Source organism: Micromonospora sp. NPDC005299 (genome assembly GCF_042872345.1).
Taxonomy (GTDB): domain Bacteria; phylum Actinomycetota; class Actinomycetes; order Mycobacteriales; family Micromonosporaceae; genus Micromonospora.
In genome coordinates, this window is sequence record NZ_JBIAKG010000003.1 from 435,948 (window position 1) to 547,962 (window position 112,015).

The following is a 112,015-nucleotide window of genomic DNA, read 5'->3' on the forward strand; positions in this document are numbered from 1 at the left end:
CCTCGCTCTGCCGCCGCCCCGCGCTGCGGCCCTGCGGGGCCCCCCCCCCCGGCGCCGGCCCTTCGGGCCGGTCGTGGGACCAGGGACCCCACCCGGGGGGGGGGGGGGGGGGCGGGGCCCCCCCGCCCCCCGCCACTTCGCCTGTCTGGGGCTGTTCGGTCAGGGCTGGTCGAACCGGCCGGGCGGCGTGGTCGGGAACGGGAAGCCACCCCCGGTGCCGGGGGAGCTCGGCGTCGTGCTCGGCGTCGGGGTGCCCGGGCTGGCGCTGTCGGTCGGCTCCGGCGCGACGATGTCGACGTAGATCGTCACCCGCTCGCCGCGAGCCAGGTTGGAGTTGCCCCTGGGACTCTGCCGGCTGACCTTGCCGGCCTTGTCCGGCGTGACCTCCTCGCCATCCAGCGTCCGCACCTCGTAACCGGAGTTCTTCAGCAGCCTCTCCGCGTCGTCCTCGGAGAGGCCGACGACGTCCGGCACCTTGGTGACGTTGCCACGGGAGACCTCCAGCGTCACCCGGCTGCCCTCGGCCACCGAGCTGCCCTCGTCGGGAGTCACCTTGACGACCTGACCCTCCGGAGCCCCGTTGCTGACATCCTTGCGCACGACCTCCAGCTTCAGGTCGTCGAGGCGGGCCTTGGCGCTGGTGTAGGTGCTGCCCTCGATGCCAGGTGGGATGGTGACGACCGGCTTGCCGCCGCAGATCTGGATCGTCACCTGGCTGTTCTTGGCCACCGCCGCGCCGGACTGCGGGTTCTGGGCGGCCACCGTGTTCTTCGTGCAGTCGCTGCTGAGCACCGGCGCGCCGAGCGTCACGCGCAACCCCGCCCGCTGGAGATCGGCCGTCGCCACCGCCTGGCTCTTGCCCTGCAGTGCCGGCACGTTCACCTTCTCGGCGCCGGTCTGGTTGAGCCAGAGCGCGGTGGCCAGCGCGATCACCGCGAGCACACCCAGCGCGGCGAAGGTGGCGATCACCCAGGCCGAGCTCTTCCGCTTGCGCGCGTCGCCGACCCGGGCCGGCTGCTGCTGGCGGGTCTGCGGGCCCATCACCTGGGTCTGCTGGTAGCCGCCGCCGGCCGCGTGCGGCGCCATCGGCATGGTCTCCTCGGCCGGCATGACCGGGGTGGCCAGCACCGGCCGGCCGGCGGCGGCGCGGAGCAGATCCGCCCGCATCTCGCCGGCGCTCTGGTAGCGGTTCAGCGGGTTCTTCGACAGCGCCTTGAGGACGATGGCGTCCACGGCGGGGTTGACGTCCGGGTTGATGGTGCTCGGCGTGGGCGGCGTCTCCCGCACGTGCTGGTACGCGACGCTGACCGGGCTGTCCCCGACGAACGGCGGGTGCCCACAGAGCAGCTCGAACAGCACGCATCCGGCCGCGTAGACGTCGGAGCGGGCGTCGACCGCCTCGCCGCGCGCCTGCTCCGGGGAGAGGTATTGCGCCGTGCCGATGACCGCGCTGGTCTGCGTCATCGTGGTGGCGCCGCTGGCCAGCGCCCGGGCGATGCCGAAGTCCATCACCTTGACCTGGCCGGTCTGGGTGAGCATCACGTTGCCGGGCTTGATGTCCCGGTGGATGATCCCGTGCCGGTGGCTGAACTCCAGGGCCGCGCACATGTCGGCGCAGATCTCCAGCGCCCGGCGCGGCTGGAGCCGGCCCTCGGCGCCGAGCACCTCCTTGAGGGTCCGCCCGTTGACGAACTCCATGACGATGAACGGCAGCGTCTCGCCGGTCGGGGCGGTCTCCTCGCCGGTGTCGTACACGGCGACGATGGCCGGGTGGTTCAGCGAGGCGGCGTTCTGCGCCTCCCGGCGGAACCGCATCTGGAAGGTCGCGTCCCGCGCCAGGTCGGCCCGGAGCATCTTGATCGCGACGTCCCGACCGAGCCGGAGATCGCGACCGCGGTGCACCTCCGCCATGCCGCCGTAGCCGAGCAGCTCGCCGACCTGGTACCTGCCACCGAGCAGGCGGGCCTGCGCTGTCATCGCGTCTCTCGTCCTTCGCTCGTCGTCGTCTCGCCGCCAGCCGGCTGGAGCCGTACCTCACGACGGTACGACGTGGAAACCGGATAGTCGCCCCCGTGGGTCCGCACCGCGCCGGAGGTCACGCTCACCGGAACAAGCGCGCCGGGGTCACCGGCCGCTGCGTTGTTCCGGATTCTGTACGAAATCACCCCGGAGCAGACAAGGACCAGCACGGCCAGCACGATGGCCAGCAGCCACCGCCCGGCGTGGGACCGGCGCGGGGCGGGCGCGACCGGCGGGCGGGCGTACCCGAGGGGGTTGTGCTGCCGGGGCGGCGGGACGGCCGCCGCGCCGCGCGGCGCGACCGGCGGGCGCGGCTGCGGGGCGGGCGGCGCCACGACGGTCGGGCGTGGCGCCACCGGCGTGCGGGCGGCCACCGCGGGCGGGCGGGGCTGCGGGCGCGTCGCCGTCGGGACCTGCGCCCGGGCGGCCGGCGCGGCCGGGGAGGCGGGTACGCCGGAGATCGGGTGGCCGCCCCGCGCCTGCTGCGACAGGGCGAGCTTGGCCTGCCGGGCGACGCCGGCCAGGGCGGCGGCGCTGGGCCAGCGGGCCGCCGGGTCCTTCGCCAGGGCACGCTCGACGATGACCCGGACCTGCGGCGGAATGTCGCCGGGGAGCTGCCGGGGCGTCTCGCGCACGTGCTTCATGGCGATCTCGAGCGGGTTGTCCCCCTCGAAGGGCCGCCGTCCGGCCAGGCACTGGTACGCGACCACGCCGAGCGCGTACACGTCGGACGCGGGGGTGGCGACGGCGCCGGTGGCCTGCTCGGGCGAGATGTAGGAAGCGGTGCCGAGCACCGAGCCGGCGGCGGTGAGCTGGCCGACCAGGTCGGAGCGGGCGATGCCGAAGTCGGTGAGCACCAGCGTGCCGTTGGGACGGACCAGCAGGTTGCCGGGCTTCACGTCGCGGTGCACGATGCCCTTCTCGTGGGCGGCGTGCAGCGCGTCGGCGGCCTGGGCGAGCAGGGCCATGGTCCGGGCCGGGGTGAGCCGACCGACGCGGCTGAGTGTCGAGGAGAGCGCGTCGCCCTCCACGTATTCCATGACCAGGAACGCGATCTGCTGGTCGCTGCCGAAGTCGTAGACGTCGACCACGCCCGGGTGGTTGATGGTGGCCATGGTGCGCGCCTCGCCGCGGAACCGTTCGGCGAAGCCCGGCTCGTCGAGCAGGGCGGGGAGCAGGCTCTTGACCGCGACGGTGCGGCCCAGCACCTGGTCGGTGCCGCGCCAGACGTCACCCATGCCACCGCTGGCGATCCGCTCGTCGAGACGGTAGCGGTTGCCGAGCTGCACACCCGGGCTGAGCATGTCAGCGGCCTTCCGCGATGGCCGCCGCCATGATCCGGCCGCCGATCCGGGCCGCCTCTGCGCTGCCGCCGCTGCCCGCCTGCTCCAGCTCCACACACACGGCCGAGACCGGGGTGCCGTTCTTGTCCAGCGCGAAGCCGATGAACCAGCCGTGGTCGGGGGTGTTCGGGCCGGACTGGGCGGTGCCGGTCTTGCCGCCGACGGTGTAACCCTCGATGGCGGCCTTCCGGCCGGTGCCCTCCTTCACCACGTTGAGCATCATGGACCGCAGGTCGCCGGCGACCGGGCCGCTGATGGGCCGGCGCAGCTCGCGCGGCTTGGCGGCGTCGTAGACGGTGGTGCGGTCCGGCCCGAGCAGCTGCTTGACCAGGTAGGGCCGCATCTGGCTGCCGTCGTTCGCGACCGTGGCGGCGATCAGGGCGCCCTGCACGGGGGTCATCCGCACGTCACGCTGGCCGATGGAGGACTGGGCCAGCGCGGCCGGGTCGGTGCCGCCACCGGGCGCGGTCATCTCACCGGTGCGGCTGGACGCCACGGGCAGGCCGCCCTTCTCGCCGGCTTCGCCGACGGTGAGGTCGTCCTCCTCGAAGCCGAACTGGCGGGCCTTCTCCTTGATCTTGTCCGCGCCGAGCCGGACGCCGAGCTTGGCGAAGCCGGTGTTGCAGGACTCGGTCACCGCTTCGCGGAGGGTGACCTGGGCCTCGGGGCAGATCGACGGGGCGGCGTTGCGGATCGGCTGGCCCGAGGTGGGCGGCGTGTAGCTCGACCCGGCCGGGATCTGGGTCTGCTGGGTGACGCCGTTCTCCAGCGCCGCCGCGGCCACCACGATCTTGAAGGTGGAGCCGGGCGGCAGCGTCTCGGACACCGCACGGTTCGCCAGCGGGCGGTCCTTGTCCTTGTCGAGCTTGTTGTATTCCGCCGCGGCCTCGTTGGTGTCGTGGCTGGCCAGCGGGTTCGGGTCGAAGCTCGGCATGGAGACCAGGGCCTGGACCGCCCCGGTCCGCGGGTCGATCGCGATGGCCGCGCCCCGCTTCGCCCCGACCTGGTTGTCGTTGAGCTGCTTGTACGCCGTCTCCTGGGCCCGCTTGGAGAGGGTCAGCAGCACGTTGCCGCCACCGGTCTGGTCGCCGGTGAACATGTCCTTGATCCGGTTGGCGATGAGCTGGTCGCTCGTGCCGGCGAGGAAGTCGTTCTCCAGCCGCTCGATACCGGTGTCGCCCAGGTTGACCGGCTTGTAGCCGAGCGCGTGCGCGTACATCGCGCCACCGGGATAGCTGCGCTGGAACTTCAGCTTGCCGTCGGTCTCCTTGCTGAGCGCGACCGCGGTGCCACCGACCTCGATGTTGCCGCGCTTACGGTCGTACTCGGCGACCTGAACCCGACCGTTGTAGTCGCTGTTGCGGTATTCGTCGGCCTTGTAGGCCTGGATCCAGTTCAGGTTGGCGAAGAGCAGCCCGAACAGGATCATGACGACCACGCCGACGCGGCGCAGGGGTGCGTTCACGGCCGGATCACCTCCGTGGGGGCACCGTGCAGCTGCTCCGGCGGGCCGCCCGCGGGCCGGGCCGCCGGGCCGCCGCCTCCGGTCACCGGCCGGCGGGCGCCGTCGGAGACCCGGAGCAGCACCGCGATCAGCAGCCAGTTCGCCATCAGCGACGAGCCACCGGCGGAGAGGAACGGCGTGGTCTGGCCGGTCAACGGGATGAGCTTGCTGATCCCGCCGACGATGACGAAGACCTGCAGGCCCAGGGTGAAGGCCAGACCGCCGGCGAGCAGCTTGCCGAACGAGTCCCGGACCGCCAGCGCGGCGCGCAGCCCCCGCTCGACGATCAGCAGGTAGACCACGAGCAGCGCGGAGAGGCCGAACAGGCCGATCTCCTCACCGATGCCGGCGAAGATGAAGTCGGTCTGCACCTCGGGCAGCAGCGTGGGCTGGCCGCCACCCGGGCCGGCCCCGAACAGGCCGCCGGTGCCGAGCGTGAGCAGGCCCTGGACCAACTGGTAGCCCCGGTCGTACGGCTCGGCGAACGGATCCAGCCAGATCTGGGCCCGGTCGTAGAAGTTGGCGAACGGGCCGCCCACCGTGCTGCCCAGCACGTACGCCAGGTAGGCGCCGCCGAAGAACAGGATCAGGCCGATGAGCAGCCAGCTCACCCGTTCGGTGGCGATGTAGAGCGTCACCACGAACATGCCGAAGTAGAGCAGCGACGTGCCCAGGTCCTTCTCGAAGACCAGCACCAGGAGGCTGATCAACCAGACCACGAGGACGGGTCCGAGGTCCCGGCCGCGCGGGAAGTCGACGCCGAGCACCCGGCGGCTGGCCAGCGAGAGCACCTCGCGCTTGCGGACCAGGTAGTAGGCGAAGAAGGCGAGCAGGGCCAGCTTGGCGAACTCACCCGGCTGGATCTGCCCCAGCCCGGGCACGATGATCCAGAGCTTCGCCCCGTTGATCTCGGAGAACCGCGCCGGCAGCACCGCCGGGATCATCACCAGCACGATGCCGGCCAACCCCAGGGTGTACGCGTACCGCGACAGCGAGCGGTGGTCGCGCATGATCGCCAGCAGCCCGGCGGCGAGCACCACCGCGCCGAGCGTCCAGGCGAGCTGTTGCCCGCCGGTGCCGGCGAAGATGGCCAGGGTCTCCCGCTGGGCGGGAGGGGACTCGGCCAGGTCGTAGCGACGCAGGAAACCCACGCCGATGCCGTTGAGCAGGGCGACCGCCGGCAGCAGCGCCGGGTCGGCGAACGGCGCCAGCCACCGGATAACCAGGTGCAGACCCAGGAAGACCAGCCCCAGCGCGGCGGCCGGGATCCAGAAGTCCGGGGTGACCGTGTCCAGCACGTTCGCCTCGACCGTCGCCGCGTACGCCGCCACCAGGACCATGGCGAGCAGGAGCAGGGACAGCTCGGCGTTGCGCCGGGACCGGGCCAGGCGCACGCCGGGCTGCTCGCCCGTCGAGGCGGGCGAGGCGGCCGGTGCGGCGGCTGCGGTCACGGATGCGTCCTCGGGATCGAGCCGGCGCTCACTCGGGCGACCGGCAGCCGGCCGGGTCGACCGGCGGAACCGTGTCCGAGGGGACGGCGTCGGGCGTGGTGGTCGGCGTCGGCGTCGGCGTCGGTCCCGCGGCGGCCGTGGCCGTGGCGGTGACCGGCGGGACGGCGCTGCCGCTCACCGCCGGGGCCAGCGAGCCGCCGGTCGCGGACGGGGTCGGGCTGGCCGGACCGGCTGTCGGGCTGAGCGGGCAGAGCGGCTTCAGGTTCGGGTTGGCCGGGTCGTCGTTGGTCAGCTCGGCCAGCCGACGCTCGGCGTCCGGCTCGTTCCTCGCCTGGATGCCCTGCTTGACCTGCTCCTGGGCGGCCAGGGTCAGGTCGTCGAGCTTGGCGTCGCTGGTGGCGTGCACGTTCGACAGGTCGAGCCCGGCGACCTGGCCGGGGACCCCGCGGAACACGGCGAGCTGCCCGTTGTCGGTGGCGCCGACGTAGTACTGGCGCTGGGTGTAGCTCCACCCGCCGAAGACGCCGCCGCCGACGATGACCAGCAGCGCCAGCAGCATCGCCGTGGTGCGCAGCGGGTGCCGGCGACGCCGCTCGGGCTCGTCGTCGCGGTTGTCCGCCGGTTCCTCGGGCGCGGGCGCACGGGGAGCCGACAACGCCGAGGCGCGAGCCGCCGGGGTGGAGACGTCGGCCGAGGTGGCCATGCCGCGATCCCGGGCGGCGGCGCCGCCGACGATCGGGGACGCCTCGACGATGTCCTGGTCGGTGGCGTCCGCGATGATCACCGTGATGTTGTCCGGGCCGCCGCCGCGCAGGGCGAGCTGCACCAGGCGCTCCACGCACTGCTGCGGGTCGGTGTATTCGCGCATGGTGTCGCCGATGGTGTCCGCGCTGACCACGCCGGAGAGACCGTCCGAGCAGATCAGGTAGCGGTCACCGGGAAGCACCTGCCGGACGCTGTATTCCGGGTCGATGTCCCGGCCGTCCAGCGCTCGGGTGAGCAGCGAGCGCTGGGGGTGGCTGCTCGCCTCCTCCGCGCTGATCCGGCCCTCGTCGACGAGCATCTGGACGTAGGTGTCGTCCTTGGTGATCTGCGCGAACTCACCGTTGCGCAGGAGGTAGGCCCGCGAGTCACCGATGTGGACCATGCCGAGCTTGCTGCCGGAGAAGAGGGTCGCGGTGAGCGTGGTGCCCATCCCCTCCAGCTGCGGGTTGGCGTCCACGGTGTCGCGGAGTTGTTGGTTGGCGGTGCCGACGGCGGAACGCAGCGCGTCGACGAGGGCGTCCCCGGGGACGTCCTCGTCCAGGGGCGCCATGGCACCGATGACGATGTTGCTGGCGACGTCACCGGCGGCCATACCGCCCATGCCGTCGGCAACGGCGAGTAGCCGCGGCCCGGCGTAGACGGAATCCTGATTACCGTCTCGGATCAGACCGCGGTCACTGTGGGCCGCATAGCGCAGGGTCAGAGTCATGGCCGTAATTCGAGGGAAGTGCGGCCGATCCGGATCGGCACGCCGAGGGGGACGGGGGTTGGTCCGGTGACCTTAGCGCGATCCAGGTAGGTGCCGTTAGTGGATCCGAGGTCCTCGACGAACCACTGCCCGTCGCGCGGCACGAGCCGGGCGTGCCGCGCGGAGGCGTAGTCGTCGGTGATCACCAGGGTCGAGTCCTCGGCCCGACCGATGGTGATCTGGGCCTCGCCCAGGGTGATCCGGGTGCCGGCCAGTTGGCCGGCGGTGACCACCAGCTGGTGCGCGGCCCTGCCCCGCTTCACCTTCGCCGGCTTCGCCGCCTGCCCGGTCGACGCCCCGACCGCGCGTGGCGCGGCCACCAGGCGACCCGACCGGGCCCCCGCGAAGAGGTCCCGGCGGATCACCCCGACCACCGTGAACACGAAGATCCACAGCAGGATGAGGAACCCGAACCGGGCGACGGTGATGACGAGTTCCGGCAACGCGGGTCAGCCGTCCACGCGGAAGGTCAGGGTGGTCGTGCCGAGCTGGATCATGTCGCCCGGGTTGAGGGCGACCGCGGAGACGCGCTGGCCGTTGACCATCGTGCCGTTGGTGGAGCCGAGGTCGGTCAGCACGACCTGGCCGCCGTCGAAGTCCAGCCGGGCGTGGCGCCGGGAGATGCCGACGTCGGGCAGGCGCAGGTTGGCCTGGTCGCCGCGGCCGATCACGGTCGAGCCCATCTGGAGCGGGTAGGTGCGGCCGTCGCCGGAGACCAGGCGGACGTTGCGCCCACCGGCCTGCCCCGGCGGCGGGCCGTAGCCGCCACCCTGGTCGTAGGCGGGGTAGGCCGGGCCGGCGTCGTAGCCACCGGGCGCGGAGACCGGGGCGACGTCGCCACCGGTGTAGACCTCCGCGGTGACCCGGAACATGCCGGTGTCCAGCCCCTCACCACGCTCGACCTCGACGATCACGTCGCCGTAGACCGTCCACGCCTGCTCGCCGATGAACTCCGCCTGCGACTGGGCCAGTTCCTGGGCCAGCGCGGCGGCGTACGGCGCCAGCCGACTGTGGTCGTACGGCGAGAGATCGATCACGTAGCGGTTGGGCACCAACGTGCGCCCACCGGCCAGGATCGCCTTGTGCGCCTCGGCCTCCCGCTGCATGGCGTTGAGGATCTCCACGGGGTGGACCACCCCTTTGAAGACCTTGGCGAAGGCCCCCTCGACCAGGCCTTCCAGACGCTTCTCGAAGCGTTGCAGCACGCTCACCGGCTCCTCCTCGGGTCCCGAGGCAATGATGGTATCTGGACACCGCCTCCGCAGCTCACACGCCGCTCGGCCGGCTGCCGGCGGCCCGTTCGTGACCAGCCCCGCGATCGTGCTAAAGTTTCGTCCGCCACGAACGGTGATCGCTCGTGGCGACGACCGGGAACAGCGTAATATGTCCGGGCACCCGCCGCAGAAGGTGGGAGCGGGATGAGATACGGTGTTGCAGGTCAGCCACGGGGAAGTGGCGGAATGGCAGACGCGCACGGTTCAGGTCCGTGTGCCCGAAAGGGCGTGGGGGTTCAACTCCCCCCTTCCCCACCATCACGAGGGCTCCGCAATCAGCGGGGCCCTCGCGTCATATCGGGGCGTGCCGGACATCACGCTATGCTCCGATGGTTTCCCTGCCCCCGATGGACCAGGAGTGGCGTGTGAGTGTCGCGTTGGTGACCGGTTCGGGCGGTCTGATCGGCTCCGAGGCGGCCCGGCACTTCGCCGGCCTCGGCCTCGACGTGGTCGGCATCGACAACGACATGCGGCGATACTTCTTCGGCGAGGACGGCTCGACCGCCTGGAGCCTCGACCGCCTCGCCGCCGAGCTGGGCCGGGCCTACACCCACCACGCCGTGGACATCCGGGACCGGGACGGCCTGGAGCAGGTCTTCAAGAAGTACGGCTCGGACATCGCCGTGGTGATCCACAGCGCCGCCCAGCCGAGCCACGACTGGGCCGCCAAGGAGCCGTACACCGACTTCGACGTCAACGCCGGCGGCACCCTCAACGTGCTGGAGAACACCCGGCGGCACGCCGTCGACGCGCCGTTCATCCACTGCTCGACCAACAAGGTCTACGGCGACCGCCCGAACACCCTGCCGCTGATCGAGCTGGAGACGCGCTACGAGCTGCCCGAGGACCACCACTGGTACGACGGCATCACCGAGGACATGTCGATCGACGAGTCGCTGCACTCGATCTTCGGCGCCTCCAAGGTCGCCGCCGACGTGATGGTGCAGGAGTACGGCCGGTACTTCGACATGAAGACCGCCTGCTTCCGGGGCGGCACGCTGACCGGCCCGGCGCACTCCGCGGCCGAGCTGCACGGCTTCCTGGCCTACCTGATGCGCTGCGTGATGGAGGGTCGGACGTACAACCTCTTCGGCTACAAGGGGAAGATGGTCCGGGACGCGATCCACTCGCGGGACGTGCTCAGCGCGTTCGAGGCGTTCTTCCGCGAGCCGCGCTCGGCGCAGGTCTACAACCTGGGCGGGGGCCGGCACTCGAACACCTCGCACATCGAGGCGTTCCGGATCGCCGAGGAGATCACCGGCCGGGTGGCGAAGATCAACTACGTCGAGCAGGCCCGCACCGGCGACCACCAGTGGTACGTCAGCAGCATGGCCCGGTTCGAGAACCACTACCCGAACTGGAAGATCACCTACGACGTGCCGATGATCCTCCGCGAGATCTACGAGGCGAACGTCGACAAGTGGGTGCCGAAGGCATGACCACCGGCACCAAGCGGAACGTGCTCGGCGTACTCGTCGACGCGACCGACTACGCCCGGGCGACCGAGGCCGTGGTGGCGGCGGCGCACGACCGCCGTCCGCTGGCCCTCACCGCGCTGGCCGTGCACGGCGTGATGACCGGGGTGCTCGACCGGGCGCACAACGCCCGGCTCAACTCCTTCGACGTGGTCACCCCCGACGGGCAGCCGGTGCGCTGGGCGCTCAACCTGCTGCACGGCGCCGGCCTCACCGACCGGGTCTACGGGCCGGAGCTCACCCTCCGAGTGCTCGCCCGCTTTGCCGCCGAGGGGCTGCCGGTCTACCTCTACGGCTCCACCGAGGAGACCCTGTCCCGCCTGGTCCCGGCCCTGGAGCGGAAGTTCCCGGCGCTGAAGATCGCCGGCATCGAGCCGTCCAAGTTCCGGTCGCTCCAGCCGGGCGAGGACGCCGAGATCGCCGACCGGATCAAGGCCAGCGGCGCACGGCTGGTCCTGGTCGGGCTGGGCTGTCCCCGGCAGGAGGTCTTCGCGTACGCCATGCGACCGCTGCTGGACATGCCGCTGATGGCCGTCGGCGCGGCGTTCGACTACCACGCGGGGCTGCTGCGCAACCCGCCGCCGTGGATGCAGCGCGCCGGGCTGGAGTGGTTCTGGCGGCTCGGCCTGGAGCCGAAGCGGCTCTGGCGTCGCTACGTCATCCTCAACCCGGCCTACCTGGCCCGGCTGGCCGCGCAGAAGACCGGCGTGTGGAGGGCCACCCCGCCGCCGCCGGCCACGGAACGCCCCGCCACCTTCGACGTCTGAGCCCGCAACGACGCCCGGCGGCCACCCCGAGGGGGACCGCCGGACGCCGGTGGGAGAGGTTGGCTCAGGAGACGTTCACCGCCGTGTCGTCGATGACGAACGAGGTCTGCAGCGAGGAGTCCTCGGTGCCGGTGAACTTCAGGGTGACGGTCTGGCCGGCGTACGGGGCCAGGGAGAAGGACTTCTGGCTGTAGCCGGTGGCCTTGTTCAGGTTCGAGTAGGTGGCCAGGGTCGCCAGCACACTGCCGGACGAGTTGAGCACCTGCACGGTCAGCTTGTCGTACTGGACGCTGCTGGTGGTCTCGGCCGAGTCGATGTGCAGCCAGAAGGTGACGTTGTACGAGGTGCAGCCGCTGGGCAGGCTCACCGACTGGGCCAGGGTGTCGGTGTGGGTGCTGCCGTAGCCGTCGAGCCAGGCGTTCCAGGTGCCGGTCCGCGGCGGCTGGCCGCTGGAGCCGTACTGGCCGATGACGCCCGAGGTGGACGACCAGACCGTGTTGCCGGACTCGAAGCCGGCGTTGCCGAGCTTCTGCCCGGCACCCGTGCAGCCACCGGCACCGGTGACGGTGAGCGAGTACGTCGCCGTCTTCGTGCCGGACGCCGCAGTGCCGGTGATCGTCACCGCGTAGGTGCCGGCCGGCGTGCTCGCCGAGGTGGCGATGGTGAGGGTGGACGAGCCGCCCGAGGTCACCGTGGCCGGGTTGAACGACGCGGTGGCGCCGCTCGGCAGGCCGCTCGCGGAGAGGCTGACGGACTGGGCGGAACCGTTGGTGGTGGCGGTGGCGACCGTGGCGGTCACCGAGCCGCCCGGCGCGGTCGAGCCGGCGGTGGGCGAGACCGAGACGGAGAAGTCGTTGGTCGGCGGCGGGGTGCTGCCGTTCACCACGTAGAGCAGCCGGTTCGGCGTGCCCGTGCCCACGTTGGTCACCACGTTCGGGGTGGCGTTGTTGACCAGGCTGTCCCGCACCTGCTGCGGGGTCCACGACGGATTCGCCGAGAGCACCAGCGCCGCCGCGCCGGCCACGTGCGGCGACGCCATCGAGGTGCCGCTGATCGTGTTGGTCGCGGTGGTGCCGGTGTACCAGGCTGAGGTGATGTTGACGCCCGGCGCCAGGATGTCGACGCAGGTGCCGTAGTTGGAGAAACTCGCGGCGGCGTCGTTGTTCTGCGTCGCCCCGACGGTGATCGCCGACGCGACCCGGGCCGGGGAGTAGTTGCAGGCGTTCTGCCGGTTGCCCAGGATGTCGCCGTTGCCGGCCGCCACGGCGTACGTGATGCCGGAGTTGATGGAGTTGGTCACCGCGGTGTCGATGGAGCTGTTGGCGGAGCCGCCGAGGCTCATGTTCGCCACCGCCGGCTTCACCGCGTTCGCGGTGACCCAGTCGATGCCGGACACCACCTGCGCGTTGGTGCCGCTGCCCTGGCAGTTGAGCACCCGGACGCCGACGATCTGGACGCCCTTCGCCACCCCGTACGAGGAACCGCCCACCGTGCCCGAGACGTGCGTGCCGTGGCCGTTGCAGTCGTCGGCCGAGCCGCCGTCCACCGCGTCGAAGCCGGACACGGCCCGGCCGCCGAAGTCGTTGTGCCCGAACAGCACGCCGGTGTCGATGATGTACGCGTGCACGTTGCTGGCGGTGTTCGGGTAGGTGTAGGAGCTGTTCAGCGGCAGGTTCCGCTGGTCGATCCGGTCCAGGCCCCAGGACGGCGGGTTCGTCTGGGTGCCGGCGATGGAGACCGTGTGGTTCTGTTCCACGTACGCGACGGCGGGGTCGGCCGCGATCCGCGCGGCGGCCGTCGCGCCGACGCTGAGCTCGAAGCCGCGCAGCGCGGCGCGCCACGTGCGGGCGACCGTGCCGCCGTGCCGGGCGGTCAGCCGGTGCGCGGTCTCGGTGACCCGGCTGGGGGCGACGGCGCTGTCCTTCAGCACGACGAGGTAGCTGTCGGCCACCGCGGTGGGACCACCGGCGGCGCGGATGGCGCCGGTGGGTTCGGCGGCCGAGGCGGGTGACGCGGCCGCGAGCATGGTCAGGGCGGCCGCTCCGACGAGTACGGACCTGTGTGGGAGACCCATCTCCCTACCTCCCTCCGACCGGCACAGGACCGTCCGCCCGGTGAGGCACAGGCGAATCGACGCTGACCGATCGTTAAGAGACTAGGTCAGCGGTGGAAACGCTGTGAAGATGCCGGATCCGCCATAACACCGAGGGGATGACCCCTACGGGAGGGCGTACGGGAGGAACCGGGGTGCCGCCCCGGATTCGGTGGACGTCGATCCGGGCCAGGCTGGCACCATGGACGAGCCTCTCACCGTGCTGCTCCCCGTCGCCGCCGTCTGGCTGGCCGCCGGCGTGGTGGCGGACGGGCTGCCCCGACTGGACCGCGCCCGCGCGCTGCGGCGGCGTACCGGATGGTTGTCCGTCCTGGTCCTCACCGGCCTGGCGCTGACCGCGGCCGTCCTGGCGGCGGGCCTGCAGAGCGCCGGAACGACGGCGCTCGACCGGGCCGCCGCCGGGCTCACCCTGGCGGCCGCCCCGGCGCTGGTCGTCGCGGTCTGCACGGTACGCCGGGTCCGGTGGCTGCGGGCCGGCGCGGGCGCGTTCGCCGCCGCGCCGGACACCCCGGCGCCGCACGGCCTGCGGGCCGCCGCGGCGCACCCGCTCATCGCGCTGCCGCTCCAGGTGACCGCGCTGGCGGCGCTCGGCGCGGCGCTGCCGGCCGCGGGTGTCGACCCGTTCGCGAGGCCGGCCGTCACCGGGCCCGCGATCACCGTCGCGGTGCTCGGTGTGATCGCGATCGGGGTACGCCACGCCCTGCGGCACAACCGCCTCGCCGAGCGGGCCCTGCCGCCGGCGACCGCGGTGTCAGCGCGGGCGGGCCGTCCCCTGCACGTATAGCAGCTCCAGGATCGCCCGGGTCGCTTCGAACCAGCGGTCCAGCCAGCCCGGCGGGGGCACGCTGCCCTTCGGCGGCAACTCCATCAGCAACCCGCGCAGCAGCGGATGGTCCACCAGGGACTCCTGCTGCTCCATCGGCCAGCCGGTCGGCGGGAAGGACGGCTCGGTGAGCGGGTTCGGGTCGAGCGACGGCAGCGTGAGCGGCGGGCCGGGCTGTTCCGGTGCGCTGGTGTCCCGGCCGATTTCGGCGTCGCCGGAGCCCACCTCGGTGAGGACGCTGTCCCGGCGCGCCCCGCGGTATTTGCCACCGAACCGCTCGGGCTTGCCCGGGCCGTTGGTCAGATTCTCTGAACCGATCGTCGTCATCCGTCTCGCCTGCCTCGCTCGGTTGCCGATCTGTGCGGTTCAACGAGGCGGAACGGAACTGGCGACGGGTGCCCGCAACCGGCCGGGGCGCAGACGAAATGGTCCCGCCCGGCGACGCTGCCGGGCGGGACCACGCTCTGGGGGACGGGCCGCCGGATCAGTTCCCGGCGAACGCACCGCCCCTGGCGCCGGCGACGAAGGCGTGCCAGTCACCCGGGGCGAAGACCAGGGCCGGGCCCGTCCTGTCCTTCGAGTCCCGGACGCCGACCGCCCCGGTCACGTACGCGACCTCCACGCAGTTGTCACAGTTCGGCCCGCTCTTCGAGCTCTTGAACCACGTCGCCTGCGTCAGGTCCACGGGGAACTCCTTGGTCGCCATTTCCACAACGGCTCCTCTGCCAGTTTTGCGATGTGTGCGATGGATTCCTCCGGGCGAATGGCCGCTGCTCGAATGTGATCGAAGATGAAGCTGTACTTCTGTAGCTCGTCGCTCTTCTCGAGGAAGAGCCCACCCGTGGCGTTCTCCGCGTACACGACATCGGGATCACTCGGTTCGGGGAAGCTGAGGATCGTGAAGGTCCCGTCCATGCCGGCGTGCGCGCCCACCTCGAAGGGCAGGACCTGCAACGTCACGTTCGGCAGTTCGGCCACCTCCACCAGCCGTTTGAGCTGGCCACGCATCACCGCGTCGCCGCCAACCGGCCGGCTCAGCACCGCCTCATCGAGCACCACCCACAGATCGACCGGATCGTCCTGGGTCAACAACGACTGACGGCCCAGTCGGACACGCACCCGCTGTTCGACCTGTTCGGCGGTGAAGTCCGGCCGAGCGGCCCGGATCATCGCCCCCGCGTACTCCTCGGTCTCCAACAGGCCCGGCACGACCTGTTGTTCGTACGCCCGGATCGAGCTGGCCGCCGCCTCCAGTCCCACGTACGCCCCGACCAGCACCGTGCTGTACGGATGCCACCAGCCCTTCTGCCGGGCCTCGCGGGCGATCTGCACCAGCTCGTCGCTCTCGGCGCCGACCACCCCGTAGATGCGGAGCATGTCCCGCACGTCCCGGGGCGTCGCCGTGGTGTGACCGGTCTCGATACGGGAGATCTTGGAGGCCGAGCACTCCAACTGCTCGGCGACCGTCTCGATGGTGATGCCGGCGGCTTCCCGCTGCCGGCGAAGTTCCGCCCCCAGGCGTCGACGCCGGATGGTCGGGCTGCGCCGCTCGCTCACGACATCACCCCACGGGTCGATGGACGGGGATTCCCACTCCTCGCGCGCACCCGGCTACCTCCGGTCGGCCGCGCCTCGGCTTCACACCCGCCGAGGGCGCGACCGGCGTACGGCGGGCGAGCGTTCGCGGCAGGGGTGGTGCCGGTCGTCGACCGGCCGCGACGGGCGAAACCGGCGTCCAGTGTGCCGCCCCGGGACCTGAGGCTTCAAGCGTCCCGTTCACGTGTCCTGCTCGCGTATCGGCAAAAGTCGACGTGCAACTTGCATGAAGCACGTCGCTGATGCACTCTGTCGGTATGGCACGGGTTACTCACCGTCTTCGCATGATCTCCGGGCGTGGTCGCACCACGGGCCGCGGGACGGCGGGAGGGGAGCCGTCCCGCGCCCTGCGACCTGCCCCGGGGTGAAGACCCCGCCGCTGCACGCCAGTTTGGCTGTGGCGACGGGAGCGGTAGCCGGGAGCAGCCGGGTGATGGTCGGGTGGCGGTCCGCCACCGCGGGTACGGCCCGACCAGCACCGACCCACTGATCAGCCGGTCCACGAGGTAGATCCCCCGTCACCGGACCGACCCGTCCCCCCGATCGACCTCGCCGGCCCGCCCGCCGGCCGATCCTTCCCAGGAGCCCATGTGCTTCCCCGCTCCGGTGACGTACTGCACGTGACTCGCGCGGCGAGTGTCCAGTTCCTCCGACCGATCATGTTCCGGGTGATCCGGGTGCTCGACTGGCCGACCTACGACGGTTGGCTCTGGCTCGACGGCTACGAGTTGAACGCGGCGGGGGACGCGGTCAACCGGCGGTCGATCTTCGTTCAGCAGGAGGGGCTGCGGCATCTCCAGGCCGCGCCGGCCCCGCGTCCGCACACCGTCCGGACGGCCCGCCGTCCGGTGGCCCGGACCCCGGTCCGGGTCGGCTGACCTCACGAATCCCGGTCGGGGGGCGTGCCGCCGCCATAGAATCGGTACGCCCACCCCGGCAAACGCTCCACCCCGCGCGCTCCAGACCCTGAACCTGGGATGGTCATGGTCAATCTGCCCGCCGCGCGGCGGCACCACCGGTCCCGTATCCGCTACGCCCTCGGGCTCCTCGCGTTCCTCGGCGCCGCGACCGCACTCGCGCTCGTGGTCCGCCACCCCGCCTTCTCCGCGACCCAGGAGTTGACGGAGCCGGTCCCGGCTCCGGAGATCACCGTGGCCGGGGAGGGCAACCGGCCGGCCACCGACCGGGAGGAGTACGAGCCCGCCTGGGTCGACCCACCGGTGGCCGGCGCGCGGGGCGGGGACCTCGACGACCCGCCGACCCCCGACCATGCCGGGGGCGGTGCCGGGGCCGGGGAGGCTGCACTCGCCGAGAGCCCGTCCACCGCCACCGAGCTCAGCCGGTCGCTGTTCTACTCCGGCCTGCTCGGCCTCGCCATCTCGCTGGCCGGGCTGGGCCTGGTCGGCACCCGGCGCCGCCAGTGGTGAACGCTCAGGGCGTGCCGGTGGCCGTCGGCGGGGGTGTCGTGGTGGGCGCGTCCGTCGTCGGGTCCGCGGCCTTGGCCACCACGATGGTGACCCGGTCCCCCTCGGCGACCGGCTCGCCGGCCCCCGGGCTGGTGTCGATCACCGTCCCGGCCGGTCGGTCCGACGTCCGGTACCGCACCCGGTAGTCCACGCCCAGCCGGTCGAGGGCCGCCCTGGCGGCGGACTCCGGCAGCCCCACCAGCGGCGGCATCGGCACCTCGGCGGCCGCCGTGGTGGTCGGTGGGCTGCTCGGCGGCGAACTGCTCGGCGCTGCGGTGCTCGGCGTCGCGCTGGTCCGTGGGGCGGTGGTCGGCACGGCCGAGGGCGACAGGCCCGGCACGGCGTCGCGGTCCGCCGCGCGGAGAGCCAGCCAGACACCCAGGCCGATCAACGCGATCAGCAGCAGCGCCAGGATGCCCAGCAGGATCGGCATCCACCAGCGACGACTCGCCTGCTCCTCGGTGTACCACTCGCTGCCGGGCTCCGGGTACCCGGCCGGCCGCGGTGGCGGCACTCCGGCGCGCCCGGACCAGGCGGGGCTGACCGGCTCCGAGCGGGTGGTGGCGTCGATGGGCCGGCGCGCTCCGGCACCGCCGTCCCCGCGGGGCATCGGCCGGGTCGCGTCGACATCCTCGCCGCCGGCCGGATTCCGTGGCATCGCGCGGGTCGCCTCCGCGTCGCCGCCCCCGGCCGGTTCACGCGGCATCGCGCGGGTCGCGTCGGCATCCCCGCCGCCGGCCGGGTCTCGGGGCATCGCGCGAGTGGCGTCGGCGTCCTGGGGCGTGGCGCGGGTGGCGTCCGGGGCGGCGCCGCTCCGGTCGGGAGGCAGCGCCCTGGTCGCGTCCGGGTCCTCGGCGGGCGGCTCCTGGCGGTCGTCGCTCATCGCACGTCCTTTCCCCACCGGGACCGGGCGGCCTGGCCCTCGATCGTCCACGGTAGCGGTCCGCCCCACCATCGGCAGGCATCAGCGCGCCGGGCCGCCCCTCACGGCGCGGGCGGCGGACTGGCGGTCGGCGTGGCGGAGGGCTTGTCGCCGCAGGTGAGGGCCACCGCGTCGTTCCATCGGGCCGTGCTTCCGGGGACCGGGTCCTGCGCGGTGACCGGACCCTGGCGCCCGGTGCGGTAGCGGGGGTAGAGGCCCGCGGCCACCAGGTCGTCCGCCGCGTCGGCACAGCCGTGGGCGAGCAGGTCGGGGACGGCGACGGCCGGCGCCGGGCCGGCGACCCAGAGGGTGACGGTGACGCCGCGCTTCACCGGCGTACCGGGGGCGGGCGAGGTGCGCTCGACGGTACGGCCGGAGCCGCTGCCGAACACCAGCCGCCAGCCGAGCCTGCGGTCCCGCAGCTCCCGTCGGGCCTGCTCGAAGTCGGTGCCCACCAGCTGCGGCACGGTCAGGCCGGCGGGGGTGGTGGTGCGCGTACCGGTCGGCCGGTCGTCGGCGGTGCTCGCCGGCGCGGCGTCCGGCGTGGTGGCATCGACGGCGGGTGTGGTGGGGCCGGCGGCGGGCGGTGCGGTCGGCCCGTCCGGCTCCCCGGCCAGGACCCAGCCGCCGCTCGCCCCGATCACCGCCAGCAGGACCAGCGCCAGGCCGCCACCGAGGAGCAAGCGGGCCCGGTCGCGCCCCGGTTCGGCGCGTACCCCGGGCTGCCGGTCCGGGTACCCCTCGTGCGTCATCGCGTCCCCCGTGTCAGTCACCGGCGACCGTATCCGGCGCCACCAAGCCCCTCGCGGCCGATCCGGCCTCCGCCACCACTCGCCGCGCCGACCTTGGGACGCTACGCTCCCCGGCATGGCCAGACGGGGCTGGGGAGGATCGACCGCCGCCGCGCTCGGCGTCGCCGCCGGTACGGGCGCCGCGCAGCTCGGCTTCGGCTACGGGCTCGGCATCATCAACTGGGCGCCGGACGGCGCCGCCCGCGTCGAGGCGGCCTGGGTGGCCAGCCTGGCCTGGGCCACCTGGATCTCCGCGACCTCCGTGATCGCCGGCGCGGTCTGCGCCCAGCGGCTGCGCGGCGCGGACGACGACGAACCGGCGGGCACCCTGCCGCGGCTCGGCCTGGCGCTCGCCGCCGGGGTGGGCGCGGTGATCACCCTGCTGCTGGTGGCCGTGCCGGCCCGAGCCGCCCGGGTGCCGGACACGTCCTCGCCACAGGCCGTGGCCGCCGGATACGCGGCCGCCGGGCTGGTGCTCGGGGTACTGCTCGCGACGTGGGCGCTGCACACCCGGGCCGCCGCCACCAACCTCATCGCCACCACCGGCTGGCTCTGGCTGCTCGCCGTGGTGTCGGTGGTCGACGGGGTGCTCTCCGGCCGTGGCCTGACCACCGCCCAGCTCGGCATCTGGCAGATCAGCGCGGACAGCGGCCGGTTCTGGATCCGCGACTACTTCTACTGGCCGGGAGCGCTGCTCTCGCTCGGTTCCGCCCTGGTGATCGGGGTGCTGGCCGCCCGGCGGGCGGTCCGCGCACCGGAGCGACGGATCGGGGCGGCGGCCTCCGGGGCCGCCGGTCCGCTGCTGGTCGCGCTGGCCTACCTGCTCGCCGTGCCGAGGCTCGCCGGGATCGCCGCCGAGCAGGTGTCGGCCCACCTGATCGCCCCGTACGCGGTGATCGCCGGGATCGGCGGCTCGGTGCTGGTGGCCGCGCTGGCCCAGCGGGCCGGCCGCCGCGCCGCCGAGCGGCCCGGCGTGAGCCTGCCCCGCCAGCGAACCGGGGAGCCGGACGAGCTGACGGCCCCCGACGAGCACCCGCCGATGGGCGGATCCGCCGGGGACGAGCCCGCGGAGGACAGGCCGGCACGCCGGTTCTTCGGGCGCCGCCCCGCCGGTACCGGGCCGGCCGCGCCGGATGCCGAACGCACGGCCGGCGGGGGCGGGTCGGCACCGGCCCGGTCGACGGACACGCTCAGCGAGCCGGTCGCGCCGGTCACCTCCGCAGGCGACCTCGGTGCGGTCACGTCCTCGGGCAGGGTCGGGGAGCCGGTCACGTCTCCGCGTACCGTCGGCGAGGCGACCACGGTGGGGCAGCGGGATGCGACGGCACCCGCCGGTGCAGCCGACCCCGCGCGGGGACCGGCGGGTGGCCGGCGCGGCCGGGCCGTGCCGCCCCAGCGGCGACCGGAGTCCAGCTCGGAGGTCCGCACCGAGCCGGCCCGGACCAGCGACGATCCCGTGGCAGGGGACCCGGCGACGGTGGAGACGCCGGGCGGGGGCGAGCCGGCCGCCGCATCGGAAAGCGCCGCGAGCGCGCCGACCACCGGACCGAAGGCCCGCCGCCGCACCCGCTGAAGCCGACCCGCCGACCAGCGGGGCGGCAGGCCGTTGGGCGCGGCCGTCAGTCGACCGGCCAGGTGTGCACGGGTTCGTTGCCGCGTTGCAGTTCGGCGTAGCGCTGGACCATGTGGTGCAAGGCGGCTTTCCGGTCCATGCCGCGGTGCCGCTCGGCCGCCCACACCGCCTCGGTCTGCCATACCGCGCCGTTGCGGCCGGTGCGACAGCGCTCCTCGATCACCCCGAGGAGGCGGTCGCGCTCGGCCGGGACGACGCCGAACCGGTCCAGCCCCTCCGCAGCGGTGGGCAGCAGCGTGTCGAGGACAAGCGTGGTGACCGGCACGTCGCCGAGCCGGGGCCAGTGCAGCACGGCGTTGATGCCGCGCCGAGCGGCGGCGTGGAAGTTCTCCTCCGCCGAGCTGAAGGTGAGCTGACTCCAGATGGGCCGGTCCGCCTCGGCGAGGCCGCGGGCGAGGCCGAAGTAGAAGGCCGCGTTGGCGAGCATGTCCACCACCGTCGGCCCGGCCGGCAGCACCCGGTTCTCCACGCGCAGGTGCGGGCGGCCGTCCATGATGTCGTAGACCGGGCGGTTCCAGCGGTAGACGGTGCCGTTGTGCAGACGCAACTCGCCGAGCTGGGGCACCCCGCCGGCGTGCAGCACCTCGACCGGGTCCTCGTCCTCGCAGATGGGCAGCAGGGGCGGGAAGTAGCGGACGTTCTCCTCGAACAGGTCGAAGATCGAGGTGATCCAGCGCTCGCCGAACCACACCCGGGGGCGTACGCCCTGGGCCTTCAGCTCGTCCGGGCGGGTGTCGGTGGCCTGCTCGAACAGGGCGATCCGGGTCTCCGCCCAGAGCTGCCGGCCGTAGAGGAACGGCGAGTTGGCGCCGATCGCCACCTGCACGCCGGCGATGGCCTGGGAGGCGTTCCAGTAGTCGGCGAAGCTGTCCGGCGCGACCTGGAGGTGGAACTGGAGGCTGGTGCAGGCGGCCTCGGGCGCGATCGAGTCGGTGTGCGTACGCAGCCGCTCGACGCCGCGGATGTCCAGCTCGATGTCCTCGCCCCGGGCCCCGACGATCTGGTCGTTGAGCACCCGGTAGCGCTCGTTGGTGGAGAGGTTGTCGGCGACCAGGTGCCGCTCGGTGAGGGTGGGCAGGATGCCGACCATCACGATCTTCGCGTCGGACTTGGCGGCCCGCTCGTCGGCGCGGCTCAGGCTGCTGCGCAGGTCGTGCGCGTAGTCGGCGAAGCCGGTCCCCTCGATGAGCCGGGGCGAGGCGTTCAGCTCCAGGTTGAACTGCCCCAGCTCGGTCTGGAAGAGCGGGTCGGCGATGTCGGCCAGGATCTGGTCGTTGCGCATGGCCGGCTCGGCGGCGGCGTCGACCAGGTTGAGTTCGATCTCCAGCCCGGTCATCGGCCGGTCGGCGTCGAAGCCGAAGTCGTCCAGCATCAGCGCGAAGACGTCCAGGCACCGCCGGACCTTCTGCCGGTAGCGGACCCGGTCCTCGCGGGAGAAGGCGCCCTGCTCGACGTCTCTGCCCATCTGTCCTCCCGGCGCCGGCGCCACGGAACCGTACGGTTCCGCAACGCATTGTGAACCATTCACGTTGAGTGCGTAAGTGCGCCCGGGCCGCCGGATCGGGGCTGGGCGCAGGTCTGCACTCCTACCCAGCCGCCGGCCGCCGCACCGCGGTCAACCTGCGAACAACACGTGACAATTCGCACCGCAGGCGTACGACGAACAGGCCCGCGCCGTCGGGTGACGGCGCGGGCCCGTGGGGTCGTACGCGGGGATCAGGCCTGGCGAACGGCCTCGCCCTCGATCTCGATCTTGATCTTCTTGCCCACCAGGACGCCGCCGGTCTCCAGGGCGACGTTCCAGGTCAGGCCGAAGTCCTCCCGGTCGATCTCGGTGGACGCGGAGAAGCCGAAGATGTCCTGGCCGAAGGGGCTGCGGCCGACGCCCTCGAACTCGACATCCAGGTCGACCGGACGGGTCACGCCCTTGATGGTCAGCTCACCGGAGAGGACGAACTCGTTGCCGTCGCGGGACTTCACACCGGTGCTGCGGAACTCCAGGGTGGGGAACTGCTCGGCGTCGAGGAACTCCGGGCTGCGCAGGTGCGCGTCGCGGTCGTCCTGGGCGGTGTTGATGCTGGCCGCCTGGATGGTGGCGGTCACCGCCGACTGCGTGGGGTCCTCGGCCACGGTGATCGTGGCGGTAGCCTCGGCGAACTCACCGCGTACCTTGCTGACCATCATGTGCCGGGCGACGAACCCGACGCGCTTGTGAGCCGCGTCCAGCAGGTAGGTGCCGGCGGTCGGGATGGTGAGACCCTCCCAGTCGCGGGTAACCGCTTCGATGCTGCTGGTCATGCTGGTGTCCTCCAGGAGAGATTGTTTAGTAGCCCAACGACTGACTGAGCAACTATAGGCACAGCAATATTCCCTGTGTCAAGGACTGCTAGGATGGCAGCGTGGACCAGAACGTGTTCGACGATCCCCGGATCACCGCCATCGGCCTCCTCTTCGAGGCCAGCGCCGGGCTGTCGGCCCGGTTCGCCGCCCAGTTCGAGGAGCACGGCCTCTCCGCGGTCGAGTTCGAGGTGCTGATGCGGCTCACCCGGTCGCCGGGTCACCAGCTGCGGATGACCGACCTCGCGGCGCAGACCTCCCTGTCCACCAGCGGGGTCACCCGCGTGGTCGACCGGATGGAGCGCGACGGCCTCCTCCGCCGCCGCGCCTGCCCGTCCGACCGGCGCAGCTCGTACGCGGTGGTCACCGCCGCCGGCCTGAGCCGGCTGGACGACACCCTGCCCGGGCACCTGCGGATCATCGAGGAGTGGTTCACCGGTCAGCTCGCCCCGGCCCAGCTGGAGGGCCTCCTGGACGGCCTGCGCCGGGTCCGCGACGCGGTGCACCCGGGCGCGACCGCCGGCAGCACCGAGCCGGTGCCCGCCGGGCAGCCCGCCGACTGCTGATCCCCGGACGGCTCGGGCGTACCGGCGAGTCACCGGCAGAAAGACCGGCAGAACCGAGGGAACACGGGGTCATACCCCCGCGATGACGGCTAAATCACCCGCGCCGGCTGGATAGTCTTCCCGGCAGCGGGGGGGGCACCGGGGGGTGCCGGCGCGAGCGATGAGCGAGGGGCAGCACCAGGGGGCTTTTTCGCTCGCGCCACCCCCGCGCCTTCTTCTCCCGTCGGGTTTCAGTCGCCTCGTCCGGCGCGTTCCCGGCGGGCCACCAGCGCGTAGAGCAGGGACTCCTCCCGGGGCAGCAGCCTGATCCCGGTGGCCCGGCAGGCCCGGTCCAGCCGGTCCAGCACCGTCACCTCGGCGGTGCTCGCGGCCAGCCCCACCAGCGCCTCGACCAGGTCGCGCCGCTCTCCGCCGCCGGCCGCGGACTCGGCCGCCGCGGTGAACCATTCCGCGGCCAGCTCCCGGTCCCCCCGGTTCAGCGCCAGATGGCCCTCGATCAACGCGCAGACCACCTCCTCCGGCGGCACGTCCCGGCGCTCACCGGCCGGGTCGAGGGTCTCCACACCCGGCGGCCGGCGCTGCCCCGGCACCGGGTGCGCCGGCCGCAGCTCGGCCACCACCTCCAGCGCCTCCGCCGCCCGTCCCTGGAGGGCGAGCGCGAGCCCGACCGTGCCGACCACCCGCCGCCACCGCCCCGGTTCGCCCAGCTCGACGAGCGCGCCCGCCACCCGCCACCCCTGCTCCACCGCGTCGACGTACCGGCCCTCCAGCCGGGCCACCTCGGCCAGGTCGGCCCGGGCCAGCAGGCGGAGCCGCTGCTCCCCGCACTGGGTGGCCAGCCGGTCGACCGTGGCCAGCCGGCGCCGCGCGCCGGCCAGGTCCGCCACCCGCACGTCGTGCCAGGTGAGGTGCTGATGGGCGACGGCCATCTCCCGCACCCGGCCGTGCCGGGTGGCCAACTCCAGCGCCGCCTCGGCCTGCTCCCGGGCCTCCCCCCGGGCACCGGCGGCGCTCAGCAGCGCGCAGAGCACCGACCGGGACGACAGCTCCCCGGTCACGTCCCCGGCCGCCCGGAAGATCGCCAGCGCGTCCCGGGCCGCCGGCAGCTCCACTCCGCCGGCGCCGTGCTCGGCGGCGAGCCGGGCCGTCCCGAGCAGCGCCCAGGCCCGCAGCACCGGCGGCGCGTCGGCGGTACGCGGGTCCGCCAGCAGCCGGCGCAGCCAGCGGCGCCCGGAGACGTCCCGCCCGCGCAGCCGCCACCAGCGGGGCAGTGCCGCCGCCAGGAGCAGGGCGGTCGCCGGATCGTCCTCGGCGGCGTGCGCCAGGGCGGCCGTGATGTCGCTGGTCGCCTCGTCGAGCAGGTGCACGGCGGCGGGCAGGTCCGCGCCGACCAGGTTCGGGGCGGTACGGCGTACCAGCCCGGCGACGACCGCCGCGTGCCGGCGCCGGATCGCGGTCAGCTCCCCTTCGACGGCGGCCTGCTCGGCGGCGAAGTCGCGGACCGCGTCGAGCAGGCGGAACCGGAACGGGCCGGTGCCCCGGACGCTGAGCAGCCCGAGTTCCCGCAGCCGGTCCAGCAGGGGAACCGCGTCCCGCCGCTCCTCGCCGTCGGCGAGCAGGTCCTCGGCCAGCTCCACCGACCAGCGGTTGCCGAAGGCGGAGAGCCGGCGCAGCGCCGCCCGTTCGGCGGGTGCGAGCAGGTGGTAGCTGGCCGCCACCGCCTCCCGCAGGGTCACCGTGCCGGCGGCGAGGTCGGCGGCCTCCCAGCCGGGGCGTACGCCGGCCAGGTCGAGGACCCGGTCGCCGTAGCGGTCGAGCAGCTCGGTGACGTCGAGGATCCGGCCGCGCGCGGCCATCAGCTCGATGGCCAGCGGCAGTCCGCCGAGTCGACGCACCAGCGCGGCGAGCGCCGGCAGCTCGGCCCGGGTGGGCGGCTCGCGGCGTGCCTGGGCGAGCCGGGCGGTGAACAGGGCCGCCGCGGGCCAGCGGGCCAGCTCCGACGCGTCGACCGGCTCCTGACCGACCGGCGGCACGTCGAGCGGCGCGACCGGCCGGACCAGCTCGCCGGCGAGCCCCACCGGACGCCGGCCGGTGACCAGCACCCGCAGCGTCGGCGCCGCCGCGACCAGTGCGCGCAGCGCCTCGGCCACCGGACCGGGCGCCCGCTCCACCGCGTCCACCAGCAGCAGCGCGGGCCGGCCGCCGAGCCGGCAGGAGAGGTCCGCCAGCCGGTTCACGCCGAGCACCGCGACCGAGGCGGCGAGCACGTCGGCGGCGTCCGAGCCCTCGCCGACCAGCACCCCGGCCACGCCGGCCGGATGGTCGGCGGCCGCCGCGTAGGCGACGGTGAGGGCGAGCGCGGTCTTGCCGACGCCGGCCAGCCCGACCAGGCTCACCACCGGATGCTCGGGAAGCAGGGCGGCCACCTCGCCGACGTCCCGGTCCCGGCCCAGCAGCGGGACCGGCTGGGGCAGGGCGATCGGCGTACCCGAATCGGTGGCGGCGGAGCCGGTGACCGGAAGGTGCCGCGCGGCCGGGCGCGGCGCGGCGGCGGCATCGGGACCGCTGACCGGCAGGCGGGCGGCGTCGCCGCTTGCCGGCCAGTGGGGCGCGGCGGTCTGGGCCGGTCGGGCGGCGGCGAGGAACGCCTGCCGGGCCGGACCGGCCAGGCGCAGGGCGTCGGCGAGCAGGTCGACGGTGGTGCGCTGGGGTCGGGTGGCCCGACCCCGCTCCAGGTCACGCACGGTCCGCACGCCGACGCCGGCCCGGGTGGCCAGCTCGGCCTGGGTGAGGCCGGCGGCGAGCCGATGCCCGCGCAACAGGTCGGGCAGCGGGGTACGACCGCCCGGGCTCCGCGAACGATCATGATCGGGAGTCATGGGCACGAAGAGTACGGATCGGGTCGGACGCTCCACAGCCCATCGTCGGGCAGCCGACCGTCCACTGCCGATATCCGACAGACGGTGAACCCGCCCAGGTCCGACCGGCCCGGGCGGGCGCCGCTCACATGCCGAGATCGCGGGCGATGATCATGCGCTGCACCTCGCTGGTGCCCTCGCCGATCTCCAGGATCTTGGAGTCGCGCCAGAAGCGGGCCACCGGGTACTCGTTCATGAAGCCGTAGCCGCCGTGGATCTGGGTGGCCTCGCGGGCGTTGTCCACCGCGATGGTGCTGGCGTGCAGCTTGGCGATGGCCGCCTGCCGCTTGAACGGCTCTCCGGCAAGCATCCGGGCGGCCGCGTCGTAGTAGGCGAGCCGGGCGGTGTGCGCCTTCATCTCCATGTCGGCGATCTTGAACTGGATCGCCTGGTACGCGCCGATCGGCTGGCCGAACGCCTCGCGCTCCTTCGCGTACCTGAGCGACTCGTCGACGCAGCCCTGGGCGAGGCCGACGGCCAGGGCCGCGATGGCGATCCGCCCCTCGTCGAGGATGCGCAGGAACTGGGCGAAGCCCCGGCCGCGCTCGCCGAGCAGGTTCCCCGCCGGCACCCGGCAGTTGTCGAAGGTCAGCTCGTGCGTGTCCGAGGCGGTCCAGCCGACCTTGGAGTAGCCGGGCGCGACGTTGAAGCCCGGCGTCCCGGACGGGACGATGATGGTGGACAGCTCCTTCGAGCCGTCCGGCTTGGTGCCGGTTACCGCGGTGACCGTGACCAGCGACGTGATGTCGGTGCCGGAGTTGGTGATGAACGCCTTCGAGCCGTTGATCACCCACTCGTCGCCGTCCAGGACCGCCCTCGTCTGCGTGCCGCCCGCGTCCGAGCCGGTGCCCGGCTCGGTGAGCCCGAAGCCCGCGAGGGCCTCGCCGCTGAGCAGCTTCGGCAGCCACCGGGCCTTCTGCTCGTCGGTGCCGAACCGGTAGATCGGCATCGCGCCGAGGGAGACTGCCGCCTCCAGGGTGATGGCCACGCTGGAGTCGACCCGGGCCAGCTCCTCCAGGGCCAGGCAGAGCGCGAAGTAGTCGCCGCCCATGCCGCCGTGCTCCTCGGAGAAGGGCAGACCGAACAGGCCCATCTTGCCCATCTGGCGGATGATCTCGTACGGGAAGGTGTGCTGCTCGTAGTGCTCGGCGATGGCCGGGGCGACCACCTCGCGGGCGAAGTCCCGCACGCTCTCCCGCAGCGCCTCTTGTTCCTCGCTGAGCCGGAAGTCCATCTGATCCTCCTGATGGGACGCCGTTGTGGACGGGCCGCCGGGCGCTCGTGGCGCCGGGTCGGGTGGTGCGGGTCGGGGTGGGTCAGACCGGGGTGACGCCGTGCCGGCGCTTCGCGAAGTGCCGCTCCTTGCCGCGCGCGGCGGCGAACCGGCGGACCAGTTCGGCGCGCAGCTCGTGCGGCTCGACAATGGCGTCCACCACCAGCTCGCTGGCGAGCCGGACGATGTCGATGTCGCGCTCGTACTCCTCGCGCTTCGCGGCGACGAACGCGGCCCGCTCGGCCTCGTCCTCGATCGCGGCGATCTTGTTGGCGTAGACGGCGTTGACCGCGGCCTCCGCCCCCATCACCGCGATCTTCGCGGTGGGCAGCGCGATCGTGGCGTCCGGCTCGAAACCGGGGCCGGCCATCGCGTAGAGGCCCGCGCCGTACGCCTTGCGGACCACCACGCAGATCTTGGGTACGGTCGCCTCGGAGATCGCGGTGATCATCTTGGCGCCGTGCCGGATGATGCCCTGCTTCTCCACGGCGCTGCCGACCATGAACCCGGGCACGTCGCTGAGGAACAGCAGCGGCACGTTGAACGCGTCGCAGAGCTGCACGAACCGGGTCGCCTTGTCGGCCGAGTCGACGAAGAGCACACCGCCCTTGAACATCGAGTTGTTGCCGACCACGCCGACGACCTCGCCGTTCAGCCGGCCGAAGCCGATGGTCAGCTCCTTGGCCCAGAGCGCCTGGATCTCGAAGAAGCTGCCCTCGTCGAGCAGGCCCTTGACGTAGCGGCGCATGTCGAACGCCTGCCGCTCGCTGGCCGGGACCAGCGCGGCCAGGTCGGCCTTCTCCGGCGTCGGCGTCGCCTCGACGGCCGGCGGGACCTGGGTCCAGTTGGTCGGCAGGTACGACAGGTAGCGCTTGACCACGTCGAGCGCCTCGGCCTCGGTCTTGCAGAGGAAGTGCCCGACGCCGGACTCGGCGCAGTGCACCTTGGCCCCGCCCATCGCCTCCAGCGTGGTCTTCTCGCCGGTGACCATCTCGACCATCCGGTCGGAGCCGAGGTACATGCTGGCGTTGCCCTCGACCATGGCGACCACGTCGCAGAACGCCGGGATGTAGGCCCCGCCCGCCGCGCTCGGCCCGAACAGGGCACAGACCTGCGGGATCGCGCCCGAGGCGCGGACCTGGTTCCAGAAGATCTTGCCGGCGCCCCGCCGGCCGGGGAAGAGGTCGACCTGGTCGGTGATCCGGGCCCCGGCCGAGTCGACCAGGTAGACCATCGGCACGCTGGTCGAGTAGGCCCGCTCGATGATCCGGATGATCTTCTCGACGGTCCGGGCGCCCCAACTGCCGGCCTTCACCGTGGAGTCGTTCGCCATCAGGCAGACCGGGCGGCCGTCGATGGTGGCCGTGCCGGTGACGACGCCGTCGGCGGGAAGCCCCTCGGCCATCGCGTTGGCGTAGAGCCCGTCCTCGACGAAGGAACCCTCGTCGACCAGGTACGCGACCCGCTCGCGAGCGAAGAGCTTGCCCTTGGCGGCGTTCGCCGCGTGGTACTTGTCCGCACCGCCGGCCTTGGCGCGCTTGCGCAGCTGCTCCAGAGCCTCACCGTCGAGCGTCACGCCGACTCCCATTGCCACCGGCCGCCTCGTGAGCGCGCCGACCGACCTGAACGATCGTTAGGCTAGCGCATTCCCGCCCCCTCCGGCGACCTGCCCGCCCGGCCACACCCTGCCGCCCCGACCGGCCGCCCCAACCGCCGCCCCGATGATCATGAAGTTATTGCCCTCCGCCGCGGCGTGTCGTGGCAATAACTTCATGATCAACGCTCCTGACCGGGGGCGGGGCGCGGCCCGGCGTGGGTCGGTCAGGAAGGGGTCGATCAGGAAGGGGTCGGTCAGGAGGGGGTCGGGGTGAGGCGGGTGCGGGGGCCGGCGCGGAGGACGCCGGACGGGAGCTTCTTGCCGACCAGGTGCTCGGCCAGCTCGGCCGCCTCGATCAGGGCGGCCAGGTCGATGCCGGTGTCGATGCCCATGTCGTGCAGCATGTGCACGGCCTCCTCGGTGGCCAGGTTGCCGCTGGCGCCCGGGGCGTACGGGCAGCCGCCGAGGCCGCCCACGCTCGCGTCGAACTCGGTGATGCCCAGCTCCATGGCGGTGAGCATGTTGGCCAGCGCGGTGCCCCGGGTGTTGTGGAAGTGCAGCAGCACCGGCACGTGGGCGTTGCGGTCGCGAACCGCGGTGACCAGCTCGCGGACGCGCCGGGGCGTACCCATGCCGGTGGTGTCGCCGAAGGCCACGCGGTCGGCGCCGTCCCGGACCACCCGGTCGACGATGCCGGCCACCCGCTTCGGGTCGACGTCCCCCTCGTACGGGCAGCCGAAGCTGGTCGCCACGATCACCTCGGCGGTCGCGCCCGCGCCGTGCAGCAGGTCGATCAGCTCGGCGATGTCGTCGAGCGACTCCTCGGTGGACCGGTTGACGTTGCGCCTGTTGTGGGTGTCGCTGGCCGACACCACCACCTCGATCTCGGTGAAGCCGGCGGCGAGGGCGCGCTGCGCGCCCCGCGTGTTCGGCACCAGCGCGGAGTAGTGCACCCCGTCGACCTTCGCGGCCCGCTGCCACACCTCGTCGGCGTCGGCCATCTGCGGGATCGCCTTGGGATGCACGAAGGAGACGGCCTCGATCCGCCGCACGCCGGTGCCGGAGAGCGCGTCGAGCAGCCGCACCTTGGCGTCGGTGGGGATCGGCTCCTCGTTCTGGAGCCCGTCCCGCGGCCCGACCTCCCGGATGGAGACGAAGTCCGGCAGTTCCGCCATAGGGGTCACCTCACTGTGACGGTGTTACGTGATGAGTCCTTCCAGCATCCCACCCCGCCTTCCCGCGCGGGTGATCATGAAGTTAGCGGCGACAAAACGGGCAGGATCTGCCGCCAACTTCATGATCAACCACGGCGGGTCAGCGCATGCGGGAGACGATGCCGGTGTCGTAGTCGCCGGAGAGGAACTCCGGGTTCTCCAGCAGCTCGGCGAAGAAGGGCAGGTTGTTCTTCGGACCGGTGATCTCGAACTGGGCCACCGCGGCCCTCGCCCGCGCGACCGCCTCGTCCCGGGTGGCGCCGCTGACGATCAGCTTGGCCATCAGGCTGTCGTAGAACGGGGTCACCGTGTTGCCGGCGACGTAGCCGGAGTCGACGCGTACGCCCTCGCCGGACGGCTCGTTCCAGGTGGTGATCGCGCCCGGGCCGGGCAGGAAGCGCTTCGGGTCCTCGGCGTTGATCCGCAGCTCGATGGCGTGCCCGCGCGGCGCGAGCGCGTCCGGGTCGAAGGTCGGGGCCAGGCCGGCGGCCACCCGCAACTGCTCCTCGACCAGGTCGACGCCGTAGACGTATTCGGTGACCGGGTGCTCGACCTGGAGCCGCGTGTTCATCTCCAGGAAGAAAAATTCTTCGGACGCGGGGCTGCTGCCCTGGAAGTCCCGCTGACGCGGGACCAACAGGCATTCCACCGTGCCCGCGTTGCGGTAGTTGACCGCCTCGCCCGCCCGCACCGCCGCCGCCAGGAACCGCGAACGCAGCTCGGGCGAGACCGCCGGGGACGGGGACTCCTCGACCAGCTTCTGGTTGCGCCGCTGCACCGAGCACTCGCGCTCGCCGAGGGCCACCACCCGGCCGTCGGCCAGGCCGAGGATCTGCACCTCGACGTGGCGTACCCGGGGGAAGTACCGCTCGATCAGCACGGAGCCGTCGCCGAACATCCGCTCGGCGAACGAGCGGACCTTGTCGTACTCGGTGCGCAGCGCGGCCTCGTCGGTGGCCACGCCCATGCCCATGCCGCCGCCACCGGCCGCGGCCTTGACCATCACCGGGTAGCCGATCTCCGCGGCGGCGGTGACCGCCGCGTCCAGGTCGGCCGCCGGCTCGGTGGTGCCCGGCGCGACCGGCACCCCGGCCGCCGCCATGAGGTTCCGAGCGTTGATCTTGTCACCCATGGCGGTGATCGCGTCCGCGCCGGGCCCGACCCAGATCAGGCCGCTGGCCTCGACGGTACGGGCGAAGTCCGCGTTCTCCGACAAGAAGCCGTAGCCGGGGTGGATGGCCTGGGCGCCGGTGTCCTTCGCGGCGGCGAGGATCGCCTCGACGTTGCGGTAGCTGAGCGCGGGATTGGCCGGGCCGACGCAGACCGCCTCGTCGGCTTCGGTCACGAACGGCAGGCCGGCGTCGGCCTCCGAGTGCACCGCGATCGCACGGATCCCGAGCTTCCTCGCGGTGCGGATGATCCGGCGCGCGATCTCGCCACGGTTGGCGATCAGCAGCGACTCGATCATGTTTTCCTCCAGCGTCCGGGGGTGGGGACGCTGTCAGGTAACCACGGCGGACCGGTCGGCCACGAGCCGACCCGGGGATCCCGCTGCCGTCAGGCGGGGTCGGTGGGGGCGAGCAGCGCGGCGAGCGTCGCGCCCCGCAGCAGCTCGGCCCGGCGGCGGCGGTCCACCTCGCCGCCGAGGAACGGGGTGGAGTTCATGAGGCCGAAGGCGGCGTGCGCGAGCACCCGGGCCTCGCCGTCCGGCAGCCCGGGGTGCAGCGCGGTCAGCACGGTGACCCACTCCTCGACGTACATCCGCTGGAGCCGGCGGATCCGGCGGCGCGGCTCGTCCGGGAGGCGGTCCAGCTCGTGCAGGTGCAGGGCGATCACCGCCGGGTTGGCCAGCGCGAAGTCGACGTGGAAGTCGATCAGCGACTCCAGCGTGCCGCGCGGGTCGTCGGGGTGGTTGGCGGCGCGTTCCCGGCCGCCGGCGAGCAGCCCCTCGCTGACCGGGATCAGCGCGGCGGCCAGCATCGCCTCCTTGCCGGCGAAGTGGTGGTAGAGCGCCGGGCCGGTGACCCCGGCGGCGGCGCCGATGTCGTCCATCGACACCCCGTGGTAGCCCCGCGCCGCGAAGAGCCCGACCGCGATCTCCAGGATCTCGTCGCGCCGGGACCGGCGCCGGCCCGCACCCGCGCCGTTCGCCGCGCCCCGCGCCTGCTGTTCCACCGCCACCGGGCCAGCCTAGACCGCGCACCCAAGCTGGTGGAGCCTCGGTTACCCGTCGGTCGCCTCACATCCCGCGCCGCTTGACCCTCGACCGGCTTCAGGCCGCAGGGTCCGTCGGCATGACCGCTCCCGCCCTCGGCCGCGACTACCGACTGCTCTGGTCCGCCGCCGTCTCGTCCCGGTTCGGCGACGCACTGCGTACGCCGGCCCTGGCCCTGCTGGCCGCGGCGTTCACCCGCGACCCCCGGGCGATCGCCGCGGTGACCGTGGCCGGGCAGCTCCCGCCGCTGCTGTTCGGGCTGCTCGGCGGCGCGTACGCCGACCGGTGGGACCGGCGTCGCACGATGGCGGCGGTGGACGGGGCGCGGGCCGTGGTGGTGGCCGCGCTGGCCGGGCTGGTCGCCACCGGCCGGGCCGGGGTCGCCGCGCTGGCCGCCGCGGCGTTCCTGCTCGCCACCCTGGGCACGCTCTTCGACGCGTCCGCCTTCGCGCTGCTCCCGTCGCTGGTCTCGCCGGCCGCACTGGCCACCGCCAACGGCCGGCTCCAGGCCGGCACGGCCGTGGCCGGCGGGCTCCTCGGCACCCCGCTGGCCGGCCTCCTCTTCGCCCTGGCCGCGGCGCTCCCGTTCGCCGTGGACGCGCTCACCTTCGCCCTCGCGGCTGCCCTCGTCCTCGTCCTCCGCCCGCTGCCGGCGGCGCCGCCCCGGCCGGCGGGGCCTGGGGTGTGGCGGGAGGCGTGGGCCGGGATGCGGTGGGTGCGCCGGGACCGGGTGCTGTGGGGGATCGCCCTCGCCTCGGCCGGGTCGAACCTGGCGATCAGCGGGTTGATGGCCGTGCTGGTGCTCTACGCGCTCGGGGCGCTGCGGGTGCCGGCGCAGGCGTACGGGCTGTTCGCGGCGGGAGTGGTGCTCGGCGGGCTGCTCGGGGCACTGGTCGCCGGGCGGGTGGCGGCCCGGTTCGGCACGCTGCCCGCGCTGCGCGCGGTGCTGCTCGGGCAGACCGTCGCGCTGGCCGGGTTCGCCCTGGCCCGTGGCCCGCTGACCGGGGGCGTGGCACTGGCCGCGTTCGCGGCCGGCACCACGATCTGGAACAGCCTCTGGTCGGCGTACGGGCAGGGGCACGTGCCGACGGAACTGCTCGGGCGGGTCGGCGCGGCGCAGCGGGTGGTCGGCCTGGCCGCCGCACCGCTCGGGGCGGCGCTGGCCGGGTTCGCCGGGGAGGCGTACGGGGTGGGCCCGGTGGTGGCCGCGGCGGCGGGCGTGTTCGCCCTGGTCACCGCCGGCGCGTGGGGAACGCTGCGCAGAACCGCCTGACCTGGTCAGCGGCCGCTCGGCTCGAAGCCGGCCAGCCGCACGGCGAGCCGCCGCCGGACCGGGGGCAGCCCGGAGGCGGCCCGGAGCAGCAGGTCGCGCAGCGGGCGGGCGGGCGGCGGGACGGCGGTGAGCCGGGTGAGCCCGGCGGCGAAGCCGAGCACCTCCTCGGCGAGCGGGCGGCGGGCGGCGGCGTACCCGTCGAGGAGCGTGTCGGGACCCCCGTCGAGCACCGCGGCGAGGGTGTCGCCGAGGGCGACCGCGTCGCGGAGGCCGAGGTTCATCCCCTGCCCGCCGGCCGGACTGTGCACGTGCGCCGCGTCCCCGGCGAGCAGCACCGGGCCGGACCGGTAGCTGCCGGCGATCCGGTGGTGGATCCGGAACCGGGAACTCCAGCGCACGTCGGTGACCCGGTCCGGGCGCCGGGCCGGCCCCCGCTCGTCGAGCAGCGCCTGGACGTGCCGCGCCTCCGGCTCGCGCGGCGCGTCGGCCACCGCGGCGACCAGCCGGACCATGCCGTCGGGCAGCGGCGCCCAGACCAGTGGACCCTGCCGGGCCAGGAAGAGGTTGACCTGGTCGCGGGGCAGTGCGCTGTCCACCCGGACGTCCGCGAGCAGGAACGACTCGCCGGGGTCGGCCGGCCCGCCGAAGTCGATGCCGGCCAGCTCGCGCACGGGGCTGCGCATGCCGTCGGCGCCGACCACCCAGCGGGCGCGGACCGTCTCGCCGCCCGCGAACGTCGCGCCGGCGCCGGCTCCGTCGAGGTCGAGGCCGGTCAGCTCGTACGGCCGGAGCACCCGTCCGCCGAGCGCGGTGAGCCGGTCGGCGAGCACCGCCTCGGTCTCGGCCTGGGAGACCAGCAGCGCGTACGGGTAGCGGGACGGCAACCGGTCGAAGGGGACGGTGAGCAGCACCCGGTCGCGGTCGCGGACGGTGAACCGGGTCGACGGGAGCCCGCGGGCGGCCAGCGGGGCGGCGACGCCGATCCGGTCCAGCACCTCCAGGGTGCCGGCGTGCACGACGGCCGCCCGCGAGGTGAGCGGCGGAGTGGGCAGCCGGTCCACCACGGTCGCGGTCACCCCGTGCCCGGCCAGGGTCACGGCGGCGGCCAGGCCGGTCGGTCCGGCCCCCACCACGAGGACGTCGGTGCGCTCGGGCAGCATGGCCCACCTCCAGGTTGCCAACAACTGTTTGCCAACACTCGTTGACAACGGTAGGCGCGTCCCGGTTTCGGTGTCAACGCTTGTTGGCCTACAGTTGTGGGCATGACCGACACGGCACCCCGCGCCCGGCGCTCCGACGCCACCCGGGCGGCCATCCTGCGCGCGGCCCGCGAGCGCTTCGCCGCCGACGGCTACGAGCGGGCCACCATCCGGGCCATCGCCGCCGACGCCCGCATCGACCCGTCGATGGTCATGCGCTACTACGGCAGCAAGGAAGGGCTGTTCGCTGCGGCGGCCGAGTTCGACCTGCGCCTGCCGGACCTGGCCGCCGTGCCACCCGACCGGATCGGCGAGACGCTGGTCCGCCACTTCCTCAGCCGCTGGGAGGGGGACGAGACCCTCGCGGCGCTGCTCCGCGCCGCCAGCACCAACCCGGGGGCGGCTGAGCGGATGCGCCGGATCTTCGCCGACCAGCTCGCCGCCGCCGTGGCCGGCTTCGGCACCGACCCGGCGACCACCGGCCGCCGGGCCGGCCTGGTGGCCAGCCAGATCCTCGGACTGGCCTTCACCCGCTACATCGTCCGGCTGCCGCCGGTGGTGGAGATGGCGCCGGAGGACGTGGTCACCTGGGTCGCCCCCACCCTCCAGCGCTACCTGACCGGTCGACCGGCCTAGCCGGTGAAGCTGCCCGGCTCCTCGCCCCGCGCGACGGGGGCCCGGACCAGGTTGCCCCACTCGGTCCACGAGCCGTCGTAGTTGCGGACCCGCGGGAACCCGAGCAGGTGGTGCAGCACGAACCAGGTGTGACTGGACCGCTCGCCGATCCGGCAGTAGGCCACCACGTCGTCCGACGGGCTCAGCCCGAGCTGGTCGACGTAGATGGCGCGCAGCTCCTCCACCGGCTTGAAGGTGCCGTCCTCGTTCGCGGCGGCCTTCCACGGCTTGCTCACCGCGCCCGGAATGTGCCCGCCGCGCAGCGCGCCCTCCTGCGGATAGGCCGCCATGTGCAGCATCTCGCCGGTGTACTCACCCGACGACCGCACGTCGACCAGCGGTCGGCCGGCGGACACGTGCGCCATCACCTCGTCGCGGAACGCCCGGATCGGCGCGTCGTTGCGCTCCGGCACCGGGTAGTCGGCACGCGGCCGGTTCACCGTGTCCTTCGACATCTCGCGTCCCTCGGCCACCCACTTCATCCGGCCACCGTCGAGCAGCCGGACGTCGGCGTGGCCGAAGAGCGCGAACACCCAGAGGGCGTACGCGGCCCACCAGTTGAAGTTGTCCCCGTAAAAGACCACCGTGTCGCCGCGGCCGATGCCCTTGGCCGCGCACAACTCGGCGAAGCTCTTGGCGTCGAGGTAGTCCCGGGTCACCTGGTCGTTCAGCTCGGTGTGCCAGTCGACCTTCACAGCGCCGGGGATGTGGCCGGTGTCGTAGAGGAGCACGTCCTCGTCGGACTCGACCACCACGAGACCCTCGTCGCCCAGGTGCTCGGCCAGCCACTCCGTGGTGACCAGGCGCTGCGGGTCGGCGTATGACTGGAGGTGCGGGTTCGGATCACTCGGCACAGGCATGAGCCCCAAGGTACGCCGGATCACCGGGCCGCGACCGGGCATCCCGTGTGGTGGCGCGACACCGGTCAGGCGCGGCGGTGCACCAGCCGCCCCGCGACCACCGTGGCCACGCAGGAGCCGTCGGCGGCGAACACCGCCAGGTCGGCCCGGCCGCCGACCACCAGTGCCGGCGGCCGGGCGGCGGCGAGCACCGCCACCTCGTTGCGCGCGGCGGCGGCCCGCAGCGCCGGGTCGGTGACGTGGTCGGCGAGCACCGCGGCGGCTCCGAGCCGGAACAGCGCGTGCACCCGCTCGCGCGGGGTCGGCGCGGGCGGCAGCGGCCCGTCGTGCACCAGCGCCGGCCCGAGGACGCCGGCCCACCGCCGCAACCGCACCCCCGGGTACGCCCCGGTCAGCTCGTCCAGCGGCGCGACGGCCTCGACCCGGTCGCCGCTCACCAGCACGGCGTCACCCGGCCGGGGCTCGTCGTCGAGGGTGAGCCGCAGCAGGGACGCGGCGTGCAGGGTCCGCACCGGTCAGTCGAAGGTGATCGGCCCGAGCACCGGCCGCTTGGCGGTGACGAGGTCGCCGGAGGAGCGGCCGGTCAGCCGGCGCTTGATCCACGGAGCCAGGTGCCTGCCGGCCCAGCGCAGGTCGGCGGCCCGGGCGGCCAGCCAGGGGGTGGGCGCGGGGTGCGGCGGCACCATCAGCCACTCCTCGTCACCGGCCACGCCGAGCGCGGCGAGCACCTGCCCGGCCACCCGCCGGTGCCCCGCCGCCGACAGGTGCAGCCGGTCGGTGCTCCAGAGCAGCGGGTTGAGGTAGGTGTCGTCGGCGTACAGGTCGACCAGGATGGCGCCGTGCCGCTCGGCGACCTCGCCGACCACCCGGTTGAGCAGGGTCACCCGGGGGGCCACCAGCCGCTGGCCGGGCAGCCGGGCCATCACGTCGGCGAACCGGAACAGCACCACGTCGGCGCCGTCGGCGCGCAGCCGGCGGATCACCTCGTCGAAGCGCGGCACGAAGGCGTCCGGATCGAAGGTACGGCGCAGCACGTCGTTGCCGCCGGCCGCGAAGCTGATCAGGTCGGGCTTCATGGCCAGGGCGGCCGGCACCTGCTCGGCCACGATGTTCGGGAACAGCCGGCCGCGGATGGCCAGGTTGGCGTACCCGAAGTGGGGGCCGGCCTCGGCGGCGAGCCGGGTGGCGACCAGATCGGCCCAACCCCGGTAGGTGCCGTCCGGATACGCGTCGTCCATACCCTCGGTGAAGCTGTCGCCCACCGCCACGAAGTTGCGCCAGCGCACTGCGCCTCCCTCTGACTGACCCGCCGAGCTGCGTCGGCCAGTCTCGCACCGACCGGGCTCCCGCCGCCCGCCCCCGCGCGGGACGTGGCGGAGGTCATCGACAGCGACCGTGAGCAGAGTCATCGGGACAAATGTCCCGCTTGGTGGGTCCGGGGCAGAATCCGTCCGGCGGACCGGGGATGATGTTGCCCGTCATCCGGTCCGGGGGTGGGAGGCGCCCGCCGCTGCGGCTGGTCAGCGACGGCGCGAACGAGGAACGCATGACCCAGGGACACCCGGCCGCCTTCCCGGCCGACGGTCAGCCGCACCCGGCGGGCCAGGCGTACCCGGCCGCACCACCGGGCTTCCCCAGCGCGCCCGGCTACGGCCCGCCGGGGGCGTACCCGAGCGGGCCGGGGCAGCCGGGCTTCGGGCCGTACCCGCCGGCCCCGCCGCCGCCGAAGTCGCGGCGCGGCCTCTGGATCGGGCTGGGCGTCGGGGCGCTGGCGCTGACCCTCTGCGCCGGCACGGCCATCGGCGTGGGCGTCGGGCTGAGCAAGCGCGGCGAGGACGCGGCCCCGAAGGCCGCCGCCGCGGCGAACGGGGTGACCGTCACCCAGCAGGAGCTGGACGACCTGCTGGCCCGGCACAGCAAGGCCCTCGCCGACAAGGACCTGAAGGGCTACCTGGCCCCCTTCGACCCGGCCAGCAAGGACCTGGTCGCCGGCCAGACCCGGCTCTTCGCCAACCTGGGAAGGCTGCCGCTGGCGGTCGGCCAGTACCGGACCGTCGCCCAGCAGGGGCGGACCACCGACAGCTTCGGCCGTGGGGTCAGCTTCCAGCTCGACGTCTCCTTCGTGCACCAGTTCGAGGGGTACGACCTCACCCCGGTCGCCGAGTGGTACCGCTGGACCGTCATCCGGGAAAGCCAGGGCGCGCCGCTCAAGGTCACCGCGGTCACCGGGGCGCCCGCCGCGCTGGGCAACTCGAAGACGGTCTACTACCCCGGCCCCTGGGACAAGTGGCGCGAGATCCACGTCGAGCGCACCGCGCACACGCTGGTCATCACCGACGCCGCGCTGGCCGCCGAGGCGAAGCGGTACGCGCCGGCCGCCGAGGCAGCGGTGGCCGACGACTTCGCCGCCTGGCAGGCCGGCGGGGTCACCGCGGACATCCCGAAGGGCTTCGTCATCAGCCTGGTCAAGGGGAAGCAGGACCTGGGCTCGCTCTACCGGATCAACAAGGAGAAGACCACCGAGGCCGGAGTCTCGATCGGCATGGTCTCCGCCGACCGGAAGCAGGGCGTGGACATCGGCGGCAGCCGGATCGTGATCGACGTGGCCGACCGCTCGTTCTTCGCCGCCGGCAACACCCGGGGGCCCCGGGAGATCTTCCGGCACGAGGTGGGCCACTCCCTGGTCGCCAGCCTGGAGGACGCCGACAAGCAGGACTTCTTCAACGGCATCGAGAACTGGATCGTGGAGGGCTTCGCCGAGTACCTGGCCCACCGGGGTGAGCCGCTGCGGTCCAGCGGCCGCACCCCGCAGGCACGGTCGATCGTCCGCTCCGGCGACTGGGAGGGCACGCTGCCGGGCAACGCCGACTGGGACCTCTCGGGGCGGACCAGCTTCCACTACTGGCTCGGGCACGCGGCCATGACCCACCTCGCGGAGAAGTACGGCGAGCAGAAGCTGTTCCAGTTCGTGACCGCCCGCTACCAGGGCGCCACCGCCGACCAGGCCAGCCGGCAGGTGCTCGGCGTCCCGCTGGCCCAGTTCCAGACGGGCTGGGCGGCGTACGTGCGGGCGCAGGCGCGATGAGCGGGAACCCCGAGGAGCGACGATGACGAACCCGCAGTCCCCCTGGCAGCCGCAACCGCAGCCGCAGTACCCGCCGGCGCAGGGCGGTCACCCGGGCTGGCCACCGGCCCCGCAGGCCGGCCACCCGGCGTACCCGCAGGCCGGCCACCCGGCGCATCCGGTGGCCGGTCAGCCGGCGTACCCGCCGCCGGGTTGGCCGGGGGCGGCCCCGCCCCCGGCGGCGGCACCCAAGCGGCGCGGGCGCCTGGCGCTGCTGATCGCCGGCGGGCTGGTGGCCGTGCTGGCCGTCGGCGCCGGCACCGCCTGGGGGGTCTCCCGGCTGGTCGGCGGCGGCTCGGGCGGTGACGACGAGCTGAAGACCGCCTGGGTGCTGGACTTCCCCGAACGGCAGGACACCGGCCTGACCACCTACGACCAGCAGGACATGTTCGGCGCCTGGCTGGCCGGTGACACAGTGGTCCGCGCGCAGGGGGACGGGCTGCTCGCCTACCGGCTCTCCGACGGCGGGCAGGCGTGGGGCGCCCCCGCGCCGGAGGGCGCCTCGCTCTGCGTCGCCGCGCAGGCGGTGACCGAGGGCCGGGGCGCGGTGGCGGTCGGCTCCGACGAGTCCTGCAACACCGTCGCCGGTTTCGACCTGACCAGCGGCAAGCTGACCTGGCAGGCGAAGTTCCCGGCGCCGGTGCGCGAGGGCCGGGACGCGCTGGCCGCGCCGGACCTCTCCGTCGCCGGCCAGCAGGTGATCGTCCGCTCCGACGACACCATGATCGGGTTCTCCCTCGCCGACGGGAAGCAGTTGTGGCGCACCACCGGGGAGAAGCTGCTGCCCGGCCGAGGCTGCGGCTTCAAGGACATGCGGGCCGCCGGCGAACTGGTGGTGGTCACCTACGGCTGCTCCATCGGCGGTGAGGTGGACGCCCTCGACCCGGCCACCGGCAAGGTGCGCTGGCGGCAGCGGCTGCCGGAGCCGAAGGTCACCGACGGCGTGCTGAGCGTGCAGCCGCTGATCAGCCTGCCCGGGCTGGGGCACGAGAGCTACACGGTGCGGGACCCGAAGACCGGCCGGGAGACCGGGTCGTTCACCGACCCGATCGACGGCACCGAATTGTGGGACGTGCCGCCGAACCGGTCCAACGCGATCGACGGGCCGGCCGTCTACCAGTTCCTCGCCGACGACGACACGCTCTACTACCCGACGTTCCCGAAGAACGTGCCGGGCTCGGGCCGGTCGGCCAACCAGATCATCGCGATCGACCTGGCCACCGGGAAGCGGCGCTGGGTCTCGTCCGGGCACAGCCCCAGCAAGGTCGAGCTGATCCGCCGGGACGAGCAGGGGTTGCTGGCCTGGGAAACCGGCGACCGGCGGAAGGTGCCGCCGCGACTGGTCCGCATCGATCCCGCCACCGGCACGGTCAGCCCGGTGGCCGCGGGGCCGCCGTCGGCCGGCTTCGAGGGCGAGGACGCCAAGGTCATGGAGCGGGACGGGGCCGTCGTGATCGTGCCCTGGAAGCACGTCGTGGCGGACCGGGCCATCACCGTGCTGCGCTGACCGTGGGAAGGGGGTGGACCACCGGTCGGTGGTCCACCCCCGCTCGATCTCAGGCCGCGTACGCCAGCAGCGTCAGGTCACGCACGGCGCCCGACTCCGCGACGGCGCCGGCAGGCCGGAAGCTCTTGTCGAGGACGCTGATGCCGCTCGCCCGACGGACGAGCACCTTCTCGTCGGCGGTGAACAGGATGCTCCGGATGTCACCCTCGCCCGGCAGGTCGACCACCGTGCTGGTGGTGGTGTCGACCACCGCGAAGCTGTCGTCCCGGCGGGACGGGTCGGTGCCGATCCAACCGGCGGCGACGTACCGGCCGTCCATCGATACGCTGCGGACCCGCCAGCCGTCCCAGTGCGCGGCCTCGGCCTTCGGGGGCGTGTAGCGGTAGAAGTGGGCCCTGCTCCCATCCGTGGCGTACGGCTTGCCCTCGGACACCGCAGCCCAGCTCCGACCGTCGGCGGACCACCACTTGAGGGTCTCGTTGCCGGCGTCGCCGTCGGCCGGCTTGTTGTCCGCCACGTCGATGAGCACCGACTGGCGGTCCTGCTGCACCATCAGCAGGTCGTTGGTGTTCCAGACCAGCGGGTTGCTGCCGAGGCAGTTGGCCGTTCCGCGGAAGGGCGACTTCCGCTCGACGGTCCGCTTCCCGGACCCGTCGACCTTCGACGTCACCAGGGTGCCGGCGTCCTGCCCGGCACCGCCCTCCACCCAGGCCAGCCGCTCGCCGTACGGGGAGATGGTGATGGTGTTGCGGACGCAGTTGCCGGAGCCGAGGGGGATCCGGGCGGTCACCCGGTCGACGTCACCCCGGACGGCGTGGATCACCGCCTCCTGGTCGGTCGTGCCCAGGTAGTAGCGGGTGCCGGTGAGCCCGGTCGGCGCGTCGGAGTTGCCGACCGGAGCCGCGGTGGTGACGACGGCGGCCGGCGTGTCGGAGGCGGCCGGTTCGGGGCTGCCCCCGGCGCAGGCGCTCAGACCCACCGTCGCGATGGCGGCGGCCGCGAGCGCGACGACCTGCCGGGCGCTGCGGGGACGAGCGGTGCGGGCGGCGGGGGTGAAAGCGTTCACGGCGGCGAGTCCTCGGATTCGGTGGCGCAACGGGTTGACGCATTCCCAGACGTCGAGTTCGGACGGGAGGGTTGCCGTTTCGGAGAAGGAGAATCCGGCGGATTTTTCGAGGCGACGTCCACGTACGACGACCGGCCCTCAGCACCTGGTGCTGAGGGCCGGTCACGGACCGCCGGCGGCTCAGGGGGCGTACGCGAGCAGCCTCATGGTGCGCACCGAGGCGGACTCGGCGACCGTGCCGAGCGGCGTGAAGCTGCTGTCCAGCACGCTGATGCCAGAGGCCCGCCTGACGATCACCTGGTCGTCGGCGGTGAACATGATGCTGCGGATGTCGCCGCTGCCCGGCAGGTCGACGACCTTGCTGCTGGTGGTGTCGACCACCGCGAAGCTGTCGTCCCGGCGCGACGGGTCGGTGCCGACCCAACCGACCGAGACGTACCGGCCGTCCATCGACACGCTCCGAGCCTGCCAGCCGTCCCAGTGCGCGGCCTCGTCCTTCGGCGGCGTGTAGGTGTACTGCCGCGACTGCGCCTCATCCGCCACGTACGGCTTGCCGTCCGCCACCGCGGCCAGCCAGCGGCCATCGGCCGACCAGCACCGGTCGGTCTCCTGGCCCGGGTCACCGTTGACCCGCTTGTTGGCCGCCACGTCGAACAGCACCGACTGCCCGCTCTTCCTCTGCACCATCAGCAGGTCGCTGCCCTCCCAGACCAGCGGCCGGGGGCCGAGGCAGTTGACGTCGTCCAGCAGCGTCATCGCCCCCGGCTCTCCGGTGGTGCCGGCCAGGAGCACGCCACTGGCGTCATTGTCAGTGCTGTCCTGCACCCAGGCCACCCGCTTGCCGTCCGGCGAGACGGTGAGGGTGTTCCACTCGCATCCGTGGGTGGCGGCGTACGCGATCTGGTGGACCACCTGGTCCGAGTTGCCCCGGACGGCGTGGATCCGGGCCTTGGTGGGCGTGGTCTCCAGGTAGTACCGGGTGCCGGCGAGGGCGACCGGCGGCCGTGCGGGGCTTCCGGTCGGGTCGGCGCTCGCCGACGCCTCCGGGGTCGGGCTGACCTCGACCGGGGGCCAGGTGCTGGTGACCGACGGGCCGGCCGGCGCGGGCACCGGGGCCTGGCCGTCCGGCCGGATGGCGAACGCGGTCCCGGTCGCGGCGGCCAGCACCACCAGGGCGGCGGCCGAGGTGGCGACGGCCCGCTGGATGCCGAGCCGGCGGGACGTACGCAGGGCCCGATCCCGCAGGTCGACCGGGGTGACCTCCTCGGCCAGCTCGGCCAGGTCGAGTCGAAGGCGATCCTGGTTCATCGGGGGCTTCCTTCCGTGACGTAGAGCTGGGCGAGTTCCGGGGCGACGGTGCGCAACTTGGCCAGTGCCTTCGAGGTCTGGCTCTTGACGGTGCCGACGGTGACGCCGAGCAGGTCGGCGGCCTCGGTCTCGGTGCGGTCCTCGAAGAACCGCAGCACCAGCACGGCCCGCTGCTTGGCGGAGAGCTTCGCCAGCGCGGCCCGGAGGGTCAGTCGGAGCGTGGTCTGCTGCGCGTGGTCGGGAGCTGAGTCGCCTCCGCGCGGCTCGGGCAGGTCGCCCGGCATCGACTCGGCCACCCGGCGGCGCCGCCACCAGGAGACCTGCAGGTGATACATGATCTTGCGGGTGTACGCCTCGGCGTTGCCGCTGTCGTGCAGCCTGCTCCACGAGCGGTGCGTCCTGGCCAGGGCGGACTGGACGAGATCCTCGGCCAGGTGCTGGTCGCCGGTCAGCAGGTAGGCCGAACGCAGCAGAGCGGGGGTACGGGTTCGTACGAACGAGTCGAACTCACTCAGGAGAGGGTCCACACGAGCCGATCCTTGGGGTCAGGTGGTGCATCATCGTGACGCCCTCCCAGACGTCACCGTGGCACACCATGGTTGCCGGCCGGGATCACCGATTCTGAATGAGCCCTCTCCGGTACGGCCCCCAGGCCACGAACCGGTCGAACAGCTCACGGGGTGTCGGGCCGTCGTGCGGGTTCAGCCGGAACAGATCGTGGGTCGCCTCGTGATAGAGCCCGGAGAGGTAGACGGCCAGGTCGACCGGGTGGTCGTCGTACTCGACCTTGAGCAGCAGCCGCGCCTGGCGCAGGGCCACGGCGACCCGCAGGCCCGGCACACCCAGAGCGGCCGGAGCGGCAGGTGCGCCGGGTGGTCCGGCGGATAGGGGCGGGGCCGATCGGGGTACGGCCCGAGGCGCGGCACGGGGAGGCTCACGGCGACTTCCTTCTCCGGTACGAGGGTGGGGGCCGGCCCCGGCGATCGGGGGATTCGGGGCCGGCCCCTCAGCGGGCCGGACGGGAGTCGGCTCGCTGCGTGACAGTCTGCTGAGGACAGCACTACGCTCGGAAGCCGCCGAGGCCGATCGTGGGAGCGTCCGGCCGGCCGTTGCCGCTGCCCGGGGAGGCCGGGGAGACGGCCGGGAAATCGGGGAGGAAGCATGGAGAGCGCGCCGACCGCCGAGCTGATCCGGGCCCAACTCCGGCGACTGCGGCTGAAGGCCGAGCTGAGCCAGGAGGAGTTCGGGAAACTGGTCCACTTCTCCGGATCGCAGGTGTCCGCGGTCGAACTGGGCCAACGACCGCTGGACCGGTTCTTCCTGAAGCGGGCCGACGAGGTGCTGAGCACCGGTGGGCTGCTGACGTCGCTGCTCAAACTCGCCGAACGCGACGGCCAACCGAGCTGGTTCCGCCCCTGGCTGGAAGCGGAACGCCAGGCGCAGCAGTTGCGCTGCTACCAGCCGAGCCTCGTTCCCGGCCTGCTTCAGACGGAGAACATCCCCCGCGCGATGATCCGCACGGACGACATGCTCAGCGAGGACGAGGTCGAGAGGCGGCTGGCGGTTCGGATGGATCGACAGGCGGTGCTCGCTGAGCCGAACCCGCCCATGTTCGTGGCGGTGATCGAGGAAGCCGTGCTGCGACGAGCCGACGAAGGCTTCCGCGGGCTGATGCTCCAGCAGATTGCGCATCTCATCGAGTCGAGCGAGCGCTCGCACGTCAGCGTGCACGTCCTACCCGCCGATGTCAGCCTGCACATCGGACTGACCGGCCCGTTCACCCTCGCCCGCAGCGGCGACGGCGGATGGATCGGCTACCTGGAGAACCAGCTCGGCGGAACGGTGATCGACAACGATGAGGATGTGGCTATCCTGCTGTCGAGGTGGGAGAGCGTCCGAAGTGAGGCACTCTCTCGCCGCCAGTCGATCGAGCTGATGAAGGATGTGATCACGTCATGGAGCTGATCGGCGCTGTCTGGCGCAAGTCCACCCGTAGCGGGCAGAGCGAGTGTGTCGAGGTGGCCGACAACCTGCCCGGTGTGGTCGGTGTCCGCGACAGCAAGGACCCGGCCGGCGCGGTCCTCACCTTCACCCCCGACACCTGGCGCGCCTTCATCGCCCAGACCAAGCGCCCCTGACGGCACGACCCCCGCAGATCGATCAGCGCGACGCGGTGATGTGCACCGTGTGCTCACTCACGCGGAAGCTGCCTTCGGTGTCGACCCGGAGCCCGCGGTACACGGGCCGGCCAGTTGGTCGCGGCGACGGATGAGGTAGGCCGTCTCGGCGGTGTTGCCGGCCAGCCCGATGGCCCGGTCGTACGCCGCCCGCGACTCCTCGCTCCGGCCCAGCCGGCGCAGCAGGTCGGCGCGGGTGGCGTGGAAGGCGTGGTAGCCCTCCAGCGGCAGACCGTTCACCTCCGCCAGGGCGACCTCCGGGCCGTCGAGCTCGGCGACCGCGATCGCCCGGTTGAGCCGCACGATCGGCGAGGGGTCGAGGCGGACCAACTGGCCGTAGAGCGCGACGACCTGCGACCAGTCGGTGTCACGGGCGTCGCGGGCGTCGGTATGGACGGCGTTGATCGCAGCGAGGATCTGGTAACGCCCCGGCGCCTGGCCGGAAACGAGGCGCGCGCGGACCAGGGCGTGGCCCTCGGCGATCAGCTCGCGGTCCCAGGCGCCGCGGTCCTGCTCGCCGATGGTGACGAGCTCACCGCTCGCGGACACCCGCGCGGCCCGGCGGGCCTCCGTCAGGAGCATCAGCGCCAGGAGTCCGGCGACCTCGCCGTCCGCCGGCATCAGGGCACGGATCAGCCGGGTCAGCCGGATCGCCTCGGCGGTCAGGTCGCTGCGGACCGCCTCCTTCTCGGGGTCTGAGGCCAGGTAGCCCTCGTTGAAGATCAGGTAGAGGACGGCGAGCACCCCGGTGACCCGGGCCGGGATGTCCTCACGTGACGGCACGCCATAGGGGATCCTCGCCGCCTTGATCTTCGCCTTCGCGCGGGTGATCCGCCGGCCCATGGCGGCCTCCTCGACCAGGAACGCGCGGGCGATCTCGGGCACGGTGAGCCCGCCGACCATCCGCAGCGTCAGCGCAACCCGCGCCTCCATGGCGAGGGCGGGGTGGCAGCAGGTGAAGACGAGGCGGAGCCGATCGTCGTCGATGGCGCCGAGCGGCTCAGGGGTGTCAGCCAGCATCAGCGCCTCCCGGTGCTTCTCCTCGCGCCTGACCTCGCGCCGGATCCGGTCGATGGCCTTGCGGTGGGCGGTGGTGGTGAGCCACGCGCCGGGACTCGGGGGGAGGCCGTCGACCGGCCAGCGCTCGACAGCGGTCGCGAACGCCTCGGCGGCCATCTCCTCGGCGATGTCGAGGTCCCCGAAGCGCCTGGCCAGGGTCGCGACCACCCGGGCCCACTCCTCGCGGTGCACCCGGGTGATCACCTCACCGAGGTCGGTCATTCGCCAAAGAGCGGCCGGAGCTCGACCTTCCGGTTGCAGTGCTTCGACCCCAGGGCCGCGAGCCGGAGCGCCACATCGAGGTGGGGTGCCTCGATGATCCAGAAGCCGGCGATGTGCTCCTTCGACTCCAGGTAGGGCCCGTCGGTGAACACCGGCTCCCCGTCCCGGCCGTCGACGACCGTGGCCGTGCTGGGCGACCCGAGACCGCCGGCGAAGACCCAGTGGCCCTCGGCCTGGAGCTGCTCGTTGAAGACGTCGATCGCGGCCATCTCCTCCGAGGTGGCGAGGTCGGTCGTGTCGGCGAGAACGGACATCAGGTACTGCGCCATCGGGATCATCTCCTGCCGTCGCGTGGCCGCCCCCTCGGGCCGCCCTTCCACCCCTGCTACGAACGCCGCTACCTCGATCCGACACCCTCCGCCGGGCTTCTTCGAGATTTTCGTCCGCCGCGCACGTTCAGAGGTACAGGCAGAACGGGTGTCCGGCCGGATCGAGGTGCACCCGCACGTCGTCCTGAGGTTGGAAGTCCGCCACCGTGGCGCCCACGGACACCGCGTACGCCGACGCCGCTTCGAGGTCGTCGACCTTGATGTCGAGGTGCGCCATCATCTGCGGCTCGCCGGGGCCCGCGGGCCAGACCGGCCGCACGTACGCCGGCTCGGTCTGGAACGACAGCCCCGCACCGCCCTCGGGCCCGACCAGGGTGACCCAGTCCGACTCGTCCTCCCCCCGCGACCACCCGAGGAGCCGTTCGTAGAACGCGGCCAGTTCCCGTGCGTCGGGCGCGTCCAGCACGGTCGCCGTCATCGTCAGTCGAGGCCGCTTGTCCATCGCCCTCTCCTACCCCGTCAAACGGCGGCGAATACGATCGCCCGCCGGCGCTGCCCGCCGTACGCTGCCTCAATGCTGCTGCGCATGTCCACCCTCCTGCTCCGGACCCTGCGCGAGGACCCGGCCGACGCGGAGGTGCCGAGCCACCGGCTCCTGCTCCGCGCCGGCTACGTCCGCCGCGCCGCCCCGGGCGGCTACACCTGGCTGCCGCTGGGCAAGCTGGTGCTGGACCGGGTCACCGAGATCGTCCGCGCGGAGATGGCGGCGATCGGCGACCAGGAGGTGCACTTCCCGGCGCTGCTGCCGGCCGAGCCCTACCGGGCCAGCGGGCGGTGGACGGAGTACGGCGACGACATCTTCACCCTCGAAGACCGCAAGGGAGCCGAGCACCTGCTCGCCCCGACCCACGAGGAGATGGCCGCGCTGCTGGTCAAGGACCTGTTCAGCTCCTACCGGGACTTCCCGGTGACGCTGTTCCAGATCCAGACCAAGTTCCGGGACGAGGCCCGGCCCCGGGCCGGCCTGCTGCGCGGGCGCGAGTTCCTCATGAAGGACGCCTACTCCTTCGACCTGGACGAGGCGGGGCTCCAGAAGGCCTACGACCGGCACCGCGACGCCTACCAACGGATCTTCACCCGGCTCGGGCTGGACTTCACCGTGGTGCACGCGATGTCCGGGGCGATGGGCGGCTCGGCGTCGGAGGAGTTCCTGGCCGCCACGCCGGTCGGCGAGGACACCTACGTCGGCTGCACCACCTGCGACTACGCGGCCAACACCGAGGCCGTGGTGACCCGCGCGCCGGCGGCCGGCGACCCGGACGCGCACCCGGCGCCGGAGGTGCACGACACGCCAGAGACGCCAACCATCGCGTCCCTGGTCGAGCTGGCCAACGCCCGCGCGCTGGCCGGCCGGACCGGTTGGACCGCCGCCGACACGTTGAAGAACGTGGTGCTGGCCGTGCGCCGGCCGGGCGCCGAGCGGGCGGAACTGCTGGTGATCGGCCTGCCCGGCGACCGCGAGGTGGACCTGAAGCGGGTCGAGGCGGCGCTGCACCCGGCCACCGTGGCGGTCTTCGAGGACTGGGCGGCTCATCCGGAGCTGGTCCGTGGCTACCTCGGACCGCAGATCCTCGCCAAGCACGGCGTCCGCTACCTGGTCGACCCGCGGGTGGTCACCGGCACCACCTGGCTGACCGGGGCCAACGAGCCGGGCCGGCACGCCACCGACGTGGTGTGCGGGCGGGACTTCCTGCCGGACGGCACCATCGAGGCGGCCGAGGTGCGCCCGGGCGACCCCTGCCCGGCCTGCGGCGACGGCGAGCTGACCATGCGCCGGGGCATCGAGGTGGGGCACATCTTCCAGCTCGGCCGCCGGTTCACCGACGCCTTCGCGGTCGACGTGCTGGGCCCGGCGGGCAAGCCGGTCCGGCCCACCATGGGCTGCTACGGCATCGGGGTCTCGCGGGCCGTCGCGTCGGTCGCCGAGCAGCACCACGACGACCGGGGGCTGGTCTGGCCGGCCGAGGTCGCGCCGTGCGACGTACACCTGGTGGCGGCCGGGAAGGGGCCGCAACTCGACGCGGCGCTGGAGCTCGGCGGGCGCCTCTCCGCCGCCGGCCTGCGGGTGCTGGTCGACGACCGCACCCACGTCTCGGCCGGGGTGAAGTTCACCGACGCCGAGCTGATCGGCATCCCGCGCGCCGTCGTGGTCGGGCGCCGGCTGGCCGAGGGGTACGTCGAGCTGCGCGACCGGGCCTCCGGCGAACGGATCGAGTTGCCGGTGGACGGCCTGGTCGAGCGCCTGCTCGACGAGACGTGTGGGACGCGCCGCGACGGGGTGTAGCGGACGCGCCACGGGGTACCGCAAACGGATCGACCGAGGTGTTTCGGAGGCTCTCATGTACCGGGTCAGCGACGTGATGACCAAGCAGGTGGTCTACCTGCCCGCGGAGACTCCCCTGGACGAGGCGGCCAGGGTGATGAAGGAGTCGGACATCGGCGATGTGGTGGTCACCGACGGGGCCACCCTCGCCGGCATGCTGACCGACCGCGACATCGTGGTGCGGGCGGTGGCCGAGCGGGCCGACCCGGGGACCACCACGATCGGTGCGATCGTCACCCGCGAGGTGGTGATGATCGAGCAGCACTGCACCGCGGGCGAGGCGGCCGCGCTGATGCGCGAGCGCAACATCCGGCGGGTGCTGGTCTGCGACAGCGACCGCAAGCTGGTCGGCATCGTCTCCCTCGGCGACCTGGCCATGCAGCTCGACCCGAACTCCGCGCTGAGCGACATCAGCGAGGCCGCCCCGAACGTGTGATCCGCCCGACCCGGTGCCCTCCCGGCCGACCCCGTAGGGCGCCGGGTCACCGGCGGTAGCCTGGCGGTCATGTCCGAGATGCCGAGCAAGCTGGCCGAGATCGTCGACGAGTTCGCCGCCGCCCCACGGGACGTGGTGCTGGAGATGCTGCTGGAGTTCTCCGACGTGATCCCGCCGCTGCCCGAGGGCGTGGACCGGGACGACCTGGAGCAGGTCCCGGAGTGCCAGACCGCGTTCTTCCTACGCGCCGAGGTCAACCCGGACAGGACGGTGAGCACCGTCTTCGACTGTCCGCCGGAGGCGCCGACCACTCGGGCGTTCGCCGGCATCCTCGCCGAGGGGCTGGCCGGGGCGAGCGCCGAGGATGTGCTGGCCGTGCCGGACGACCTCTACCAGCGGATGGGCCTGGCCCAGGCGATCAGCCCGCTGCGGATCCGCGGCGGCACGGCCATCCTGGCTCGGCTGAAGCGCCAGGTTCGGGAACAGATCTCCTGATCGACTGGTTGTCGCTGGTCATGGAGATCGAGATCTACGCCGACGTCGTCTGCCCCTGGTGCTGGATCGGCAAGCGCCGCCTGGAGCAGGCCCTGGAGCGGTACGACGGCGAGGTGAGCGTCCGGTTCCGGCCGTTCCAGCTCGACCCGACGCCGGTGACCGAGCCGAAGCCGCTCATCGAGGCGCTGGGCGCGAAGTTCGGCGGCCGGGACAAGGCCGAGGGCATGGCCACCCACGTCACCCAGGTCGCCAAGGGCGCCGGGATCGACATGCACTTCGACCGGGCGGTGGCCGCGAACACCTTCGAGGCGCACCGGCTGGTCCGGTTCGCCACCGAGCGGGGCCGGGCCGCCGAGCTGGTCGAGCGGCTCTACCGGGCGCACTTCCAGGACGGGATCGACGTCGGGTCGACCGACGCGCTGGTCAAGCTGGCCGCCGAGGTCGGCCTGGACGAGACCGAGGCCCGGGACTACCTGGAGTCGAACCTCGGTCGCCGGGAGGTGGCCGCCGACCTGAGCGCCGCGCACCAGCTCGGCGTCTCCAGCGTGCCGACGTTCGTGCTCGCCGGGAAGTACGCCGTGACCGGCGCCCAGGAGCCGGAGACCCTGCTCGCCGCCCTCCACGAGGTGGCACAGCGCGAGGCGTCCGCGTGATGTTTCACGTGGAACAAGATCGAGCGATGTTCCACCGATGAGGTAGCGGCACCAACGCTGGTGACGGGACTAGCCACCCACACCCGCTCCGGTCGGCGAGAAGACGACCTGCCAGGCCCCGGTGACGTGCTCGGGCACGATTTCGATGGTCGCTGCGTCGCCGGGCTTCAGGTCGAGCCCGAAGTCGCGCTTCCACGCGCCGTCCTTGTCGCCGTACATGCCGACCACGCTCATCTGGTAATCCCACCACTCGCCGGTCGTGACCTCTACGCCGTTGACGCGGACGTGGAGGAGCCCCGGCGTCTGGGCGACCATCTGGATCGAGTCGGTCGTCTTCCAGGTCAGGGTCCGCGTGATCGGACGCCTGGGGTCGGCGGGATCCGATCGGACGGTAGCGGCGTCCGGGCAGAGTTCCTCCGTGCAGCCGGCCATGAGCGGCTGGGGCGACGGGGCGAGTGGTCCTGATGGCCGGGGCGGCAGCGGGTACTGGTCGAACGGGATCCGTACACCGAGGGCGAGCCCGAACGTGCCGCTGTCCGGGATCGCCACCGGGACCATGTCCGTCCCGTCGAACCGCTTGGCTGCCGAGATTGTCAGGACGAACGTGGCGGACCTGCCCACCGCCACGTCGAGCCCGGCCCAGCTCGTCGGTCGAGTCGACCCGCCGCAGCTCCCGCCGACGAGGAAGTGGCCGTTGACGCTGAGCCGCTCATCGAGCTTGACAGTGTCTCCGGTGCCGTCGCAGCGGCTGAAGATGACGATATCGAGCGTGGTGGGCACGATGGTCAGCTCGATGCGACGCTCCGACAACGCGGCGGAATCCGCAGCCACGACTCGTGCGCCCTTGGCGTACTCCGGAAACCCTTCGACGGTGCGGATCGGCGACGGACTGTCCGCCGGGGTGGGGGTGGCGTCCGTGCGGAGCCCGGGCACGACGGCGGCCACGGCGATGCCAGCCAGGGCGATCACCGCGCAGGTAATCCAGGCCGCGATCCGGCGCCGCCGCCGCGCCACCACCTTGGTATGTACGCCCTGCAGCCGCATGTGGTGCACGCGCTGGTCCGCCGAGTCGTCGGAGCGCTCGTCGAGCACCTGCTTGAGGTCGGTCAGATTCATCCCAGCACCCCTTCCGGCGCCAGCGTCTGGTCGAGGCGGAGCTTGGCCACGGCCCGGCTGGCCTGACTCTTGACCGTGCCGACGGAACAGCCCAGGACCTCGGCGATCTCGACCTCCGAGAGGTCCTCGAAATAGCGCAACACGAGAACGGCGCGCTGCCGGCGGGGCAGGCGGCCCAACGCCCGCCAGAGGCGGTCCCGGTCGTCGAAGCCGGCGTGCGGGTCAGCCTCGACGACCGCCTCGGGAAGCTCGGCCGCGGGTAGCTCACCCCGCCATCGACGCCGCCAGGACGAGGCGTACGCATTGACGATGATCCGACGCACGTACGGCTCCGGGTCACCGTCGATGCGCCGCCACGCCTCCCACGCCCGTGCCAGCGCCGTCTGCAGCAGGTCCTCCGCCAGTGCCCAGTCGCGCGTGAGCAGGAAGGCGGTCCGCAACAGCCGTGGTGAGCGGGTCACGACGAAGTCGTCGAAGCCCTCCGGTGTGATCACGTGCCCGCCCTCCTGCACAGTCGGTCACGAGGTAGTACCGGCCGGGGCGCGAAAAGGTTGCATGACCACGCCGACGACCGACTCTCAGCCGACGGGGCGAGGCACACGAACAAGCCCCGGGCCCGCCTTGGTTGCGGGGCAGATCCGGGGCCTGAAATGCGGGTGACGGCCTAGGCCGGCCGGGCCAGGTCCTCCACGACCGTTGCCCCGGGCAGCGCGCCGAGCGCCGGCCCGGGCAACGCGATCTTGCTGTGCCGGACGCCGGAGCCGATGATCACGTGCGGCATGGCGATCACCCGCGAGTCGACCAGGATCGGCCAGTCCTCGGGGAGCCCGATCGGGGTGATCCCGCCGTACTCCATCCCGGTCAACTCGACCGCCTCGGCCATCGGCGCGAAGCTCGCCTTGCGCACATCGAGCATCCGGCGGACCACGCCGTTCACGTCGGCCCGGGTGGTGGCGAGCACGATGCAGGCCGCGTAGCGCGTCTCGCCACCCCGCTTGCCGGCGACCACCACGCAGTTGGCCGACTCGTCCAGCCCCACCTCGTACGCCGCGCAGAACGCCGCCGTGTCGGCCAGCTCGGCGTCGATCGGGGCGACCAGCACGTCGTCCACGTCCACCGGAGCCTCGTCCGGCCACCGCTCGATGGCGGCGGCCACCGGCGCGGCCAGCAGGTCCAGGCGGGTACGGGCGGGCTCGGTCTTCAGCGTCCCCATCACGGGTGCGATCCTCGCACCCGCCGGGCGGCTCCGCTCACCGACGTCCCGACCGGCCCGGATCCCGGAACGGCGCGACGGGTCAGCTGCCGGTGAGGAAGGCGTTCTCGCGGGCGAACGTCCGGTCCTGGTGGGCCGCCAACTCCTCGGCCCGCAGGGCCTGGGCGCGGTGGGTCTCCACGTCCTCGATGCCGTGCCGGACCCCGAGCCGGATCACGCCGTAGAGGAAGACGAAGCCGAAGACGTACAGGATCACGGTGGTGAGGAAGACCAGCATGCGGCCACGGTAGAGCGGCCCGGAACCGCAAGAGGTTTCATCTCCGGCCGGTTCCCCCGTACGTGTCGGCGAGGTGGTCGGCCCAGGTGCGGGCGCCGGTCGGGGTGGCGGTGGTGGTGAGCCCGCCGGCACGCAACTCCCGGCCGAGCCGCCCCGGGATCCGCACCGGCAGCAGCGGACGGTGCGACCGCCGGGCCGCCCGCCAGGCGCGGACCGCCTCGTCGTAGCGGAGCACCTCCGGGCCGCCGAATTCCTCGATCCGCCCCGACGGACCGCCGGCCAGCATCGCGGCGAGCCGGCCCGCCACCTCGCCGGGATCGACCGGCTGGGCGAGCACCGCCCGGTCACCGAGCACCGGGCCGAGCCGGCTCGCGGCCCGCAGCAACTCCTCCAGGAACTCCGGAAACTGGGTCGCCCGCAGCACGCTCCACGGCACCGGCCCGGCCGCGACCACCTGCTCGGCGGCGAGCTTGTGCCGGTAGTAGCCGAGCGGCACCCGGTCGACGCCGACGATCGAGACGTAGACCAGGTGGCCCACCCCGGCGTGCCCGGCGGCCAGCACCAGCCGGCGGGTGCCCAGCACGTCGATCTCGTGGGTTCGCCGGTTCGGCGAGGAGGCCAGGTGCAGCACCGCCTCCACCCCGTCGACCGCCGCGGCCAGCCCCTCACCGGTGGCCAGGTCGGCCGCCACCCACTCCACGCCGGCTTCGCTCCGGGGCCGCCGGCTCACCGCGCGGGCGACGTGCCCCTCGTCGCGCAGCCGGGGCAGCGCCACCCGCCCGAGCCGTCCACTCGCCCCGGTCACCAGCACCCGCATCGTGGCTCCTCTCCCGCGTCCGTCCACCGGACGGGCCGGCGGGCCGGATCGTGACGCCCGGGCCCTCGTACCCCCGATCCTGCGGCCCTCGGCCGGTCGGCCCGGGCGGATCCGGTGGTCAGGCGGTCGCGGCCGCGCGGCGCACCACGCGGCCGGCGAGCAGAACCCCGAGCAGTCCGCAGCCGGCGGCCACGGCCAGCGTCGTCGCGTAGCTCGCCGGGCCCGGCACCGAGCCGGCGGCCAGCACGGCCCCGGTCAGCGCCAGGACCGTGGCGGCGGAGAGCGAGTCGCCCAGTTGCAGCGCCGAGCTGTTCCGGCCCTGCTCGGCCGGGGCGGACAGGTCCAGGGTGAGCACCGACAGGGACGGGTAGAGCAGTCCCATGCCGAGGCCGGCGACCGCCCAGGCGAGCACCGCGAACGCCACCGGCACGGCCGGCAGGAGGGCCACCGCGACGCCGGCCGTGCCGACGGCGATGCAGGTCAGCCCGACCCGGGGCAGGGTGGCGGCCGACCGTGGCGCGGCGATCCGGCCCTGGATCCAGGAACCCACCGACCAGGAGAGCGCGCCGACGGTCAACACCAGCCCGGCCGCGGTCGGCGAGAAGCCCCGCTCCCGGGACAGCATCAGCGGGATCACCACCTCCGCCCCGGCGAACGCCGCCGAGGCCAGGCCGCGCAGGCCGATCACGGTCGGCAGCCCCCGCGCGGCCCGCAGAAACCCCGCCGGCAGCAGCCGCGGTACGCAGACCAGCAGCCCGACCAGCGCCGCGCCGATCAGCCCGGCGGCGAGCGCGCCGCGCTGCTGCCCCCCGTAGTGCAGCAGTGCGGCGCTCGCCCCCGCCCCGCAGGCCCAGGCGATCCGGGCCAGCGCACCGGCCGGCGGGCGGGTCGGCACGGCCGCGCCCAACGCCCGCAGCCCCGGCTGGACCAGCAGCACCGCCGGCACCGCCACCGCCGGCACCGCGAGGAACACCCAGCGCCAGCCCAGGTGCTCGACGATCAGCCCGGCCAGCGCCGGACCGACCAGCGACGGAACCACCCAGGCCGCGGCGAACGCGGCGAACACCCGCCGCCGCAACTCCTCCGGGTACGCCTGCCCGACGATCACGTAGAGCGCCACGGAGAGCAGCCCGGAGCCGAAGCCCTGCACGACCCGCCCGACGACCAGTACCTCCATGGTGGGCGCGGCGCCCGCCACCACCAGGCCCGCCACGAACCAGGCCACGCCGTGCCACATGGCCGGGCGTGGCCCCCGGGCGTCGCACCAGATGCCGGAGGCGACCATGGCGACCACGCCGGAGGCGAACGGGCCGCCGAAGGCGAGCGCGTACAGGCCGAGCCCGTCCAGGGTGCGGGCGACCGTCGGCATGGCGGTGCCCACCGCGAGGGCTTCGAAGGCGAGCAGCGACACCAGGGCGACGCTGCCCACGGTCATCGCCCGCAGCCGCGGCGACCAGAGGTGTGCGGGCGGGGCCGGCGGTACGGCCGTGACGGTCGACATGGGCTCCAGCCTCGGACCTCAACCGGGGTTGAGGTCAACGGTGAGCCCCGTCTCGTCAGGCCGACTCCAGCGCCTCACCTACCCCTTTCACCAGTCCCGAGTAGTGCTGGTCGGCCAGGAGGTGCCCGGCGGTGATCACCAGGGCCAGCGGCCACTCGATGACCTGGAGTGCGGCGAGCACGCCCAGCCCCGCGTAGTAGGTCAGCTTGTCGGGCGGGGGCACCGCCACCTCGCCCAGCATCGGGATCTCCACCCGCCGGCAGTACGTCTTCATCATTTCCCGCGACCCGCTGAGGTTGCGTGTCAGCGTGCTCATCCGCGCCTCCCCGGTTCCGATGACGAGGTCGATCTCGGAGCGGCATTCCACCGGCCTCCCCGTCCATGCCCCGGGCAGTGCGGAAACTTCCCCCGGCACAGGGGCATAACGGACGCCGGGCCGGGAAGTCGGGCTCGCCGGGACGAGGTGCGGGAGGCGAGATGGCGTACGACGACGGGAGCACCGGGGAGCGGGGCCGGCAGGCCGGCCGTACGCCTCGATGACCTCACTGGGCCGAGTCGCCGGCCTCCTTCTGTCGCCGGCCACCGTGCCCGACGCGGTGGCCCGGGTCGCGCGCACCGTCGCCACCGCCGTGCCGGACACCGCCCGTACCGTCGGGTCTGCCCTGCCGGGAACGGCCAGGAACGCCGTGCCGGACAGCGTCGCCGAGGCGGCGGGGAGCGTGGGCGCCGCGGCGACCCGGCTGGCCCGCCTGGCCGGGCTGACCCGGCGCCGGGTCTGGTCCCGCGCCGGCCGGCACCACATCGAGGTGCACGGCGTCTGCCAGGACGGCGGGGACCGGCTGGCCCGGCAGGTCGAGGCGGCGCTGGAGGCGCTTCCCGGGGTGGCCTGGGCCCGGGTCAACGCGCCGTCGGGCCGGGTGGTCGTGGCGGTCGAGGAGCCGAAGCCGAAGCTGCGCGACCTGATCGCCACCGTGGCGCGGACCGAGCGGGTGTGCCCGCACGAGCCGGACCCGGAGATCCCGCCGCCGCATCCGCCCGAGGAGGGGCCGCGCACCCCCCGCACCCTGGGCGCGCTGGCCTCCGACGCGCTCGGCCTGACCATCTCGGCGGCCACCCGGATCCTGCCGTTCGCCCCGGTTCCCGGCGAGGTGGCCGGCTTTCTCGCCGCGGTCGACCTGCACCCGAAGCTGCACGCGCTCGCCGACCGTGGCCTGCGGGCCGACCCCCGCGCCGAAGTGCTCTTCCCGCTCGTCGAGGCGGTGGTCCAGGGGCTCACCGGCGGCTGGACCGGCATCGTGCTCGACGGCGCGCAGCGGGTGGTGCAGTGGGGCGAGGCGCGGGCCCAGCTCGCCGCCTGGGCGAAGGCCGAGCCGAGGCTGACCGGCGAGCCGGACCGCGCGGTCGCCCGGGTGCCGGACGGCGAGCGGCCCTGCCCGGTCCCGGACGGGCCGGCCGAGCGCTACGTGAGCCGGATGCTGGCGGCCGGCGCGGCCGCCGGGGCGGCGGCGGTGCCGGTGGTCGGCGGGAAGCGGGCCGCCGCGCTGGCCCTGTCGTCGCTGCCCAAGGCACCGGGCAGCGGCCGCGAGGGGTACGCCGCCCAACTCGGCCGGATGCTCGCCCGGCGCGGCGTGATCGCCATGGACCGCAGCGTGCTGCGCGAGCTGGACCGGCTCGACACGGTGCTGCTGGACGCCGCGGTGCTCGGCACCGACCGGGGCGTGCTGTCCGACCTGGCGCCGCTGCCCGGCGCCGACACCGGCCAGGTGGCCGCCCGGGCGTTCGCCCTGTTCGACCCGGCCGCCCCGGACGCCGTCCGGAACGGCGACGGCTGGCGGCTCGGCCCGCTGGACCGGATGGACGCCGAGGACCCCGGGGACACCCCGGACAGCAGCCGGCTACGCGCGGACGGCGGCCGGCTGCTCGGCCTGGCCCAGGGCGGCCGGCTCGCCGCCGTGCTGCGGGTCGAGCCGGAGCCCGTGCCCGGGGTGGACGCCCTGGCGACCGCCACCCGCCACGCCGGCCTGCGGCTCGTGGTCGCCGGCGACGACGACGGCCGGTACGACTTCGCCGACGCCCTCGTGCCCGGCGGCGCCCGGCTCGCCGACTCGGTCCGCGACCTGCAACGCGAGGGCGCGGCGCTGCTGGTGGTCTCCGGCGACCGGGCCGCGCTCGGCGCCGCCGACTGCGGGCTGGGCGTCTCCGCCCCGGAGGACCTGCCGCCCTGGGGCGCGCACCTGCTCGTCGGCGACGACCTGCGGATTCCCGCCCTGCTCATCGACGCGACCGGGGTGGCCCGGCGGATGACCAGGCAGAACATCCGGATCGCGATGGCCGGCACCGGGCTGGCGGCGCTCGGCGCGTTCACCGCCGACCGGGAGCGGCTGCCCGGCCGGGCCCTCTCCGCCGTGAACGGGGCCGCCGCCCTCGCCTTCGCGCACGGCGTCTGGCGAGCCCAGCGACTGCCGGACCGGACCCGTACGCCGGTGCCCGCGCTCACCGCCTGGCATCTCATGCCGGTGGAGACCGTCCTCGACCAGCTCGGCGCCCGCCCCGAGGGGTTGACCGGCGAGGAGGCGGCCCATCGCCGGCGCGCCGTGACCGGGGACGGGCACGGCCCGCCCGGGCTGCTCCGCGCGTTCGTGGAAGAGCTGTCGAACCCGCTCACTCCGGTGCTCGCCGCCGGGGCGGTGCTCTCCGCCACGTTCGGTTCGCTGGTCGACGCCGCCCTGGTCGGCGGCGTGGTGGGCGGCTCGGCGCTGATCGGCGCGGTGCACCAGCGCAACACCGAGCGGTCTCTGGCCGAGCTGCTGTCCCGCTCGGCGGTGACCGCCCGGGTGCTCCGCGACGGCGCGGAGCGGGTGGTGGCCGCCGAGGAGCTGGTTGCCGGGGACGTGGTCGCGCTGGGGTCCGGCGACGCCGTCCCGGCCGACTGCCGGGTGCTGACCAGCGACGGGCTGGAGGCCGACGAGTCGTCCCTGACCGGCGAATCGCTGCCGGTGGGCAAGAGCGCCGAGCCGGTGGTGGCCGCCGCGGTCGCCGAGCGGCACTCGATGCTCTACGAGGGCACCACGGTCGCCGCCGGCCACGGCACCGCCGTGGTGGTGGCCACCGGTGAGGAGACCGAGGCGGGACGCACCCTCGCCCTGGCCCGGCAGGCGCCCCCGGCCAGCGGAGTGGAGAGCCGGCTCGGGAAGCTGACCAGCGCGGCCCTGCCGCTGGCCGCCGGCTCGGCCGTCGCGGTGGCCGGGGCGGGGCTGCTCCGGGGCGTACCCCTGGTGGAGACGGCGGCGACCGCCGCGAACCTGGCCGTGGCCTCGGTGCCCGAGGGGCTGCCGTTCCTGGTCAGCGCCGCGCAGCTGGCGGCGGCCCGGCGGCTGGCTGAGCACGGCGCGTTGGTGCGCAACCCACGCACCATCGAGGCGCTGGGCCGGGTCGACGTGCTCTGCTTCGACAAGACCGGCACCCTCACCGAGGGGAAGCTGCTGCTGGCCGGGGTGGGTGGCGACGACGACCGGTACGCCCCGCCGGACCGGCTGGACGGGCCGCTGCGGCTGACCCTGGCCGCGGCGCTGCGGGCCACCCCCGCAGCGGCCGACCCGGACGAGCTGCCCCAGACCGACCGCGCGGTACGGCGCGGCGCGAGCAGCGCCGGCGTCGTGGAGCAGACCGGCGCGCCGGACTGGAGCGCGGTGGGCGGGCTGCCGTTCGAGCCGTCCCGGGGCTACCACGCCACCGTCGGCCGCACCGCCGACGGCCTGCTGCTCAGCGTGAAGGGCGCGCCCGAGTCCGTGCTGCCCCGCTGCGCGGCCCGGCGGACCGCCGGGGGCGACACGCCGCTGGACCGGGCCGGCCGGGACGCGCTGCACGCGATGCTCGCCGAGCGGGCCGGGGCCGGGCACCGCATCCTGGCCGTGGCCGAGTGCCGGGTCGGGGCCGAGTCGGTGACCGACGAGCAGGTCGACGGGCTGGTCTTCGTCGGCTTCCTGGCCCTCGCCGACGGGGTGCGGGACAGCGCCGCGCCCGCGGTGCGCCGGATCCGGCAGGCCGGCGTTCACACCGTGATGATCACCGGAGACCACCCGGCCACCGCCGAGGCGATCGCCGCCACCATCAGCCCCGACCACGGGGAGCAGCGGGTGGTCACCGCCACCGAGCTGGACCGGCTCGACGACGAGGCCCTCGCGGAACGGCTCATGGCCACCGACGTGGTGGCCCGCTGCACGCCGGCGCACAAGGTGCGGATCATCCAGGCGTTGCAACACCGGGGCCGGACGGTGGCGATGACCGGCGACGGCGCCAACGACGCGCCGGCCATCCGCCTCGCCGACGTGGGCATCGCGCTCGGCCAGCGCGGCACCCCGGCGGCGCGCGCCGCGGCCGACCTGGTGGTGACCGACGACCGGCTGGAGACGATCATCGCCACCCTCGTGGAGGGGCGGGCCATGTGGTCGTCGGTCCGCCACGCGCTGAGCATCCTGGTCGGCGGCAACCTCGGCGAGATCGCGTTCAGCGTGCTGACCGCCGCCGCCACCGGCCGGTCGGCGCTCACCGGCCGGCAACTGCTCCTGGTCAACCTGCTCACCGACCTCGCGCCGGCCCTGGCCATCGCTGTCCGTCCACCCGCCTCCGACGGGGCCGACCACCTGCTGCGGGAGGGCCCCGACACGTCGCTCGGCGAGACGCTGACCCGGGAGATCGCGCTTCGGGCCGGCGCCACTACGCTGGGCGCGACCGCCGGCTGGACGCTCGCCCGGTGGACCGGCCGGGAGCGCCGGGCCGGCACGGTCGCGCTCGCCTCGCTGGTCGGCACCCAGCTCGGCCAGACCGTGCTGGCCGGCGGCACCAGCCCCGCCGTGCTGGCCTCCACCGCCGCCTCGATCGGCGCCCTGGTCGCCGTGGTGCAGACCCCGGGGGTCAGCCAGTTCTTCGGCTGCACCCCGCTCGGCCCGGTGGGCTGGAGCATCGCCGCCGGTTCCGCGCTCGGGGCCACCTTCGCCAACGGCGCGCTGACCCGGCTGGTCGACCGCCTACCCCAACGCGACTCCCACCCGCATGCCGGGGCCGATCAGGGGTACGGCGAGGAGCATGACGCCTGAGGTGACCTTCGTCGGTACGGCGACGACCCTGTTGCGGATCGGCGGGTTCACCCTGCTCACCGACCCGAACTTCCTGCACCGGGGCCAGCGGGCCTACCTGGGCAAGGGGCTGTGGTCGAAGCGGAGCACCGACCCGGCGCTGACCATTCCCGAGCTGCCCACGCTGGACGCGGTGGTCCTGTCCCACCTGCACGGCGACCACTTCGACCGGGTGGCCCGGCGCGGGCTGGACCCGGCCCTGCCGATCCTCACCACACCCCAGGCGGAACGGAAGCTGCGCCGCTGGGGGTTCCGGGCGGCGGAGGGGCTGCCCACCTGGCGCTCGTACGAGCTGCACCGCGGGGACGAGACGCTGCGGCTGACCGCGCTGCCCGGCCAGCACGGGCCCGGAGCGGTGGACCGGCTGATGCCCGACGTGATGGGCACCCTGGTCGACCTGGAACACGCCGGCGCGCGCCGCTTCCGGCTCTACGTCACCGGCGACACGCTGCGCCGCCCGCAGCTCGCGCAGATCCCCGAACGATTCCCGGACATCGACGCCATGCTGATCCACCTCGGCGGCACCCGGGTCGCGGGCATCCTGCTCACCATGGACGCGCGGCAGGGCGCCGACGTGGTGGAGTTGATCCGGCCCCGGCTCACCGTGCCGATCCACTACGACGACTACCCGGTGTTCCGCTCCCCGCTGCGGCACTTCGTCGAGGAGGCTCGGCGCCGGGGCTTCGTCCGGCAGGTCCGCACCATCCACCGGGGCGAAACCGTGCCGCTGACCCCCTGACGTGGTTCGCCGCCCCACCCGACGCGGGCCGGAGGGGCGGCGAAACGGCGGACTCGGTCAGGCGCGCTCGGAGATCGCCTCGATCAGGTCGCCCACCGGGCGTTCCGGCAGGGAGCGGGCCACGTCGGCGACCGCCACGATGCCGACGAGCTCGTGCCCGTCGATCACCGGCAGCCGGCGTACCTTGTGCTCGCCCATGGTCCGCAGGATCTCGGCCGCGTCGTCGTCCGCGCCGATGGTCACCGCCTCACCCTGGGCCAGCTCACCGGCGGTCACCTCGGCCGGGTCCTTCCCCTGGGCCAGCACCTTCACCACGATGTCCCGGTCGGTCACCATGCCCTTGAGGCGGTTGTCGTCGCCGCAGATCGGCAGCGAGCCCACCCCGAGCTCGGCCATCCGCCGGGCGGCGGTCCGGAGGTCGTCCTGCTCCCGGACACAGCTCACGTCGCTGGTCATGATCTCGCGTGCGGTCGGCATTGGCATGACACCTCACTTTCGGGGGGTTGTTGTCCGTACCTCTACCCCCGCCCGCCGCGGCCATGCCGCCAGCGCAAATAGGATCGATCGCGGGCCAGGGCTGCGGTTAGGGTCCGGCGGTGCCGTCACCTCGCCTGGAACAGATCACCCCGGACAACGTCCTGGCCGCCTGCGCGATCGCCGTCCGTCCCGACCAGGAGGGGCTGGTCGCCCCGGTCGCCCGGTCGCTCGCCGAGGCGTACGCCCAGCCGGCGGTCGCCTGGCCGCGACTGATCGTCGACGACGACCGGCCGGTGGGCTTCCTGATGGGCTTCCTCGACATCCAGTGGCGTGGGGACGATTCGACCGACGTCCGCTCCGGCCTGTGGCGGCTGAACATCGCCGCGGACCAGCAGGGCCGGGGCTACGGGCGGTTCGCCGTGGTGGCGCTCGCCGACGAGTTGCGCCGCCGGGGCACCGACCGGATGTTCGTCACCTGGGCGCCCGGCCCGCACGGCCCGGAACGCTTCTACCACCGCCTCGGCTTCCGGCTCACCGGCGAGACGAGCGGTGACCAGGTGGTCGGCGTACTGGCCCTCTGACGGTCAGTGCCAGGTGGCGGCGGCCCGCCGCAGCCGGTCGTTGATCGCCCGGCCCACCCCGACCTCGGGGACCGGCTCGGCGACGATCTCGGTGACGCCGGTGGCGTCGAGCCGGTGCAGGGCGTCGAAGAGCCGCGCGGCCGCCACGGTCAGGTCGCCCTCGGGCGACAGCACCTCCACCGCCGCCCAGTCACCGAGCGCCGGCGGCTCCCGGAAGGCCAGGAACCCGCGCCGCCCGCCGTCCCCCTCGGCTGCCGCGCCCAACCGCAACGGGGTACGCGGGGCGTAGTGCGCGGCCAGCGTCCCGGGCGCGACCGGCTGGCCCGAGTTGCCCGGGCGTACCTCGACCGGCCCGACCGCCTCGACCAGCGCCTCCACCGGCAGCGCGCCCAGCCGGAGCACCACCGGCCGCTCGCCGCGGGCGTCCACGATGGTCGACTCGATCCCGCACCGGGTCGGCCCGCCGTCGAGCACCACGTCCACGGCGGCTCCCAGCCCGGCCACCACGTGCTCGGCGCGGGTCGGGCTGAGCTGGCCGAAGCGGTTGGCGCTGGGCGCGGCCACCGGCACCCCGGCGGCGGCGATCAACGCCCGCGCGGACGGCTCGTCGGGCACCCGCACGGCCATGGTGTCCAGGCCGGACGTGACGATCGGCGGAATCGCCTCGGGCCGGTCCACGATCAGGGTGAGCGGGCCGGGCCAGAAGCGCTCCACCAGCGCGGCCACCGCCGGCGGCACCGCACCGACCAGACCGGGCAGGTCGGCGGCGTCGGCCAGGTGGCTGATCAGCGGGTCGAAGCTGGGGCGGGCCTTCGCCTCGAAGATCCGGGCCGCGGCTCGGGCGTCCAGCGCGTTCGCGCCCAGCCCGTAGACCGTCTCGGTGGGGAAGGCGACCAGCCCGCCGGAGCGCAGGACGGCGGCGGCCTCGGCGATGCCGCTCTCGGCCGGCAGGACGCGCGGGGATCCGGTGCTCACGCACCCGACGCTAGCCTGCCGCGGACGCCGGCCGGGCACTACCCTGCCTGCATGGGCAGGCGGGTGGCGCTGGCGGTGGCCGGCGTCCTCGTGCTGGTCGGCGGTCTCGGCCTGCTGACCGCCGTGCCGGCCGTCCAACGGGCCATCTCGCCGGACGCCGAGCCCACGCCCCTCCCGCTCCGCCTCACCGGCCCCCGCTATGACGACCTCGCCGTCGACCTCGGCCCCGGCCGCTACGCCGTCTGGGCCACCCGGCCGACCAGTGCCCCCGACCCCGACCGCTGCCGCGTGACCGGCCCGGGCGGGCGGCCGGTGCCGGCGGGCGAACCCGGGCACGTGGTCGAGTGGACCGAGGTGGCCACCGACGACACGACCTGGACCTGGACGTCGACCTTCGCCGCCCCGGTCGCCGGCGAATACCGCCTCACCTGCCGGCTCGACCCCGACGCCCCCGGCCAGCAGTACGCGGTCACCCGCGAACCGGACCGCCGGCTCGCCCTGCGCCTGCGGCTGGCGCTCTGGCGAGGACTGCTGGTGGCGGCCCTGCCGGCCGGCCTGGTGATCCTCAGCATGACGCTGACCTGGCGCCGCCGGCCGGACTGAACTCGTTTGCGGCCTGCCCGGGGCCGATCCAGGATGGTCGGCGTGAGCCGGATGAAGATGCACGCCGACGAGGTGCAGACCGACGTCGACCTGGTCCGCCGACTGCTCGCCGGGCAGTTCCCGCACTGGGCCGACCGGCCGCTCCGCCTCGTTCCCTCCCACGGGACGGATCACGACGTCTACCGGCTCGGCGACGACCTGGCGGTGCGGCTGCCCCGGATCGGCTGGGCCACCAAGCAGGCGGCCCGGGAGGCCGAGTGGCTGCCCCGGCTCGCCCCGCACCTGCCACTGGCCCTGCCCGTGCCGCTGGCCATGGGCCGCCCCGCCGAGGGCTACCCCTTCGACTGGTCGGTCTACGAGTGGCTGCCGGGCGAGAGCGCCAGCACCGGCCGGTACGACCCGGACGCGGCGGCGGTCGACCTGGCCGCCTTCGTCGCCGCGATTCGGCGGATCGACACCGCCGGCGCGTACCCCCGGCCACCGCAGGCCCGGGGCGCCGACCTCGCGGAACTCGACGAGGGGGTCCGCAACGCGGTGGGCCGGCTCGGCGACCGGGTCGACGGCGCCGCGGTGCTGCGCGCCTGGCAGGAGTCGCTGGACGCGCCGGCCTGGAGCGGGCCGGGGGTCTGGCTGCACGGTGACCTGCTGCCCGGCAACCTGCTGGTGGTCGACGGCCGGCTCTCCGCGGTCATCGACTTCGGCGGGCTCAACGTCGGCGATCCGGCCTGCGACCTGCAACCCGCGTGGAACGTGTTCACCGGCGGCAGCCGCGCCCGGTTCCGCGCCGAACTGGCGGTGGACGACGCCTCCTGGCTGCGTGGCCGGGGCTGGGCACTGCTCCAGGCGGTGATCGCCCTGCCCTACTACTGGGACACCAACCCGGGGATCGTCCGGCAGACCTCCCACGCACTGCGCGAGGTGCTCGCCGACGCCGGCCGCTGACCGGCGACGCGGCCCACCACTACTGGGCGGCGTCGCCGTCCGGCCGGTCGGCCGGATCCGGGTCGGTGTCCGGGAGGGTGGGCGCGTCGGTCGGATAGAGGCCGGCGACGAACCCGTACACCTGGTCGCCGGAGCGCGGGATCTGGGCGAAGCGACGGGCGATCGCCTGGACCTCCGCCCAGAACGTCCGCACCTCCTCGATCGGAATGCGCGCGTGGACGAGCGTGCACCGTAGGTCGTCGGTGGCATGGGCCGCCGCGGCCTCGGCGGCCGCCTCGGCGAGGCCGTTGATCCGCGCGACGACCTGTTTGTCCTCGGGCCGGTTGAGCACGCCGACGTAGAAGGTTCGCGCGACGCGGCCGTAGAACCGCTCCTCGATCGCCCGGACCCGTCGCGTCCGCACGAGCCGGAGCAGGCCGGCGTCGACCAGCAGGTTCACGTGGTAGGCCACGCTGCTCTTCGGACGGTCGACCGCCCGGGCCATCTCGTTGACCGTGGCGGCCCGCTCCAGGACCAGCTCCAGCAGGGTGGCGCGCAGCGGGTCGGCCAGCGCGCGCAGCTGCTCGGGCGCGGTGACCACGAGCAGGTCGTCGAGGCCGTAATCCGGGATCTGCTGATTGACTGACATTTCTCGACCGTTCTAGAATTCTGGATCATTCGATCACTCCGGTTCGATGACAGGAGTCTAGAGATGGCCGACATCGTTCTCTTCCATCACCTGCAGGGGCTCACCGACGGCGTACGCGCCTTCGCCGACGACCTGCGCGCCGGCGGGCACACCGTGCACACACCCGACCTGTTCGACGGCGAGCGACCGGCGACCCTCGAGGAGGGCGCCGCGCTGACGAAGCGCATCGGCGGCGCGGTGCTCGACGAGCGCGCCGACCGGGTCGTGGCCGACCTGCCGAAGGACCTCGTCTACGCCGGCTTCTCCTGGGGTGCCGCCACCGCGCAGCGGCTCGCCCAGACCCGGGCCGGCGCCCGCGGCGCCCTGCTCTACGAGTCCTGCCTGCCGGTCACCGGCGAGTGGGCCGTCGGCCCGTGGCCGGACGGCGTCCCCGTGCAGATCCACGGCATGGACAAGGACCCGTTCTTCGCGCTGGAGGGCGACATCGACTCCGCCCGCAAACTGGTCGGGATCGTCGGGCCCGAACGGGGCGAGCTGTTCGTCTACCCGGGCGACGCGCACCTGTTCACCGACAGCTCACTGCCGTCCTACGACGCGGACGCGACGGCGCTCGTCGTGCGGCGCTCGCGGGAGTTCCTCGACCGGCTGGGCTGACCCGTCAGTGGCACACCACCGCCACGTTGACGAAAAGGCCGCACGAGGCGACCGTCGTCAACGCGATCGCGCTGGCGGCCCGGAGCGCGACGTCGACGAGACCACGTCCCCGACGGGTGATCGACAACGTCTGCTCCAGCACGACCAGGAACACCCAGCCGAACAACAGGAGGGTCAGGTAGAAGTCCCAGGCCGGGTTCGCGAACGCGCTCGCGTTGCCGTTCCCACCGTAGTTGGGGCAGTCCTCGTAACGGGTGATCGGCTGGAGGACCGCCAGCAACGCCACGAAGAAGGCGCCACCGAGGAGGCAGACCCAGAAACCGCTGAGACGGGACGGCCGCTGGCGATCTTCGATCATCGGCTCAGCGTAGAGGCGCGCCGGCTCGGTCCAGGTACAGCACCACCGCCTCGTCGCCGGCTAGCTACCGGACGTCGACAGTGAACCCTGGTCGAGTCGCTGAACCGCATCGACGATGTCGGGAAAGGCATCAATGAAAGCGTCGACATGACGGTGGTCGAAGTCCGCCGGCTTCCGGACCCCGCTCTGCAGGCAGCCGACGAAGTGCATACCCGCGCCGCCGGCGGCCAGGGCGTCCCCAGGTGAGTCCCCCACATACACGCACTGGCCCGGCGGGAGCCCGGTCGTCGCCAGCAACTCGTCGAAGGCACGCGGATCGGGCTTACGGAAACGCGTGTTACCGGCGTGGTAGATGCCACTGACCCGCTCGGCCAGGACGTGATCCGGCTCCAACATGTGCCGAACCTCGTCCTCGGTGCGCGACGTCAACAGAAACACCGCCCGACCGGTCAGCACGAACTCGTCCAGGGCGGCCAGGTTCTCCGGCGGGATCACGTCCAGACGACCATCGGCGATGTGCCGTTCGAGCGCACTCCGATAGAGCGCCGAGAACCGGACCAGGTCTATACCGGGCGACCGTTTGGGCATGGCATCCAACAGCGGTTCACCCCAGGTGGCCAGATGCACATCCCGTGGCATCGGAGGCCGGCCCATCTCCGCCAGAACTTCGTTCTCCAGTGCGAACGAGGCGGCCTGCGTCAGGCACAGAGTGTCGTCCACGTCCACGATGACAGCCCGAATCACGAGCCCAGCGTAAAGACTTCGTGCATGGTTGTGGATGGTCGGCGGTCGCCAGCAGGCCGCAACTCAGGTCGCCATCCCGTATGCCGCCGACCCGCCCTTCTGGGGAGCGGGCCGCCGCCCGGCCCGCCACGTCAGGGGGACCTTGACGGACGACCGTCAGCCCCGCCGGTCCTCACCTCGGGCCGGCGAGCGGTGCTGGGCTCAGCCCGACGGGCATCCTCGTCCAGCCCCGCTCGCCTCGCCCGGTACGATCGCGAGCTTGTTCTCACTGCAGGGAGCCCATGAGATCCGCGTGCGGCCGCCCCGGCAGTTCCCATGCTGAGAGTAGGTTTCGTCAATGGCATGCCGTATCAGTGAGCTCGTGCTCAAGTGCCGCGACCCCGAGGTGCTGGCGCGGTTCTGGTGCGAGGTCCTGGACTTCATAGAGCTCGATCGCGAAGAGGGGGTCTACATCGAGATAGGCCCGCGCGAAGGGTTCGGCGGCCCGCAGCCGACGATCTTCCTCATCCGCAACGACGAGCCGAAGAACGGGCATGCCCGGCTGCACATCGACGTCAACCCCACCGACCGCGATCAGGACGCCGAGCTCGAGCGCCTCCTGGCCGCCGGGGCCAAACTCGTCGACAGCGGTCAGCCTGCGGATGCGTCCTGGCACGTCCTCGCCGATCCAGAAGGCAACGAGTTCTGCCTGCTCAAGCGCCGCCTCGACCCACTCTGACGGCCCTCGCCCAAACGATCGACGCAGCCGCCACCCCGCAGCCGCCGACAAGATCTGGCGACCCCATCAATAGCTGGGGGGCCGGGTGGATGCTCGACCCGCCCCGTGTCGCATGCGTGTTGGTGAGGCATTGACCCAGCCAGCGGAACCTCGCCATCCCGTCGCCGTCGACCCGCCCTTGTGGGAGCGGGCCGCCGTCGGGGCCGCCACGTCAAGACGGCCTTGACGCACGGACGGACGCTGGCGGTCCCGGCGGCGGTCTGCTCGGCTCGCCCCGGGTCTTCGGCGGTGGGATGGCGCTATCGCAACCACCCACGGACCGCGACCCGCCGACGGAGCCCCGGCCATCCTGGAGCCGGAGCGCCCCCGCCGGAGGCGCACTAGCCGCAACCCCGCGACCGCCGCCAGCTCGCCGACGCGGCCGGCGTGCGCTCCCTTACGCCGCGCGGGCAAGTGGCCGCGCGGCCCGGCCGGCTGCCGGCCCACCCCTCACTCGTCAACGGTCTGTCGTTCTGCAGCGGCCCCCGGGCTTCCCGCTGTCCGCGCCAGCCGCCGGGCGTCAGGCGTGACGGCCGCAGAGCGATAGCGGCAGCGGCCGGCGCACGCCCTGGCGGCGGCGCGTGCGGCCCGTTGCGGGCCGCCTTGATGTTGCGCAGCAACTTCCGCCGCCAGATCTGGCGTCCATCTCTCGTACGCGCTGGGCTCCTCGGCCATGTCGCTGAGGTCGGGCCGTTCAAGTTCCGTGCCACCTGGCATGACCGTGACGACGTGGAATGGTCGGCGGAGTTCACGACCGAGCGGGAAGCGGCTGACTGCGTAGCCATGAAGGCAGCGGTTGGGCTGCGTTTCCACGATCTCCGGCACTGCTATGCGACGTGGTTGGTGTCGGGCGGCGTCCCGGTCAACGTGGTCCAGGCGGTGATGGGCCACGAGCAGGCGTCGACCACGCTCAACCGCTACACGCACACCCCGGCGGACTTCCATGAGTCGGTGCGCAGGGTGTTTGGCCGGCCTGCTGACGATCCGCTGACTACCAAAGATGACCCTCAATCCGAGGGGAAGCCAACGGAGGAGGGAAACGGGCCGTGACCTGGCCGGATGATGTGGTGGAGCCCAGGGGACTCGAACCCCTAACCCCTGCCTTGCAAAGGCAGTGCTCTGCCAGTTGAGCTAGGGCCCCGAGGCGGGCGGATTCGCCCGTTGCGGACAGTCGGAGCAGGCGCGGTCAGCGCAGGTCGGGCGCGGTGGTCGCCTCGTGCCAGAGAGCACGCTCGTCGTTCGAGGCCTTGATCTTCTTGGCCACGACGGCGGCCACGCCGACGACGCCGGCCAGGATCAGGAGCTTCTTGAACATGGGCTTGACCCCTCGCGCTCGACTACCGTCGGACGATGTGCGGTGGGGCTAGCTGGAATCGAACCAGCGACCTCAGAGTTATCAGCTCTGCGCTCTAACCGACTGAGCTATAGCCCCGCGTGGCGACGAGCAAGGTTAACCCATCGCCGCCGTGGCTCCCAAATCGGGGGGCCGTGGCGGCGCGCTCACCCGCGCCACCCTGAAACCTACCCGGACAGGCGACGCCGGGGCGACCGCTTTACGCGGCGCCCCGGCGTCGTCGTCGGGTCAGTCCCGCTCGGCGAGCGTCAACTCGATCCCGCCGACCAGGTCGGCGCAGACGTTGTAGACGAACGCGCCCAGCGTGGCCAGCGCGGTGAAGAGCACGACGTTGACCAGGCCGATCAGCGCCGAGCTGAGGATCACGCCCTTGGCGGTGATCCGGAAGCCGCCGCCGCCCTGGCCGCCGCCGGCGTTCACCAGATCGGTGAGGCTGTCGTTGACGCTCTTGAACACGCCCATCGCGTCCAGTGCCAGGTAGAGCACCGACGTGGCGACAACCACCACGATGAAGAGCACCACCGAGACCGCGAACGCGAACTTCATCACGGACCACGGATCGATCCGCTTGAGGTTCAGCCGGGCCCGGCGCGGTCCGCGCGACGCGGCCGAACTGACCGAGGTACGCGCGGCGCGTACCGCCTCGCCCACGCGGGCGGCCCCGACGGCGGCCGCACCGCTGATGCCCGGCGGCAGGCCACCCCCGTTGGCGGGGCGGCCCGCGGCGGCGGGACGGCCGCCGTCGGGCGACGGCTTCGGTGCGGTGCCCAGGCCGGCGCCGACGCGCGGCTGGGTGCCGGTGGTGCCGGTGGACGGCCGGGCGGCCGCCGCCGGCTTGGGCGGCTGCGGGGTCGCGCCGGGCTTCGCCGCGGCCGGGGCCGCCAGGCCGTCGGCCGACGTCGGAGCGTCGACCTTCGTCTCGGCCTGGTCGGACGGCCGCGAGTCCTCGCCGGCGTTTTCCGGCGGCGGCGCCATGCCGGGAGCCCGGGTGAATTTCGGGGCAGGCGCGTCGGCGGGGACGGTGGCCCGGCCCACGGCCGCGCGGCCGGTCGCTGGTGTACCGCCCTGCGCGGCCTCCTCGTCGACCGGGTTGGCCGAGGTCCCCGTGTTCCCCGACTTCGCCTGTGTCTCCGTCATCAACTAGTCCTGTTCGTCAGGCTCGTCGGCATTGCGAGCAATCGCCACGATAGTCACGCCGTCCGGGAGGTCCATCAGCTTGACCCCCATTGTGTTCCGGTCACGCGTACGGCGTACAGGCTTCACCGGAGTCCGGATGACGCCACCGTTGCTGGTGATGGCGAACAGCTCGTCGTCCGGGCTGATCACCACCGCGCCGACCAGACCACCGCGTCGCTCGGTGATCTTCGCAGTCAGCACGCCCTTACCTCCCCGGCCCTGGACCGGGTATTCCTCGATCGGGGTACGTTTCGCGTATCCCCCGTTCGTCGCGACCAGCACATCCATTTCCATGCCCTCGCGGACGACCTCCATCGCCAGCAGGACATCCTCCTCGCTGAACCGCATGCCGATCACCCCGGAGGTGGCCCGGCCCATCGGGCGCAGCGCCTCGTCACTGGCGTTGAAGCGGATCGCCTGGGCCTTCTTGGAGACCAGCAGGAGGTCGTCGGTCGGGGCGACGAGGGCAGCACCGACCAGCTCGTCCTCATCGCGCAGGTTGATCGCGATGACTCCGCCGGAACGGTTGGAGTCGAACTCCTCGAGCCGCGTCTTCTTCACCAGGCCGTTCTTCGTGGCCAGTACCAGGTAGGGCGCCACCTGGTAGTTCGGGATTTCGATGATCTGCGCGATCTGCTCGTCCGCTTGGAAGGCGAGCAGGTTGGCCACGTGCTGGCCCTTGGCCACCCTACTGGCTTCGGGAAGCTCGTAGGCCTTGGCCCGGTAGACCCGGCCCTTGTTCGTGAAGAACAGGATCCAGTCGTGAGTGGAGCATACGAAGAAGTGGCTGACGATGTCGTCCTGCCGCAGGGTCGCCCCGCTGACGCCCTTGCCGCCCCGCCGCTGGGAGCGGTAGAGGTCGACCTTGGTGCGCTTGGCGTACCCGGTGCGGGTGATCGTGACGACCACGTCCTCGCGGGCGATGAGGTCCTCCATCGAGACCTCGCCGTCGAACGGCACGATCTTGGTGCGCCGGTCGTCGCCCCACTTGGCGACGATCTCGCCCAGCTCCTCGGAGACGATCCGCCGCTGCCGCTCGGGCTTGGCCAGGATGTCCTTGAGGTCGGCGATCTCCACCTCGAGCTTGGCCAGGTCGTCCAGGATCCGCTGCCGCTCCAGGGCGGCCAGCCGGCGCAGCTGCATGTCCAGGATCGCGGTCGCCTGGACCTCGTCGATCTCCAGCAGCCGGATGAGGCCCTGGCGGGCGTCCTCGACGGTGGGCGAGCGCCGGATCAGGGCGATCACCTCGTCGAGCGCGTCCAGCGCCTTGGACAGACCGCGCAGGATGTGCGCGCGCTCCTCGGCCTTGCGCAGCCGGAACGCGGTCCGCCGGCGGATGACCTCGATCTGGTGCTCGACGTAGTAGCGGATGAACTGGGCCAGGTTGAGCGTGCGCGGCACGCCGTCGACCAGCGCCAGCATGTTGGCGCCGAAGGTCTCCTGGAGCTGGGTGTGCTTGTAGAGGTTGTTCAGCACCACCTTGGCGACCGCGTCGCGCTTGAGCACCAGCACGATCCGCATGCCGGTACGCCCGGAGGACTCGTCGCGGATGTCGGCGATCCCGGCGAGCTTGCCCTCCTTGATCAGCTCGGCGATCCGCTCGGCCAGATTGTCCGGGTTGACCTGGTAGGGCAGCTCGCTGACCACCAGCGCCGGCCGGCCACGCTTGTCCTCCTCGACCTCGACCACGGCCCGCATCCGGATCGACCCACGGCCGGTCCGGTACGCGTCCTGAATGGCCGCCTGGCCGACGATCAGGCCGTGGGTCGGGAAGTCCGGACCCTTGACGATCTCCAGCAGCGCCTCGAGGGTGGTGGCCTCGTCGGCCTCCGGGTTCTCCAGGCACCACTGCACGGCCGCGCCGATCTCGCGCAGGTTGTGCGGCGGGATCTTGGTGGCCATGCCGACCGCGATGCCCTCGGAACCGTTCACCAACAGGTTCGGGATCCGCGACGGCAGGATGGTGGGCTCCTTGGCCCGGCCGTCGTAGTTGTCCTGGAGGTCGACGGTGTCCTCGTCGATGTCCCGGAGCATCTCCATGGCCAGCGGGTCGAGCTTGCACTCGGTGTACCGCATGGCCGCGGCCGGGTCGTTGCCCGGCGAGCCGAAGTTGCCGTTGCCGTCGACCAGCGGGTAGCGCAGCGACCAGGGCTGCGCCATCCGGACCAGCGCGTCGTAGATGGCGGAGTCGCCGTGCGGGTGGAACTGGCCCATCACGTCACCGACGACACGCGAGCACTTCACGTAGCCGCGGTCCGGCCGGTAGCCGGAGTCGAACATGGCGTAGAGGATCTTGCGGTGGACCGGCTTGAGCCCGTCCCGGACGTCCGGCAGGGCCCGCCCGACGATCACGCTCATCGCGTAGTCGAGGTAGGAGCGCTGCATCTCGACCTCGAGCCCGACCGGCTCGATCCGGTCGTGCGCGACGACTGCGGCCAGTGTCTCCGGGGTCTCCGGCTCGTTCGGCGTGGACTCGGGAGTATCGGTCACTGTTAACCCTTATCAGACTCAGAGTCGTTTTCGTGCTGTGGATAACGTCTGTGGATACCGGCCAGACTGTGGATAACTCTGTGGACCGCCGGGCCGGCCGGTGGATCTCCGGCCGGCCCGGCGGTCCGTCAGATGTCCAGGAACCGCACGTCCTTGGCGTTGCGCTGGATGAACGACCGGCGCGCCTCGACGTCCTCACCCATCAACACGCTGAACAGCTCGTCGGCGGTTGCGGCGTCGTCGAGCGTCACCTGGCGCAGGGTGCGGGTCGCCGGGTTCATCGTGGTCTCCCACAGCTCGGGATAGTTCATCTCGCCGAGACCCTTGAACCGCTGGATGTCGTCCGGCCGGGCGTTGGCCTTCTTCTGCTGGCGCAGCGCGATCAGCCCGTCCCGCTCCCGGTCCGAGTACGCGTACTGCGCGTCGTCGCCCTTCTTGTTCCACTTGATCTTGTAGAGCGGCGGGGCGGCCAGGTAGACGTGCCCCAGCTCGACCAGCGGCCGCATGAAGCGGAACAGCAGGGTGAGCAGCAGCGTCTGGATGTGCTGGCCGTCGACGTCGGCGTCGGCCATCAGCACGATCTTGTGGTAGCGCAGCTTCTCGATGTCGAAGTCGTCGTGGATGCCGGTGCCCAGCGCGGTGATGAGCGCCTGGACCTCGTTGTTCTTCAGCACCCGGTCGATCCGGGCCTTCTCCACGTTGAGGATCTTGCCGCGGATCGGCAGGATCGCCTGGGTACGCGGGTCGCGCCCCTGCTTGGCCGAGCCGCCGGCGGAGTCACCTTCGACGATGAACACCTCGGACTCGCGTGGGTCGGTGGACTGGCAGTCGGCCAGCTTGCCCGGCATCGAGCCGGACTCCAGCAGCGACTTGCGCCGGGCCAGCTTGCGCGCCTGCTGCGCGGCGATCCGGGCCCGGGCGGCCTGGGACGCCTTGGTGATGATGGTCTTGGCCTCGGCCGGGTTCCGGTCGAACCAGTCGACCAGCCACTCGTTGCAGACCCGCTGCACGAAGCTCTTCACCGGGGTGTTGCCGAGCTTGGTCTTGGTCTGGCCCTCGAACTGCGGGTTGGCCAGCTTGACCGAGATGATCGCGGCCAGGCCCTCGCGGATGTCCTCGCCGGAGAGCTTCTCGTCGCCCTTGAGCAGCTTCTTGTCCGCGCCGTAGCGGTTGACCACGCTGGTCAGCGCGGCCCGGAAGCCCTCCTCGTGGGTGCCGCCCTCGTGGGTGTTGATCGTGTTGGCGAAGGTGTAGACCGACTCGCCGTACGACTCGTTCCACTGCATGGCGATCTCGACCGACATGCCCTCCTCCTCGGCGCCGAACTCGACCACCGTCTTGTGGATCGGGTTCTTCGAGGCGTTGAGGTGCCGGACGAAGTCGGCGATGCCGCCCTTGTAGAGGAAGGTCACCTCGCGGGGCTTGCCCTCCTCGCCGTCGGGCACCCGCTCGTCGAGCAGGTGGATGGTGAGGCCCCGGTTGAGGAAGGCCATCTCCTGCAGGCGCCGGTAGATGGTCTGAAAGTCGAAGTCGACCGTCTCGAACACGTCCGCGTCGGGCCAGAAGGAGACCGCCGAGCCGGTCCGGTCGGTCGTCTCGCCCTTCTCCAGCGGGGTGGGCTTGGAGTTGTGGTACTGCTGCCGCCAGACGAAGCCGTCCTTGTGGATCTCCACGGCCATCCGGGTGGAGAGGGCGTTCACCACCGAGACGCCGACGCCGTGCAGGCCGCCGGAGACCGCGTACGCCTTGCCGTCGAACTTTCCGCCCGCGTGCAGCACGGTCAGCGCGACCTCGACACCCGGCTTCTTCAGCTTCGGGTGGAGGTCGACCGGGAAGCCGCGGCCGTTGTCGGTGACCTGGACGCCGCCGTCGGCCAGCAGCACCACGTCGATGGTGTCGCAGTAGCCGGCCAGCGCCTCGTCCACGGCGTTGTCGACGACCTCCCACACGAGGTGGTGCAGACCGCGTTCACCGGTGGACCCGATGTACATACCGGGCCGCTTCCGGACCGCCTCGAGGCCCTCGAGAACGGTGATCGACTCGGCGCCGTACTTCTTGTTGTCCTCCGCTGCCACCCTCGGCCACTTTCTCGCACCGGCCGCGCCAAGGCGCGGGGCGCGGGTTCGGCGGACAGGACGCGACGTCGGCGCGCACAAACCGGTCCCCGGATCTCCAGGTCACGGATCGCGTGCGCCGGGCGCCGCGGTTGCCCGCGGATCGCGATCGGCTCGACCCGATGCGGGACAATGATCAAGGGCCCTGTGGGCCCGTGTCCGTCGCTCCGTGTCGGGTCTTTCGTCTCGCCCTCAATCTTACTGTGCGCAGCCGACCAAACCGCCACTCGGCACCCCTCCGGGGCGGCTGAGAATGCCGTAGCGGGCCGAATCGCGCTGTCTGCGACTCCCCCTACACGCCTTGGCCTGATCGAGGGCGCGGCCGGCACCGGATCGGTACCGGTGGGTGACCGACCGGGGGTCGCGGCGGGACCGGCCGTGCCGTACCTTTTGCGGCGCCGCCACCTGCGGTCTTGATCTTTCCCCGTCGGAACCGGGACGATCGACCCGATCGGTCGGACAACGTGCTTGCTGAGAGGTGACGCCAGATGGGGCTGGACAACGTCGCGGTGCACTGGCCGCGGACCGGCCGCTTCTACGATCCGGTCGCGCCGGCCGAGTTCGTCGACTTCGGCGAGATCGTGGACATGCCACGCATCTCGGCACCGACCGCCGCGCTCGCCGAGCTGATCGCGAAGACCGGCACGGTGCGGGCGACTGCCTACACCGAGTTGGTCGACCTCATCCTCGGCCTGGAAAATGTGCTCTACGCCACGGAGAACTCGGCCGAGGACGAGGACCCGGTGATCGACCCGGACGGGTGCTCCTGGATCGCCGAGGGCGTGGAGAAGTTCGTCGCCCGGCACCGCCCCTTCGGCGAGGCCGTCACCTTCGAGTCGGTGAGCGAGGTGCTGCGCTCGCTGCTCGGCGACGGGCGCCTGGCCGAGCAGCAGCTCCGCTGGCTGGACAGCCGGCTGGACAAGCTGCGCGACGAGAGCGGCGAGCCGCCGCAGTGGAACTTCACCTGCGCCGAGCTGAGCGTGCTCGCCGCCTTCTACCGGCGCTGCGCCGAGCGCGGCTTCGCGGTCTACGCCGACGCCTGACCCGGCTGCCCGGCTTCGCCCGGCCCGGCCGTCGCGGCCCGGTTGGCCGCCGCGATCACCTCGGTGAGCACCGTGTGCAGGTGCCGCAGGTCCGCCAGCGGCAGGCCGAGCCGCTGCACGATCGCCGGCGGGATCCGCTCGGCCTGCGCCCGGAGCGCCTGCCCGCTGGCGGTGAGCGAGACGGCCAGACTGCGCTCGTCCGACGCGTCGCGCTCCCGCCGCACGTAGCCGGCGGCTTCGAGCCGCTTCAGCAGCGGTGACAGGGTGCCCGGGTCGAGCTGGAGCAGCCGGCTCAACTCCCGCCCCGACAGCGGCGCGTGCTGCCAGAGCGCCAGCATGACCAGGTACTGCGGGTGGGTGAGCCCCATCGGTTCCAGCAGCGGGCGGTAGACCGCGACGACGCCGCGCGCGGCGACGGAGAGCGCGAAGCACACCTGCTGCTCCAGCGCCAGGGGATCGTCCTCGACCCGGTCGGCCACCCTCGTCCTCCTCGTTCGTCGTTGCGATCGTAGCAACGATTGGTGTACCAATTATTGGCGTACCAATCATGTGGGGTCGGCGAAGGAGAGCGGGCGGATGAGCGGCGACGAGCAGCAGGTGGGCGACGCTTCCGGCAAGGGCGGTCGCCTGCTGGGCTGGGTGTTCCAGAACCTCGCCGGCCCGTCCCAGGTGCAGGGCGCGGTGCAGGGCGGCTCGCGGCTGGCCCGCGAGGCCTGGAAGCAGGACCTGGAGCGGCGCAAGCAGTGGAGCCGCGACCAGCGAGAGCTCAAGCGCGCCCAACGGGAGGCACGCCGCGGCGACCGGTGACGGTCAGCCGTAGGTGTCGCGGGGGCCGCGGCCCCGCACCCGACGCGGGCCGCGCGACCAGGACGGCGCCGCCGGACCGTGGATGTGCAGCTTGCGCACCACGTTGTGGCCCACCTCGCTGGCGATCTGCTTGAGCAGCGAGCCGGCGAGCAACCGCAGCTGGGTGGCCCAGGCCGTCGAGCGGGCCTCCACGGTCAGCTCGCCGTTCTCCAGCTTCACCGGGCGGCTGTGCTGCGCCACCTCCGCCCCGACCACCCGCTCCCAGGCGCCGAAGACCGTCGCCTCGGCCGCCGGCTGCTGCCAGCCGCGCGCCTTGACCAGCTTGTCCAACACCGCGCCGAGCGGCTGCGGGTCCCGCGGATCCGGCCCCGGGCCGGAGTAGCCGCGCAGCCGCTTCTCGCCGTCGCCACGGACCGCGCCGCGCCGCCGCGTGCCGCCCGCCGCCTGCCGGCGGGCCTTCGCCGCGTCCAGCACCGCCCGGGCCAGCTCCGGCCCGGACGACCCCTCCGGCAGGGCCGCGCCGGCCTCGCCGCCCGGCTTCGCTTCCGGTCCCTCCGGGGTACGCCCGCCGCGTCCCGGCCCCAGCCGCGCGGGCGGGAGCTCCACCTCATCCGACACGCCGTACCGTCCCCTCGCCCACCGCGTACCGGGTGCCCCGGAGGGTCGCCGGCACGTCGTCGTCGACCGCACAGGTCACCAGGAGCTGGCTCGCGCCGCCGACCAGCTCGGCCAGCCGCTCCCGCCGGCCGGCGTCCAGCTCGGCGAAGACGTCGTCCAGCACCAGCACCGGCTCGATCCCGTCGGCGCGCAGCAGGTCGTAGCCGGCCAGCCGCAGCGCCAGCGCGTAGGACCAGGACTCGCCGTGGCTGGCGTAGCCCTTGGCGGGCAGCGGGCCGAGGGTCAGCGCCAGGTCGTCCCGGTGCGGGCCGACCAGCGTGGTGCCCCGCTCGATCTCCGCCGACCGACTCGCGGTCAGTGCGGCGCCGAGCGCCTCGACCAGCGCCGCCCGGTCGGTGGTCGACTCCGGCAGCTCCACCGACGGCCGGTACGCGATCCCCGCCGCACCCCGGCCCGCCGCCACCGCGTCGTACGCCTTCGCCACGTGCGGGGTCAACGCGGCGACCAGCTCCAGCCGGCCGGCGAGCAGCTCCGCGCCGTGGTGCGCCAGGTGGGTGTCCCAGACGGCGAGGGTGGACAGGTCCCCGCCCCGCGAGCCGCCCGTCTTCCGGGCCAGGTACGCCGTCCGCAGCAGCGCGTTGCGCTGCTTGACCACCCGCTCGTAGTCGGCGCGCACCCCGGCGTACCGGGGCTGGCGGGTGACCAGCAGGTCGTCCAGGTAACGGCGGCGCTCGGCCGGATCCCCGCGGACCAGTTCCAGGTCCTCCGGGGCGAAGAGCACCAGCCGCAGCGCGCCGAGCACGTCGCGGGCGCGGCGGGCCGGGGAGCGACCCAGCCGGGCCCGGTTGGCCTTGCCCGGGACGATCTCCAGCTCGACCAGGAGCTCCCGGCCCTCGTGCGCCACCGCGCAGCGGATCACCGCCGAGCTGGCGCCCATCCGGACCAGCGGGGCGTCCGTGGCGACCCGGTGCGAGTCCAGGGTCGCCACGTAACCCAACGCCTCGACCAGGTTGGTCTTGCCGACGCCGTTCGCGCCGACCAGCACGTTCGGGCCCGGCTCCAGGTCGACGCCGACCCGCTCGTACGAGCGGAAGTCGACCAGTTCGAGCCGGCGGACGTACACAGGCTGTGGATGCCGGTCAGCGCTTGCGGACGGCGTGGCCGCCGAACTGCTGGCGCAGCGCGGCGACGGCCTTCATGGCGGGCGAGTCGTCCTGCCGAGAGGCGAACCGGGCGAACAGCGAGGCGGTGATGACGTTCAGCGGCACGGCGAGCCGGACCGCCTCGTCGACCGTCCAGCGGCCCTCGCCGGTGTCCTCGGTGTAGCCGCTCAGCTCGGTCAGCTCCGGGTCCTCGTCGAGCGCCCGGTCGAGCAGGTCGAGCAGCCAGGACCGGACCACGGTGCCCTCGCGCCAGGACTTGAAGACGCCCGGCACGTTGGTCACCAGCTCGGAGGCGGCCAGCAGCTCGTAGCCCTCGGCGTAGGCGTGCATCAGGCCGTACTCGATGCCGTTGTGCACCATCTTGGCGTAGTGGCCGGCGCCGACCGGGCCGGCGTGCACGAAGCCGAACTCACCCTCGGGCTTGAGCGCCTCGAAGATCGGCATCAGCCGCCCGACGTGCTCCTGGGCGCCGCCGACCATCAGGGCGTAGCCGTTCTGCTTGCCCCAGACGCCGCCGGAGACGCCGACGTCGATGTAGCCGATGCCCTGCTCGTTGAGGCGCTCGGCGCGCGGGGCGTCGTCGCTGAACCGGGAGTTGCCGCCGTCGATGATGATGTCGCCCTCGCCGAGGACGCCGGCGAGCTCGTCGATGGTGGCGTCGGTGACGCCGGCCGGGACCATCACCCAGACGGCGCGGGGCGACTCCAGCTTCTCGGCCAGCTCCGTGAGGCTCGCGACGTCGCTCAGCTCCGCGTTGCGGTCGTAGCCGACCACCTCGTGACCGGCGGCGCGCAACCGCTCGCGCATGTTGCCGCCCATCCGGCCGAGTCCTACCAGGCCGAGCTGCATCTGCTCCTACCTCCGTACGTCTGGATCGTGCTGCCGGCGATCAGCGGGACACGCGGATCGGCATGATGAGGTACCGGTACCCCGGGATGACCTCGCCATCCTCGCCGGCGGGGGAAATCACCGCGGGCTTGAAGGCGTCGACGAACGCCAGCTGGGCGTGCTGGGCGCCCAGGTTGGTCAGGCCGTCGATCAGGTACTGCGGGTTGAAGCCGATGGTCAGCGCATCGCCGGTGAAGGTCGCCTCCATGGCCTCGCTGGCCCGGGCCTCCTCGGTGCCGCCGGCCTCGACCACCAGGCCGTCGGAGCTGAAGCTGAGCAGCACCGGGGTGGTCCGCTCGGCGACCAGCGCCACGCGCTTGACCACCTCGATGAGCGTGGCGACCGGGACCCGGGCCTCGGCGTTGTGGCTGGCCGGGAAGAGCGAGCGCACCGGCGGGTAGTTGGCCCCGTCGAGCAGCCGGCTGGTGGTCCGGCGGGTGCCGCCGGAGAAGCCGATCATGCCCTCGCCGGCGGCGCCCTGGGAGAGCGCCATGGTGACGTGGCCGCCGAGCGGGCCGAGGGCCTTGGCGGTGTCGTGCAGCGTCCGGGCGGGCACCAGCGCGTTGAGGCTGATCTCCGGGTCGTCCGGGTTCCACTTCATCTCGCGCAGGGCGAGGCGGTAGCGGTCGGTGGCGAGCATCGCCAGCGTGCTGCCGGAGAGCTCGATCCGGACGCCGGTCATCATCGGCAGCGTCTCGTCCCGGCCGGCGGCCACGGCCACCTGGGCCACGGCTGCGGCGAAGGCGGCCGCGTCGACGGTGCCGGCGCTCTCCGGCATCTCCGGCAGGGACGGGTAGTCCTCGACCGGCATGGTCGGCAGGGTGAACCGGGCGCTGCCGCAGACCAGCTCCAGGTGCGCGCCGACGGCGGCGATGTCCACCGGCTTGGCCGGGAGCGCCTTGGTGATCTCGGCGAGCAACCGACCGGAGACCAGGGCGGCCCCGTCGGCATCACCCTGCACCTCGACGGTGACCTGGCTGGAGACCTCGTAGTCGAAGCCGGAGACCTGGAGGTTGCCGTCGGTTACCCGGAGCATCACCCCAGCCAGCACCGGCACGGAAGGTCGGTTGGGCAGGCTCTTGGCGGTCCACGCGACCGCCTCGGCGAGCGCGTCGCGCTCCACTCGGAACTTCATCAATGCCTCCGCGTCGACGTCAGCGACAACTCTCTCATGCCGACCGCTGCCACCCGTCCCGCCCGACCGTGCGGGTACCCATCGCACCTTAGGGCGCGTGGGCATCGGCTGTGCGCCCGACCCCGTGGATCCAGGTGCCCGGGCGACTGCCGGCGGCAGTGCTCCGGCCCGATCCACAGGAAGTCCAACGGTGATGATTGGTTTTTGTTGTTTTAGAAGAGATAACTCATCGTCTTCATCGCACCTGTGCAAACTGTGGAGAACCGGCGTCCGCCCAGGTCAGACAGGTTATCCACCGGTGGTTTCGCTGTGGAGAACCGGGGGTGCAACCCGTGTCTGAGTCCACAGCCGTCGCCAGCCGCCGGGTTTTCCACGGCTGTCCACCGGTTGTCCACCGCTAATCCACCGGGTTTCTCCCCAGTGTTGTGGACAGCGCCGACGGCGTCGACCGTCGTCATCCCCAGAACCTTCAACAGGTCGCCCACAGGCCGACCGTCGTCGGTGGACAACCCGACCGTCGTCCCCAGGCGTCCACAGCCTCGTCCCCAGGGGTTGTCCACAGTCTGTGGGTAACCGGGCCGGAACCGAGCGTGGTTATCCACCGCCTGTGTCACAGGGGATGTGGACAACCGGGCCGAGGTGTGGATGAACACGACTCCGATCCTGGGCCCTGCACCGGGTCGAGGGTCAAGCCCCGGCTCTCCAGCGGCACGAAAAAGCCCGGCCGGTGGGCCCGGCCGGGCGTCGCGTCGGCGTACCGGATCAGGTGGTCTGCTTGATCCGGTTGGTCAGCTCGGCGATCTGGTTGTAGAGCGAGCGCCGCTCCGCCATCTGCTGGCGGATCTTCCGGTCGGCGTGCATCACGGTGGTGTGGTCCCGGCCGCCGAACGCTTGCCCGATCCGGGGCAGCGACAACTCGGTCAGCTCCCGGCACAGGTACATGGCGACCTGGCGTGCGTTGACGAGCACCCGCGAACGGGACTGGCCGCGCAGGTCCTCCAGGCTCACCCCGAAGTAGTCCGCGGTGGAGGCCATGATCTGGTCGGCGTTGATCTCCGGTCCGGCACCGTCCGGCATGAAGTCCCGCAGCACCTCCTCGGCCAGCGACAGCTCGACCGACGAGCGGGTGAGGCTGGCGAACGCGGTGACCCGGATCAGCGCCCCCTCCAGCTCCCGGATCGAGTTCGACACCCGGGAGGCGATGAACTCCAGCACGTCCGGCGGGGCGTACATCCGCTCCTGTGCGGCCTTCTTCTGCAGGATCGCGATCCGGGTCTCGAGGTCCGGCGGCTGGATGTCGGCCAGCAGCCCCCACTCGAACCGGGTCCGCATCCGGTCCTCGAGGGTGGCGAGCTGGCGCGGCGACCGGTCGGAGGTGATCACGATCTGCTTGTTGGCGTTGTGCAGGGTGTTGAAGGTGTGGAAGAACTCCTCCTGCGTCCGCTCCCGGTTCTCCAGGAACTGGATGTCGTCGATCAGCAGGATGTCGACGTCGCGGTAGCGGCGCTGGAACGCGCTGGTCTTGTCGTCCCGGAGCGAGTTGATGAAGTCGTTGGTGAACTCCTCGGTCGAGACGTACCGGACCGAGCGGGCGTTGCCCAGCGTCGTGGCGTAGTGCCCGATGGCGTGCAGCAGGTGGGTCTTGCCCAACCCGGAGTGGCCGTAGATGAAGAGCGGGTTGTACGCCTTCGCCGGTGACTCGGCCACCGCGACGCTCGCCGCGTGGGCGAAGCGGTTGGACGAGCCGATGACGAACGTCTCGAACATGTACTTCGGGTTGAGCCGGTTGCCGCTGCCCTCCGCGCCGCCGGGCATCCGCCGGTCGGCCTGACCGCCGCGGCGGTCAGGGCCGCCGCGGCCGGGGCCGCTGTCCGTGGCGCCGTCCCGGGGCAGGCCGCGCAGCGGCGGCGGGGCGTCGGCCGGGCCGGGCGCCTCCCGGTAGCGGGGCTCGTAGCCGGCGTCGGGAGCGGGCGGTTCGATCCGGGACCGCTCGTCGAAGCCACGGTGCTCAGGGGTGGTGGTGCGCAGCGGCTCGGCGAAGGCGGCGCTGAACAGCGTGTCCTGCCCGTCCCTGCTGGCCGGGATGAGCTGCGGCCGGGCGCCGTCGGCGGTGCGCTGCCGGGGGGCCGGCTCCTCGGCGGGCGGCTCCGGACGCGGATCGGCGTACGCCGGGGCCTCCGGCCGGGCCGGGGGGAAGCCCAGCTCGGGGTAGCCGGGCGCGGCGTCGGCCGGGCCGGGTTGGTCGAAGCCGGTGAGCAGGTCCGGCGGGCCCGCGGGCTCGGCGGCGGGCTCGGGGTTGCTGCGGTAGACGGTGCCCGCCGGGCGGCCGCCCGGGTCCTCCGTGACGCGCACCGTGACGGCCACCTGGATGGGCCGGCCGAGCCGGCGGCTCAACGCCTCGGTGATGGCCGGGCGGAGGCGGGACTCGATCACGTCCCGGGTGAACGCGTCGGGCACGGAGAGCAGTGCGGTGTCCTCGACGATCGCCCGCAGCCGGGTCAGCCGGAGGTACGCCCGCTGCTGCGCGGAGATGATCTCGTCGGCGAGTTCGTCGGTCGTCGCCGTCCACACCGCGGCAAGGTCGATCGCTCCGGTCACCGTCGTGCCACCCCCTCGCCTCTCCTCACGCCCGCCCGGACGGCTGACCGGTCGTCATCCACAGGTTATCCACAGCCTGTGTGTACCGACCGATTGTGGCCGCCCACCGGACGCGGGTCGGACCTGCCCCCTGGTTCCCGGAGGCGCTGAAGCGGGTTCACCGTGCCGAACGATTCACTACCTTGTCCGGTCTTGCCGGTCAGCGACAACCGACACTCCAGCTCGGCGCGTCTGACGCCGCGCGGCGACCTGGAGCCGTCGTCCCGGACCCCCGACGCTGACCGCAATCGGGCACGCTAACAGCGCGGACCCCGCGCCATCAACCGTCGACACCGGGGCAGCCTTGTCAACATCAGTGAAAACCGCCCCTTCGGTCGCGCTCCGGGCGCTGGTCACGGCCGGGGTGTGAGGTTTGACGGTCATTGCCGCCCTGCGTAGCCTGGAACGGCTGCTCTCTCGCCCTCTGCTAGGGTGATGAGTGCTTGCTGTCCGCGGTCAGCTCCCCGCCTCGCCGGGGCCCCGCACCACCGGGCAGCACCGATCGGAGGCCACCGCCGAGGTGGCCTGGACCACCACACGACCCCGGGCGATCCCCCGCGCGGGGCGTACGACAACGGAGAGCCTGACGTGAGCAAGCGCACCTACCAGCCGAACAACCGCCGGCGCGCGAAGACCCACGGCTTCCGGCTGCGCATGCGCACCCGTGCCGGCCGCGCCATCATCTCGACCCGTCGCTCCAAGGGCCGCACCCGCCTGTCGGCCTGAGGCCGACCGGTCCGGTCCGGGGACGTGGGCAGTCGTGCTGGCCGCCGCGCAACGACTGCGGCGCAGCAGTGACTTCGCCGCAGCGGTTCGGGGTGGCCGACGCGTCGGCCGTGGCGCCGTCGTGGTGCACCTGACCCTCCCCGAGCAGACCGGATCCACCGCGACAACCTCGCCGGAGCCGGCGCGGAGCAGCGGTGCGGAGACCTCCGCACCCCGCCGCGCCGGCTTCGTCGTGTCCAAGGCCGTGGGTAACGCCGTGGTCCGGAACACGGTCCGCCGCAGGCTCCGTCACCTGGTCCGCGAGCGGCTGACCGACCTGCCCGCCGGCAGCACCCTGGTGGTACGCGCCCTGCCGCCGGCCGCCCAGGCGTCGTACGCCCGGCTCGGGGCCGACCTGGACGCCGCCCTCGCCGCCGCGCGCTCCCCCCGGGGCCGGCGGTCGCGGTGACCGAGCACACTGCCGCGCCGCGGCCCTCTGCCGGTGCCCGCATGCTGCTGGCGCCCATCATCGCGTACCGTCGGTGGATAAGTCCGGCACTGCCGGCCCGCTGCCGGTTCTACCCGTCGTGCAGTGCCTACGCCGTCGAGGCGGTGTCCCGGCACGGTGCGCTGCGGGGAGCCTGGCTGACGGTCCGGCGGCTGTCGCGCTGCCACCCCTTCCACCCCGGTGGACACGACCCGGTGCCGGAGCCGGGCGACCGCCGCCATGCCGACGTGACTGGAGCCTGAGTGTTTAGTCTCGACTGGATCTACTACGCGATCTCGTGGATCCTGCTGACCTGGCACTCGGCCTGGGACGCCATCGGGGTCTCGGTCGGGGCCGTGATCGGCACGAACTGGGCCTGGATCCTGTCCATCATCTTCCTGGTGGTCACGGTCCGGGTGATCCTGTTCCCGGTCTTCGTCAAGCAGATCAAGTCGCAGCGGGCCATGCAGGCGCTCCAGCCCAAGGTCAAGGAGCTCCAGGAGAAGCACAAGGGTGACCGGGAGACGCTCCAGAAGGAGATGATGGAGCTCTACCGGAAGGAAAAGGCCAACCCGCTGATGGGCTGCCTTCCGATGTTCCTCCAGATCCCGGTCTTCCTCGGCCTGTTCCACACGCTCAAGCGGCTCAACCCCGACAACCAGGGCAAGACCCTGTACGGCTGGACCGTCGAGCAGTTCAACAGCGCCTCCAGCGCGAAGCTCTTCACCGCCCCGATCTCCGGCCGGTTCGGCTCCACCGCCGACGAACTGGCGAACCTGGGCGCGAACAGCACCACGGTCAAGATCGTCGCCGGCATCCTGGTGCTCATCATGATCGCCACCACCTACCTGACCAGCCGGCAGATGATCCTCAAGACCGGCTGGGCCGAGGACCCGCAGCAGCGGATGGTCCAGCGGCTGATGCTCTATGGCATCCCGGTCTCGCTGCTCATCTCGGGCTCGATCTTCCCGATCGGTGTGATCATCTACTGGGTCACCAACAACCTCTTCACCCTGGGCCAGCAGCAGTGGGTGCTGCGGAAGTTCCCGCCGCTGGTGCCGCCGAAGACCAGCACCGCCGGCAAGACCACCGCCGGCAAGGCCGCCGCCCAGCCGGCCGGGATCGCCGGCCTCCTCGGCCGCAAGACCGCCCAGCCGGCCGTCAAGGCCCCGGCCGCCGCCCCCAAGGTGGCCGGCCCGAAGCCCGGCGCCAAGCCGGTCAACCCGAAGAAGAGCGGCGGCCGGCCCGCCAAGCGACAGGGCTGAGCCCCGCCGGGCCGCCGCCGGACACCGGTGGCGGCCCGTTCCGGTCCCCGAGCTGCCACCCGAGGAGTCGGCGCCGGGCCGGAACCGCCGCGCGGAGCGCGGTCACGGGCGAAACTGGCCCGTACAGACGTGCCCGAGGGCACCGGCGAACCTCCCGCCGGCCCCGGGAGACCAGCGGACCCGACGGTCCGGCCGAGCGAGTACGGAGATGAGACCGTGACCGACACCAGCATCCCCAGCGCGGACCAGTCCCTGGACGAGGAGACCGCGCCGGCCGCCACCACGGAGGAGGCCGAGGACACCCAGGCCGAGGCCCGGGAGAAGAAGGCCCCCGCCGACAGCGACCTGTTCCGGCAGAGCGAGATCGCCGCCGACTACGTCGAGGGGCTGCTCGACATCCTCGACTACGACGGCGACATCGACGAGCTGGTCTCCGGCGGCCGCCCGGTCGTCGAGGTGGTCGGTGCCCGCCTGCAGAACCTGGTCGGCCAGCGCGGCGCCACCCTGGAGGCGCTCCAGGAGCTGGCCCGGCTGGCGGTGTTCCGGCAGACCGGTTCGCCGAGCCGCCTGCTGCTCGACGTCGGCGGCTACCGCGCCGCCCGGCGCAAGGAGCTGGCCGCCGTCGCCAAGAACGCGGTGGAGAAGGTCAAGGAGCACGGCGAGCCGGTGCGCCTGGAGCCGATGTCCGCGTTCGAGCGTAAGTGCGTGCACGACGTGGTCAACGCGATGAGCGGCGTGGAGAGCGAGTCCGAGGGCGTCGAGCCGAACCGCCGGATCGTCGTCCGGCCGGTGACGGACTGACGTAGGTGGCTTCCGACGAGACAACGGCGGGTGCCGTGGCCGGCCCGGGCGGTACCCCGCCCGGGCCGTCGCCTGTCCACGCCGACCCGGCCGTCGACCCGGTCTTCTCCGAGGGCGACGCCCCGGCCCACCCTTCGACCCCGGTCACGCCGGCGACCCCGGTCGACCCGGCCTTCTCGGGTGATCCGGTTCCGGCGACCGCGCCGCCCGTCGTCGAGGCCGACCCCGCCGCCGGAATGGCGCTGACCTTCTCCAGTGAACCGGACGGGCGGCCCGAGCCGTCGACGCCGGCGGAGGCACCGGCCGCGCCGACCCAGGGAGGGACGGTCGCCCCGGTGTTCGCCGAGCCGGCCCCCGCCGGTCGCGACGTGGACGCCCGGTCCGCCGGTGGTGGAAGCGACGCCCAGCCGGCCGACCCCGGCTCCTCCCTTGTGGACAGTGCGGACGGGCATCAGCCGTCCCCGGCGGGGGCGACGTTGCCGCCCGAGTTGGCGGACGCCGCCCGTACCCTCTTCGGCGACCGGCTCGACCTGGCCGCCGCGTACGCCGAACTGCTGGCCACGGACGGCGTGGTGCGCGGCCTCATCGGCCCCCGCGAGACGCCGCGGCTCTGGGACCGTCACCTGCTCAACTGCGCGGCGATGGCCGAGCGGATCCCGGAGGGCGCCAGCGTGATCGACGTCGGCTCCGGGGCGGGCCTGCCCGGCCTGGTGCTGGCGATCGCGCGCCCCGACCTCACCGTGACCCTGGTCGAGCCGCTCGCCCGGCGCACCGCCTTCCTGATCGAGGCGGTGCAACAACTCGGGCTGACCAAGTGGGTGCGGGTGTTCCGCGGGCGCGCCGAGGAGGCCGCCACCGGCTCCCGGGACCGGGAGCCGCTGACCGCCGACATCGTCACCGCGCGCGCGGTGGCCCCGCTGGACCGGCTCGCCGCCTGGTGCCTGCCGCTGGCGACGCCCGGCGGCCGGCTGATGGCACTCAAGGGCGCCTCCGCCGCCGAGGAGATCGCCGAGCACGCCGCGGCGGTGGCCCGGCTCGGTGGCGGCGGGCCGGAGCTGCACCGGTGCGGGACCGGCGTTATCGACCCGCCCGCGACGGTGATCGAGGTGGTCCGCGAGCGGATGATCGGCCCGGTCAGGAAGAAGGCGCCGAAGCGCTCGCGGGGCGGCCGCCGCCGCGGCGCGCAGGGCCGGGATCGCTGACGCGGCAAGGCTTGCCGGACGCCCACCCGGTCGTTGGACCGGGTGGGCGTGAGCTGATCGATCAGAACCCGACGTGGACCCGCTGCGCCCGTCGGCCGTAGGCTGGCCGCGCGCCGATAGTGTGGAGCGGCGGTGCCGGGCGGCACCCGAACCCGACCGTTCCCACCGGGCCGGTGACGCCGCGCGCGAGCGCGGGGGCCTGAAAGACGGGTGCGGACCGACCATCCGGAGCGGGCAGGGATGACAGGTGCATGACGACGGCAGGTACGACGATTCACGGGTGACCGGGCCAGGCGGGGGACCCTCCGCCACCGGCCCCGTTTCACGTGAAACCAACTCCCCGGGCTGGTCGCCGAACGGCGAGCCCCACGACCCGTCCACGCGGCCCCCGGACTGTGAACCGGTGGTGCGGCGGGACGCCCCGGCCGGCGCCGTGCGGCCGACCTCGTCCGTACCCGCGAACGTCCCGCCAGCGCGGGACCCGCACGATCCGAACGGCGGCCCGGCGAACGCGCCCGCCTCCCGTCCGGCCCCGGTGCGCGGCAACGCCACGGCCCCCGCGCGCTATGAGCCGCAGCCGCCGGTCGTGACCGTTCCGCAGCAGCCCACCCCGGAATCCGCGCCGGACATGACCAAGGCCACGACGGCCCCTTCCGACACGCCACCGGCTGCCGGCTACGGTGCCGAACCCCCGACGAGCACGTACGTTTCACGTGAAACCCCGACGCGCGAAGAGGATGATCCACCGTTGGCTATGGAGGCTATGCGCGCCGTGCAGATCCTGAATCCCAGTGGTGAGGTCACCATGCCCCGCCCCGAACGGACCCGGGTGATGTGCGTCGCCAACCAGAAGGGCGGCGTCGGCAAGACCACCACCACGGTGAACCTGGCGGTGGCGCTCGCCCTGCACGGCAACCGGGTGCTGGTGGTCGACCTCGACCCGCAGGGCAACGCCTCCACCGGGCTCAACGTGCCGCACCACACCGGCGTGCCCGACGTGTACGACTGCCTCATCGACAGCGTGCCGCTGGAGGAGGTGGCCCAGGCCGTCGAGGGCATCCCGAATCTGTGGTGCGTGCCGGCCACCATCGACCTGGCGGGCGCCGAGATCGAGCTGGTCTCGGTCGTCGCCCGGGAGTCCCGGCTGAGCCGGGCCATCGCCGCGTACCCCGGGCACTTCGACTACGTCTTCATCGACTGCCCGCCCTCCCTCGGCCTGCTGACCGTCAACGCGCTGGTCGCCGCGCAGGAGGTGCTGATCCCGATCCAGTGCGAGTACTACGCGCTGGAGGGCCTCAACCAGCTGATTAACAACATCAACCTGGTCCGGCAGCACCTCAACCCGAAGCTCGAGGTCTCCACGATCCTGCTCACCATGTACGACCGGCGTACCCGGCTGGCCGACGCCGTGGAGCAGGACGTCCGGAACCACTTCGGGGACAAGGTGCTCCAGGCCGTGATCCCCCGGAACGTACGGGTCTCCGAGGCGCCCAGCTACGGGCAGTCGGTGATGACCTACGATCCCGGTTCGCGGGGGGCCACGAGCTACTTCGAGGCCGCCCAGGAGATCGCCGAGCGAGGCGCCAAGGAGCCGGTGAGCCGGAATGCGTAGTGCGGAAAAGTCGCTGGGAGGCGTCGCATGAAGAACCGTCCTCGCGGCGGTCTGGGCCGGGGGCTCGGTGCCCTCATCCCCACCGGGCCCGTGTCGGGTAGTGCCCCGGCGACCGCCGAACCCGAGAACGGTACGGCGGCGGCCGTCCCGGCCACTCCGGTCGGCGGTGCGGCGGCGGCCGTGACCGGAGCCCTCGGCGTCGACGACGTGGCCGCCCCGGCCGCTCCTGTCGCCGAGCCGGAGCCGCAACTGAGCCCGGTCCCCGGTGCCCGCTTCGCCGAGATCCCGGTCGACAGCATCGTGCCGAACCCCAAGCAGCCCCGGCACGTCTTCGACGAGGAGGCGCTCGAGGAGCTGAAGATCTCGATCCAGGAGGTGGGCTTCCTCCAGCCGATCGTCGTCCGCCAGCTCGACAGCGAGAAGTACGAACTCGTCATGGGTGAGCGGCGCTGGCGCGCGGCCCAGGCGGTCGGTCGGGAGAACATCCCCGCCATCGTCCGGGACACCAAGGACGACGCGATGCTCCGGGACGCGCTGCTGGAGAACATCCACCGGGCCAACCTCAACCCGCTGGAAGAGGCCGCCGCGTACCAGCAACTGCTGGAGGAGTTCGGCGCGACCCACGAGGAACTGGCCCGCCGGATCGGCCGGAGCCGGCCGCAGATCTCCAACACCATCCGGCTGATGAACCTGCCGGCCCAGGTGCAACGTCGGGTCGCCGCCGGGGTGCTCTCCGCCGGCCACGCCCGCGCCCTGCTCAGCCTCGACGACTCCGAGGCGCAGGAGCAGCTCGCCAAGCGCATCGTCGCCGAGGGCATCTCCGTACGCGCCACCGAGGAACTGGTGGCCCTGGCGCTCGCCGACGGCCCGGCCAAGGCCCCGGCCGCGAAGCGCCGGCCGAAGCCGCACGCGCCCGCGCTCACGGACCTCGCCGACCGACTCTCCGATCGCTTCGACACCCGGGTCAAGGTCGACATCGGCCGGAGCAAGGGCAAGATCACGATCGAGTTCGCGACCGTCGACGACCTGGAGCGGATCGTCGGGATCATCGGCGTGGGGCAGGAGGAGCAGCCCGGGGAGTGAGTAGGCCCGTCGTTCTCGGCCGCGTGGTCCCTGCGGGGACGACGCGGCCGAGCCGTTTCCGGGGCTGCCGGTCGCGGTGTTCGGAGCTGTCAGTTCTGATCAGTGGTGCGGGGGTGTAATGCCTCGCTCCGGGCGTGCTGGTCGCCCCCTGACGTCCGTTAGCGGGGTGGACCCCTGCGGCCCGCTCTGCTCCGCTGCGCGGCTTCTGCCGGGTCGCGGAAGGGCATCTGTGCGCCGGCCTGGAAGGGCCTCAGGGCGGGCCGGGCGTCTCCGGGCGTCTCGGGGTGCGGTGTTAGCCATGGGTGCCTGTGCTCAGTCCTGGCACCTCCTGAGGGGCGGCTGTGTCGGCAGCGACCTACGACGCGATCATTGCGGGGGCGGCTACCCATCGCCTCGTGGTTCTTGCCGGGTCCGCCGTCGCCCTGGCGCAGCGTCGTCGTCGCCGGGTCGCCCGATCGCCGTCGCCCTTGCCTCCGCGCCGCTGTTGCGCCGTGTGCCGTGCGGCTGCGCCGCCGTGTGGCTGTGCCTTGGTGCGGCCGCCGTGGGGCCGTGGCTCTCTGCCGCCGTGTGGCCTCACCGCCGTCCGCCGTCGTCGCCGCCGTATCACCGGCTTCCCAGGCCCGCTTCAGCGAGCGGGTGACCACGCTGGTCCGCACCTATGCCGGTCTCGCCGGGCTCGGGCTCGCCACCAGACTCTCGGGCTGGCGCGGTGGTAGTCCGGGGATGTGATCGACCGCTAGGCGACGATCCCGGCCGACCTGGTGGACTTCCGGACCGGCCCGCCGCCCGCCGTCGTCGCCGCCCCGTCGTCGCCGCCCCGCCGTCGGCGTCGTCGCTCCGCCGTCGGCGTCGTCGCTCCGCTGTCGTCGTCGCCCCGCCGTCGGCGTTGTCGCCGCGGTCGTGCGCCCGCCCTCGCCGTCGTCGCCTGCCCTCTCCGTCGCCGTCGTGCTTGCCCTCGCCGTCGTCGCCCGCCGCCGCCGTGATCGCCGTCGTCGCCCCCCGCCGCCGCCTTCGCCGTCGCCGGCCACCGCGCTGGTCATCGACGGGATGCCCGGTGGCTGTCGTCGTCGCTGTCGCTGTGGCCGTCATCGTCGCCGTGCCAAGGTGCCGGCCGATGCGTTTCACGTGAAACAACGGCGTAGCGGCGGCCTCGTTTCCGGCGAGCGTCTCGCGCCGTCGGCCCCCGCCGGTCCGGAGGCCCGGACGCCGTGGCCCCGTGCCTCGGCGTGCTGCCCGGCGCCGCACCGCTCACTCGGGCCGCCTCTTGTGGCCGCCCGTCGCCAGTCGGGGTTCCCATGTCTGTCTGCCGCTATCGCGGTTCGGTCCGCGCAGCCGCCGCCCCGTCGGTCGGCCCCGCACCTCCGCCGTCGGCCCGTCGCCGAGTCGGTTAGGTGTTTGCCGCCTCGCCCTCTGGCCCTCCTGCCCCTGCCGCACGGCCGACGGTCCTCAGCCGGGCGCGCCCGGTTCGCTGGCCCCGACCCGTGCCCGATGCAAGCCCTCGTACGGGTGCCCGCCCCGTTGCTTCTCGTCGGCCTTCATCCGGCTCGCGTGGACGCTCCTCTCGGAACCGGGCGCGGACGCAGAGGCCTTCCGTCCCGAGCCCTGTGAGCGCCCTGGAGCCGCCTACCGTTCGTTCTCGCCCAGCGAGCGCCGGCACAGGATCATCAACCGGCTCAGAGGCGCTGAGCGGGCCGGTGGGGCGGTTCCCCACATGAGTCGCCGCACCGCTCGCTGCTTCGCCGTGCGTCTGGGGCCGCGAGATCGTTAGCTGAGTCGCCGTCCAGCGGTTGGTTCCGGTCGGTCGGCCCCGCGCGTGCGGCAGTCGCATAGGAGGTGCCGGTGCCGACGCGATAAGCGCCGCCTTCCCGGTCGCTACGTGGGTCAGGTGCCTGCAGTCCACGGACCTTCCGACGAGCTGGCGCCCCGAGCTACACGACGAGTGCCGGCGCGGCGCGAAGGATCCGCAGCCGCGGGCCGCCAGCTCGGAAGAACGTGGGACCCGGCAGATCCGCTGTGCTCGGAATGGCAACTCGTGCCAACCCGCTGGCGGCCGGCAAACTCGACCGGTCGCTGCCGGCCTACGAAAACCCGCCCTGCCGGCCCACCCGAACCCGTGCCATGTCACGCCCAGCCCATCGCGACGCCGCACCCGTTCGCTGTTTCACGTGAAACCGTCCGATCAGCCTCCACCGGGAGCCGCGACGCCACTGCCGCCGCGTAAGGCGGGCGGTGGCACTCCCGAGCGGATTTCGCGGACTCCGTCGCCCCCCGTTTCACGTGAAACACGAGCGTCGGCCGTCACCGGATCCACGATTGCGCACCTCCTCGCGGACCGTCCCGGAAAACCACCCGGAACCGGCCGGTGCCGATCCCCGCCTCGCTCGTTGTGAAGGAAGGATCGAGGCGCCCCCGGGAGCCCGAGACGACCGCCCCCGTTATCCACAGCGGTTTTCCACAGGCCCTTGCCGTTTCACGTGAAACACCGCGCGGAAACCCTTGCTGAGCAGTGGATGACGCGCTGTGCTGGTGATCTCAGCGGCCTGTGGACAACGCGGTGGACAACCGGTTGTGGATCGACGAGGAACGCTCAGCGGCCGGGCGCTCAGTAGGGACAGGCGTCGCCAACTCGGTTAGGGTCAGCGTCGTGCAGGACACCCCTCCCTCAGTCCCGGACTTCACCCAGTGGCCCTCCTTCCCTTTCGAGGGCGATCTCCACGTCAAGCAGCTCGACGAGCCCGTGCCGGTCGAGCCTCCCCGCCGCGGCGAGGGGAATCGGGAGTGCACCGCCTGCAATGCGCCGGACGAGGCGTACATCTGGGTGGGTGAGCGATGGCGGGTCCGGGCGATGGACCGGCCCACGGGCCTGCCGATGGTGCTGATCCTGGAGTCCCGGTCGCACCTCGACCTCGGCGATCTGCCGAACCTGCTCGCCGCCGAGTTGGGCGTCATGACCGTCCGCCTGGAGCGGGCCATCCGCTCGCTCGACGGTGTGGCCCGGGTGCACGTCAACCGCTGGGGTGACGGCTCCGCGCACCTGCACATGTGGTTCCTGGCTCGGCCGTACGGGCGGCTGCAATTGCGGGGCACGTTCCTGTCCCTGTGGGACTCGATCCTGCCGCCGATCTCCGAGGCGCAGTGGCGGGAGAACTTGGCGATGGTCGCCGCGTGGCTGGCCGAGTTCGGTGGCCGTCCGCTCGCGGAACCGCCCCGCATCCAGTGGCAGGCGCCGTCGAGTTTCAATGCCCAGGCGGCGGGCGCGTCCGCGGAGCCGGCGGAGGAGGAGACCGCGTCGGTCATCGAGGCTGCGGATGAGATCCCGGAGGCCGAGGTGACGGAGCAGCCCTCGACCGAGGAGCCGCAGCAGACTGAGACGCCGGACCGGACCGAGGCCCAGGAACAGACCGCGGCGCCGGAAAAGGCGGAGGCACCGGAACGGACCTACGCGCCGAAGCAGGCGGAGACGCCGAAGCAGGCGACTGAGTCAGCCTGACGTCACGGGCGGCGGGCGGCGGCGCGGCTCACCAGAGTGCCGAGCGCCCGTCCGAAGTCCAGCCCGGCCGCCTGGACGGCCAGCGGCAGCAGCGAGGTCTCGGTCATCCCCGGGGAGACGTTGACCTCCAGCACGTGCGGCTGCCCCTCCGCGTCGACGATCAGGTCGACGCGAGAGAGGTCGCGGAGGCCGAGCGCGGTGTGCGCGGCGAGCGCCACCCCGGTTACCCGCTCGGTCGTCTCCGGGTCGAGCCGGGCGGGCGCGTGCCAGGTGGTGCGGCCGGCGGTGTAGCGGGCGGCGTAGTCGTAGACGCCGTTGCGGGGCACGATCTCGACCGGAGGCAGGGCCTGAGGGCCCTCACCCAGGTCCAGCACGGAGACCGCCACGTCCATCCCGGGCACGTAGCGCTCCACCAGCGCGGTCTGGTCGTACCCGAAACAGCCGACCATGGCGGCCGGCAGCGACGCGGCGTCCCGGACCACGGCGGCGCCCAGTCCGGAGCCGCCCTGCGCGGGCTTGACCATCAGCGGCAGGCCGAGTCGGTCGGCGATCCGGTCCAGGACGGCCACCGCGCCCAGTTCGGAGAAGCGGTCGTGCGGCAGCGCCACCCAGTCGGGCGTCGGGATGCCCGCCTCGCGCAACACCGCCTTGGCCGAGGGCTTGTCCCAGGCGAGCCGGGACGCGCGGGCGTCGCAGCCGACGTAGGGCACGTCGCAGAGGTCGAGCACGCCGCGCAGCGAGCCGTCCTCGCCGGTGGCGCCGTGCAGGGCGATCACCACGGCGTCCGGCGGGTCGGCGGCGAGGGCGGGCAGCAGCGCGACATCGGCGTCCCGCAGTTCGGCCTCCACGCCGACCGCGCGCAGCGCGTCGAGCACCCGCCGACCGGACCGGAGCGAGACGTCCCGCTCGTAGGAGAGCCCGCCGGCGAGCACCAGCACGTGCAGGTCGTCGGTGGCGGCGGATCCGGTCACGGAAGTGTGTGCGGCAGGGCTGACGGACATGCGGGAATCATGCCAAGTCGGGACCGGGCGTGTCCGAGCCGCCCTGCCGGCGCCGCGGACCCGACCCGCCGACCGCGCCGAAGACCTTGCGCATGGCGATCTCCTGCTCCATCACGCCGGCCAGCCGGCGGACGCCTTCCCGGATCCGCTCGGGCGGCGGGAAGGAGAAGTTGAGCCGCATGTTGCCGGCGCCGGTCCCGTCGGCGTAGAAGCCGGTGCCCGGCACGTAGGCGACCCGGGCGGCGACTGCCCGCGGCATCATCGCCTTGGAGTCGAGGCCGTCGGGCAGGGTCGCCCAGACGAAGAGGCCGCCGGCCGGGGTGGTCCAGGTGGTGCCCTCCGGCATCAGGTCCGCGAGCGCGTCGAGCAGGGCGTCCCGGCGCTCGCGGTAGACCTCCCGGTAGACCTTGAGCTGCTGCCGCCAGGGCATGGTGGCCAGGTAGGTCGAGACGGCGGCCTGCGCGTAGCCGCTGGGGCAGAGGATCTGCGCCTCGCTGGCGATGACCAGCTTGTCGCGGACCGCGTGCGGGGCGAGGATCCAGCCCACCCGCAGGCCAGGCGCGAAGGTCTTGGAGAAGGTGCTCAGGTAGAACACCCCGTCGCGCCGCCGGGCCCGCAGCGGCGCGGGCGCCTCGCCCTCGAAACCGAGCTGACCGTACGGGTCGTCCTCGACCACCAGCAGCCCGGCGCGCTCGCAGATGTCGAGCACCCGCTCGCGTCGCTCCTCGCTCAGCGTCACGCCGGTCGGGTTCTGATAGGTGGGGATGGTGTAGAGGAACTTCACCCGCCGGCCGGCCCGGGCCAGGTCGGCGATGGCCGCCTCCAGCGCCTCCGGGATCAGCCCTTCGGAGTCCATCGGCACGTGTGCCACCTGGGCCTGGGCGGCCTGGAACACCCCGAGGGCGCCGACGTACGTCGGGCCCTCGGCGAGCACCACGTCACCCGGGTCCAGGAAGAGCCGGGCCACCAGGTCGAGCGCCTGCTGACCGCCGACGGTGACCACCACGTCCTCCGGCGAGGCGCCGCAGGACGCGTCGATCCCGGACAGGGCCATCACCTCGCAGATCCGCTCGCGCAGCTCCGGGGTGCCCTGGCCGATGCCGTACTGGAGGGTGGTGGCGCCGTGCTCGGCGCCGAGCCGGCCGAGCATCTCGCCGACCGCGTCGAGCGGCAGGGCCGCGATGTAGGGCGCCCCACCGGCGAGCGAGACCACCTCCGGCCGGCTGGCCACCGCGAAGAGTGCCCGGATCTCGGAGGCCGTCATCCCCCGGACCCGCCGGGCGTACCGGTCGGTGTAGTCGTCGAGCGTCGTGCCGGTCATGACATCACCTCGATCGGGTGTCGGCGGGGCTGCCGCCCGGTGTGGTACCCGCGATGCCGGCAACCATGGCGGCGCGGGAGGCCGGTTGGTCGATCGTAGTCGGCGCCGGCCAGCACCGGGCCCGCCATGTGGGTACGTCCACATCCCGGACCGGTCCCTCCCCGGCTCGGGTGGAGCGTTCGCACGTCCTCTCCCGTAGCGTCGGGCGGAAGCGTACGATCGCTCGTCGGGGGCAGTAAGGCGGCGGGAGACCGCGGTGGTCTCCCCTCCGGGCCTATGGGTGGGGTGCTCATGTCGCGACGTCTGGTCAGTCTGACCCTGGACACGCTGGAGGACCTGCCCCGCTCCTGTCGCCAGTGCGTCTACTGGGAGCTGGACCCGGTCTCGGCCGAGCGGGCGTGCGCCGCCGGCGACCCGGGGCTGGAGAAGGAGGCCTGGGTTTCCCAGACGCTCCTGGAGTGGGGTTCCTGCGGCAAACTCGCGTACGTCGACGGCATGCCCGCCGGTTTCGTCATGTACGCCCCACCGGCGTACGTTCCGCGCTCGATGGCCTTCCCCACCTCGCCGGTCTCCGCGGACGCCGCGCTGCTGATGACGGCCCACGTGGTGCCCGCCTTCGCCGGCGGAGGCCTGGGTCGGATGCTGGTCCAGGGGGTGGCCCGGGATCTCACCAAGCGTGGGATCAAGGCGATCGAGGCGTTCGGCGACGCGAAGTTCGGCGACGACGGGGACAACCCGACCCGGGCCTGCCTGGCGCCGGCCGACTTCTTCCTCTCGGTCGGCTTCAAGACGGTTCGCCCGCACCCGCGTTACCCCCGGCTTCGACTGGAACTGCGCACGGCGTTGAGCTGGAAGTCCGACGTCGAGTACGCGCTGGAGAAGCTCCTCGGCTCGATGAGCCCCGAGACGCTGCTCCGCCCGGTCCGCCCGGCTCCCGCCACCCGCTCGATGAGCTGAGGCCCGGTCGCGTCAGTCGACCACCGTACCGGCGGCCACCACCGCCCGCAGCTCGCTCACGTCGATCGAGCCGGTCGGCACGTCCCGCTCGATCGGGTAGTACATCCGCTGCACGGCGGCGACGATCGCCTCGACCAGCCGATCGCGGAACCGGGGGTCCACCAGCCGGCCGCGGTCGGCCGGTGAGGTCAGGTAGCCCACCTCGACCCGGACCGCGGGCATCCGGGTCAGCCGGAGCAGGTCCCAGGCCTTGGCGTGGGTGCGGCAGTCCCGCAGCCCGGTGCGGGCCACGATCTCCCGCTGCACCAACCCGGCCAGCCGCTCGCCGGTGGCGGAGGTGACGCCGTTGTTGGTGCCGTAGTGGTAGGTGGCCACCCCGTCAGCCGCCGGGTTGGCGTGCCCGTCCGTGTGCAGCGAGATGAAGACGTCGGCGCCGAGGGAGTTGGCCAGCTGGGCGCGGTCCGCGTCCGGCAGGCAGGTCCGCGGGGACGGGCCCCGGGTGAGCTGCACGCGTACGCCGGCCGCGGCGAGCCGCCCCTCCAGCCGGCTGGCCAGGTCGTGCACGAGGTCCGCCTCGGTCCAGCGCAGCGGGCCGTCGGGCACGACGACGCCCGGGTCGGTGCCGCCGTGCCCCGGGTCGATGACCACGGTCCGCCCGACCAGGGTCGGCCCGGCCTGCCGGATGGCGTCGGACTCGCGGAGCCACTGCGGCCGCCCGCCGACCACCTTGCGGCCGAGGCGGCGCAGCGCGTTGATGGTGTGCGGACCGCACGTCCCGTCGGGTTTCAGCCCCATCTCCCGCTGGAACTGGGCGACCGCGCGGGAGGTGCGGACGGCGTAGATGGCGTCGGCACGGCCCACGTCGTACCCCATCTCCAGGAGCCGTTCCTGGAGCGACCGGACGTCCTCGCCGATCAGCGGCTCGGGGACGGCGTGGTAGAGGGTGCGCGCGCCGAACCGCCAGCGGGCCGCGTCCAGCGCCCGCCAGGTCTCCGCGCCCACCCGCCCGTCCACGCTGAGGCCGCGGGACTGCTGGAACGCCCGGACGGCGCGCTCGGTCTCCGCGTCGAACTCCTCGCCTCCGCGGCCGGCCGCAAGCAGCTCCAGGCCGGTGAGGACGGTGCGGATCTCGGCCACCGCAGGTCCCCGGTCACCGGGTCGGATGGGACGCACGACGACCCCCTCTGCACGGACGCTGGCTGGCCGGAGACTCCGGCGGAGGTGCTTCCCCGCCGGGGACGCCTACGGAGCGTATCGTGGCCGGTCACCGACGATCACGGGTTCGCCGCAGGTCAGGAAACGCGGAACCCCCGTCACCCGGGATCGGGTGGACGGGGGTTCCGGCGGTGTCGGGCGTCGGCTCAGAGCGCCGACTCGATGAGCTTGACCAGCTCACCCTTCGGCTTGGCGCCGGCGATGGACTGCACCGGCTCGCCGTTCTTGAAGATGGTCAGGGTCGGCACGGACATCACCCGGTAGGTGCGCGCCGTCTCGGGGTTCTCGTCGATGTTGAGCTTGACGATGGTGACCTGGTCACCCATCTCGCCCGCGATCTCCTCCAGCAGCGGCGAGACCTTGCGGCACGGACCGCACCACTCCGCCCAGAAGTCGACCAGAACCGGCTTGTCGGACTTCAGCACGTCGCTAGCGAAGCTCGCGTCCGTGACCGCCTTGGTTGCTCCCACTATGAACCCCTCCTCCGGGACCTTTTCGTGAAAATCTTTCAGCCTTGCAGGGTGGCGATGAAGCGCTCGGCGTCCAGGGCGGCCGCACAGCCCGTGCCGGCCGCCGTGATCGCCTGCCGGTAGATGTGGTCGACCACGTCACCGGCGGCGAAGACACCCGGAATGCTGGTCCGGGTGCTCGGCGCCTGCACCTTCACGTACCCCTCGTCGTCGAGTTCCACCTGGTCGCGGAAGAGCTCGCTGCGCGGGTCGTGGCCGATCGCCACGAAGACGCCGGTGACGTCGAGCACCTTGCTCTCGCCGCTGTGCACGTTGCGCACCCGTACGCCGCTGACCTTGCCGTCCTCGCCGAGGATCTCCTCGATCATGCTGTTCCACTCGACCTTGATCTTCTCATTGCCGAGGGCGCGAGCGGCCATGATCTTGCTGGCGCGGAACGAGTCGCGGCGGTGGATGATGGTGACCGACTCGGCGAACCGGGTGAGGAAGCTGGCCTCCTCCATCGCCGAGTCGCCGCCGCCGACCACCACGATGTGCTGGTTGCGGAAGAAGAAGCCGTCACAGGTGGCGCAGGACGACACGCCGTGCCCCAGGTACTCCTGCTCGCCCGGCACACCCAGCGGGCGCCAGGCCGAGCCGGTGGAGAGGATGACGGCCCTGGCCCGATAGGCCGTCTCGCCCACCCAGACGGTGCTCACCGCGTTGGAGCCGACCTCGCCGGTGTCCTTCAGCTCGACCCGGGTCACGTCGTCGGTGAGGAACTCGGCGCCGAACCGCTCGGCCTGCTTGCGCATGTTGTCCATCAGCTCGGGGCCGAGGATGCCGTCCGCGAACCCGGGGAAGTTCTCCACCTCGGTGGTGGTCATCAGCGCGCCGCCGGACTGCACGCCCTCGATGACCAGCGGCTTGAGGTTGGCGCGCGCGGCATAGACCGCCGCGGTGTAACCGGCCGGCCCGGAGCCAATGATGATCAGGTTGCGGACCTCGTCCACTGCCGTCTCCCGATGTGTGTGTTCGTCACCGGCGCGCACCGATGTCGATCCCGAGTGCCGACGGCTCAGCGGCGCCGACACCTGACTTGCAGAACGTCATCGTACGAAGCGGGGATTCCCGAGCCGGTCATCCGGTGGGTCACGTCACGTGGCGGAACCCGCCCGGGTGACCGCGACCTCACCCTACCCGCGTGGTGAAGCGGGTGTCCGCGCTGGACCCGGGGACCCCGCACTCGGGTCCGCTCACCCAGGCCCACCGGGCGCCGCCCGCGTCCGTGAAGGTGACCACCAGCGCCGGTCGGCCCTGGAACCGGGCGTAGTCGACCAGGTCGACGGCGAGCGGGCCGGCGCGGTGTTCGGCGCCGATCTCGGACAGGCAGGAGGCCAGCGCCTCGGGGCGGGCGAGCCGGTCCAGCCCGGTGGCCTCCGAGAGCCGGTGCTCGTCCTGACCACCCGCGGGGTTCGCCTTGTCGCTCTGCAGGGGCCCGACGACCCCGGTTCGCATCCGGGAGAGGGCGTCCGGGGTGTAGTCGGTGCCGCTGTGCAGGGCAGGCCCGGTGGTCCGGTACGGCGCGGCGGCCAGCGGAGCGGCCTCGCCGTTGGCCCGGCTGCCCGCGCTGTCGGCCGCCCCGGTGATCCGGCCGGCACCCGTGTCGACCAGGTGGCTGACCCCGAACCCGACCGCGGTCACCGAGGCGGCTGCCAGGGCGACCGGACCGGCGAGCCGGGTCCAGCGCCGCGAGCGGCGTCCCGGTCCGGTGTTCCGGCCCGGCCGGCCCGTCCCGCCGGTCGGGCCGGTGCTCCGGCCGGGCTGTGCCGGCACGGCGGTCGGCGTCGAGCCCGGCTCGGGAAGGTCGGACGCCAGGTCGCCGGTCGGGGCCGGGCCGGCGCCGGCGAGCGCCGCGCTGATCCGGTCCGCCACGGACGGCGGCAGCTCCGGGACGGGCTCGGCGGCCCAGCCGGCCAGGTCGGCGTGGACCAGCTCAACCGCCCGGGCCAGGGCCGCGTGCGCCTCGCCCCAGGCCGGGTCCTGCTCGACCAGTCGGGCGACGGCCACCTGCTCCGGGGTGCCGTCCAGCGCCCCGCCGAGGTAGTCGGCGAGCAGGTCGTGGTCGACCTCGCTGAACTCCCGGGAAGTCACGTCTCCTCCTGGCTGGCGTCGCGCCGGGACCATCCCGACGTGGATCCGACGCCCTCGGGTGGCCGCGGGTTCCCACCGGTGACCCGGGGCACGTCCGCCACGTCGTCGGAACCGGTCCGCAGATGCCCGAGGAGCACGGCCAGCCGGGCCCGACCGCGAGCGCACCGGCTCTTCACCGTGCCCTCGGCGACCCCGAGGATCCGGGCGACCTCGGCCACCGGATAGCCCTGCACGTCCACCAGGACCAGCGCGGCCCGCTGTTCGACCGGCAGCGCGGCGAGGGCCTGCCGGACCACCAACGCGGTGTCGTGGTCCCGGGCCGGCGCGGCCGGCTCCACCCCGCCGGTGTGCCGGCCGGGCTGCCCGTCGGTGTGGACGCCGTCCGGCAGCGGAACCGTGGCGTGCGTCTGGCGCCGCCGGATCCGGTCCAGGCAGGCGTTGACCACGATCCGGTGCAGCCAGGTGGTGACCGCCGAGTCGCCCCGGAACCGGGCCGCGGCGCGGTGCGCCGACAGCAGCGCGTCCTGGAGGGCGTCGGCCGCCTCCTCTCGGTCGCCGAGCGTCCGCAGGGCCACCGCCCAGAGCCGGTCCCGGTGCCGGTGGAACAGCTCGGCGAAGGCGTCCCGGTCACCGGCGACGTGTGCCCGCAGCAGGTCGAGGTCGGACACACCGGCCGGCGGGCCGTCCCCGGTCGCCGGCTCGGGCGTACGCCCACCGCGACCCGCCATCACCACGTCCGGCGGAGGTGGTGCACCGGGTGCGGCGTACGGCTCACGAGCCCTGGACCGTCAGTTCCTGGACGCCGAGCTTCCAGCCACCGCCGCTGTCCTTCGCCGGCAGCTCGGTGATCCAGAAGAGGAGGTACTGGTACTTCTTCTCCGGATCGAACCCGTCGAAGGTCATCGTGGTGCCGTCGTGCTCCTCGAACGGCTGCCCGATCCGCTCGGTGTAGGCGGCGACGAGGTCCTTGTCGCCGGAGGAGCTGGACGGGAACTCGGCCTTGCCCGCGCGCAACTCCGCGGAGGCGCCGGTGGACGACAGGGTGGCCTGGATCGACTTGACCGTGTGCGGGGCGCCGAGATCGATCCAGATCCCCATGCCCTTCTTCAGACCGCCGAACTTGCCGTTGTTCCGGTAGCTGGCGGTCTCCCAGCCCTCGTTCGGGTCGCCGTCGATCACCTTCTCGGCGTCCCGCACCTCGGCGCGGTCCCGGCTCTCCGGGTCGATGATCCGGACGTCCTGGATGTTCAGCTTCCGGACCGGGGCGGCCGGCGCGCTGGTGCCGCCGGCGGGCGCGCTGCTGGACGGCTGGGCCACCGGCTCCTTGCTCGGGTCCTTGTCGTCGCCGAGGGCGCTGATCCCGATGAGCAGCCCGACCAGGGCCACCGCCAGCAGGGCGGCGATCCCCAGGGCGACCTTGCGGCCGCCGGCCGCGGCCAGCGGCGAGGGCTCGTCCTCGGTGTCGGCGGTGAACCGCAGCGGACCGGCCTGCTCCAGGAAGTGCTCGTCGGCGGGGATGTCGAGCCGGTTCAGCTCGGCCGACAGCACGTCCGACGAGGGCGGGGCGATCTCCCGGTCGAGCAGGTCCATGGTGAGGTCGTCGAGGTACGCCGGCACTCCGGCACGCACCTGCCGGGGCGCGGCGATGGCGCCGCCGGCGTCCCGGACCGCGTCGGGGAGGGCGGCGCGGCCGTGGCCGGCGGTGGCGCCGTGCAGCGGGGCCTCGCCGTGCGGCCAGTGCCCGGTCAGGGCGAAGTAGAGCACCCCGCCGACCGCCCGAAGGTCGTTCTCCTGGCTGTCCGCCCCGTCGGTGCGCGCGTCGGCCAGCACCACGCGGCCGTCGTCGCTGATCATCACAGTGCCGGGGTGGACGTTGCCGTGCACCATGCCGGTGGCGTGCACGGCGGCGAGGGCGCTGGCGACCGCGCTGCCGATGGCGGTGGCGCGGGCCGGGTCCATCGGACCGTCGGCGGTGACCAGCTCGCGCAGCGACTGCCCGTCCACCCACTCACGGACCACGTAGGCCCGGTCCGCCTCGTCGATCGCGTCGTAGACGCCGACCAGGTTGGGGTGGATCACGCGGCTGGCCGCGACGGCCGCCTGGAGCATCTCGGTGGCGGAGTCGCCACCCGGGTAGCGGAGGACCACCGCGACGGGACGGCGCAGCACGACATCGACTCCGCGCCAGACCAACCGGCCCGCGCTGTCGTTGTTGATGTGCTCGACCAGCTCGTACCGCTCGGCCAGGACCTCACCGACCGCGGGAGCACCGAAGGTCGCGACCGGAGGAGATGTCTCCTCCGCCTCCTGACCCTCGCCGACCTGGGTCACCCGTCCTCCCTCGGTGATCGTGTCGATCGATGGACCCGTGCTGCTGGGCATGTGGCTTCCCGCTCTGCCTTGGCTGGAACCGGCAGACCGGTGTCGACGCCCGCGTCGGCACCTGCCGTGCCCGTCGAGAGTGACCTTACCCGGGATGCCCGGTTCTCCGACATGTCATCTTCCCGCCGGAGCCGGTGGGAACGCCAGTGGCCGCGGGGATCGGCCGGGTGAACGGCCGGTCGGCCACGTCGCTGGGACACGCACGCCCAATCTAGATGTTGACGGCAAGTAGTCGGCGCAGGGGCGCACCGGTGTGGCGGCCTCCGTGACCCGGGTGGGTTTCCCCTGCTCCGGCCGGTCACCCTCAGCCGTACGGTTGGTTGTCCACAGGCCGAGAGGCCCATTGGGCGGGGGAACCCTGAGTTATCCACAGCCGTATCCCCAGGCTGGTGATCGTCGTTCACCGTCCGTCATCGGTGCTGGTCGAGGTCACCGCCCGAGCCGGCGGCGGACCATCCCGACCACCTCGGTGATCTCGCCGATCCGCAGCACCATGGCCAGCCCGAGGTACGTCACGCCGATCACCGCGCCGCCGATCACCAGCTGGACGACTGCGGCGAGCCAGCTCAGGTGCGCCGGGTCGCCGGGAAGCAGCTTCACCACCAGCAGGCCGACCAGCGCGGCGCCCAACGCGGCGAGCACCACCCGGCCCATGGTCCGCATGATCCCGCCCAGCCCGATCCGGCCCACCCGGGGCCGCAGCAGCAGCGCCGAGACGACCGCCGCCGCCACGTACGAGATCGCGTTGCCGAGCATCATGCCGGCCGCCGCAAAGGTGGCCGAGAAGGACAGGTAGAGGCCCACCTGGAGGAGCACCCGCAGGGCCACCACCGGGATGTTGACCAGGGCCGGGGTGCGGGTGTCCGGCAGCGCGTAGAAAGCGAAGGTGAAGAGCTGGCTGATCGCGAACGGCACCAGGCCGACCGCCGCCACCAGCAGCACGGTCGAGGTGGCCACCGCGTTGTCGCCGGTGAAGGCGCCGTACCGGAAGACCACCACCGAGATCGGGCCGGCCAGCACCGCGTAGCAGACCGCGACCGGGGCGAGCACCGCGGTGACCATCCGGGTGCCCCGGGACAGGTCGGCGGTGACGTCTTGGAGCCGGCCGTCGGCGGCGGCCGCGCTCATCCGGGGCATCAGCGCGGTGATGATCGAGACGGCGATGATCCCGTGCGCCATCATGAGCAGCAGGAAGACGTTGTTGTAGATCAGCAGGCCGGCGCTGTCCTCGCCCGCCGCCCGGGTGAGCAGGTTGACCACCACGAAGAGGCCGAGCTGGTTGACCGCGACGTAGCAGAACATCCAGGCGCCGAGCTGGGCCAGCTCGCGGAGCCCCAGCTCGCGGAAGTCGAAGCGCAGCTTCCACCGGAAGCCGACCTTGCGCAGCGCCGGCAGCAGGCCGGCCGCCTGGACCGCCACGCCGAGCAGGGCGCCCCCGCCGACCAGCAGGATCTTCCCCCAGCCCATGTCCTCCGGCCGGATCGCCTCCGCACCGTAGATCAGGATGTAGAGGCCGAAGGCGCCGATCACCACCAGGTTGTTGAGGATCGGCGCCCACATGGGGGCGGCGAAGTGCCCCCGGGTGTTCAGCACCGCGGCGATCAGCGCGCTCAGGCCGGTGAAGAACAGCATCGGCAGCATCAGGTACGACAGGTTGGTGACCAGGCCGGTGTAGTTCTCGTCCTTGCCGCTGGCGTAGAGCGCGGTGAGCACCGGTGCGCCGGCCATCGCGATCAGCGCGGCGGCGGCCAGGGCGAGCACCGCCAGGGTCAGCAGCCGCTGGGCGTACGCCTCACCCCGGTCCGGGTCGGTCTTGCGGCGGCGGACCAGCACCGGGATCAGCACGCTGGTGAGCACGCCGCCGAGCAGGAACTCGTAGACCTGGTTCGGCAGGAACTGGGCGGTGGTGAAGACGTTGCCCACCAGGTTGCCCAGGGCCGCCCCGACCATCAGGTTGCGGACGAAGCCGGTGCCCCGGCTGACCAGGCTGCCGATCGCCATCACCGCGCTGTTCGCCGCGGCGCTCGTCTCCGCAACCACCTCCTGCGGTGGCGCGACCGCCTCGGCGCCCGGCTGGTTCAGCGGTTCCGCCGAGATGAAAATGGCCTCGTCGTCCGGCGGCAGGCCGTCGCCGTGCGCGTTCGCGCTGCGGTAGAGCCCGCCGCTCATCTCCCAGCCTCCAAGGGGTACGTCAGAGCCGGGCCTCGCCGGTCCCGCCCAACCGAGACCTTAGTCAACCTCGCTCCGATACCCGCGCCCGGCGCAGGAGATGCGACCCGGGCCCGATAGGCTGGCGATCCCATGTCCGAAGTCTCCGCCTCCCACGCCGCCGACCGCCGCGACCTGACCGCCGCGCAGCGCAACGCCGTCGCCGAACTGCTCCGCGTCTCGCCGGTCGCCGACGAGCTGGGCCGGCGTTTCGCCCAGGCCGGTCACGAGCTGCACCTGGTGGGCGGTTCGGTCCGGGACGCCCTGCTCGGCCGCCTCGGTGACGATCTGGACTTCTGCACCGACGCCCACCCGGATGAGACGATCCGGATCATCCGCGGCTGGGCCGAGTCGATCTGGGAGACCGGGCGGGAGTTCGGCACCATCGGCTGCCAGCGCGACGGGCTCCGGCTGGAGATCACCACCTTCCGTGCGGAGGCGTACGACCAGGTCAGCCGGAACCCCGTCGTCGAGTACGGGACCAACCTGGTCGACGACCTCAAGCGCCGGGACTTCACCGTCAACGCGATGGCGGTCAGCGTTCCCGATCACCGGTTCACCGACCCGTACGGCGGCCTGGCCGACCTGGCCGCGAAGATCATCCGTACCCCCGGCACGCCGCAGGAGTCGTTCCGTGACGACCCGCTGCGGATGCTGCGCGCGGCCCGGTTCGCCGCCCAGCTGTGCTTCACGGTCCACCCGGACGTCCGCGCCGCGATGACCCGGATGGCCGGCGACCTGGACCGGATCACGGCCGAGCGGATCCGGGACGAGTTCACCAAACTGCTCTGCGGCGCCGATCCGATCACCGGGCTGCGGCTGCTGGTCGACACCGGGCTGGCCGACCGCTTCCTGCCGGAGCTGACCGGGCTCAAGCTGGAGATCGACGAGCACGCCCAGCACAAGGACGTCTACGAGCACACGCTGACCGTGGTCGCCAACGCCATGTCGATGGAGGAGGACGGCTGCGACTTCGTGCTGCGGATGGCCGCGCTCCTGCACGACGTCGGCAAGCCGGCCACCAAGGCGGTCGGCCCGGACGGCCGGGTCAGCTTCCACCACCACGAGGTGGTCGGCGCCCGGCTGGCCAAGGCCCGGATGAAGGCGTTGCGCTACCCCAAGGACGTGACCTCCCAGGTGGTCAAGCTGGTCGGCCTGCACCTGCGCTTCTACGGGTACGGCCGGGGCGAGTGGACCGACTCGGCGGTCCGCCGCTACGTCACCGACGCCGGTGACCTGCTGTCCCGCCTGCACAAGCTGACCCGCTCGGACTGCACCACCCGCAACCGGCGCAAGGCGTCCCAGCTCGCCGCCGACTACGACGCGCTGGAGGAGCGGATCGCCCGGATCGCCGCCGAGGAGGACCTGGCCCGGGTCCGTCCCGACCTCGACGGCAACGCGATCATGGAGCTGCTCGGCGTGCCGCCGGGACCGCTCGTCGGGCGGGCCTGGCAGCACCTCAAGGAGCTGCGGCTGGAGCGCGGTCCGCTGGACCGGGACGAGGCCGAGGCCGAGCTGCTGCGCTGGGCCCGGGAACAGGGCGTCCTCGGCTGACGCCGGCGGCCAGCTGACGACGATACGGCGGCGTGTCGACCGAACGGTTGACGCGTGAGAGCCGATGTCTCCCGCATGATGTTGGTCATCACCGGCCTCCCGCTTCAGGGGTGAGGCGGTTCTGATCGCATCCGCCCGTCCGGTTCGGACGGTCGCTGGACACGGGGAGAACTCTCAGTGAGAAGCCACGGCGCGCTGCGCCGCTCTGCCCTGGTGGGGCTCGCCCTCACCTCGGCAACCTCCATCATCTGCGCCGCCACCGGCGGCCCCGCCCTGGCCGACCCGACCGACCCGCCGCGGGCCGAGGTCCGGGGCTCGGACACCGCCGGTGCGGTGCCGGACCGCTACATCGTCGTCCTGAAGGACGGCAAGGCCACCCCCGCCGAGGTGCGGGCGAGCGCGTCGGCGCAGGCCGACGAGCACGGCGGCACGGTCCGCCGGGTGTTCAGCAAGGCGCTGCGCGGCTACTCCGCCACCATGAACCGCCGGCAGGCGGAGAAGCTCGCGGCCGATCCCGACGTCGCCTACGTGCAGCAGGTCCAGCGCTGGTCCGCCAGCGGCACCCAGAGCACCCCGCCCTGGGGCCTGGACCGGATCGACCAGACGAAGACCAAAACCGACAGCAAGTACACCTACCCGGCGACCGGGGCCGGCGTGACCGCCTACGTCATCGACACCGGCATCGACATCGCCCACCAGGACTTCGGCGGGCGGGCCAGCAACGGCTACGACGCCGTCGACCAGGACAACGTGGCCCAGGACTGCGACGGCCACGGCACGCACGTGGCCGGCACCATCGGCGGCACGAAGTACGGCGTGGCCAAGGACGTCAACCTCGTCGCCGTGCGGGTGCTGGACTGCGAGGGCAGCGGCACCAGCGAGCAGGTGCTCGCCGGCATCGACTGGGTCACCGCCAACGCCGTCAAGCCGGCCGTGGCCAACATGAGCCTCGGCTTCGGCGGCACCGACCAGGCCGTCAACGACGCGGTCAGCCGCTCCATCGCCTCCGGCGTCACGTACGCCGTCGCGGCCGGCAACAGTTGGCAGGACGCCTGCGGCGTCTCCCCGGCGAACGTGCCGGCGGCCATCACGGTCGGCGCCACCGACCAGGTGGACTTCCGGGCCTGGTTCTCCAACTACGGCCGCTGCCTGGACACCTTCGCGCCGGGCACCGGCATCGTCTCCGCCAAGATGGGCACCACCGACGGCTCGGTGGCGATGAACGGCACCTCGATGGCCTCCCCGCACGTGGCGGGCGCCGCCGCGCTGCTGCTCGAGGCGCACCCGGCCTGGACCCCGCAGCAGGTGCGGGACTCCATTGTCACCACGGGCCTCGGCGGCGCGGTGCACGACACCATGGGCTCGATCGACCGGCTGCTGCACATCGGCACGGTCCCGACGGCCCGCGGCTCGTACGGCCTCAAGGCGCGGGTCAACGGCCGTTACGTCACCGCGGACAGCGCCGGCACGAAGCCGCTGATCGCCCGGGGCACCGGAATCGGGGCGTGGGAGAAGTTCGACGTGGTCGACGCAGGCAGCGGCCTGGTCGGGTTGCGCGCCCGGACCAACAACAAGTTCGTGACCGCGGAAAGCTCGGGCGCGAAGCCCCTGATCGCTCGTTCCGCCTCGATCGGCGCCTGGGAGACGTTCCAGATCGTCGACAACACCGACGGCACGATCAGCCTGAAGGCGACCGTCAACGGCAGGTACGTCACCGCGCCGAGCACCACGTCCCCGCTCATCGCCAGCAAGACCGCAATCGGCACGGCCGAGAAGTTCGACTTCGACGCGCCCGCCCCGGTCGTCGGCATCAAGTCGCTGGCGAACGGCAAGTTCGTCACCGCGGAGAGCGGCGGCCTCAAGCCGCTGATCGCCCGGTCCGCCAGCGTCGGGGCCTGGGAGAAGTTCGAGATCGTCAGCGTCGGCGACGGTTTTGTCGGCCTGAAGGCCCTGGCCAACAACAAGTTCGTCGTGGCGGAGAGCGCGGGCGCGAAGCCGCTGATCGCCCGGTCCGCCTCGATCGGCGCGTGGGAGACGTTCGACTTCCTCGACTACAACCCGGACGGCTCCATCTACCTGCGGGCGGAGATCGACGGGCAGGCGGTCACCGCCGGCAGCACCGGCGCCAGCCAGCTCATCTCCAGCCGCACCATCGACTGGGACAGCGAGACCCTGGGTCTCGGCATCGGCGAGAAGTTCGTCGTCGCGGTCATCTGACCGTCCACATAACGGCGCCCGCCGGCATCCCCAGCAGGGGAGACCGGCGGGCGCTGTCGTGTCACGGGGTGACGGTCGTGCCCTCCACGGTGTTCTTGCCGTTCGTGTGCGCGCTGCCCAGCTTGGCGAGCAGCCCGGCCAGGTCGATGCCGGTGAGGTCGCTGCCGAGCTGGAGGCCCTGCGCCACGTTGCCGGCGACCGACTTGGTCAGCGACGACGCGCCGTCGGTGGAGATGACGGTCATCTTGTCGATCGCGCCGATCGGGGCGCTGGCCGCCTCGACCACCTGCGGCAGCACCTTGACCAGCAGGTCCAGCACCGCGGCCTCGCCGTACGCGGCGAACGCCTCGGCCTTGCGGGCCATCGCGTCGGCCTCCGCCTGCCCCTTGGCCAGGATGGCCGCGGCCTCGGCCTGACCCTCGCGCTCGACCGCCTCGGCGATCGCGGAACGCCGGCGCTGCTCCGCCTCACCCTCCTTGGCGCCCTCGATCGCGTTCGCCTCGGCCAGCGCGGCCCGGCGGGCCCGCTCGCCCTCACCGGTGAGCCGGGCCTGCTCGGCGGAGGCCTGGGCGGCGGCGATGGTGGCCTGCCGCTGGGCGTCGGCGCGCAGCACCGCCGCGTTGCGGTCCGCCTCGGCCTCCTGCTCGACCTTGTAGCGGGCCGCGTCGGCCGGCTTGCGCACCTCGGTGTCGAGCTGGCGCTGCTTCAGCTCGGCGTTGCGCTCGGCCACCTTCTGCTGCTCGGACAGGATCGCCTGGTCCCGCTCGGCCTGGGCGAGCGGGCCGGCCGCCGCGGACCTCGCCTTGGCCGCGTCGATCTCGGCCTGGATGGCGGCCTGCTTGAGCGACAGGTTCCGGTTCGCCTCGGCGATCGCCTCTTCGGCGAGCAGCCGCTCCTGCTCGGCCTGCTGCCGGGCCCGCGCCTCGGCGATGGCCGCGTCCTTGAGCACCCGGGCCGCCTCGGGCCGGCCCAGGTCGGCCAGGTAGGACCCCTCGGCCAGGATGTCCTGGAGCTGGAAGGTGTCCAGCACCAGGCCCTGGTTGGTCATCGAGTGCTCGGCCTCCTCGGCGACCGCGCTGGCGAAGGCGGCCCGGTCCCGGATGACCTCCTCGACGGTGAGCCGGCCGACGATCGAGCGCAGCGCGCCGGCCAGCACCTCCCGGGTGAAGTCCTCGATCTCGTCCTGCTGGTGCAGGAAGCGCTGGGCGGCCGCGCGGATGGCGTCCTCGGTGCCGCCGACCTTGACGATCGCCACACCGTGCAGGTCGGCGCGGATGCCCTGCTTGCTGACCGCGCCCTTGATGCCGACGTCGATCCGTCGGCTGGACAGGTCGAGCGACTGGAGCTTCTGCACCACCGGCAGCACGAAGACCGACGCGCCGAGCACGACCTTC

At 72.9% G+C, this 112,015-nt stretch carries 102 protein-coding genes, 3 tRNA genes and 1 pseudogene (1 of these 106 running past the window's edge); 40 read left to right on the top strand and 66 right to left on the bottom strand.

Annotation, left to right across the window (positions count from 1 at the left end):
* Positions 1-159 precede the first annotated feature (159 nt).
* From pknB to ACFYPD_RS11535, 7 genes are all read right to left on the bottom strand, one after another.
* A complete protein-coding gene (gene pknB, locus ACFYPD_RS11505; RefSeq protein ID WP_387111610.1) occupies positions 160-1,977 on the bottom strand; it encodes a Stk1 family PASTA domain-containing Ser/Thr kinase in 1,818 nt (605 codons plus the stop codon).
* Complete coding sequence (locus ACFYPD_RS11510) at positions 1,974-3,323, bottom strand: protein kinase (protein ID WP_387111612.1); 1,350 nt, start codon at positions 3,321-3,323, stop codon at positions 1,974-1,976. The genes pknB and ACFYPD_RS11510 overlap by 4 nt, the downstream gene beginning before the upstream one ends.
* Before the next feature lies 1 nt (position 3,324).
* Positions 3,325-4,827, bottom strand: coding sequence for a peptidoglycan D,D-transpeptidase FtsI family protein (locus tag ACFYPD_RS11515; RefSeq protein WP_387111615.1), 1,503 nt, complete (start codon positions 4,825-4,827; stop codon positions 3,325-3,327).
* Positions 4,824-6,260 (bottom strand): FtsW/RodA/SpoVE family cell cycle protein, encoded by a 1,437-nt coding sequence (locus tag ACFYPD_RS11520; protein WP_387112364.1) that lies wholly within the window; start codon positions 6,258-6,260, stop codon positions 4,824-4,826. Before ACFYPD_RS11520 ends, ACFYPD_RS11515 begins: the two co-directional genes overlap by 4 nt.
* Before the next feature lie 85 nt (positions 6,261-6,345).
* Positions 6,346-7,791 (bottom strand): PP2C family protein-serine/threonine phosphatase, encoded by a 1,446-nt coding sequence (locus ACFYPD_RS11525; protein ID WP_387111618.1) that lies wholly within the window; start codon positions 7,789-7,791, stop codon positions 6,346-6,348.
* Positions 7,788-8,273, bottom strand: a complete 486-nt coding sequence (locus ACFYPD_RS11530) for an FHA domain-containing protein (protein ID WP_074315675.1) — start codon at positions 8,271-8,273, stop codon at positions 7,788-7,790. Before ACFYPD_RS11530 ends, ACFYPD_RS11525 begins: the two co-directional genes overlap by 4 nt.
* 6 nt (positions 8,274-8,279) lie before the next feature.
* Complete coding sequence (locus ACFYPD_RS11535) at positions 8,280-9,068, bottom strand: FhaA domain-containing protein (protein ID WP_387112366.1); 789 nt, start codon at positions 9,066-9,068, stop codon at positions 8,280-8,282.
* Between the two features lie 208 nt (positions 9,069-9,276).
* Between ACFYPD_RS11535 and ACFYPD_RS11540 the strand changes: the two genes are divergently transcribed.
* The 3 genes from ACFYPD_RS11540 (at position 9,277) to ACFYPD_RS11550 (ending at position 11,346) form a co-directional block, all read left to right on the top strand.
* A tRNA-Leu gene (locus ACFYPD_RS11540) sits at positions 9,277-9,362 on the top strand.
* Positions 9,363-9,433: 71 nt separating this feature from the next.
* Positions 9,434-10,543 (top strand): NAD-dependent epimerase/dehydratase family protein, encoded by a 1,110-nt coding sequence (locus ACFYPD_RS11545; protein ID WP_387111621.1) that lies wholly within the window; start codon positions 9,434-9,436, stop codon positions 10,541-10,543.
* Positions 10,540-11,346, top strand: coding sequence for a WecB/TagA/CpsF family glycosyltransferase (locus tag ACFYPD_RS11550; protein WP_387111624.1), 807 nt, complete (start codon positions 10,540-10,542; stop codon positions 11,344-11,346). Before ACFYPD_RS11545 ends, ACFYPD_RS11550 begins: the two co-directional genes overlap by 4 nt.
* 64 nt (positions 11,347-11,410) lie before the next feature.
* On the opposite strand, the gene ACFYPD_RS11555 is transcribed toward ACFYPD_RS11550, so the two are convergent.
* On the bottom strand, positions 11,411-13,420 hold the full coding sequence (locus ACFYPD_RS11555) for a S8 family serine peptidase (protein ID WP_387111627.1): 2,010 nt from the start codon (positions 13,418-13,420) through the stop codon (positions 11,411-11,413).
* Positions 13,421-13,640: 220 nt separating this feature from the next.
* Between ACFYPD_RS11555 and ACFYPD_RS11560 the strand changes: the two genes are divergently transcribed.
* Positions 13,641-14,243 (top strand): hypothetical protein, encoded by a 603-nt coding sequence (locus ACFYPD_RS11560; RefSeq protein WP_387111630.1) that lies wholly within the window; start codon positions 13,641-13,643, stop codon positions 14,241-14,243.
* Here ACFYPD_RS11560 and ACFYPD_RS11565 read toward each other — a convergent pair.
* From ACFYPD_RS11565 to ACFYPD_RS11575, 3 genes are all read right to left on the bottom strand, one after another.
* The gene (locus ACFYPD_RS11565; RefSeq protein WP_387111633.1) at positions 14,211-14,609 is read right to left on the bottom strand and encodes a hypothetical protein; all 399 of its coding nucleotides are present in this window, start codon (positions 14,607-14,609) and stop codon (positions 14,211-14,213) included. The two genes, ACFYPD_RS11560 and ACFYPD_RS11565, sit on opposite strands and share 33 nt — an antisense overlap.
* Positions 14,610-14,766: 157 nt before the next feature.
* Complete coding sequence (locus ACFYPD_RS11570; RefSeq protein ID WP_091264729.1) at positions 14,767-14,988, bottom strand: DUF397 domain-containing protein; 222 nt, start codon at positions 14,986-14,988, stop codon at positions 14,767-14,769.
* Positions 14,958-15,839, bottom strand: a complete 882-nt coding sequence (locus ACFYPD_RS11575) for a helix-turn-helix transcriptional regulator (RefSeq protein WP_189197556.1) — start codon at positions 15,837-15,839, stop codon at positions 14,958-14,960. The genes ACFYPD_RS11570 and ACFYPD_RS11575 overlap by 31 nt, the downstream gene beginning before the upstream one ends.
* 629 nt (positions 15,840-16,468) lie before the next feature.
* Between ACFYPD_RS11575 and ACFYPD_RS11580 the strand changes: the two genes are divergently transcribed.
* Entirely contained in the window at positions 16,469-16,756 is a 288-nt protein-coding gene (locus ACFYPD_RS11580; protein ID WP_151464085.1) for a hypothetical protein, read from the top strand.
* 99 nt (positions 16,757-16,855) lie between these two features.
* Positions 16,856-17,305, top strand: coding sequence for a hypothetical protein (locus ACFYPD_RS11585; RefSeq protein ID WP_387111636.1), 450 nt, complete (start codon positions 16,856-16,858; stop codon positions 17,303-17,305).
* A gap of 4 nt (positions 17,306-17,309) precedes the next feature.
* Here the strand turns inward: ACFYPD_RS11585 and ACFYPD_RS11590 are convergent, their stop codons facing one another.
* Complete coding sequence (locus ACFYPD_RS11590) at positions 17,310-18,227, bottom strand: PASTA domain-containing protein (RefSeq protein ID WP_387111639.1); 918 nt, start codon at positions 18,225-18,227, stop codon at positions 17,310-17,312.
* Between the two features lie 101 nt (positions 18,228-18,328).
* Positions 18,329-19,039 carry a PASTA domain-containing protein gene (locus ACFYPD_RS11595; protein WP_387111641.1) on the bottom strand — a complete coding sequence of 237 codons (711 nt, stop codon included), beginning with the start codon at positions 19,037-19,039 and terminating at the stop codon, positions 18,329-18,331.
* 94 nt (positions 19,040-19,133) lie between these two features.
* On the opposite strand from ACFYPD_RS11595, the gene ACFYPD_RS11600 reads away from it, so the two are divergent.
* Positions 19,134-20,630, top strand: coding sequence for a hypothetical protein (locus ACFYPD_RS11600; protein ID WP_387111644.1), 1,497 nt, complete (start codon positions 19,134-19,136; stop codon positions 20,628-20,630).
* Positions 20,631-20,676: 46 nt separating this feature from the next.
* Here ACFYPD_RS11600 and ACFYPD_RS11605 read toward each other — a convergent pair whose 3' ends face one another.
* Positions 20,677-22,155, bottom strand: a complete 1,479-nt coding sequence (locus tag ACFYPD_RS11605) for a glutamate--cysteine ligase (protein WP_387111647.1) — start codon at positions 22,153-22,155, stop codon at positions 20,677-20,679.
* Between the two features lie 251 nt (positions 22,156-22,406).
* Complete coding sequence (locus ACFYPD_RS11610) at positions 22,407-22,988, bottom strand: YceI family protein (RefSeq protein WP_387111650.1); 582 nt, start codon at positions 22,986-22,988, stop codon at positions 22,407-22,409.
* A 101-nt stretch (positions 22,989-23,089) separates the two neighbouring features.
* Here ACFYPD_RS11610 and ACFYPD_RS11615 point away from each other — a divergent pair, with 101 nt between their 5' ends.
* A complete protein-coding gene (locus ACFYPD_RS11615) occupies positions 23,090-23,593 on the top strand; it encodes a MarR family winged helix-turn-helix transcriptional regulator (protein ID WP_387111653.1) in 504 nt (167 codons plus the stop codon).
* Between the two features lie 230 nt (positions 23,594-23,823).
* On the opposite strand, the gene ACFYPD_RS11620 is transcribed toward ACFYPD_RS11615, so the two are convergent.
* The 6 genes from ACFYPD_RS11620 to ACFYPD_RS11645 all read right to left on the bottom strand — a co-directional run bounded on the left by ACFYPD_RS11620 (position 23,824) and on the right by ACFYPD_RS11645 (position 32,776).
* Entirely contained in the window at positions 23,824-26,472 is a 2,649-nt protein-coding gene (locus ACFYPD_RS11620) for an ATP-binding protein (protein WP_387111656.1), read from the bottom strand.
* Between the two features lie 124 nt (positions 26,473-26,596).
* The gene (locus ACFYPD_RS11625) at positions 26,597-27,745 is read right to left on the bottom strand and encodes an acyl-CoA dehydrogenase family protein (protein WP_387111658.1); all 1,149 of its coding nucleotides are present in this window, start codon (positions 27,743-27,745) and stop codon (positions 26,597-26,599) included.
* A gap of 82 nt (positions 27,746-27,827) precedes the next feature.
* Positions 27,828-29,360: an acyl-CoA carboxylase subunit beta gene (locus ACFYPD_RS11630; RefSeq protein WP_387111661.1), complete on the bottom strand. Its 1,533-nt coding sequence runs from the start codon at positions 29,358-29,360 to the stop codon at positions 27,828-27,830.
* 275 nt (positions 29,361-29,635) lie between these two features.
* The gene (locus ACFYPD_RS11635) at positions 29,636-30,556 is read right to left on the bottom strand and encodes a hydroxymethylglutaryl-CoA lyase (protein WP_387111664.1); all 921 of its coding nucleotides are present in this window, start codon (positions 30,554-30,556) and stop codon (positions 29,636-29,638) included.
* 139 nt (positions 30,557-30,695) lie between these two features.
* Positions 30,696-32,063 (bottom strand): acetyl/propionyl/methylcrotonyl-CoA carboxylase subunit alpha, encoded by a 1,368-nt coding sequence (locus tag ACFYPD_RS11640; protein WP_387111667.1) that lies wholly within the window; start codon positions 32,061-32,063, stop codon positions 30,696-30,698.
* An 89-nt stretch (positions 32,064-32,152) separates the two neighbouring features.
* Positions 32,153-32,776, bottom strand: coding sequence for a TetR/AcrR family transcriptional regulator (locus ACFYPD_RS11645; RefSeq protein ID WP_387111669.1), 624 nt, complete (start codon positions 32,774-32,776; stop codon positions 32,153-32,155).
* A 113-nt stretch (positions 32,777-32,889) separates the two neighbouring features.
* On the opposite strand from ACFYPD_RS11645, the gene ACFYPD_RS11650 reads away from it, so the two are divergent.
* Positions 32,890-34,083, top strand: coding sequence for an MFS transporter (locus ACFYPD_RS11650; RefSeq protein WP_387111672.1), 1,194 nt, complete (start codon positions 32,890-32,892; stop codon positions 34,081-34,083).
* Positions 34,084-34,088: 5 nt separating this feature from the next.
* Here ACFYPD_RS11650 and ACFYPD_RS11655 read toward each other — a convergent pair whose 3' ends face one another.
* Complete coding sequence (locus ACFYPD_RS11655; RefSeq protein ID WP_387111675.1) at positions 34,089-35,243, bottom strand: FAD-dependent monooxygenase; 1,155 nt, start codon at positions 35,241-35,243, stop codon at positions 34,089-34,091.
* Positions 35,244-35,345: 102 nt separating this feature from the next.
* Here ACFYPD_RS11655 and ACFYPD_RS11660 point away from each other — a divergent pair, with 102 nt between their 5' ends.
* A complete protein-coding gene (locus ACFYPD_RS11660; protein WP_387111677.1) occupies positions 35,346-35,918 on the top strand; it encodes a TetR family transcriptional regulator in 573 nt (190 codons plus the stop codon).
* Here the strand turns inward: ACFYPD_RS11660 and ACFYPD_RS11665 are convergent.
* The 3 genes from ACFYPD_RS11665 to ACFYPD_RS11675 all read right to left on the bottom strand — a co-directional run bounded on the left by ACFYPD_RS11665 (position 35,915) and on the right by ACFYPD_RS11675 (position 38,103).
* Positions 35,915-36,817, bottom strand: a complete 903-nt coding sequence (locus ACFYPD_RS11665; RefSeq protein ID WP_387111679.1) for a sulfurtransferase — start codon at positions 36,815-36,817, stop codon at positions 35,915-35,917. The two genes, ACFYPD_RS11660 and ACFYPD_RS11665, sit on opposite strands and share 4 nt — an antisense overlap.
* A gap of 65 nt (positions 36,818-36,882) precedes the next feature.
* Positions 36,883-37,329: a hypothetical protein gene (locus tag ACFYPD_RS11670; protein ID WP_387111682.1), complete on the bottom strand. Its 447-nt coding sequence runs from the start codon at positions 37,327-37,329 to the stop codon at positions 36,883-36,885.
* A gap of 3 nt (positions 37,330-37,332) precedes the next feature.
* Entirely contained in the window at positions 37,333-38,103 is a 771-nt protein-coding gene (locus ACFYPD_RS11675; protein ID WP_387111684.1) for an SGNH/GDSL hydrolase family protein, read from the bottom strand.
* Positions 38,104-38,363: 260 nt separating this feature from the next.
* Here ACFYPD_RS11675 and ACFYPD_RS11680 point away from each other — a divergent pair, with 260 nt between their 5' ends.
* Both ACFYPD_RS11680 and ACFYPD_RS11685 read left to right on the top strand, forming a co-directional pair.
* The gene (locus ACFYPD_RS11680; RefSeq protein WP_387111686.1) at positions 38,364-39,902 is read left to right on the top strand and encodes a hypothetical protein; all 1,539 of its coding nucleotides are present in this window, start codon (positions 38,364-38,366) and stop codon (positions 39,900-39,902) included.
* A 22-nt stretch (positions 39,903-39,924) separates the two neighbouring features.
* On the top strand, positions 39,925-41,448 hold the full coding sequence (locus ACFYPD_RS11685; RefSeq protein ID WP_387111689.1) for a PQQ-binding-like beta-propeller repeat protein: 1,524 nt from the start codon (positions 39,925-39,927) through the stop codon (positions 41,446-41,448).
* Between the two features lie 49 nt (positions 41,449-41,497).
* On the opposite strand, the gene ACFYPD_RS11690 is transcribed toward ACFYPD_RS11685, so the two are convergent.
* The 4 genes and pseudogenes from ACFYPD_RS11690 to ACFYPD_RS11705 all read right to left on the bottom strand — a co-directional run bounded on the left by ACFYPD_RS11690 (position 41,498) and on the right by ACFYPD_RS11705 (position 44,760).
* On the bottom strand, positions 41,498-42,514 hold the full coding sequence (locus tag ACFYPD_RS11690) for a hypothetical protein (protein WP_387111692.1): 1,017 nt from the start codon (positions 42,512-42,514) through the stop codon (positions 41,498-41,500).
* 180 nt (positions 42,515-42,694) lie between these two features.
* Positions 42,695-43,822 (bottom strand): hypothetical protein, encoded by a 1,128-nt coding sequence (locus ACFYPD_RS11695; protein WP_387111695.1) that lies wholly within the window; start codon positions 43,820-43,822, stop codon positions 42,695-42,697.
* Positions 43,819-44,349: a SigE family RNA polymerase sigma factor gene (locus ACFYPD_RS11700; RefSeq protein ID WP_387111698.1), complete on the bottom strand. Its 531-nt coding sequence runs from the start codon at positions 44,347-44,349 to the stop codon at positions 43,819-43,821. Before ACFYPD_RS11700 ends, ACFYPD_RS11695 begins: the two co-directional genes overlap by 4 nt.
* Positions 44,350-44,434: 85 nt before the next feature.
* Positions 44,435-44,760, bottom strand: a pseudogene (locus ACFYPD_RS11705) (hypothetical protein).
* A 223-nt stretch (positions 44,761-44,983) separates the two neighbouring features.
* On the opposite strand from ACFYPD_RS11705, the gene ACFYPD_RS11710 reads away from it, so the two are divergent.
* Together ACFYPD_RS11710 and ACFYPD_RS11715 are read left to right on the top strand one after the other, a co-directional pair.
* Entirely contained in the window at positions 44,984-45,787 is an 804-nt protein-coding gene (locus tag ACFYPD_RS11710) for a helix-turn-helix transcriptional regulator (RefSeq protein ID WP_387111701.1), read from the top strand.
* Positions 45,778-45,960 (top strand): DUF397 domain-containing protein, encoded by a 183-nt coding sequence (locus ACFYPD_RS11715; protein ID WP_387111703.1) that lies wholly within the window; start codon positions 45,778-45,780, stop codon positions 45,958-45,960. Before ACFYPD_RS11710 ends, ACFYPD_RS11715 begins: the two co-directional genes overlap by 10 nt.
* Positions 45,961-46,017: 57 nt before the next feature.
* Here the strand turns inward: ACFYPD_RS11715 and ACFYPD_RS11720 are convergent, their stop codons facing one another.
* The 3 genes from ACFYPD_RS11720 to ACFYPD_RS11730 form a co-directional block, all read right to left on the bottom strand.
* The gene (locus ACFYPD_RS11720; protein WP_387111705.1) at positions 46,018-47,280 is read right to left on the bottom strand and encodes an RNA polymerase sigma factor; all 1,263 of its coding nucleotides are present in this window, start codon (positions 47,278-47,280) and stop codon (positions 46,018-46,020) included.
* Positions 47,277-47,609 carry a YciI family protein gene (locus ACFYPD_RS11725; RefSeq protein ID WP_387111707.1) on the bottom strand — a complete coding sequence of 111 codons (333 nt, stop codon included), beginning with the start codon at positions 47,607-47,609 and terminating at the stop codon, positions 47,277-47,279. The genes ACFYPD_RS11720 and ACFYPD_RS11725 overlap by 4 nt, the downstream gene beginning before the upstream one ends.
* A 127-nt stretch (positions 47,610-47,736) precedes the next feature.
* Entirely contained in the window at positions 47,737-48,111 is a 375-nt protein-coding gene (locus ACFYPD_RS11730) for a VOC family protein (RefSeq protein ID WP_387111710.1), read from the bottom strand.
* A gap of 72 nt (positions 48,112-48,183) precedes the next feature.
* Here ACFYPD_RS11730 and ACFYPD_RS11735 point away from each other — a divergent pair, with 72 nt between their 5' ends.
* The 4 genes from ACFYPD_RS11735 (at position 48,184) to ACFYPD_RS11750 (ending at position 51,576) form a co-directional block, all read left to right on the top strand.
* Positions 48,184-49,953 carry a proline--tRNA ligase gene (locus tag ACFYPD_RS11735; RefSeq protein ID WP_387111713.1) on the top strand — a complete coding sequence of 590 codons (1,770 nt, stop codon included), beginning with the start codon at positions 48,184-48,186 and terminating at the stop codon, positions 49,951-49,953.
* Between the two features lie 55 nt (positions 49,954-50,008).
* Positions 50,009-50,428 carry a CBS domain-containing protein gene (locus tag ACFYPD_RS11740; protein ID WP_387111715.1) on the top strand — a complete coding sequence of 140 codons (420 nt, stop codon included), beginning with the start codon at positions 50,009-50,011 and terminating at the stop codon, positions 50,426-50,428.
* Positions 50,429-50,497: 69 nt separating this feature from the next.
* Positions 50,498-50,923 carry a SufE family protein gene (locus ACFYPD_RS11745; RefSeq protein ID WP_387111718.1) on the top strand — a complete coding sequence of 142 codons (426 nt, stop codon included), beginning with the start codon at positions 50,498-50,500 and terminating at the stop codon, positions 50,921-50,923.
* A 20-nt stretch (positions 50,924-50,943) separates the two neighbouring features.
* Positions 50,944-51,576: a DsbA family protein gene (locus ACFYPD_RS11750; RefSeq protein WP_387111720.1), complete on the top strand. Its 633-nt coding sequence runs from the start codon at positions 50,944-50,946 to the stop codon at positions 51,574-51,576.
* Positions 51,577-51,645: 69 nt separating this feature from the next.
* Here ACFYPD_RS11750 and ACFYPD_RS11755 read toward each other — a convergent pair whose 3' ends face one another.
* The 7 genes from ACFYPD_RS11755 to ACFYPD_RS11785 all read right to left on the bottom strand — a co-directional run bounded on the left by ACFYPD_RS11755 (position 51,646) and on the right by ACFYPD_RS11785 (position 56,816).
* Positions 51,646-52,620, bottom strand: a complete 975-nt coding sequence (locus ACFYPD_RS11755) for a hypothetical protein (RefSeq protein ID WP_387111723.1) — start codon at positions 52,618-52,620, stop codon at positions 51,646-51,648.
* Positions 52,621-52,688: 68 nt separating this feature from the next.
* Positions 52,689-53,186 carry a SigE family RNA polymerase sigma factor gene (locus tag ACFYPD_RS11760; protein WP_387111725.1) on the bottom strand — a complete coding sequence of 166 codons (498 nt, stop codon included), beginning with the start codon at positions 53,184-53,186 and terminating at the stop codon, positions 52,689-52,691.
* A gap of 170 nt (positions 53,187-53,356) precedes the next feature.
* The gene (locus ACFYPD_RS11765; protein WP_387112369.1) at positions 53,357-53,905 is read right to left on the bottom strand and encodes a YbaK/EbsC family protein; all 549 of its coding nucleotides are present in this window, start codon (positions 53,903-53,905) and stop codon (positions 53,357-53,359) included.
* An 82-nt stretch (positions 53,906-53,987) separates the two neighbouring features.
* Positions 53,988-54,182 (bottom strand): hypothetical protein, encoded by a 195-nt coding sequence (locus ACFYPD_RS11770; RefSeq protein WP_262284969.1) that lies wholly within the window; start codon positions 54,180-54,182, stop codon positions 53,988-53,990.
* Positions 54,183-54,219: 37 nt separating this feature from the next.
* Positions 54,220-54,999: an SDR family oxidoreductase gene (locus ACFYPD_RS11775; protein ID WP_387111727.1), complete on the bottom strand. Its 780-nt coding sequence runs from the start codon at positions 54,997-54,999 to the stop codon at positions 54,220-54,222.
* 118 nt (positions 55,000-55,117) lie between these two features.
* On the bottom strand, positions 55,118-56,500 hold the full coding sequence (locus tag ACFYPD_RS11780; protein WP_387111730.1) for an MFS transporter: 1,383 nt from the start codon (positions 56,498-56,500) through the stop codon (positions 55,118-55,120).
* Between the two features lie 55 nt (positions 56,501-56,555).
* Positions 56,556-56,816: a hypothetical protein gene (locus tag ACFYPD_RS11785; protein WP_387111731.1), complete on the bottom strand. Its 261-nt coding sequence runs from the start codon at positions 56,814-56,816 to the stop codon at positions 56,556-56,558.
* A gap of 220 nt (positions 56,817-57,036) precedes the next feature.
* On the opposite strand from ACFYPD_RS11785, the gene ACFYPD_RS11790 reads away from it, so the two are divergent.
* Positions 57,037-61,596: an HAD-IC family P-type ATPase gene (locus ACFYPD_RS11790; protein WP_387111734.1), complete on the top strand. Its 4,560-nt coding sequence runs from the start codon at positions 57,037-57,039 to the stop codon at positions 61,594-61,596.
* Entirely contained in the window at positions 61,586-62,374 is a 789-nt protein-coding gene (locus ACFYPD_RS11795) for an MBL fold metallo-hydrolase (RefSeq protein ID WP_387111736.1), read from the top strand. The genes ACFYPD_RS11790 and ACFYPD_RS11795 overlap by 11 nt, the downstream gene beginning before the upstream one ends.
* A 57-nt stretch (positions 62,375-62,431) precedes the next feature.
* Here ACFYPD_RS11795 and ACFYPD_RS11800 read toward each other — a convergent pair whose 3' ends face one another.
* Positions 62,432-62,851: a CBS domain-containing protein gene (locus tag ACFYPD_RS11800; RefSeq protein ID WP_387111738.1), complete on the bottom strand. Its 420-nt coding sequence runs from the start codon at positions 62,849-62,851 to the stop codon at positions 62,432-62,434.
* 119 nt (positions 62,852-62,970) lie between these two features.
* On the opposite strand from ACFYPD_RS11800, the gene ACFYPD_RS11805 reads away from it, so the two are divergent.
* Positions 62,971-63,432, top strand: coding sequence for a GNAT family N-acetyltransferase (locus ACFYPD_RS11805; protein WP_387111741.1), 462 nt, complete (start codon positions 62,971-62,973; stop codon positions 63,430-63,432).
* A gap of 3 nt (positions 63,433-63,435) precedes the next feature.
* On the opposite strand, the gene ACFYPD_RS11810 is transcribed toward ACFYPD_RS11805, so the two are convergent.
* Positions 63,436-64,383, bottom strand: coding sequence for an L-threonylcarbamoyladenylate synthase (locus tag ACFYPD_RS11810; RefSeq protein ID WP_387112372.1), 948 nt, complete (start codon positions 64,381-64,383; stop codon positions 63,436-63,438).
* Positions 64,384-64,458: 75 nt separating this feature from the next.
* Between ACFYPD_RS11810 and ACFYPD_RS11815 the strand changes: the two genes are divergently transcribed.
* Both ACFYPD_RS11815 and ACFYPD_RS11820 read left to right on the top strand, forming a co-directional pair.
* Complete coding sequence (locus ACFYPD_RS11815) at positions 64,459-65,010, top strand: hypothetical protein (RefSeq protein WP_387111744.1); 552 nt, start codon at positions 64,459-64,461, stop codon at positions 65,008-65,010.
* A 51-nt stretch (positions 65,011-65,061) separates the two neighbouring features.
* A complete protein-coding gene (locus ACFYPD_RS11820; RefSeq protein WP_387112376.1) occupies positions 65,062-65,952 on the top strand; it encodes an aminoglycoside phosphotransferase family protein in 891 nt (296 codons plus the stop codon).
* Positions 65,953-65,971: 19 nt separating this feature from the next.
* On the opposite strand, the gene ACFYPD_RS11825 is transcribed toward ACFYPD_RS11820, so the two are convergent.
* Positions 65,972-66,580 (bottom strand): ArsR/SmtB family transcription factor, encoded by a 609-nt coding sequence (locus ACFYPD_RS11825; RefSeq protein WP_387111746.1) that lies wholly within the window; start codon positions 66,578-66,580, stop codon positions 65,972-65,974.
* 63 nt (positions 66,581-66,643) lie between these two features.
* On the opposite strand from ACFYPD_RS11825, the gene ACFYPD_RS11830 reads away from it, so the two are divergent.
* A complete protein-coding gene (locus ACFYPD_RS11830) occupies positions 66,644-67,234 on the top strand; it encodes a dienelactone hydrolase family protein (protein WP_387111748.1) in 591 nt (196 codons plus the stop codon).
* 4 nt (positions 67,235-67,238) lie between these two features.
* On the opposite strand, the gene ACFYPD_RS11835 is transcribed toward ACFYPD_RS11830, so the two are convergent.
* Positions 67,239-67,592, bottom strand: a complete 354-nt coding sequence (locus tag ACFYPD_RS11835; RefSeq protein ID WP_387111751.1) for a hypothetical protein — start codon at positions 67,590-67,592, stop codon at positions 67,239-67,241.
* A gap of 60 nt (positions 67,593-67,652) precedes the next feature.
* Positions 67,653-68,336, bottom strand: coding sequence for an HAD family hydrolase (locus ACFYPD_RS11840; RefSeq protein WP_387111754.1), 684 nt, complete (start codon positions 68,334-68,336; stop codon positions 67,653-67,655).
* A 337-nt stretch (positions 68,337-68,673) separates the two neighbouring features.
* Here ACFYPD_RS11840 and ACFYPD_RS11845 point away from each other — a divergent pair, with 337 nt between their 5' ends.
* Entirely contained in the window at positions 68,674-69,054 is a 381-nt protein-coding gene (locus ACFYPD_RS11845; protein ID WP_387111757.1) for a VOC family protein, read from the top strand.
* Positions 69,055-69,699: 645 nt separating this feature from the next.
* The gene (locus ACFYPD_RS11850; protein WP_387111759.1) at positions 69,700-70,143 is read left to right on the top strand and encodes a tyrosine-type recombinase/integrase; all 444 of its coding nucleotides are present in this window, start codon (positions 69,700-69,702) and stop codon (positions 70,141-70,143) included.
* 15 nt (positions 70,144-70,158) lie between these two features.
* Here ACFYPD_RS11850 and ACFYPD_RS11855 read toward each other — a convergent pair.
* The 6 genes from ACFYPD_RS11855 to gyrB all read right to left on the bottom strand — a co-directional run bounded on the left by ACFYPD_RS11855 (position 70,159) and on the right by gyrB (position 76,188).
* Positions 70,159-70,234, bottom strand: a tRNA-Ala gene (locus ACFYPD_RS11855).
* A gap of 45 nt (positions 70,235-70,279) precedes the next feature.
* Positions 70,280-70,408, bottom strand: a complete 129-nt coding sequence (locus ACFYPD_RS11860; RefSeq protein WP_208818042.1) for a DLW-39 family protein — start codon at positions 70,406-70,408, stop codon at positions 70,280-70,282.
* Positions 70,409-70,451: 43 nt separating this feature from the next.
* Positions 70,452-70,525 (bottom strand) — tRNA-Ile (locus tag ACFYPD_RS11865).
* 150 nt (positions 70,526-70,675) lie between these two features.
* Positions 70,676-71,584 (bottom strand): DUF3566 domain-containing protein, encoded by a 909-nt coding sequence (locus tag ACFYPD_RS11870; protein WP_387111761.1) that lies wholly within the window; start codon positions 71,582-71,584, stop codon positions 70,676-70,678.
* Between the two features lie 3 nt (positions 71,585-71,587).
* Complete coding sequence (gene gyrA / locus ACFYPD_RS11875; RefSeq protein WP_387111764.1) at positions 71,588-74,113, bottom strand: DNA gyrase subunit A; 2,526 nt, start codon at positions 74,111-74,113, stop codon at positions 71,588-71,590.
* Between the two features lie 128 nt (positions 74,114-74,241).
* Entirely contained in the window at positions 74,242-76,188 is a 1,947-nt protein-coding gene (gyrB, locus tag ACFYPD_RS11880; RefSeq protein WP_387111767.1) for a DNA topoisomerase (ATP-hydrolyzing) subunit B, read from the bottom strand.
* 527 nt (positions 76,189-76,715) lie between these two features.
* Here gyrB and ACFYPD_RS11885 point away from each other — a divergent pair.
* Complete coding sequence (locus tag ACFYPD_RS11885) at positions 76,716-77,270, top strand: hypothetical protein (protein WP_091316247.1); 555 nt, start codon at positions 76,716-76,718, stop codon at positions 77,268-77,270.
* Here the strand turns inward: ACFYPD_RS11885 and ACFYPD_RS11890 are convergent.
* Positions 77,255-77,749: a MarR family winged helix-turn-helix transcriptional regulator gene (locus ACFYPD_RS11890; protein WP_387111770.1), complete on the bottom strand. Its 495-nt coding sequence runs from the start codon at positions 77,747-77,749 to the stop codon at positions 77,255-77,257. The genes ACFYPD_RS11885 and ACFYPD_RS11890 overlap by 16 nt on opposite strands.
* Before the next feature lie 97 nt (positions 77,750-77,846).
* On the opposite strand from ACFYPD_RS11890, the gene ACFYPD_RS11895 reads away from it, so the two are divergent.
* Positions 77,847-78,077, top strand: a complete 231-nt coding sequence (locus ACFYPD_RS11895) for a hypothetical protein (RefSeq protein WP_387111772.1) — start codon at positions 77,847-77,849, stop codon at positions 78,075-78,077.
* Positions 78,078-78,080: 3 nt separating this feature from the next.
* Here the strand turns inward: ACFYPD_RS11895 and ACFYPD_RS11900 are convergent, their stop codons facing one another.
* From ACFYPD_RS11900 to dnaA, 5 genes are all read right to left on the bottom strand, one after another.
* The gene (locus ACFYPD_RS11900) at positions 78,081-78,695 is read right to left on the bottom strand and encodes a DciA family protein (RefSeq protein ID WP_387111774.1); all 615 of its coding nucleotides are present in this window, start codon (positions 78,693-78,695) and stop codon (positions 78,081-78,083) included.
* On the bottom strand, positions 78,685-79,818 hold the full coding sequence (gene recF, locus ACFYPD_RS11905; protein ID WP_387111777.1) for a DNA replication/repair protein RecF: 1,134 nt from the start codon (positions 79,816-79,818) through the stop codon (positions 78,685-78,687). The genes ACFYPD_RS11900 and recF overlap by 11 nt, the downstream gene beginning before the upstream one ends.
* A gap of 16 nt (positions 79,819-79,834) precedes the next feature.
* Positions 79,835-80,707, bottom strand: a complete 873-nt coding sequence (gene gnd / locus ACFYPD_RS11910) for a phosphogluconate dehydrogenase (NAD(+)-dependent, decarboxylating) (protein ID WP_387111779.1) — start codon at positions 80,705-80,707, stop codon at positions 79,835-79,837.
* Positions 80,708-80,747: 40 nt separating this feature from the next.
* On the bottom strand, positions 80,748-81,881 hold the full coding sequence (dnaN, locus tag ACFYPD_RS11915; protein ID WP_387111782.1) for a DNA polymerase III subunit beta: 1,134 nt from the start codon (positions 81,879-81,881) through the stop codon (positions 80,748-80,750).
* 762 nt (positions 81,882-82,643) lie between these two features.
* Positions 82,644-84,479, bottom strand: a complete 1,836-nt coding sequence (gene dnaA / locus ACFYPD_RS11920) for a chromosomal replication initiator protein DnaA (protein WP_387111784.1) — start codon at positions 84,477-84,479, stop codon at positions 82,644-82,646.
* A 627-nt stretch (positions 84,480-85,106) separates the two neighbouring features.
* On the opposite strand from dnaA, the gene rpmH reads away from it, so the two are divergent.
* The 9 genes from rpmH (at position 85,107) to ACFYPD_RS11965 (ending at position 95,163) form a co-directional block, all read left to right on the top strand.
* A complete protein-coding gene (rpmH, locus tag ACFYPD_RS11925) occupies positions 85,107-85,244 on the top strand; it encodes a 50S ribosomal protein L34 (protein ID WP_117668129.1) in 138 nt (45 codons plus the stop codon).
* Between the two features lie 34 nt (positions 85,245-85,278).
* Entirely contained in the window at positions 85,279-85,692 is a 414-nt protein-coding gene (gene rnpA, locus ACFYPD_RS11930) for a ribonuclease P protein component (RefSeq protein WP_387111787.1), read from the top strand.
* Positions 85,693-85,733: 41 nt separating this feature from the next.
* Positions 85,734-85,973, top strand: a complete 240-nt coding sequence (gene yidD / locus ACFYPD_RS11935) for a membrane protein insertion efficiency factor YidD (RefSeq protein ID WP_387111790.1) — start codon at positions 85,734-85,736, stop codon at positions 85,971-85,973.
* Complete coding sequence (gene yidC / locus ACFYPD_RS11940) at positions 85,974-86,975, top strand: membrane protein insertase YidC (RefSeq protein WP_387111793.1); 1,002 nt, start codon at positions 85,974-85,976, stop codon at positions 86,973-86,975. It begins immediately after the preceding gene.
* A gap of 216 nt (positions 86,976-87,191) precedes the next feature.
* Positions 87,192-87,776, top strand: a complete 585-nt coding sequence (locus ACFYPD_RS11945; RefSeq protein ID WP_387111796.1) for a protein jag — start codon at positions 87,192-87,194, stop codon at positions 87,774-87,776.
* A gap of 431 nt (positions 87,777-88,207) precedes the next feature.
* Complete coding sequence (rsmG, locus tag ACFYPD_RS11950) at positions 88,208-88,978, top strand: 16S rRNA (guanine(527)-N(7))-methyltransferase RsmG (protein ID WP_387112379.1); 771 nt, start codon at positions 88,208-88,210, stop codon at positions 88,976-88,978.
* Positions 88,979-89,225: 247 nt separating this feature from the next.
* A complete protein-coding gene (locus ACFYPD_RS11955) occupies positions 89,226-90,590 on the top strand; it encodes an AAA family ATPase (protein WP_387111799.1) in 1,365 nt (454 codons plus the stop codon).
* A 27-nt stretch (positions 90,591-90,617) separates the two neighbouring features.
* Entirely contained in the window at positions 90,618-91,673 is a 1,056-nt protein-coding gene (locus ACFYPD_RS11960) for a ParB/RepB/Spo0J family partition protein (protein WP_387111801.1), read from the top strand.
* A gap of 2,644 nt (positions 91,674-94,317) precedes the next feature.
* A complete protein-coding gene (locus ACFYPD_RS11965) occupies positions 94,318-95,163 on the top strand; it encodes a hypothetical protein (protein WP_387112382.1) in 846 nt (281 codons plus the stop codon).
* A 2-nt stretch (positions 95,164-95,165) separates the two neighbouring features.
* Here ACFYPD_RS11965 and ACFYPD_RS11970 read toward each other — a convergent pair whose 3' ends face one another.
* Both ACFYPD_RS11970 and ACFYPD_RS11975 read right to left on the bottom strand, forming a co-directional pair.
* Entirely contained in the window at positions 95,166-96,164 is a 999-nt protein-coding gene (locus tag ACFYPD_RS11970; protein WP_387111804.1) for a D-alanine--D-alanine ligase, read from the bottom strand.
* A gap of 7 nt (positions 96,165-96,171) precedes the next feature.
* Positions 96,172-97,485, bottom strand: a complete 1,314-nt coding sequence (locus tag ACFYPD_RS11975; protein ID WP_387111806.1) for a PLP-dependent aminotransferase family protein — start codon at positions 97,483-97,485, stop codon at positions 96,172-96,174.
* Positions 97,486-97,776: 291 nt separating this feature from the next.
* On the opposite strand from ACFYPD_RS11975, the gene ACFYPD_RS11980 reads away from it, so the two are divergent.
* A complete protein-coding gene (locus ACFYPD_RS11980) occupies positions 97,777-98,442 on the top strand; it encodes a GNAT family N-acetyltransferase (protein WP_355351261.1) in 666 nt (221 codons plus the stop codon).
* 12 nt (positions 98,443-98,454) lie between these two features.
* Here the strand turns inward: ACFYPD_RS11980 and ACFYPD_RS11985 are convergent, their stop codons facing one another.
* The 7 genes from ACFYPD_RS11985 to murJ all read right to left on the bottom strand — a co-directional run bounded on the left by ACFYPD_RS11985 (position 98,455) and on the right by murJ (position 106,811).
* Positions 98,455-99,615 (bottom strand): N-acetylmuramoyl-L-alanine amidase, encoded by a 1,161-nt coding sequence (locus tag ACFYPD_RS11985; RefSeq protein ID WP_387111809.1) that lies wholly within the window; start codon positions 99,613-99,615, stop codon positions 98,455-98,457.
* Positions 99,616-99,803: 188 nt separating this feature from the next.
* Positions 99,804-100,127 (bottom strand): thioredoxin, encoded by a 324-nt coding sequence (gene trxA, locus ACFYPD_RS11990; RefSeq protein WP_073836974.1) that lies wholly within the window; start codon positions 100,125-100,127, stop codon positions 99,804-99,806.
* A gap of 38 nt (positions 100,128-100,165) precedes the next feature.
* The gene (trxB, locus tag ACFYPD_RS11995; protein ID WP_387111812.1) at positions 100,166-101,119 is read right to left on the bottom strand and encodes a thioredoxin-disulfide reductase; all 954 of its coding nucleotides are present in this window, start codon (positions 101,117-101,119) and stop codon (positions 100,166-100,168) included.
* A gap of 178 nt (positions 101,120-101,297) precedes the next feature.
* Entirely contained in the window at positions 101,298-102,260 is a 963-nt protein-coding gene (locus tag ACFYPD_RS12000; protein WP_387111815.1) for a hypothetical protein, read from the bottom strand.
* Positions 102,257-102,988, bottom strand: coding sequence for an RNA polymerase sigma factor SigM (sigM, locus tag ACFYPD_RS12005; RefSeq protein WP_387111818.1), 732 nt, complete (start codon positions 102,986-102,988; stop codon positions 102,257-102,259). The genes ACFYPD_RS12000 and sigM overlap by 4 nt, the downstream gene beginning before the upstream one ends.
* A gap of 43 nt (positions 102,989-103,031) precedes the next feature.
* Positions 103,032-104,642, bottom strand: coding sequence for a protein kinase family protein (locus tag ACFYPD_RS12010; protein WP_387111820.1), 1,611 nt, complete (start codon positions 104,640-104,642; stop codon positions 103,032-103,034).
* Between the two features lie 429 nt (positions 104,643-105,071).
* Positions 105,072-106,811, bottom strand: a complete 1,740-nt coding sequence (gene murJ, locus ACFYPD_RS12015) for a murein biosynthesis integral membrane protein MurJ (RefSeq protein ID WP_387111823.1) — start codon at positions 106,809-106,811, stop codon at positions 105,072-105,074.
* A 132-nt stretch (positions 106,812-106,943) separates the two neighbouring features.
* On the opposite strand from murJ, the gene ACFYPD_RS12020 reads away from it, so the two are divergent.
* Together ACFYPD_RS12020 and ACFYPD_RS12025 are read left to right on the top strand one after the other, a co-directional pair.
* Positions 106,944-108,404, top strand: coding sequence for a CCA tRNA nucleotidyltransferase (locus tag ACFYPD_RS12020; protein ID WP_387111826.1), 1,461 nt, complete (start codon positions 106,944-106,946; stop codon positions 108,402-108,404).
* Between the two features lie 177 nt (positions 108,405-108,581).
* A complete protein-coding gene (locus ACFYPD_RS12025) occupies positions 108,582-110,621 on the top strand; it encodes a S8 family serine peptidase (protein WP_387111828.1) in 2,040 nt (679 codons plus the stop codon).
* 61 nt (positions 110,622-110,682) lie between these two features.
* Here the strand turns inward: ACFYPD_RS12025 and ACFYPD_RS12030 are convergent, their stop codons facing one another.
* Positions 110,683-112,015, bottom strand: the 3' portion of a protein-coding gene (locus ACFYPD_RS12030; RefSeq protein ID WP_387111831.1) for a flotillin family protein. 173 nt of this gene lie beyond the right edge of the window; the window shows 1,333 of its 1,506 coding nt (coding positions 174-1,506); its start codon lies off the right edge, out of view — the gene reads right to left on this strand; it ends in the stop codon at positions 110,683-110,685.

What these genes read in the sequence shown, in the direction of transcription:
- ACFYPD_RS11735 (WP_387111713.1), top strand. Translation starts at nt 48,184, where the DNA reads ATGCTGCTGCGCATGTCCACCCTCCTGCTCCGGACCCTGCGCGAGGAC.
- ACFYPD_RS11825 (WP_387111746.1), bottom strand. Translation starts at nt 66,580, where the DNA reads ATGTCAGTCAATCAGCAGATCCCGGATTACGGCCTCGACGACCTGCTC.
- ACFYPD_RS11555 (WP_387111627.1), bottom strand. Translation starts at nt 13,420, where the DNA reads ATGGGTCTCCCACACAGGTCCGTACTCGTCGGAGCGGCCGCCCTGACC.
- ACFYPD_RS11860 (WP_208818042.1), bottom strand. Translation starts at nt 70,408, where the DNA reads ATGTTCAAGAAGCTCCTGATCCTGGCCGGCGTCGTCGGCGTGGCCGCC.
- ACFYPD_RS11780 (WP_387111730.1), bottom strand. Translation starts at nt 56,500, where the DNA reads ATGTCGACCGTCACGGCCGTACCGCCGGCCCCGCCCGCACACCTCTGG.
- ACFYPD_RS11850 (WP_387111759.1), top strand. Translation starts at nt 69,700, where the DNA reads ATGTTGCGCAGCAACTTCCGCCGCCAGATCTGGCGTCCATCTCTCGTA.
- ACFYPD_RS11560 (WP_387111630.1), top strand. Translation starts at nt 13,641, where the DNA reads ATGGACGAGCCTCTCACCGTGCTGCTCCCCGTCGCCGCCGTCTGGCTG.
- ACFYPD_RS11635 (WP_387111664.1), bottom strand. Translation starts at nt 30,556, where the DNA reads ATGGCGGAACTGCCGGACTTCGTCTCCATCCGGGAGGTCGGGCCGCGG.
- ACFYPD_RS11640 (WP_387111667.1), bottom strand. Translation starts at nt 32,063, where the DNA reads ATGATCGAGTCGCTGCTGATCGCCAACCGTGGCGAGATCGCGCGCCGG.
- ACFYPD_RS11785 (WP_387111731.1), bottom strand. Translation starts at nt 56,816, where the DNA reads ATGAGCACGCTGACACGCAACCTCAGCGGGTCGCGGGAAATGATGAAG.
- ACFYPD_RS11895 (WP_387111772.1), top strand. Translation starts at nt 77,847, where the DNA reads ATGAGCGGCGACGAGCAGCAGGTGGGCGACGCTTCCGGCAAGGGCGGT.
- ACFYPD_RS12020 (WP_387111826.1), top strand. Translation starts at nt 106,944, where the DNA reads ATGTCCGAAGTCTCCGCCTCCCACGCCGCCGACCGCCGCGACCTGACC.
- ACFYPD_RS11770 (WP_262284969.1), bottom strand. Translation starts at nt 54,182, where the DNA reads ATGCTGGTCTTCCTCACCACCGTGATCCTGTACGTCTTCGGCTTCGTC.
- ACFYPD_RS11695 (WP_387111695.1), bottom strand. Translation starts at nt 43,822, where the DNA reads ATGAACCAGGATCGCCTTCGACTCGACCTGGCCGAGCTGGCCGAGGAG.
- ACFYPD_RS11565 (WP_387111633.1), bottom strand. Translation starts at nt 14,609, where the DNA reads ATGACGACGATCGGTTCAGAGAATCTGACCAACGGCCCGGGCAAGCCC.
- murJ (WP_387111823.1), bottom strand. Translation starts at nt 106,811, where the DNA reads ATGAGCGGCGGGCTCTACCGCAGCGCGAACGCGCACGGCGACGGCCTG.
- ACFYPD_RS11960 (WP_387111801.1), top strand. Translation starts at nt 90,618, where the DNA reads ATGAAGAACCGTCCTCGCGGCGGTCTGGGCCGGGGGCTCGGTGCCCTC.
- ACFYPD_RS11660 (WP_387111677.1), top strand. Translation starts at nt 35,346, where the DNA reads ATGACCGACACGGCACCCCGCGCCCGGCGCTCCGACGCCACCCGGGCG.
- ACFYPD_RS11710 (WP_387111701.1), top strand. Translation starts at nt 44,984, where the DNA reads ATGGAGAGCGCGCCGACCGCCGAGCTGATCCGGGCCCAACTCCGGCGA.
- ACFYPD_RS11650 (WP_387111672.1), top strand. Translation starts at nt 32,890, where the DNA reads ATGACCGCTCCCGCCCTCGGCCGCGACTACCGACTGCTCTGGTCCGCC.
- ACFYPD_RS11975 (WP_387111806.1), bottom strand. Translation starts at nt 97,485, where the DNA reads ATGACCGGCACGACGCTCGACGACTACACCGACCGGTACGCCCGGCGG.
- ACFYPD_RS11665 (WP_387111679.1), bottom strand. Translation starts at nt 36,817, where the DNA reads ATGCCTGTGCCGAGTGATCCGAACCCGCACCTCCAGTCATACGCCGAC.
- dnaN (WP_387111782.1), bottom strand. Translation starts at nt 81,881, where the DNA reads ATGAAGTTCCGAGTGGAGCGCGACGCGCTCGCCGAGGCGGTCGCGTGG.
- ACFYPD_RS11605 (WP_387111647.1), bottom strand. Translation starts at nt 22,155, where the DNA reads ATGGGCAGAGACGTCGAGCAGGGCGCCTTCTCCCGCGAGGACCGGGTC.
- ACFYPD_RS11745 (WP_387111718.1), top strand. Translation starts at nt 50,498, where the DNA reads ATGTCCGAGATGCCGAGCAAGCTGGCCGAGATCGTCGACGAGTTCGCC.
- ACFYPD_RS11685 (WP_387111689.1), top strand. Translation starts at nt 39,925, where the DNA reads ATGACGAACCCGCAGTCCCCCTGGCAGCCGCAACCGCAGCCGCAGTAC.
- ACFYPD_RS11835 (WP_387111751.1), bottom strand. Translation starts at nt 67,592, where the DNA reads ATGATCGAAGATCGCCAGCGGCCGTCCCGTCTCAGCGGTTTCTGGGTC.
- ACFYPD_RS11795 (WP_387111736.1), top strand. Translation starts at nt 61,586, where the DNA reads ATGACGCCTGAGGTGACCTTCGTCGGTACGGCGACGACCCTGTTGCGG.
- ACFYPD_RS11885 (WP_091316247.1), top strand. Translation starts at nt 76,716, where the DNA reads ATGGGGCTGGACAACGTCGCGGTGCACTGGCCGCGGACCGGCCGCTTC.
- ACFYPD_RS11980 (WP_355351261.1), top strand. Translation starts at nt 97,777, where the DNA reads ATGTCGCGACGTCTGGTCAGTCTGACCCTGGACACGCTGGAGGACCTG.
- ACFYPD_RS11550 (WP_387111624.1), top strand. Translation starts at nt 10,540, where the DNA reads ATGACCACCGGCACCAAGCGGAACGTGCTCGGCGTACTCGTCGACGCG.
- yidD (WP_387111790.1), top strand. Translation starts at nt 85,734, where the DNA reads ATGCTGCTGGCGCCCATCATCGCGTACCGTCGGTGGATAAGTCCGGCA.
- ACFYPD_RS11820 (WP_387112376.1), top strand. Translation starts at nt 65,062, where the DNA reads ATGAAGATGCACGCCGACGAGGTGCAGACCGACGTCGACCTGGTCCGC.
- ACFYPD_RS11610 (WP_387111650.1), bottom strand. Translation starts at nt 22,988, where the DNA reads ATGACCAGCAGCATCGAAGCGGTTACCCGCGACTGGGAGGGTCTCACC.
- ACFYPD_RS11800 (WP_387111738.1), bottom strand. Translation starts at nt 62,851, where the DNA reads ATGCCGACCGCACGCGAGATCATGACCAGCGACGTGAGCTGTGTCCGG.
- ACFYPD_RS11845 (WP_387111757.1), top strand. Translation starts at nt 68,674, where the DNA reads ATGGCATGCCGTATCAGTGAGCTCGTGCTCAAGTGCCGCGACCCCGAG.
- sigM (WP_387111818.1), bottom strand. Translation starts at nt 102,988, where the DNA reads ATGGCGGGTCGCGGTGGGCGTACGCCCGAGCCGGCGACCGGGGACGGC.
- ACFYPD_RS11730 (WP_387111710.1), bottom strand. Translation starts at nt 48,111, where the DNA reads ATGGACAAGCGGCCTCGACTGACGATGACGGCGACCGTGCTGGACGCG.
- ACFYPD_RS11725 (WP_387111707.1), bottom strand. Translation starts at nt 47,609, where the DNA reads ATGGCGCAGTACCTGATGTCCGTTCTCGCCGACACGACCGACCTCGCC.
- ACFYPD_RS11680 (WP_387111686.1), top strand. Translation starts at nt 38,364, where the DNA reads ATGACCCAGGGACACCCGGCCGCCTTCCCGGCCGACGGTCAGCCGCAC.
- pknB (WP_387111610.1), bottom strand. Translation starts at nt 1,977, where the DNA reads ATGACAGCGCAGGCCCGCCTGCTCGGTGGCAGGTACCAGGTCGGCGAG.
- gnd (WP_387111779.1), bottom strand. Translation starts at nt 80,707, where the DNA reads ATGCAGCTCGGCCTGGTAGGACTCGGCCGGATGGGCGGCAACATGCGC.
- ACFYPD_RS11720 (WP_387111705.1), bottom strand. Translation starts at nt 47,280, where the DNA reads ATGACCGACCTCGGTGAGGTGATCACCCGGGTGCACCGCGAGGAGTGG.
- ACFYPD_RS11870 (WP_387111761.1), bottom strand. Translation starts at nt 71,584, where the DNA reads ATGACGGAGACACAGGCGAAGTCGGGGAACACGGGGACCTCGGCCAAC.
- ACFYPD_RS11755 (WP_387111723.1), bottom strand. Translation starts at nt 52,620, where the DNA reads ATGCGGCTGCAGGGCGTACATACCAAGGTGGTGGCGCGGCGGCGGCGC.
- ACFYPD_RS11740 (WP_387111715.1), top strand. Translation starts at nt 50,009, where the DNA reads ATGTACCGGGTCAGCGACGTGATGACCAAGCAGGTGGTCTACCTGCCC.
- ACFYPD_RS11830 (WP_387111748.1), top strand. Translation starts at nt 66,644, where the DNA reads ATGGCCGACATCGTTCTCTTCCATCACCTGCAGGGGCTCACCGACGGC.
- ACFYPD_RS11525 (WP_387111618.1), bottom strand. Translation starts at nt 7,791, where the DNA reads ATGACTCTGACCCTGCGCTATGCGGCCCACAGTGACCGCGGTCTGATC.
- ACFYPD_RS12010 (WP_387111820.1), bottom strand. Translation starts at nt 104,642, where the DNA reads ATGCCCAGCAGCACGGGTCCATCGATCGACACGATCACCGAGGGAGGA.
- ACFYPD_RS11750 (WP_387111720.1), top strand. Translation starts at nt 50,944, where the DNA reads ATGGAGATCGAGATCTACGCCGACGTCGTCTGCCCCTGGTGCTGGATC.
- ACFYPD_RS11545 (WP_387111621.1), top strand. Translation starts at nt 9,434, where the DNA reads ATGGTTTCCCTGCCCCCGATGGACCAGGAGTGGCGTGTGAGTGTCGCG.
- ACFYPD_RS11620 (WP_387111656.1), bottom strand. Translation starts at nt 26,472, where the DNA reads ATGACTCCCGATCATGATCGTTCGCGGAGCCCGGGCGGTCGTACCCCG.
- ACFYPD_RS11590 (WP_387111639.1), bottom strand. Translation starts at nt 18,227, where the DNA reads ATGAGCGACGACCGCCAGGAGCCGCCCGCCGAGGACCCGGACGCGACC.
- ACFYPD_RS11775 (WP_387111727.1), bottom strand. Translation starts at nt 54,999, where the DNA reads ATGCGGGTGCTGGTGACCGGGGCGAGTGGACGGCTCGGGCGGGTGGCG.
- ACFYPD_RS11815 (WP_387111744.1), top strand. Translation starts at nt 64,459, where the DNA reads ATGGGCAGGCGGGTGGCGCTGGCGGTGGCCGGCGTCCTCGTGCTGGTC.
- ACFYPD_RS11570 (WP_091264729.1), bottom strand. Translation starts at nt 14,988, where the DNA reads ATGGCGACCAAGGAGTTCCCCGTGGACCTGACGCAGGCGACGTGGTTC.
- ACFYPD_RS11510 (WP_387111612.1), bottom strand. Translation starts at nt 3,323, where the DNA reads ATGCTCAGCCCGGGTGTGCAGCTCGGCAACCGCTACCGTCTCGACGAG.
- ACFYPD_RS11715 (WP_387111703.1), top strand. Translation starts at nt 45,778, where the DNA reads ATGGAGCTGATCGGCGCTGTCTGGCGCAAGTCCACCCGTAGCGGGCAG.
- ACFYPD_RS11585 (WP_387111636.1), top strand. Translation starts at nt 16,856, where the DNA reads ATGGTCATGGTCAATCTGCCCGCCGCGCGGCGGCACCACCGGTCCCGT.
- ACFYPD_RS11655 (WP_387111675.1), bottom strand. Translation starts at nt 35,243, where the DNA reads ATGCTGCCCGAGCGCACCGACGTCCTCGTGGTGGGGGCCGGACCGACC.
- ACFYPD_RS11600 (WP_387111644.1), top strand. Translation starts at nt 19,134, where the DNA reads ATGGCCAGACGGGGCTGGGGAGGATCGACCGCCGCCGCGCTCGGCGTC.
- ACFYPD_RS11790 (WP_387111734.1), top strand. Translation starts at nt 57,037, where the DNA reads ATGACCTCACTGGGCCGAGTCGCCGGCCTCCTTCTGTCGCCGGCCACC.
- ACFYPD_RS11765 (WP_387112369.1), bottom strand. Translation starts at nt 53,905, where the DNA reads ATGGGGACGCTGAAGACCGAGCCCGCCCGTACCCGCCTGGACCTGCTG.
- ACFYPD_RS11625 (WP_387111658.1), bottom strand. Translation starts at nt 27,745, where the DNA reads ATGGACTTCCGGCTCAGCGAGGAACAAGAGGCGCTGCGGGAGAGCGTG.
- ACFYPD_RS11970 (WP_387111804.1), bottom strand. Translation starts at nt 96,164, where the DNA reads ATGTCCGTCAGCCCTGCCGCACACACTTCCGTGACCGGATCCGCCGCC.